This is a genomic window from Streptomyces sp. NBC_01224 (genome assembly GCF_036002945.1).
In the GTDB taxonomy this organism is placed as follows: domain Bacteria; phylum Actinomycetota; class Actinomycetes; order Streptomycetales; family Streptomycetaceae; genus Streptomyces.
In genome coordinates this window covers 7310683-7421271 of record NZ_CP108529.1, presented here as the reverse complement: position 1 = coordinate 7421271, position 110589 = coordinate 7310683, and the positions used below count along the sequence as shown (strand labels likewise).

At 70.5% G+C, this 110589-nt stretch carries 105 protein-coding genes, 6 tRNA genes and 3 pseudogenes (2 of these 114 cut by a window edge); 40 read left to right on the top strand and 74 right to left on the bottom strand.

The window, feature by feature from the left end; genetic code table 11:
* On the top strand, window positions 1-1607 hold the 3' portion of the coding sequence (locus tag OG609_RS33460; protein WP_327276246.1) for an SCO7613 C-terminal domain-containing membrane protein. It extends 910 nt beyond the left edge of the window; the window shows 1607 of its 2517 coding nt (coding positions 911-2517); its start codon lies off the left edge, out of view; its stop codon occupies window positions 1605-1607.
* A gap of 429 nt (window positions 1608-2036) precedes the next feature.
* Here the strand turns inward: OG609_RS33460 and OG609_RS33455 are convergent.
* Together OG609_RS33455 and OG609_RS33450 are read right to left on the bottom strand one after the other, a co-directional pair.
* Window positions 2037-2108: transfer RNA gene (locus tag OG609_RS33455), tRNA-Val, on the bottom strand.
* A 54-nt stretch (window positions 2109-2162) separates the two neighbouring features.
* Window positions 2163-2654, bottom strand: a complete 492-nt coding sequence (locus OG609_RS33450; protein ID WP_327276245.1) for a TIGR02611 family protein — start codon at window positions 2652-2654, stop codon at window positions 2163-2165.
* 190 nt (window positions 2655-2844) lie between these two features.
* Between OG609_RS33450 and OG609_RS33445 the strand changes: the two genes are divergently transcribed.
* On the top strand, window positions 2845-3258 hold the full coding sequence (locus tag OG609_RS33445; protein ID WP_003959770.1) for an SsgA family sporulation/cell division regulator: 414 nt from the start codon (window positions 2845-2847) through the stop codon (window positions 3256-3258).
* Between the two features lie 361 nt (window positions 3259-3619).
* Window positions 3620-4207, top strand: a complete 588-nt coding sequence (locus OG609_RS33440; RefSeq protein WP_327276243.1) for a CGNR zinc finger domain-containing protein — start codon at window positions 3620-3622, stop codon at window positions 4205-4207.
* Between the two features lie 4 nt (window positions 4208-4211).
* On the opposite strand, the gene OG609_RS33435 is transcribed toward OG609_RS33440, so the two are convergent.
* The 4 genes from OG609_RS33435 to OG609_RS33420 form a co-directional block, all read right to left on the bottom strand.
* On the bottom strand, window positions 4212-4367 hold the full coding sequence (locus OG609_RS33435; protein WP_327276242.1) for a hypothetical protein: 156 nt from the start codon (window positions 4365-4367) through the stop codon (window positions 4212-4214).
* Between the two features lie 10 nt (window positions 4368-4377).
* A complete protein-coding gene (locus OG609_RS33430; RefSeq protein WP_327276241.1) occupies window positions 4378-4560 on the bottom strand; it encodes a hypothetical protein in 183 nt (60 codons plus the stop codon).
* Window positions 4561-4721: 161 nt separating this feature from the next.
* On the bottom strand, window positions 4722-5741 hold the full coding sequence (locus OG609_RS33425) for a LacI family DNA-binding transcriptional regulator (RefSeq protein WP_327276240.1): 1020 nt from the start codon (window positions 5739-5741) through the stop codon (window positions 4722-4724).
* A gap of 243 nt (window positions 5742-5984) precedes the next feature.
* A complete protein-coding gene (locus OG609_RS33420; protein ID WP_327278279.1) occupies window positions 5985-6443 on the bottom strand; it encodes a hypothetical protein in 459 nt (152 codons plus the stop codon).
* A 202-nt stretch (window positions 6444-6645) separates the two neighbouring features.
* On the opposite strand from OG609_RS33420, the gene OG609_RS33415 reads away from it, so the two are divergent.
* Window positions 6646-7161, top strand: coding sequence for a DsbA family protein (locus OG609_RS33415; protein ID WP_327276239.1), 516 nt, complete (start codon window positions 6646-6648; stop codon window positions 7159-7161).
* A 13-nt stretch (window positions 7162-7174) separates the two neighbouring features.
* On the opposite strand, the gene OG609_RS33410 is transcribed toward OG609_RS33415, so the two are convergent.
* The 3 genes from OG609_RS33410 to OG609_RS33400 form a co-directional block, all read right to left on the bottom strand.
* Window positions 7175-8011: a GNAT family N-acetyltransferase gene (locus OG609_RS33410; RefSeq protein WP_327276238.1), complete on the bottom strand. Its 837-nt coding sequence runs from the start codon at window positions 8009-8011 to the stop codon at window positions 7175-7177.
* A gap of 64 nt (window positions 8012-8075) precedes the next feature.
* Window positions 8076-8897, bottom strand: a complete 822-nt coding sequence (locus tag OG609_RS33405) for an aminotransferase class IV (RefSeq protein ID WP_327276237.1) — start codon at window positions 8895-8897, stop codon at window positions 8076-8078.
* Window positions 8897-9931: a chorismate-binding protein gene (locus OG609_RS33400; RefSeq protein ID WP_327278278.1), complete on the bottom strand. Its 1035-nt coding sequence runs from the start codon at window positions 9929-9931 to the stop codon at window positions 8897-8899. Before OG609_RS33400 ends, OG609_RS33405 begins: the two co-directional genes overlap by 1 nt.
* A gap of 164 nt (window positions 9932-10095) precedes the next feature.
* Between OG609_RS33400 and OG609_RS33395 the strand changes: the two genes are divergently transcribed.
* The 5 genes from OG609_RS33395 to OG609_RS33375 all read left to right on the top strand — a co-directional run bounded on the left by OG609_RS33395 (window position 10096) and on the right by OG609_RS33375 (window position 10541).
* Window positions 10096-10168, top strand: a tRNA-Gly gene (locus OG609_RS33395).
* 37 nt (window positions 10169-10205) lie between these two features.
* Window positions 10206-10279, top strand: a tRNA-Cys gene (locus OG609_RS33390).
* A 1-nt stretch (window position 10280) separates the two neighbouring features.
* Window positions 10281-10352, top strand: a tRNA-Val gene (locus tag OG609_RS33385).
* A 19-nt stretch (window positions 10353-10371) separates the two neighbouring features.
* Window positions 10372-10443, top strand: a tRNA-Val gene (locus OG609_RS33380).
* 23 nt (window positions 10444-10466) lie between these two features.
* A tRNA-Val gene (locus OG609_RS33375) sits at window positions 10467-10541 on the top strand.
* A gap of 153 nt (window positions 10542-10694) precedes the next feature.
* On the opposite strand, the gene OG609_RS33370 is transcribed toward OG609_RS33375, so the two are convergent.
* From OG609_RS33370 to OG609_RS33360, 3 genes are all read right to left on the bottom strand, one after another.
* Window positions 10695-11000, bottom strand: a complete 306-nt coding sequence (locus tag OG609_RS33370; protein ID WP_327276236.1) for a TFIIB-type zinc ribbon-containing protein — start codon at window positions 10998-11000, stop codon at window positions 10695-10697.
* Between the two features lie 68 nt (window positions 11001-11068).
* Window positions 11069-12079: a phosphotransferase family protein gene (locus OG609_RS33365; protein ID WP_327276235.1), complete on the bottom strand. Its 1011-nt coding sequence runs from the start codon at window positions 12077-12079 to the stop codon at window positions 11069-11071.
* A 174-nt stretch (window positions 12080-12253) separates the two neighbouring features.
* The gene (locus OG609_RS33360; RefSeq protein ID WP_327276234.1) at window positions 12254-12463 is read right to left on the bottom strand and encodes a hypothetical protein; all 210 of its coding nucleotides are present in this window, start codon (window positions 12461-12463) and stop codon (window positions 12254-12256) included.
* Window positions 12464-13069: 606 nt separating this feature from the next.
* Here OG609_RS33360 and OG609_RS33355 point away from each other — a divergent pair.
* Entirely contained in the window at window positions 13070-14407 is a 1338-nt protein-coding gene (locus OG609_RS33355; RefSeq protein ID WP_327276233.1) for a serine/threonine-protein kinase, read from the top strand.
* Between the two features lie 4 nt (window positions 14408-14411).
* Here OG609_RS33355 and OG609_RS33350 read toward each other — a convergent pair whose 3' ends face one another.
* The 9 genes from OG609_RS33350 to OG609_RS33310 all read right to left on the bottom strand — a co-directional run bounded on the left by OG609_RS33350 (window position 14412) and on the right by OG609_RS33310 (window position 26274).
* Entirely contained in the window at window positions 14412-15230 is an 819-nt protein-coding gene (locus OG609_RS33350) for a TrmH family RNA methyltransferase (protein ID WP_327276232.1), read from the bottom strand.
* 99 nt (window positions 15231-15329) lie between these two features.
* Window positions 15330-16583, bottom strand: coding sequence for a uroporphyrinogen-III C-methyltransferase (gene cobA, locus OG609_RS33345; protein WP_327276231.1), 1254 nt, complete (start codon window positions 16581-16583; stop codon window positions 15330-15332).
* 255 nt (window positions 16584-16838) lie between these two features.
* Entirely contained in the window at window positions 16839-20093 is a 3255-nt protein-coding gene (gene cobT, locus OG609_RS33340; protein WP_327276230.1) for a nicotinate-nucleotide--dimethylbenzimidazole phosphoribosyltransferase, read from the bottom strand.
* 333 nt (window positions 20094-20426) lie between these two features.
* The gene (cbiE, locus tag OG609_RS33335) at window positions 20427-21665 is read right to left on the bottom strand and encodes a precorrin-6y C5,15-methyltransferase (decarboxylating) subunit CbiE (RefSeq protein ID WP_327276229.1); all 1239 of its coding nucleotides are present in this window, start codon (window positions 21663-21665) and stop codon (window positions 20427-20429) included.
* Window positions 21666-21772: 107 nt separating this feature from the next.
* Window positions 21773-22459 carry a GNAT family N-acetyltransferase gene (locus tag OG609_RS33330; RefSeq protein WP_327276228.1) on the bottom strand — a complete coding sequence of 229 codons (687 nt, stop codon included), beginning with the start codon at window positions 22457-22459 and terminating at the stop codon, window positions 21773-21775.
* 103 nt (window positions 22460-22562) lie between these two features.
* Window positions 22563-23429 carry a MetQ/NlpA family ABC transporter substrate-binding protein gene (locus OG609_RS33325; protein ID WP_327276227.1) on the bottom strand — a complete coding sequence of 289 codons (867 nt, stop codon included), beginning with the start codon at window positions 23427-23429 and terminating at the stop codon, window positions 22563-22565.
* 73 nt (window positions 23430-23502) lie between these two features.
* A complete protein-coding gene (locus tag OG609_RS33320; RefSeq protein ID WP_327276226.1) occupies window positions 23503-24174 on the bottom strand; it encodes a methionine ABC transporter permease in 672 nt (223 codons plus the stop codon).
* Window positions 24171-25232 carry a methionine ABC transporter ATP-binding protein gene (locus tag OG609_RS33315; protein WP_327276225.1) on the bottom strand — a complete coding sequence of 354 codons (1062 nt, stop codon included), beginning with the start codon at window positions 25230-25232 and terminating at the stop codon, window positions 24171-24173. Before OG609_RS33315 ends, OG609_RS33320 begins: the two co-directional genes overlap by 4 nt.
* Before the next feature lie 394 nt (window positions 25233-25626).
* Window positions 25627-26274 carry an HAD family hydrolase gene (locus OG609_RS33310; RefSeq protein ID WP_327276224.1) on the bottom strand — a complete coding sequence of 216 codons (648 nt, stop codon included), beginning with the start codon at window positions 26272-26274 and terminating at the stop codon, window positions 25627-25629.
* A 92-nt stretch (window positions 26275-26366) separates the two neighbouring features.
* Here OG609_RS33310 and OG609_RS33305 point away from each other — a divergent pair, with 92 nt between their 5' ends.
* Together OG609_RS33305 and OG609_RS33300 are read left to right on the top strand one after the other, a co-directional pair.
* On the top strand, window positions 26367-26726 hold the full coding sequence (locus OG609_RS33305; RefSeq protein ID WP_072484474.1) for a hypothetical protein: 360 nt from the start codon (window positions 26367-26369) through the stop codon (window positions 26724-26726).
* Window positions 26727-26728: 2 nt separating this feature from the next.
* On the top strand, window positions 26729-27166 hold the full coding sequence (locus OG609_RS33300) for a hypothetical protein (protein WP_327276223.1): 438 nt from the start codon (window positions 26729-26731) through the stop codon (window positions 27164-27166).
* A gap of 25 nt (window positions 27167-27191) precedes the next feature.
* Here OG609_RS33300 and OG609_RS33295 read toward each other — a convergent pair whose 3' ends face one another.
* The 3 genes from OG609_RS33295 to OG609_RS33285 all read right to left on the bottom strand — a co-directional run bounded on the left by OG609_RS33295 (window position 27192) and on the right by OG609_RS33285 (window position 29583).
* Window positions 27192-27695: a GNAT family N-acetyltransferase gene (locus tag OG609_RS33295; protein ID WP_327276222.1), complete on the bottom strand. Its 504-nt coding sequence runs from the start codon at window positions 27693-27695 to the stop codon at window positions 27192-27194.
* A 36-nt stretch (window positions 27696-27731) separates the two neighbouring features.
* Window positions 27732-28298, bottom strand: coding sequence for a sigma-70 family RNA polymerase sigma factor (locus tag OG609_RS33290; protein ID WP_327276221.1), 567 nt, complete (start codon window positions 28296-28298; stop codon window positions 27732-27734).
* A 94-nt stretch (window positions 28299-28392) separates the two neighbouring features.
* A complete protein-coding gene (locus OG609_RS33285) occupies window positions 28393-29583 on the bottom strand; it encodes a glycerophosphodiester phosphodiesterase (RefSeq protein WP_327276220.1) in 1191 nt (396 codons plus the stop codon).
* A 234-nt stretch (window positions 29584-29817) separates the two neighbouring features.
* Here OG609_RS33285 and OG609_RS33280 point away from each other — a divergent pair, with 234 nt between their 5' ends.
* Window positions 29818-30489: a lysophospholipid acyltransferase family protein gene (locus OG609_RS33280; RefSeq protein WP_327276219.1), complete on the top strand. Its 672-nt coding sequence runs from the start codon at window positions 29818-29820 to the stop codon at window positions 30487-30489.
* A gap of 114 nt (window positions 30490-30603) precedes the next feature.
* Here the strand turns inward: OG609_RS33280 and OG609_RS33275 are convergent, their stop codons facing one another.
* Window positions 30604-32148 (bottom strand): MFS transporter, encoded by a 1545-nt coding sequence (locus OG609_RS33275; RefSeq protein ID WP_327276218.1) that lies wholly within the window; start codon window positions 32146-32148, stop codon window positions 30604-30606.
* A complete protein-coding gene (locus OG609_RS33270; protein ID WP_327276217.1) occupies window positions 32145-32696 on the bottom strand; it encodes a TetR/AcrR family transcriptional regulator in 552 nt (183 codons plus the stop codon). The genes OG609_RS33275 and OG609_RS33270 overlap by 4 nt, the downstream gene beginning before the upstream one ends.
* An 81-nt stretch (window positions 32697-32777) precedes the next feature.
* Between OG609_RS33270 and OG609_RS33265 the strand changes: the two genes are divergently transcribed.
* Window positions 32778-33302, top strand: a complete 525-nt coding sequence (locus tag OG609_RS33265) for a hypothetical protein (RefSeq protein ID WP_327276216.1) — start codon at window positions 32778-32780, stop codon at window positions 33300-33302.
* A 27-nt stretch (window positions 33303-33329) separates the two neighbouring features.
* On the opposite strand, the gene OG609_RS33260 is transcribed toward OG609_RS33265, so the two are convergent.
* From OG609_RS33260 to OG609_RS33245, 4 genes are all read right to left on the bottom strand, one after another.
* Window positions 33330-34229, bottom strand: coding sequence for a sigma-70 family RNA polymerase sigma factor (locus OG609_RS33260; RefSeq protein ID WP_327276214.1), 900 nt, complete (start codon window positions 34227-34229; stop codon window positions 33330-33332).
* Window positions 34230-34331: 102 nt separating this feature from the next.
* On the bottom strand, window positions 34332-35342 hold the full coding sequence (locus tag OG609_RS33255) for an aldo/keto reductase (RefSeq protein ID WP_327276213.1): 1011 nt from the start codon (window positions 35340-35342) through the stop codon (window positions 34332-34334).
* Window positions 35343-35466: 124 nt separating this feature from the next.
* Window positions 35467-36900: an argininosuccinate lyase gene (gene argH, locus OG609_RS33250; protein ID WP_327276212.1), complete on the bottom strand. Its 1434-nt coding sequence runs from the start codon at window positions 36898-36900 to the stop codon at window positions 35467-35469.
* A gap of 89 nt (window positions 36901-36989) precedes the next feature.
* Complete coding sequence (locus OG609_RS33245) at window positions 36990-38183, bottom strand: argininosuccinate synthase (RefSeq protein ID WP_283850718.1); 1194 nt, start codon at window positions 38181-38183, stop codon at window positions 36990-36992.
* 96 nt (window positions 38184-38279) lie between these two features.
* Here OG609_RS33245 and OG609_RS33240 point away from each other — a divergent pair, with 96 nt between their 5' ends.
* The 3 genes from OG609_RS33240 (at window position 38280) to OG609_RS33230 (ending at window position 40346) form a co-directional block, all read left to right on the top strand.
* On the top strand, window positions 38280-38945 hold the full coding sequence (locus OG609_RS33240; RefSeq protein WP_327276211.1) for a hypothetical protein: 666 nt from the start codon (window positions 38280-38282) through the stop codon (window positions 38943-38945).
* A 43-nt stretch (window positions 38946-38988) separates the two neighbouring features.
* On the top strand, window positions 38989-39582 hold the full coding sequence (locus OG609_RS33235) for a pyridoxamine 5'-phosphate oxidase family protein (RefSeq protein ID WP_327276210.1): 594 nt from the start codon (window positions 38989-38991) through the stop codon (window positions 39580-39582).
* Window positions 39583-39644: 62 nt separating this feature from the next.
* Window positions 39645-40346, top strand: a complete 702-nt coding sequence (locus tag OG609_RS33230; protein ID WP_327276209.1) for a L,D-transpeptidase family protein — start codon at window positions 39645-39647, stop codon at window positions 40344-40346.
* A 21-nt stretch (window positions 40347-40367) separates the two neighbouring features.
* Here the strand turns inward: OG609_RS33230 and OG609_RS33225 are convergent, their stop codons facing one another.
* The 6 genes from OG609_RS33225 to OG609_RS33200 form a co-directional block, all read right to left on the bottom strand.
* Window positions 40368-40904 (bottom strand): arginine repressor, encoded by a 537-nt coding sequence (locus tag OG609_RS33225; protein ID WP_327276208.1) that lies wholly within the window; start codon window positions 40902-40904, stop codon window positions 40368-40370.
* Window positions 40905-40914: 10 nt separating this feature from the next.
* Window positions 40915-42111 (bottom strand): acetylornithine transaminase, encoded by a 1197-nt coding sequence (locus OG609_RS33220; protein WP_327276207.1) that lies wholly within the window; start codon window positions 42109-42111, stop codon window positions 40915-40917.
* Window positions 42108-43022 carry an acetylglutamate kinase gene (gene argB, locus OG609_RS33215; RefSeq protein WP_327276206.1) on the bottom strand — a complete coding sequence of 305 codons (915 nt, stop codon included), beginning with the start codon at window positions 43020-43022 and terminating at the stop codon, window positions 42108-42110. Before argB ends, OG609_RS33220 begins: the two co-directional genes overlap by 4 nt.
* Entirely contained in the window at window positions 43019-44173 is a 1155-nt protein-coding gene (gene argJ, locus OG609_RS33210; RefSeq protein ID WP_327276205.1) for a bifunctional glutamate N-acetyltransferase/amino-acid acetyltransferase ArgJ, read from the bottom strand. The genes argB and argJ overlap by 4 nt, the downstream gene beginning before the upstream one ends.
* The gene (gene argC / locus OG609_RS33205; RefSeq protein ID WP_327276204.1) at window positions 44170-45198 is read right to left on the bottom strand and encodes an N-acetyl-gamma-glutamyl-phosphate reductase; all 1029 of its coding nucleotides are present in this window, start codon (window positions 45196-45198) and stop codon (window positions 44170-44172) included. The genes argJ and argC overlap by 4 nt, the downstream gene beginning before the upstream one ends.
* Before the next feature lie 66 nt (window positions 45199-45264).
* Complete coding sequence (locus OG609_RS33200) at window positions 45265-47124, bottom strand: glycoside hydrolase family 15 protein (protein WP_442818087.1); 1860 nt, start codon at window positions 47122-47124, stop codon at window positions 45265-45267.
* A gap of 169 nt (window positions 47125-47293) precedes the next feature.
* Here OG609_RS33200 and OG609_RS33195 point away from each other — a divergent pair, with 169 nt between their 5' ends.
* The 3 genes from OG609_RS33195 to OG609_RS33185 all read left to right on the top strand — a co-directional run bounded on the left by OG609_RS33195 (window position 47294) and on the right by OG609_RS33185 (window position 49254).
* Window positions 47294-47791 carry a peptidylprolyl isomerase gene (locus tag OG609_RS33195; RefSeq protein ID WP_327276203.1) on the top strand — a complete coding sequence of 166 codons (498 nt, stop codon included), beginning with the start codon at window positions 47294-47296 and terminating at the stop codon, window positions 47789-47791.
* A gap of 135 nt (window positions 47792-47926) precedes the next feature.
* Complete coding sequence (locus OG609_RS33190) at window positions 47927-48427, top strand: hypothetical protein (protein WP_327276202.1); 501 nt, start codon at window positions 47927-47929, stop codon at window positions 48425-48427.
* Window positions 48428-48510: 83 nt separating this feature from the next.
* On the top strand, window positions 48511-49254 hold the full coding sequence (locus OG609_RS33185) for a Clp protease N-terminal domain-containing protein (protein ID WP_327276201.1): 744 nt from the start codon (window positions 48511-48513) through the stop codon (window positions 49252-49254).
* A 233-nt stretch (window positions 49255-49487) separates the two neighbouring features.
* Here the strand turns inward: OG609_RS33185 and OG609_RS33180 are convergent.
* The 4 genes and pseudogenes from OG609_RS33180 to OG609_RS33165 all read right to left on the bottom strand — a co-directional run.
* Window positions 49488-49697: pseudogene (locus tag OG609_RS33180) on the bottom strand (serine hydrolase); the annotation flags it as partial.
* Between the two features lie 82 nt (window positions 49698-49779).
* The gene (locus tag OG609_RS33175; protein WP_327276200.1) at window positions 49780-50355 is read right to left on the bottom strand and encodes a histidine phosphatase family protein; all 576 of its coding nucleotides are present in this window, start codon (window positions 50353-50355) and stop codon (window positions 49780-49782) included.
* A gap of 59 nt (window positions 50356-50414) precedes the next feature.
* Window positions 50415-50720, bottom strand: a pseudogene (locus tag OG609_RS33170) (GNAT family N-acetyltransferase); the annotation flags it as partial.
* The gene (locus OG609_RS33165) at window positions 50639-52255 is read right to left on the bottom strand and encodes an aminotransferase-like domain-containing protein (protein WP_327276199.1); all 1617 of its coding nucleotides are present in this window, start codon (window positions 52253-52255) and stop codon (window positions 50639-50641) included. The pseudogene OG609_RS33170 and the gene OG609_RS33165, both read right to left, overlap by 82 nt.
* Here OG609_RS33165 and OG609_RS33160 point away from each other — a divergent pair.
* Both OG609_RS33160 and OG609_RS33155 read left to right on the top strand, forming a co-directional pair.
* A complete protein-coding gene (locus OG609_RS33160) occupies window positions 52254-53192 on the top strand; it encodes a DMT family transporter (RefSeq protein WP_327276198.1) in 939 nt (312 codons plus the stop codon). The two genes, OG609_RS33165 and OG609_RS33160, sit on opposite strands and share 2 nt — an antisense overlap.
* A gap of 86 nt (window positions 53193-53278) precedes the next feature.
* Window positions 53279-53488, top strand: coding sequence for a DUF1918 domain-containing protein (locus OG609_RS33155; protein ID WP_266362966.1), 210 nt, complete (start codon window positions 53279-53281; stop codon window positions 53486-53488).
* Window positions 53489-53595: 107 nt separating this feature from the next.
* Here the strand turns inward: OG609_RS33155 and OG609_RS33150 are convergent, their stop codons facing one another.
* Window positions 53596-54885, bottom strand: coding sequence for a glycoside hydrolase family 10 protein (locus OG609_RS33150; RefSeq protein WP_327276197.1), 1290 nt, complete (start codon window positions 54883-54885; stop codon window positions 53596-53598).
* Window positions 54886-55074: 189 nt separating this feature from the next.
* On the opposite strand from OG609_RS33150, the gene OG609_RS33145 reads away from it, so the two are divergent.
* Window positions 55075-55935 (top strand): 3-hydroxybutyryl-CoA dehydrogenase, encoded by an 861-nt coding sequence (locus OG609_RS33145; RefSeq protein WP_327276196.1) that lies wholly within the window; start codon window positions 55075-55077, stop codon window positions 55933-55935.
* 97 nt (window positions 55936-56032) lie between these two features.
* On the opposite strand, the gene OG609_RS33140 is transcribed toward OG609_RS33145, so the two are convergent.
* From OG609_RS33140 to ureA, 9 genes are all read right to left on the bottom strand, one after another.
* Window positions 56033-56563, bottom strand: coding sequence for an NUDIX domain-containing protein (locus tag OG609_RS33140; RefSeq protein WP_327276195.1), 531 nt, complete (start codon window positions 56561-56563; stop codon window positions 56033-56035).
* Window positions 56564-56650: 87 nt separating this feature from the next.
* On the bottom strand, window positions 56651-58000 hold the full coding sequence (locus OG609_RS33135) for a transcriptional regulator (RefSeq protein WP_327276194.1): 1350 nt from the start codon (window positions 57998-58000) through the stop codon (window positions 56651-56653).
* Window positions 58001-58350: 350 nt separating this feature from the next.
* A complete protein-coding gene (pheT, locus tag OG609_RS33130; protein ID WP_327276193.1) occupies window positions 58351-60864 on the bottom strand; it encodes a phenylalanine--tRNA ligase subunit beta in 2514 nt (837 codons plus the stop codon).
* Window positions 60864-61991: a phenylalanine--tRNA ligase subunit alpha gene (pheS, locus tag OG609_RS33125; protein ID WP_327276192.1), complete on the bottom strand. Its 1128-nt coding sequence runs from the start codon at window positions 61989-61991 to the stop codon at window positions 60864-60866. The genes pheT and pheS overlap by 1 nt, the downstream gene beginning before the upstream one ends.
* Before the next feature lie 146 nt (window positions 61992-62137).
* Window positions 62138-63301 (bottom strand): sensor histidine kinase, encoded by a 1164-nt coding sequence (locus OG609_RS33120; protein WP_327276191.1) that lies wholly within the window; start codon window positions 63299-63301, stop codon window positions 62138-62140.
* Window positions 63302-63439: 138 nt separating this feature from the next.
* The gene (locus OG609_RS33115) at window positions 63440-64762 is read right to left on the bottom strand and encodes an MFS transporter (RefSeq protein ID WP_327276190.1); all 1323 of its coding nucleotides are present in this window, start codon (window positions 64760-64762) and stop codon (window positions 63440-63442) included.
* A complete protein-coding gene (locus OG609_RS33110) occupies window positions 64759-66501 on the bottom strand; it encodes an amidohydrolase (RefSeq protein ID WP_327276189.1) in 1743 nt (580 codons plus the stop codon). The genes OG609_RS33115 and OG609_RS33110 overlap by 4 nt, the downstream gene beginning before the upstream one ends.
* Before the next feature lie 19 nt (window positions 66502-66520).
* The gene (locus OG609_RS33105; RefSeq protein ID WP_327276188.1) at window positions 66521-68206 is read right to left on the bottom strand and encodes an urease subunit alpha; all 1686 of its coding nucleotides are present in this window, start codon (window positions 68204-68206) and stop codon (window positions 66521-66523) included.
* Window positions 68203-68814 carry an urease subunit gamma gene (ureA, locus tag OG609_RS33100; RefSeq protein WP_327276187.1) on the bottom strand — a complete coding sequence of 204 codons (612 nt, stop codon included), beginning with the start codon at window positions 68812-68814 and terminating at the stop codon, window positions 68203-68205. The genes OG609_RS33105 and ureA overlap by 4 nt, the downstream gene beginning before the upstream one ends.
* Before the next feature lie 121 nt (window positions 68815-68935).
* On the opposite strand from ureA, the gene OG609_RS33095 reads away from it, so the two are divergent.
* Complete coding sequence (locus OG609_RS33095; RefSeq protein WP_327276186.1) at window positions 68936-70123, top strand: PucR family transcriptional regulator; 1188 nt, start codon at window positions 68936-68938, stop codon at window positions 70121-70123.
* Here the strand turns inward: OG609_RS33095 and OG609_RS33090 are convergent.
* From OG609_RS33090 to infC, 4 genes are all read right to left on the bottom strand, one after another.
* On the bottom strand, window positions 70120-70953 hold the full coding sequence (locus tag OG609_RS33090; protein WP_327276185.1) for a TrmH family RNA methyltransferase: 834 nt from the start codon (window positions 70951-70953) through the stop codon (window positions 70120-70122). The genes OG609_RS33095 and OG609_RS33090 overlap by 4 nt on opposite strands.
* A 125-nt stretch (window positions 70954-71078) precedes the next feature.
* Window positions 71079-71462, bottom strand: a complete 384-nt coding sequence (gene rplT, locus OG609_RS33085) for a 50S ribosomal protein L20 (protein ID WP_003970214.1) — start codon at window positions 71460-71462, stop codon at window positions 71079-71081.
* A 106-nt stretch (window positions 71463-71568) separates the two neighbouring features.
* The gene (gene rpmI / locus OG609_RS33080) at window positions 71569-71763 is read right to left on the bottom strand and encodes a 50S ribosomal protein L35 (protein WP_030918579.1); all 195 of its coding nucleotides are present in this window, start codon (window positions 71761-71763) and stop codon (window positions 71569-71571) included.
* A gap of 120 nt (window positions 71764-71883) precedes the next feature.
* Window positions 71884-72582, bottom strand: a complete 699-nt coding sequence (gene infC, locus OG609_RS33075) for a translation initiation factor IF-3 (protein WP_232837604.1) — start codon at window positions 72580-72582, stop codon at window positions 71884-71886.
* A gap of 342 nt (window positions 72583-72924) precedes the next feature.
* On the opposite strand from infC, the gene OG609_RS33070 reads away from it, so the two are divergent.
* Entirely contained in the window at window positions 72925-73287 is a 363-nt protein-coding gene (locus tag OG609_RS33070; RefSeq protein WP_327276184.1) for a DUF1844 domain-containing protein, read from the top strand.
* Between the two features lie 171 nt (window positions 73288-73458).
* Here OG609_RS33070 and OG609_RS33065 read toward each other — a convergent pair whose 3' ends face one another.
* Complete coding sequence (locus tag OG609_RS33065) at window positions 73459-74187, bottom strand: SseB family protein (protein ID WP_327276183.1); 729 nt, start codon at window positions 74185-74187, stop codon at window positions 73459-73461.
* A 155-nt stretch (window positions 74188-74342) separates the two neighbouring features.
* On the opposite strand from OG609_RS33065, the gene OG609_RS33060 reads away from it, so the two are divergent.
* Window positions 74343-75254 carry a serine hydrolase gene (locus OG609_RS33060; protein WP_327276182.1) on the top strand — a complete coding sequence of 304 codons (912 nt, stop codon included), beginning with the start codon at window positions 74343-74345 and terminating at the stop codon, window positions 75252-75254.
* 29 nt (window positions 75255-75283) lie between these two features.
* Here OG609_RS33060 and mycP read toward each other — a convergent pair whose 3' ends face one another.
* On the bottom strand, window positions 75284-76483 hold the full coding sequence (gene mycP, locus OG609_RS33055) for a type VII secretion-associated serine protease mycosin (RefSeq protein WP_327276181.1): 1200 nt from the start codon (window positions 76481-76483) through the stop codon (window positions 75284-75286).
* Entirely contained in the window at window positions 76480-77382 is a 903-nt protein-coding gene (locus OG609_RS33050) for a hypothetical protein (RefSeq protein ID WP_442818086.1), read from the bottom strand. Before OG609_RS33050 ends, mycP begins: the two co-directional genes overlap by 4 nt.
* Window positions 77383-77974: 592 nt before the next feature.
* Here OG609_RS33050 and OG609_RS33045 point away from each other — a divergent pair.
* Window positions 77975-79177, top strand: coding sequence for an amino acid deaminase/aldolase (locus OG609_RS33045; RefSeq protein ID WP_327276180.1), 1203 nt, complete (start codon window positions 77975-77977; stop codon window positions 79175-79177).
* A gap of 313 nt (window positions 79178-79490) precedes the next feature.
* Here the strand turns inward: OG609_RS33045 and OG609_RS33040 are convergent.
* The 4 genes and pseudogenes from OG609_RS33040 to OG609_RS33025 all read right to left on the bottom strand — a co-directional run.
* Window positions 79491-79592, bottom strand: a pseudogene (locus OG609_RS33040) (DUF2510 domain-containing protein); the annotation flags it as partial.
* Between the two features lie 62 nt (window positions 79593-79654).
* Window positions 79655-80446, bottom strand: a complete 792-nt coding sequence (locus tag OG609_RS33035; RefSeq protein ID WP_327276179.1) for a 3-oxoacyl-ACP reductase — start codon at window positions 80444-80446, stop codon at window positions 79655-79657.
* Window positions 80447-80452: 6 nt separating this feature from the next.
* Window positions 80453-81832, bottom strand: coding sequence for an aldehyde dehydrogenase family protein (locus OG609_RS33030; protein ID WP_327276178.1), 1380 nt, complete (start codon window positions 81830-81832; stop codon window positions 80453-80455).
* An 8-nt stretch (window positions 81833-81840) separates the two neighbouring features.
* Window positions 81841-83208, bottom strand: a complete 1368-nt coding sequence (locus OG609_RS33025; protein WP_327276177.1) for a glutamine synthetase family protein — start codon at window positions 83206-83208, stop codon at window positions 81841-81843.
* 108 nt (window positions 83209-83316) lie between these two features.
* Here OG609_RS33025 and OG609_RS33020 point away from each other — a divergent pair, with 108 nt between their 5' ends.
* Together OG609_RS33020 and OG609_RS33015 are read left to right on the top strand one after the other, a co-directional pair.
* The gene (locus OG609_RS33020) at window positions 83317-84012 is read left to right on the top strand and encodes a FadR/GntR family transcriptional regulator (protein WP_327278275.1); all 696 of its coding nucleotides are present in this window, start codon (window positions 83317-83319) and stop codon (window positions 84010-84012) included.
* A gap of 73 nt (window positions 84013-84085) precedes the next feature.
* Entirely contained in the window at window positions 84086-84910 is an 825-nt protein-coding gene (locus OG609_RS33015; RefSeq protein ID WP_327276176.1) for a gamma-glutamyl-gamma-aminobutyrate hydrolase family protein, read from the top strand.
* Between the two features lie 86 nt (window positions 84911-84996).
* Here the strand turns inward: OG609_RS33015 and OG609_RS33010 are convergent, their stop codons facing one another.
* Complete coding sequence (locus tag OG609_RS33010; RefSeq protein WP_327276174.1) at window positions 84997-85920, bottom strand: LysR family transcriptional regulator; 924 nt, start codon at window positions 85918-85920, stop codon at window positions 84997-84999.
* A 70-nt stretch (window positions 85921-85990) separates the two neighbouring features.
* Between OG609_RS33010 and OG609_RS33005 the strand changes: the two genes are divergently transcribed.
* Window positions 85991-87142: a TDT family transporter gene (locus OG609_RS33005; protein WP_327276173.1), complete on the top strand. Its 1152-nt coding sequence runs from the start codon at window positions 85991-85993 to the stop codon at window positions 87140-87142.
* Here the strand turns inward: OG609_RS33005 and OG609_RS33000 are convergent.
* The 4 genes from OG609_RS33000 to OG609_RS32985 all read right to left on the bottom strand — a co-directional run bounded on the left by OG609_RS33000 (window position 87081) and on the right by OG609_RS32985 (window position 92201).
* Entirely contained in the window at window positions 87081-87788 is a 708-nt protein-coding gene (locus tag OG609_RS33000) for a helical backbone metal receptor (RefSeq protein WP_327276172.1), read from the bottom strand. The genes OG609_RS33005 and OG609_RS33000 overlap by 62 nt on opposite strands.
* A 15-nt stretch (window positions 87789-87803) precedes the next feature.
* Window positions 87804-88349, bottom strand: a complete 546-nt coding sequence (locus tag OG609_RS32995; protein ID WP_327276171.1) for a helix-turn-helix domain-containing protein — start codon at window positions 88347-88349, stop codon at window positions 87804-87806.
* Between the two features lie 161 nt (window positions 88350-88510).
* Window positions 88511-91144 carry an ABC transporter permease/substrate binding protein gene (locus OG609_RS32990; protein WP_327276170.1) on the bottom strand — a complete coding sequence of 878 codons (2634 nt, stop codon included), beginning with the start codon at window positions 91142-91144 and terminating at the stop codon, window positions 88511-88513.
* On the bottom strand, window positions 91137-92201 hold the full coding sequence (locus tag OG609_RS32985; protein WP_327276169.1) for a quaternary amine ABC transporter ATP-binding protein: 1065 nt from the start codon (window positions 92199-92201) through the stop codon (window positions 91137-91139). Before OG609_RS32985 ends, OG609_RS32990 begins: the two co-directional genes overlap by 8 nt.
* A 336-nt stretch (window positions 92202-92537) precedes the next feature.
* Here OG609_RS32985 and OG609_RS32980 point away from each other — a divergent pair, with 336 nt between their 5' ends.
* Together OG609_RS32980 and OG609_RS32975 are read left to right on the top strand one after the other, a co-directional pair.
* On the top strand, window positions 92538-93446 hold the full coding sequence (locus OG609_RS32980; protein ID WP_327278274.1) for a 5'-3' exonuclease: 909 nt from the start codon (window positions 92538-92540) through the stop codon (window positions 93444-93446).
* A gap of 46 nt (window positions 93447-93492) precedes the next feature.
* Window positions 93493-94335 (top strand): siderophore-interacting protein, encoded by an 843-nt coding sequence (locus OG609_RS32975; protein WP_327276168.1) that lies wholly within the window; start codon window positions 93493-93495, stop codon window positions 94333-94335.
* A gap of 63 nt (window positions 94336-94398) precedes the next feature.
* On the opposite strand, the gene OG609_RS32970 is transcribed toward OG609_RS32975, so the two are convergent.
* On the bottom strand, window positions 94399-95085 hold the full coding sequence (locus OG609_RS32970; protein WP_327276167.1) for a MerR family transcriptional regulator: 687 nt from the start codon (window positions 95083-95085) through the stop codon (window positions 94399-94401).
* 164 nt (window positions 95086-95249) lie between these two features.
* Here OG609_RS32970 and OG609_RS32965 point away from each other — a divergent pair, with 164 nt between their 5' ends.
* Window positions 95250-96179 (top strand): hypothetical protein, encoded by a 930-nt coding sequence (locus OG609_RS32965; RefSeq protein ID WP_327276166.1) that lies wholly within the window; start codon window positions 95250-95252, stop codon window positions 96177-96179.
* Window positions 96176-96646: an ABA4-like family protein gene (locus OG609_RS32960; protein ID WP_327276165.1), complete on the top strand. Its 471-nt coding sequence runs from the start codon at window positions 96176-96178 to the stop codon at window positions 96644-96646. The genes OG609_RS32965 and OG609_RS32960 overlap by 4 nt, the downstream gene beginning before the upstream one ends.
* A 9-nt stretch (window positions 96647-96655) precedes the next feature.
* Here OG609_RS32960 and OG609_RS32955 read toward each other — a convergent pair whose 3' ends face one another.
* From OG609_RS32955 to OG609_RS32945, 3 genes are all read right to left on the bottom strand, one after another.
* A complete protein-coding gene (locus OG609_RS32955) occupies window positions 96656-97435 on the bottom strand; it encodes an ABC transporter permease (RefSeq protein WP_327276164.1) in 780 nt (259 codons plus the stop codon).
* A complete protein-coding gene (locus OG609_RS32950) occupies window positions 97432-98445 on the bottom strand; it encodes an ATP-binding cassette domain-containing protein (RefSeq protein ID WP_327276163.1) in 1014 nt (337 codons plus the stop codon). The genes OG609_RS32955 and OG609_RS32950 overlap by 4 nt, the downstream gene beginning before the upstream one ends.
* Window positions 98446-98659: 214 nt before the next feature.
* Window positions 98660-99322, bottom strand: a complete 663-nt coding sequence (locus tag OG609_RS32945) for a PadR family transcriptional regulator (RefSeq protein WP_327276162.1) — start codon at window positions 99320-99322, stop codon at window positions 98660-98662.
* A gap of 189 nt (window positions 99323-99511) precedes the next feature.
* Between OG609_RS32945 and OG609_RS32940 the strand changes: the two genes are divergently transcribed.
* The 6 genes from OG609_RS32940 to OG609_RS32915 all read left to right on the top strand — a co-directional run bounded on the left by OG609_RS32940 (window position 99512) and on the right by OG609_RS32915 (window position 105891).
* Window positions 99512-100096 (top strand): sigma-70 family RNA polymerase sigma factor, encoded by a 585-nt coding sequence (locus OG609_RS32940; RefSeq protein ID WP_327276161.1) that lies wholly within the window; start codon window positions 99512-99514, stop codon window positions 100094-100096.
* The gene (locus tag OG609_RS32935) at window positions 100093-100887 is read left to right on the top strand and encodes an anti-sigma factor (RefSeq protein WP_327276160.1); all 795 of its coding nucleotides are present in this window, start codon (window positions 100093-100095) and stop codon (window positions 100885-100887) included. Before OG609_RS32940 ends, OG609_RS32935 begins: the two co-directional genes overlap by 4 nt.
* 111 nt (window positions 100888-100998) lie before the next feature.
* On the top strand, window positions 100999-102363 hold the full coding sequence (locus OG609_RS32930) for a cryptochrome/photolyase family protein (RefSeq protein ID WP_327276159.1): 1365 nt from the start codon (window positions 100999-101001) through the stop codon (window positions 102361-102363).
* 270 nt (window positions 102364-102633) lie between these two features.
* The gene (locus OG609_RS32925; protein WP_385650128.1) at window positions 102634-104262 is read left to right on the top strand and encodes a molybdopterin-dependent oxidoreductase; all 1629 of its coding nucleotides are present in this window, start codon (window positions 102634-102636) and stop codon (window positions 104260-104262) included.
* A 105-nt stretch (window positions 104263-104367) separates the two neighbouring features.
* Complete coding sequence (locus tag OG609_RS32920) at window positions 104368-105348, top strand: ADP-ribosylglycohydrolase family protein (protein WP_327276158.1); 981 nt, start codon at window positions 104368-104370, stop codon at window positions 105346-105348.
* Window positions 105349-105447: 99 nt separating this feature from the next.
* Window positions 105448-105891 (top strand): SPW repeat protein, encoded by a 444-nt coding sequence (locus OG609_RS32915; RefSeq protein ID WP_327276157.1) that lies wholly within the window; start codon window positions 105448-105450, stop codon window positions 105889-105891.
* A 68-nt stretch (window positions 105892-105959) separates the two neighbouring features.
* Here OG609_RS32915 and OG609_RS32910 read toward each other — a convergent pair whose 3' ends face one another.
* The 4 genes from OG609_RS32910 to OG609_RS32895 all read right to left on the bottom strand — a co-directional run.
* The gene (locus OG609_RS32910; protein ID WP_327276156.1) at window positions 105960-107033 is read right to left on the bottom strand and encodes a DUF917 domain-containing protein; all 1074 of its coding nucleotides are present in this window, start codon (window positions 107031-107033) and stop codon (window positions 105960-105962) included.
* Window positions 107026-108621, bottom strand: a complete 1596-nt coding sequence (locus OG609_RS32905; RefSeq protein ID WP_327276155.1) for a hydantoinase/oxoprolinase family protein — start codon at window positions 108619-108621, stop codon at window positions 107026-107028. Before OG609_RS32905 ends, OG609_RS32910 begins: the two co-directional genes overlap by 8 nt.
* A gap of 50 nt (window positions 108622-108671) precedes the next feature.
* The gene (locus OG609_RS32900; RefSeq protein ID WP_327276154.1) at window positions 108672-110117 is read right to left on the bottom strand and encodes a purine-cytosine permease family protein; all 1446 of its coding nucleotides are present in this window, start codon (window positions 110115-110117) and stop codon (window positions 108672-108674) included.
* Window positions 110118-110211: 94 nt separating this feature from the next.
* Window positions 110212-110589, bottom strand: partial view of a hydantoinase/oxoprolinase N-terminal domain-containing protein gene (locus tag OG609_RS32895; RefSeq protein WP_327276153.1) — the end only. Its footprint extends 963 nt past the window's final position; the window shows 378 of its 1341 coding nt (coding positions 964-1341); the start codon falls outside the window, past its right edge; it ends in the stop codon at window positions 110212-110214.

Below are 110589 nucleotides of genomic sequence, written 5' to 3'. Positions count from 1 at the left end.
TGGCCGCCATGGGTGGTGTGTTGCGTGCCGGGGTGGCCTGGGGCTGGTCGGTGCCGATGTATCTGCTGTGCGGTGTGGTGCTGTTGGTGGCGGTGCGCGCTCCGCTGCCGCGTCCGGTCGGGCAGGGGCTGGTGTGGGCTTCGTCGACGGTGACCGTCGGAGCGGTGCTGGCCGCAGCACCGCCGGTCGGCCTGTCGCTGATGGGTGCGGTGTCGCAGCTGGCCCGGGTGTGGTCGGGGGCACCGGACGGTGGTGTCCGGGGCGCGCTGGGCATGGAGAGTCCGGCGTGGTCCCAGATGGCTGCGGCGCCGGTGGTGCTGCTGGTGGTGGCCGGTCTGCTGGGGGCGGCGTCCCGGTCGTGGGCGTGGCTGGTGCGGGTGGCCGGGCCGGTGCTGTCGCCGGGTGCGGCGTGGCGGGGTGCGGCGGGGGCGGGTGCGGTGGCGCTCGGCTGGGCGGGGTTCACCGTGCTGCCCGCAGTGCTGGGGATGTCGTACGCAGCCGCTGTGTCGGTGCAATTGTCTCTGGTCGCCGGGGTGTTCGGGGTGGCGGTGCGAGGTCTGCGCCGCAGGATGGATGGTGTGGGGCTGACTGCGCTGGTGTGCGCTCTGGCCGGCGCACTGAGTGCGGGGATGCTGTCTCTCGCGACGGAGGCTGCCACGTACGCGGTGTTCGCGGTGCTGCTGGTGGTGTTCGGCGGGGCCGCGGTGATGCTCGGCGCCGCGGTGCCGACGGCGCGGACATTGCCGCCGCTGCCGTCCGTTCAAGCGGCGCGATCCGCAAGGGCGTTGCAGATCGTGCAGGCGGTACCGGCGTGCGCTGCGGTGGTGTGCGGGATGGTGCTCGCCCGTGCGGTCGGGGCGTCGCTGGGGCTTTCCGCGCATCAGGCGGCGCCGGTCATGCTGGTCGTTCCTGCGGTGACGGTGTTGCTCGGAGCTCGGCTGCGGGGTCTGCCGTCGGCTCTGCCCGTCGAGCTGACCGGGGCCGCGGCGGGCGTGGTGGCGGTGGGCATGGCAGTGACGGACCGGCCGTTCCTGGCGTTGGTGCTGGCGCTGTGCGGGGTACTGGCGGCGGGTACGGCCGTACGGGCCGAACGGCGGCCGGTGGCCGGGTATCTGGCGATGACGCTGTTCATCCTGGCAGCCTGGCTGCGGCTGTCGGCTTCGGGGGTGTCAACCCCGGAGGCGTACACCCTTCCGGTGACGGTGCCCGCTCTGGCAGTCGGTGCGCTGCGCCGACGCCGTGATCCGGAGGCGTCGTCGTGGACGGCGTACGGTGCGGGCCTCGCGGCGACGCTGGTGCCGAGCCTCTTCACGGCATGGGCCGATCCGCACTGGGTGCGGCCACTGCTGCTCGGTGTGGCGGCACTGGTGATCACCCTGTCGGGCGCGCGGCTGCGGCTGCAGGCGCTGCTGCTGCTCGGTGGTGCGGTGCTGGCTCTGGACGCCCTGCACGAACTCGCGCCGTACGTGGTCCAGGTCGTCGGCGCCCTGCCGCGCTGGCTGCCGCCCGCGCTGGCCGGGGTGCTGCTGCTGGTGGTCGGGGCGACGTACGAGCAGCGGCTGCGCGACGCCCGGCGGCTGAAGGAGGCTCTGGGCCGGATGCGTTGACGGTGTGGCCACATGGCCGGCCCGGGTCTCTCTCATGGGCCTCGGGCCGGCCTGTGGTCATCGGGTCGTCGCCGGAGGCGTACCGGACAAGGAAGTTGTCGCAGCCGAACCGCCCCTCGGAGTCGCGCAGTACACGTTTCTCGTTTTACTTGCACAGAAACACGACGGAGTTCCGGAAGGCATCGGGACATGCATTTACCCACGGGGGCCTGGGCGTTGAACTCTTTCCAGAAATTCTCGCAGTCCTGGAGGGCGACCCTGGCAGCCCGTCCCGACCCTGATATCCGGATGCTTCTTCCCGAAGAACGAATCCCGGCGTCACCCGCTGCCACGATCGATTGAATCGTTCACGGAGACGTCGCAACGAGCGGGCGCGGAAATGCAGAGGGCCCGTGAGACTCTGCGGTCTCACGGGCCCTCTGTCCGGGGTGGGCGATACTGGGTTCGAACCAGTGACCTCTTCGGTGTGAACGAAGCGCTCTCCCACTGAGCTAATCGCCCGGGCGCAGGCCAAACATTACCGCATGTCAGCGGCGCCCCATGACCATCCCCGGGTCACTCGTGGATCTTCCACGGCATGGTGATGCCGAACTTCCAGACGTAGATCCCCACCAGCACCGCGATGATCACCAGACCGATCACGGTGAGGATGATGTTGCGACGCCGGACCTTGGGGTCGAGCGCCCGCTGAGCGGCCTCGGTGACCTTCCGCCGCGTCCAGCGCAGCACCAGCTGCGCCCAGACGAACTCGGTCGCCCAGATCGCCATGCCGCCGAAGATCACCAGCCAGCCGGGGCCGGGCAACGGCAGCATGATGATGCCCGCCACGACCACCGCGAGGCCGACCGCGAAGACGCCGACCTGCCAGCTCATGTGCAGCGCCCTGGACGCCTTGATGAACCCGGGCGCCCTGGAGCCGAGCTCCCGGTCCTCCTTCGTCACACCCTCCGTGACATCTCCTGTCACGCTTTCCGTCACATCCCCCGTGGCGGACACTGGTTTCGCCGGTACGGCGCCCCCGTCCCGCTCGTAACTGTCCGCATTCATGGGAGCCAACCTACCGGAACGGTCTTCGTCACCGGAATGGCCGTATAACCCAAAGTTACACACCGCCGTACGAGCTACCTGAAGGAACACAAAAAGGTCAGAGGGGTTTACAACGCCACCGTAGGTGGCATGTCGATTTCGCCGACGTGCGAATCCCCGAGCGCACACTGAGCGAAAGGCCCTGGCGCTTATGAACACCACGGTCAGCTGCGAGCTGCACCTGCGCCTCGTTGTGTCGAGCGAGTCCTCACTGCCTGTACCTGCGGGCCTGCGGTATGACACGGCCGATCCTTATGCCGTGCACGCCACCTTCCACACCGGAGCGGAGGAAACGGTCGAGTGGGTTTTCGCCCGCGACCTCCTTGCCGAGGGGCTTCATCGGCCCACCGGCACCGGAGACGTCCGCGTCTGGCCATCCCGTAGTCACGGCCAGGGCGTCGTCTGCATCGCACTGAGCTCCCCGGAGGGCGAAGCCCTGCTCGAAGCCCCGGCGAGGGCCCTGGAGTCGTTCCTGAAAAGGACCGACGCCGCGGTTCCGCCAGGCACCGAGCATCGTCACTTCGACCTCGATACGGAGCTCTCACACATCCTGGCCGAGAGCTGAGCCAGGCCGAGAGCTGCACGGCGCCGTCCGACTCGGGGAGGCGGCGCCGCGCGGAAAACCTCATAGGGCTGACATCGACGCCGTCATCACGGAATCCACCGTGGTGACGGCGTCGGCGCGTTCCCCCACAGCCGTGCCCGCACACCCCACGCGCCGACGGGCGCCCCGGGGCGCCGGGGCCCCGGGGCGCCCACCCACGGCCCGGACAGGCAGCCTCCGGCCAACGGATGCCCATAGGTGGCCGGTAAGCCCTCCCCGCGCCCCTCATGGGCTCTCTCGGGCCTCTGCGCGCCGACGCCGAGCCAGTAGAGTCAGCCCGCATCGGCGGGCACCCGCCCGCCGGAGGCCAGGGAGCGAAAGCGTGCTGATCCCCCACGACACCCGGATCGCCCTCGACACGGTGGTCGATCTGCTGAACACCGCACCGGAGAGCGAGCCCCCGGGAAGCGGACAGCCGGAAGGCGAGCCGATCGACGGTCTCGCCGACATCGCAGCGCTGTACGACTTCGCGCAGCGCCATCGCATCAGCGGCGTGGGCGAGCTCCATGAGAAGGACCTGCGTGCCGTACAGGACGTACGGACACGCTTCGCCGCGATCTTCGCGACGGACGACGCGCAGATCGCCGCCCCGCTCGTCAACGCCCTCATCGCCGCCGCCGGCACCACACCGCAGCTCAGCAATCACGACGACTACGACTGGCATGTCCACTACTTCGCACCGGACGCCTCGATCGCCGACCACCTCGCCGCCGACTGCGGCATGGCACTGGCCTTCATCGTGGTGGCGGGCGAGCAGGAGCGGCTGCGGCGGTGCGACGCGCCGGACTGCCGGCACGCCTTCGTCGATCTCTCCCGCAACCGCTCCCGCCGCTACTGTTCCAGCCGCACCTGCGGTAACCGTCTGCATGTGGCCGCGTACCGGGCACGCCGCAAGGAAGCGGCCGGCTGACCGCTCACAGCAGGAAGAGATCATGCAGCGCGGCCATCAGCAGCAGGCTGCCGACCACCGCGAGGAAGATCATCAAAGGGGGCTGGGAAAGCGCGAAGAGGCAGCCGCGCGGCTCTTCGGCAGGGCTTGCGGGGGCATCGCCCCGGGAGGTGTCCACCATCTCGGGACGATCATGACTCAGTCCAGGCCCCCTTGGCGATCAACACGCTTTCTTGTACGGGGAGTTCACCCACCCCATGGCCGGTCACGATTCGCTCCGGCGTCCGATCGTCCATCACATTTTCGGTACGACGGCCGGTGCGCTTCTCCATCGCACGCGACACACCGTGGGCGTCGACGTTGCTCAACACCACGTTGCGCACGCTGAATTCGAGGCCCGGCGGGCAAGCGGCCGACTGGTCGCGGACACGCCGCCAGGAGACATCGAAGCCCTACGGCTCACCGGACTCCGGTCGGCAGTCGCCGAGTTGGACCAGGAACGGCGCGAAAGAAGCCGGGTGGTGGGGCCGCGGCCTCAGCGCGGCTTCGCGCTGGAGGCGCGCACCACGAGTTCCGGCTGGAGCACCACGCTGCGGTGCTCGTGCGAGCCGCCCTCGTCGTCCGCCTCCTCCAGCAGGAGTTCCGCGGCCATCCTTCCCATGACGACCGCGGGTTGACGGACCGAGGTGAGCGGTACGGCAGCGGCGGCGGCGAATTCGATGTCGTCGTAGCCGACGATGGCGATGTCGTGCGGCACCCGCACGCCCGCCGCGTACAGCGCCTGAAGCACACCGAGGGCAAGCAGGTCGTTGGCGCAGAACACCGCGGTCGGCCGCGGCACAAGACCGAGCAGCCGGGCCCCGGCATCGCGGCCCGCCGCCACGTCCAGGCGGTCGGAGGGGATCTCGACGAGTGCCTCGGGCGGCAGTCCGGCGTCGGCGAGAGCCGACAGGGCTCCTTCGCGCCGGTCCTTGATCTGATGCAGGTCGCCGGGGCCGCTGACATACGCCACCGAGCGATGCCCGGCCGATACCAGATGACCGACGGCGAGAGCGCCGCCGCGGACGTCGTCGACGGAGACCGCGCAGGTCCCCGTGCCGGACGCCACCCGGTCCACCAGCACGAAGGGAATCCGGTGACGGCTGAACGCCTCCAGGTTCCGGCCGGTCGTGTCGGCCGGGGTGACCAGGACGCCGCACACCCTCTGCTCGGCGAAGAGCCCGAGGTACTCGGCCTCCTCCGTCGGGCTCTGGCCACTGTTGCAGACCATGACACCGAGGCCGGCCGCACGGGCGGCGCGCTCGGCACCACGGGCCACGTCGACGAAGAACGGATTGCCCATGTCGAGGACGAGCAGTGCCATGATCCGGCTGCGGCCCGCCCTGAGCTGACGGGCCGATTCGCTGCGTACGTACCCGAGCTCCTCGATGGCGGCCAGCACCCTGGCGCGGGTCTCCGGCAGCACCGCCTCGGGCCGGTTGATCACGTTGGACACGGTGCCCACGGAGACTCCCGCCTGCCGGGCCACATCCTTGATCCCTGCCACACGCGCCACTTGCCCTGCCCCACTGATGCCCTCGGCCGCACACGTCCGCGGCGCCACCCCATCGTACGGACGCCGTCATGAGGCATTCCGTCGCCCCGGGCCGGTTTCCCGGGGATCACCCGCAGCGGAATGAATTGTTTCAATCCGATCGGGACGCTAGCTCCATCGCCATGCACCGTCAAGGTGAATCATGAATCGATTCAATCACCCGAGAGTGCGCTCGCCCCCGCCGGAAGAGGGCGGGGGCGCGGGTCAGATTCCGTGCTTCTTCAGGATGGCCTCGATGTCGCTGAAGTCCTCGCCCGACGAGGACTGCTGCTGCGGCTTCGCCTTCGGACGCGCCTGCGTCTGCTTCGCCGGGAGCCGGGACCCCAGGGAGGGCCCCGAAGCCGCGGGAGCGATGGCCTCGCTCTGCGCCGCCCGGGCGGCGGCCTTGCGCTCCTTGCGGCTACCGACGCCGCGGCGCTCGATCGCACGAGTGGTCATGAACAGCAGCCAGGCCACGGCGAGCAGCCCGAAGCCGATCCAGACGCTCGGCTTGAAGGCGATTCCGGCGACCCAGCCCACGACTCCGGTCAGCACCAGGCCGATCGGCACCAGGGAGTAGGCAGCGATCCGGGCCGCGGCGAGGAAGCGCTTCCGGTACGCGGTGACGGCGGCGATGCCCAGGCCCGCCGCGGACGCCGCGGAACAGATGGTCTCGGCAAGCATCGGGGCCTCCAGGCGCAAGGGGAAACGTCCCTTCCATCCTGCACCGGTCACCACCCGGGCGGCCACGATCCGGGACCACATCAGGGACATTTCAGGGCCGGTATCCTCCCCAGGTGCCGATCGGAAGCGATCCGGTCGTACGGAGCCGGAGCGGATCGGCTGCCGATTGGGACGCTCGCGCGGGCCCTGGGACACTGGCCGCATGAGCGATTCCACCCCCGCAGCGCCCGTCGTCCTCGACGTCTGGTGCGAGCTCCAGTGCCCCGACTGTCACCAGGCCCTCACCGATGTGCACGCCCTGCGGGCCAAGTACGGCGACCGCCTCGAGGTGCGGCTGCGGCACTTCCCGCTGGAGAAGCACAAGCACGCCTACGCCGCCGCGCAGGCTGCCGAGGAGGCGGCGGCCCAGGGCAAGGACTGGCCGTACATCGAGGCGGTTCTCGCCCGTACCGACGACCTCGGCCGCACCGGCGAGCCGCTGCTGATCGAGGTGGCGCGGGAACTCGGCCTGGACGCCGAGGAGATGGACACCGCCCTGATCGACGGACGCCACATGCTGATCGTCGACGCCGACCAGGCCGAGGGCAAGGCGATCGGGATCACCGGCACGCCGACGTATGTGATCGGCGACGAACGGCTGGACGGCGGCAGGAGCCAGGACGGGCTGCGCCAACGGATCGAGGAGATCACCGACCGGCTGCTCGCCGAGCAGGGCTGAGCCGACGCGGCCGCTAGAGCGTCTTGGCCAGGTTGTACTGAGTCGTTCGGTAACCGAGCGACTCGTACAGTCGCAGGGCCGGCGTGTTGGAGGCGAGGACATGCAGTCCGATCCGGTCGTCGCCCGCCCCTAGCGCGATACGTTCGGCCTGGAGCATCAGCGCCCGGCCGTACCCCCGCCCCCGGAACTCCTCACGCACCTCGACGTCGAACACGTAGCCCACCAGCATCCCCGGGTGCATTTCGTGCCGCGCCACCCAGACATGTCCCACGACCTCGTCCTCGCGGACGAGGACGTGCAGATGCGCTCCCTCGGTGGCGAGGCCGTGCGGCAGGTTCTGGCCGTGGCTGGTCTCGGCCTTCCTCATGGCCTGTTCCACCGGGACGCCACGGTCGATCCAGGTCTGCGCATAGCCGGTGATCGCGTCGCGCTCCCATTGCGCGAATTCGTCGTCCGTCATCGCGCGGGCAGCAACACCGTCAGGCAGCGCGGGTGGGGTCTGCGGCAGTGTCTTGACCATGTTCCTGCTGCGCTCGGCGTAGCCCAGCGCTGTGGCCAGTCCTTGCCCCGCGGTGTCCTGCGCCGGGACCGCCACCGTCACCTGGGTGCAGCCCCATCCGCGCAGCACCTCTTCGGCGGCCAGCGCCGCGATGGTGCCGCGTCCGCGCCTGCGGCGGGATTCGTCGATGTGCAGGGAGCGGAGCACGCCCGCCCTCTCGCCGAACCCCGGATCCGTGCCGATCTCGACGGCGCCGACGGGCCGCCCGTTGTCGCACACGTCGTATGCACGGCTCTTCGCGCCGTCGGCGCCTTGCTGGATCGGCCCGGTCGGCCGGAGGGTCGTGGTCATCGGAGACGTTCTATACGCTGAGCCCCGGCCCGTCACCCTGTTTTACGGGTTCGAGGTACGGGCTCTACGGGTCGAGGTCGTTCCCGGCCCGCTCGTCGAAGATCCGCATGGCCTTGGCAGTCAACGGCCCCGGCCCGCCGGGCAGCTCCCGGCCGTCCACCCGGTGGACGGCCTGCACATCACGCAGCGTGGAGGTCAGGAAGATCTCCTCGGCCCGTTCCAGGGCATCGAACGGCAGGTCGGTCTCCTCGGCCCCCGTCCACTCCACAGCCAGTGCACGGGTGATCCCGGCGAGGCAGCCCGAGGCGACCGGCGGGGTGTGCAGCTGCCCGTCGAGGACGACGAAGACATTGGACCCGGTGCCTTCGCAGAGCTGTCCGACCGTGTTGGCAAAGAGCGCCTCCGACGCGCCGTGCTCATGGGCGCGGGCGAGGGCGACGACGTTCTCGGCGTACGAGGTGGTCTTGAGCCCGGCGAGCGCACTGCGTTCGTTGCGCGTCCAGGGGACGGTGATCACTGCGGTGGTGTCGGGGCGGCGCCCCGCCTCCCCCAGGGCGACGACGAGGCCGGGGCCGGCGTTGCCGCGGTCGGAGCCGAGCGGGGAGAGCCCTCCGGTGTAAGTGATGCGCAGCCGCCCGAGCGCCATCGGGTTGGCGTCGATGACGGCGGTGCAGGCGCGGCGCACCTCGTCGAGGTCGGGGTCGGGGAGGCCGAGGCCGCGGGCGGAGCGGGTCAGCCGGTCGAGGTGGCGGGTGAGGGCGAAGGGCCTGCCGCCGACGGTCTTGACCGTCTCGAAGATGCCGTCCCCCACGGTGAGTCCGTGGTCGAGCACCGACACCCGGGCGTCGTCGGCGTCCCGCAGTTCGCCGTTGACCCAAATCCTCATTACGCGGTCCTTCCAGTCGCTTCGTAAGCGCCCGACGCTACAGCGAGCAGCCGGGAGGCCTTGAGTTCGGTCTCGTCCCATTCGCGCCCCGGGTCGGAGCCCCAGGTGATGCCTGCCCCGGTGCCGAAGCGGAGTACCGGTGCGGTCCGGGTCCGGTCGATCCAGAAGGTCCGTATGCCGACAGCCAGGGAGGCGGTGTGGCGGTCGGCGTCGACCCAGCCGATGCCGCCGCAGTAGGGCCCGCGCGGTGCGGTTTCCAGCTCCTCGATGATCTGGAGGGCGCTGGACTTGGGTGCCCCGGTGACGGAGCCGGGCGGAAACGCCGCGTCGAGGAGTTCGGGCCAGCCGGCGCCCTCGGCGAGCTCTCCGCGCACGGTGGAGACGAGGTGGACGAGGCCCGGGTGCTTCTCCACCACGCAGAGGTCGGGGACCGTGACCGATCCGGTGGCGCAGACCCGGCCGAGGTCGTTGCGGACCAGGTCGACGATCATCACGTTCTCGGCGTGGTCCTTCTCCAGCAGATCGTCCTCGGTCCGTCCGGTGCCCTTGATCGGTCCCGACTCGACGATCCGGCCGTCACGCCTCAGGAAGAGTTCGGGGGAGGCTGTGGCGATCTCCACGCCGTGCGCGGGCAGCCGAATCGTTCCTGCGTACGGGGCGGGGTTGCCGCGTGCCAGCAGCGCGGTCAGCGCGTCCACGTCCGCGGCGGCCGGGTCGGGCAGTGGCGCGGTCATCACGCGGCAGAGGTTGGCCTGGTAGACCTCGCCCGCCGCGATGTACTCACGGATCCGCCGTACGCCCGCGGTGTACGCGGCACGGTCCAGGGACGAGTTCCAGTCACCGGCCGCGGGGCCACGCCAGGCGCCACGCACCGGGGCGGGCACCGCCTCGGCACGTACAGCGGCGAAGCGCGCGCAGACGAGGCGGCCCTCGAAATCGGCGGATACGGCCCAGAAGCCGGACGAGTCGAGGGCTGCGGGATCACTGGTCACGTCCTGCAGATCGGACGCGACGAGGCCGCCGAAGCGGGCCATTGGAGCGAGGTCGTGCACGCCGTTGAGTCTAGTGACGGCGCGCGATGACCTGCGCCGGGGCGAACGCACCTCAGCACGCTGCACAAACGCGTTTTTGTACTGGCCCGGGAATCCGCTAGAGTTCAACACGTCGCCGGGACGCGCAAGCGGACCGGGAAAGACAAGCGGACGTAGCTCAGTTGGTAGAGCGCAACCTTGCCAAGGTTGAGGTCGCCAGTTCGAACCTGGTCGTCCGCTCGCAGAAAGTGGGGGATCTTCCCGAACCCTCACTCCTGGTGGAGTGGCCGAGAGGCGAGGCAACGGCCTGCAAAGCCGTCTACACGGGTTCAAATCCCGTCTCCACCTCCAAGGACGATTAGCTCAGCGGGAGAGCGCTTCCCTGACACGGAAGAGGTCACTGGTTCAATCCCAGTATCGTCCACTGATCCACAAGGATCCCCGCGCGATTAGCTCAGCGGGAGAGCGCTTCCCTGACACGGAAGAGGTCACTGGTTCAATCCCAGTATCGCGCACGCAGTACACGCGGGTTCACCCTGCGCGATTAGCTCAGCGGGAGAGCGCTTCCCTGACACGGAAGAGGTCACTGGTTCAATCCCAGTATCGCGCACCAGCAAAAGCCCCGGTCGTCTCGGCGACCGGGGCTTTGTCGTTTCCGCGATCAGCAGCGGTGGGTACCGGTGAGCGGCCCGACGGCAGAACGCACCGCGGGCCCGGACGGAAGGCGTCCGGGCCCACGGTCAGGCGCTCACCGGTGTCGCCCCGCTCAGGACGAGAAGAGCATGTGGCCGAAGCTCTTGTGCCGGTAGTGACCGCCGTGGTGGCCGCCGTGGTGCTGCGGGGCGCCCCAGGCGGGCGCCGGGGCGGCCGGGTAGGCCTGCGGGGCGGGCGGGTAGGCCTGCGGGGCGGGCGGCACGGGCGGGGCCTGCTGCGTCCACTGCGCCTCGATGCGGGTCAGGGACTCCAGCTCGCCGTAGTCGAGGAAGATCCCCCGGCAGCCGCTGCACTGCTCGATCTGTATGCCATTGCGGTTGTACGTCTGCATCTGTGCGTGGCACTTGGGACACTGCATGGTTCGGCTCACTCCTCGCCGTCGGGTCGCCGTCGCCGGAATACATGCCCGCCGACGGTCGGTTCAGCCTACGACGAGGGATCGGCGGCCAACTCGGGCGGCAGGGAGGCAATTCGGGCACAGGTGTCGATCATCGTCTGTTCCACCTCATCCGGAGTTCGGCCCTCCGCCGCACACTTGGCGAATGCCAGCGCCGCGGTCTGAACGGTCAGGGCCCGGGCTGGGACGTCCAGTTCGGGCCAGGGGTCGCCCTCGGAGCGTACGGCAGGTCCGCCGGCTGCCCGGTAGGCGTCCAGGAAACGGAGCCAGACCTCGGGCGGCAGCAGCCCGGCCGCGTACCAGGCGGCGGGGCGGGCGAGGTCCCATGCGGGGTCGCCGAGGCCGGCGTCGTCGACATCGATGAGCAGCCAGGGTCCGTGCGGGGCGGGGTGGCGGACGAGTTGCCCGAGGTGCAGATCGCCGTGGCACAGGAAGCGGGAGCGGTGCGGGGGCGCGGCGGCTTCGTCGCGGGCCCAGGCGGGCAGGCGGTGCCACGCTTCGCGTACGGGGGTGGTGGCCGGGTCGCCGGGCCGGGCGGCGCGCATCCGGGCAACGGCGAGCGAGGCCTTGGCGGGGCCCCGCATGGGCGGGAGCGCGAGGGAGGGCGGGGGCGGGGTCAGGTGCAGCCCGGCCAGCAGGACGGCGGCCTCTTCCCAGGGGGCGGCGTCGGGGTCGCCGGGGTCGACGGGCTCGCCGTGGGGCCACAGGGTGACCGGGCGGCCCTGGATGGTGGTGGAGGGTACGGGGGGCCGGGGCTCCAGGGGGGCGAGGAGGATGTCGGCCAGGCGGGAGTCGTTCGCGAGGGTCAGCCGGGTAAGCAGGTCGGCGGTGTCCGTGCCGGGGGCGTGCGCCTTGGCGACGACAGCCCCGCTGCGGACCACCGTGCCGTCCGCACGGTCGGCAAGCACTGCTGGTGGCGGGCAGGCACAGATGTCCTCGGGATGGGCGTGGGCGGCCCGGTGGGCGAGGGCGCCCAGCGCGCGTACGACTGCGGTGGTCACGGACTCCCCGGTGGCGGACAGGTGCGGGCGGCCCGACATGCGCCGGGCCCGCCGATGAGCGTACGTGCGTCGCGAAGAGAGCCCGGACAGCGCGATGTCCGGTCAGCTCCCCAGCTGACCGGACAAACGCTGCCGTCCGCCGCACCCCCGTCCCCACGGGGTTGTTGGCCGGATGTCCCGGTCCGGACCGCTCTTCCGGACCCGGGGCGCCGCTCAGCGCCCCAGCATCACGCCCACGGACGACGCCTGTGTGACCACTGCGTCCCAGCCGCCGAAGACGACTACGAGCAGGGCCGCCAGAGGAAGAACCATCGCCGTTGCCACCAGCGGGTGGCGCGTACCGGACGACGGGCGGCTGCCGAACGAGGCATGAACCCTGCGTCCCCTCGTGCGGATCATGGTCCTCGCTGCCGTGTCCGCCATGGTTCCTCTCCTGACTGAATGTGGAGCGGCGGGCGTGTGACCTCGGGGGACGAGTGCTGCGCCCGCCGCTTGACTTCAACATTAGGGACGCGGAAGGCGTACGACGTCATGCCCGCGTACCGAATTCCGGGCCTCCCGGAGGATGAGCCCCGGGTAGTCGATGTACTCCCCTGGGTGGAGATCGGGCGCCTGATCCCGGGGTCATCCCGGAAGGGTGCCCGGAATGTTGTGGCTCAGGTGGGCGGACGGATGCGGCGGCAGGTGGGACGGCGACCGTGACTTCACTCACTCGCCCGCGCCGCGGCTCCCGGCCGTGGGCCGTGGGTACGTCGTCCCGGTCGCCGCGGTCCCCTCCCCGCGGGGTCCGTGTCGCGCCCCCACTCGTCGGGGCCGCAGCCCTCGCAGCTCCAACCCCTGGACAGCACAACCACTTTGATGGCCCGGCACCGTTCGATGCGGGACCGGCTGCGGCTCCACTCCCCGTCATGGACCTTGCCGCGCACTGACAATCGATCGGCGGGCGAGGGCGCGGCCTCTGAGCGCCCCGGGCGCCGGGTACGTAAGCTGTGCCTCGTCAGGCGTACCAGGCAGCGGGGATGGGCAGACATGGCGATGATGCGGCTCCGGCGCGAGGACCCGCGTGTCGTCGGCTCGTTCAGGCTGCACCGGCGGCTCGGAGCGGGCGGCATGGGTGTCGTCTATCTCGGTTCGGACCGGCGGGGCCAACGGGTGGCGTTGAAGGTGATCCGTCCGGATCTGGCGGAGGACCAGGAGTTCCGCTCGCGCTTCGCGCGCGAGGTGTCCGCCGCGCGCCGGATCCGCGGTGGCTGTACGGCGCGTCTGGTGGCCGCCGATCTGGAGGCGGACCGCCCGTGGTTCGCCACGCAGTACGTCCCGGGGCCCTCGCTGCACGACAAGGTGGCCGAGGAGGGTCCGCTGTCGGCGGCCGAGGTGGCCTCGATCGGGGCGGCGCTCTCCGAGGGCCTGGTGGCGGTGCACGAGGCCGGTGTCGTCCACCGTGACCTGAAGCCGTCGAACATCCTTCTCTCCCCCAAGGGCCCCCGGATCATCGACTTCGGGATCGCCTGGGCGACCGGGGCGAGCACGCTCACCCATGTCGGTACGGCGGTGGGCTCGCCGGGATTCCTGGCACCCGAGCAGGTGCGCGGCGCCGCGGTTACGCCCGCCACGGACGTGTTCTCGCTCGGTGCCACGCTGGCCTACGCGGCGATGGCCGACTCGCCTTTCGGGCACGGCAGTTCCGAGGTGATGCTGTACCGCGTGGTGCACGAGGAACCGCAGTTGTACGACGTACACGATGCGCTCGCGCCGCTGGTGAGCGCCTGTCTGGCGAAAGACCCCGAGGAGCGGCCGAGCACGCTTCAACTCTCCATGCGGCTCAAGGAGATCGCGGCGCGGGAGGCCCAGGGTCTGCACGAGAGCCGTCCGCCCGTTCAGCGTTCGGCACAGGAACTGGACCGGCCGACCGGACGTCTCGACGGCCCGTACACCGAGCAGCAGACCCGGCGTACGGCTCCTCCGGCACCCCGTCAGCAGAAGCAGAAGCAACCTCAGAGCAGCCGGCAGGCCACGTCGTCGAGGGCCGGGTCGCCCCGCACCGGTGGTTCGCGCCCTCAGCGGCATCAGCCGCCGCGCAACACAACGCGGTCCGGCAAGCGCCCTCAAGGCACGAACGGGACGAACGGGACGAACGGCCGGCCGGGAACGCGGCCCGGGGCCCGTAAGACTTCGACGGGGCGGCGTCCCGCCAACCCGCGGCTGCTGCGCCAGCGGCTCGTCGTCTTCGTCGTGGTCACGCTGCTGGTCGCGCTGGGCATCGCGGCGGCGCAGGGCTGCCAGGGTCCGGCCCGCGGGCTGGGCACGAGCGAGAGCCGGACGCAGCCCCAGAACCAGGGCGAGGGCGAGGGCCTGCAGCCTCAGTAGGCGGTCAGTTCTGCGGGCGGCCTGACGCCACCGCGTAGAAGGCGACCGCAGCGGCCGCTCCCACGTTCAGCGAGTCGACGCCGTGCGCCATCGGGATGCGCACCCATTCGTCGGCGGCGACCAGGGCCTGGGTGGACAGTCCGTCCCCCTCGGCGCCGAGCATCAGCGCCACCTTGTCCATCCGGTGCGGTGCCGCCTCGTCGATGCTGCTGGCCTTTTCGTCCGGGGTCAGCGCGAGAAGTTTGAAGCCCGCTTCCCGTACGGTCTCCAGAGCCTTGGGCCAGGTGTCGAGACGGGCGTAGGGAACGGAGAAGACCGCGCCCATCGAGACCTTGACGGAGCGCCGGTAGAGCGGGTCGGCACAGTCCGGGGAGAGCAGTACGGCATCCATGCCGAGGGCGGCGGCGCTGCGGAAGATCGCCCCGATGTTGGTGTGGTCGTTGACGGCCTCCATGACGACCACCCGGCGGGTCGTGGCCAGCAGTTCGTCGGCCGTCGGCAGCGGTTTGCGCTGCATCGAGGCGAGGGCGCCGCGGTGGACGTGGTATCCGGTGACGCGCTCGGCGAGCTCGGGAGTGACCGCGTACACCGGGGCCGGGACCTCGTCGATGACGTCGCGCATCAGATCGATCCACTTCGCCGAGAGCAGCATCGACCGCATCTCGTACCCGGCGTGCCTGGCGCGTCTGATCACCTTCTCGCCCTCGGCGATGAAGAGGCCCTCTGCGGGCTCTCGCCTGCGCCGGAGTTCGACATCGGTCAGTCCGGTGTAGTCGCGCAGGCGGGGGTCGTCGGGATCGTCGACGGTGATGAGATCAGCCACGGGTTTGATACTGCCTTGTCCGGTGTGTGGTGCCAACGGCTTGGGAGAAGATCCGTTACCGCTGGTTACTCGGCGGGGTGCGGGCGACGCTCGCGCCGGCTATTCGGCGGGGAGCGATACGGAGCTCGCGCCGACCGCGACGACGTCGCCGATGACGATGACGGCCGGGGGACGTACGTCTTCGGCGACGGCCCGTTCGGCGACGGTCGCGAGTGTTGCGTCGACCCGGCGCTGGGCTGCCATGGTGCCCTCCTGGATCAGGGCGACCGGGGTCTCGGGGGCCTTGCCGTGGGCGATGAGGGTACGGGCGATAGCGCCGATCTTGTCGACGGCCATCAGGAGCACGAGCGTGCCGCGCAGCTGGGCGAGGGCCGGCCAGTCGACCAGTGAGCGCTCGTCGCCAGGGGCGACATGCCCGCTCACGACGGTGAACTCATGAGCCACACCGCGGTGGGTGACGGGAATTCCGGCCGCGCCGGGCACGGAGATCGAGCTGGAGATGCCGGGGACGACGGTGCAGGCGATGCCTTCGGCGGCGAGCGCCTGGGCCTCCTCCATGCCGCGGCCGAAGACGAACGGGTCGCCGCCCTTGAGCCGCACGACGGCCTTGCCCGCCTTGGCATGCTCGATGAGCGCCTGGTTGATCGCCTCCTGGGCCATGTAGCGGCCGTACGGGATCTTCGCGGCGTCGATCACCTCGACGTGCGGCGGGAGTTCGTCGAGGAGGTCGCGCGGGCCCAGGCGGTCTGCGATGACTACGTCCGCCTCGGCAAGGAGGCGGCGGCCGCGCACCGTGATCAGGTCCGGGTCGCCGGGGCCGCCGCCGACCAGGGCGACCCCGGGGGTCCGGGTGCGGTGGTGGGGTGCGGCGAGAGTGCCGTCGCGCAGGCCCTCGACGATGGCGTCGCGGACGGCGGCGGAGTGGCGCGGGTCGCGGCCGTGGGTGTCGGTGGTGAGGACGGCGACGGTCACGCCCTCGCTGCGGCCGGTGGCCGGGGTCCAGGCGGTGGCGGCGTCGGCGTTGTCGCTACGGACACACCAGGTGCGGGTGCGCTCGGCCTCGGCGGAGGCGGCGTCGTTCGCCGCGGTGTCGTCGGACGCGATGAGTGCGTACCAGGTGTCGGCCAGGTCCCCGTCGGCGTACGGGCGGCGCTCCCAGCGGATCTCGCCCGCGTCGGCCATCGCCTCGACGGACGGGGTCGCGGCCGGCGATACGAGGACGATGTCGGCGCCTGCCGCGATGAGCGCGGGGAGCCGGCGCTGGGCGACCTGGCCGCCGCCGACCACGACGACTCGGCGGCCGCTGAGACGCAGTCCGACGGGGTACGCAGGGTGATCGGCGTGATCGGCCATGGCGGTGCGGCTCCTCGTAAGGTGCGGGGTGCGGGCCGCTGCGTCGGTGGAGCGGCTGTGACGTGCGGGTTTGTGGGGCGGGGTCCACGATACGGGGTGGGGTGCGGGGTACGTGGGGCGCCTGCGGCGGGGTTGTTCCCCTGCCCGCCCCTTCCCGTAACCGGAGCTCCGCCCCCCGGACCCCGCGCCTCAAGCGCCTGCAAGGCTGGAAATCAAGCCCTTCGGTGATTGAGGTGCGGGGGTCCGGTGGAGGGGCTACTTCTCCGTGACGCCCGCCGAGTCGAACGTCGCCACCTCATGCATCGCCCGCGCCGCACTCTGCACGATCGGCAGCGCCAGCAGCGCGCCCGTGCCTTCGCCGAGGCGGAGGTCGAGGTCGACCAGCGGGCGCAGGCCCAGCTTGTTGAGCGCGGCGACATGGCCGGGCTCGGCGCTGCGGTGGCCGGCGATGCAGGCGGCGAGGGCCTCGGGGGCGATCGCCCGGGCGACCAGGGCCGCGGCGCCCGCGCTCACGCCGTCGAGGATGACGGGCGTACGGAGCGAGGCACCACCCAGCAGGAAGCCGGCCATCGCCGCGTGTTCGAGGCCGCCGACCGATGCCAGGACACCGATCGGGTCTGCCGGGTCGGGCTGGTGGAGTTCGAGAGCCCGGCGGACCACGTCGACCTTGCGGGCGTGCATCTCGTCGTTGATGCCCGTACCACGACCGGTCACCTCGGCCGGGTCCATGCCCGTGTACACACAGATCAGTGCGGCCGACGCGGTGGTGTTGGCGATGCCCATCTCACCGGTGAGCAGGCCCTTGTTGCCTGCCGCGACCAGATCACGGGCAGTCTCGATGCCGACCTCGATGGCCGCGAGGACCTCTTCGCGGGTGAGGGCCGGGCCGGTCGTGAAGTCGGCCGTCCCGGCGCGCACCTTACGGGGAAGGAGGCCGGGGGTCGCGGGCAGCTCCATGGCCACGCCGACGTCGACCACGCACACCTCGGCGCCGACCTGGGCCGCGAACGCGTTGCAGACCGCGCCGCCGCCGAGGAAGTTGGCGACCATCTGGCCGGTGACCTCCTGCGGCCAGGCCGTGACGCCCTGGGCGTGCACCCCGTGGTCACCCGCGAAGATCGCGACGGCCGCGGGCTCAGGGATCGGTGGCGGGCACATCCGGGAGAGTCCTGACAACTGCGCGGAGATGATCTCCAGCATCCCGAGCGCACCAGCGGGCTTGGTCATCCGCTTCTGGCGTTCCCAGGCCTCGCCGAGCGCCTTGGCGTCCAGCGGACGGATATTGGAGATGGTCTCCTGCAGCAGGTCGTGCGGCTCCTCGCCGGGCAGTGCGCGGCGGCCGTACGTCTCCTCGTGGACGACCCAGGACAGCGGGCGGCGCTTGGACCAGCCCGCCTGCATCAGCTCTGGCTCCTCGGGGAACTCGTCGACGTAACCGACACAGAGGTACGCGACGACTTCGAGGTGCTCGGGCAGGCCCAGGGCGCGGACCATCTCGCGCTCGTCGAAGAAGCTGACCCAGCCGACGCCCAGGCCTTCGGCGCGGGCGGCGAGCCACAGGTTCTCGACGGCGAGCGCCGAGGAGTACGGGGCCATCTGCGGCTGGGTGTGCCGGCCGAGGGTGTGGCGGCCGCCGCGGGTGGGATCGGCGGTGACGACGATGTTGACCGGTGTGTCGAGGATGGCCTCGATCTTCAGTTCCTTGAACTGCTTGGCCCGGCCCTTGGGAAGCGACTTGGCGTAGGCGTCGCGTTGACGCTGTGCCAGTTCGTGCATGGAACGCCGGGTCTCCGCCGAGCGGATGACGACGAAGTCCCAGGGCTGCGAGTGGCCGACGCTGGGCGCCGTGTGCGCGGCTTCGAGGACGCGGAGCAGGACCTCGTGCGGAATCGGGTCGCTGCGGAAGCCGTTGCGGATGTCGCGGCGCTCGCGCATGACCCGCAGGACGGCCTCGCGCTCGGCATCGTCGTAGCCGGGGGCGGGCGCGGAGGCGGGAGCCCCGGTCGCTTCGGACTCGGATGCCTCGGGCACCTCCGCTTCCTCGGCCTGGGGCTGGGCCTCGGACTGTACGGACTCCGCGGGCGCGGCCTCCGCGACCTCTGCGCTGTCCGTGGGGGCCGTGATGTCCGGGGTCTCGATGACCTCCGGGCCCGGTTCGGGCTCCGGCTCGGCCACCGTCAGGACCTCGGCCTCGGGGACGGGCGCGGGGATCGGCTCAGGAGCTTCGGCGGGCGCGACGTTCTCGACCGTCTCGACCACTTCCGCGGCCTCGACGGCCTCGGGCTGAGCGGGCTGGACCGGCTCCATCGCGAACACCACGCGCTCGGGCTCGGGCTCGCTTTCCTCGGCCTGCTCCACCACGGGGGCCGGGGCCAGGTGCGGGGCCGTCGGCACCGAACCTTCCACGGGCACGAACTGGCCCATGGGAGCGACTTCCGCGGCGTCCTCCGATGCAACGACAGCGACTTCGGCAGGCACCTCGGACACAGCCTCTGCCTGTGCCCCGGCAATAACCTCCGCCACAACCTCGACAGGAGTCTCGGCCGTGGTCGGTACCGCATCGGCCTCGGGAGCGCTCACGGCCTCGGGCACCACTACCGGAGCGATCTGCACCGGCTGTGCCTGCTGTGCCGCCGGTACCGGCTCGGCGACCGGCTCGGGCACGACCGTTTCTGCCGCTACCGGGGGAACGACCGGCTGCGGCGCCTCGGCCGACCAAGGGCTTCCGCCCTGCGGCAGGATCTCGCCGAGCTGCGGGCCCGGCAGTGCCGGCGCCTCGTCAACCGGCATCTCGAAGTACTCGGGCCCGGTGGTCGGCGGTCCGGCGTGCCGTGCGGGAGCCTGGGTCTGGGCCTGCGCCTGGGGCGCGCCCGCCGGTCCGCGGTCGGCGAGCGAGCGGACCACACCGCCGCTCGGCGTTCCGCCGTAGGACGGCCCGCCGTCTGCCGCGACCGGGCCGCGATGCAGCGGCCGGCGCACCGGGGCCTGGGTCTGCGCTGCCGTGGCCGGGGCGGGAGCCGGGGTGGGTGATGGGATGCGTACGCCCCTCAGGTCGACCGAACCGGAGTCGCGGCCACCGGTCTCGTGCGTCCCCTGGCCGGCCTCGGGCAGGGGTTCGGTCACCGGCTGCTGTGCGGCGTATGCGTCCGCGACCTGCGTCTGGACCGGTTCCTGTACCTGCACCTGCACGGGCCCCTGGGGCTGCCCGGGAGCCTCGCCGACCGGCTGGGAGTGGAGCGTGTGTGCCGAGGGCTGGGCCTGGTAGGCGCCCTGCTCGGGCAGCAGCGCCTGCGGGGCGACGCCCTCGGGGTACTGACCGGGGGTCGGCACCGCCTGCGGGTCGCCCCAGGCGCCCTGGGGGCTCGGCATCAGCAGGAGGTCGTCGTCCTCGGACACATGCTCGGAGGGAGCGAGGTAGGTGTAGGCATCCGGGGCGGCGATGCCCGGCTGCTCCACCATGCCTGCGTTCTCCGGCAGTCCCTCACCCGGGATCTGGCCGGTGTCACTCATGCGTACCCCTCGCCCATCGTCAGTGCTCCTTCGGCCCATCGCCCGGGACGCCCGACCACGGCACGCCGGCGCTCGTCAACAAGAACGAGCGGGCGCGCCGCGCGGCACGAAACGGTCGCGGACTTACTGCATTCTCGCGGCCGTTCGCTGCCGCGGCAGCTCATTTCGCCACGGCCCGCTGTGGACTGCGCCACGTCGCGCATCCCCCGGTTCTGCCGTACCACAACGGGGGCCAAAACGATCCCCTTTTCAGGACATTGACGAACGAAGCGACGAACGTCCAGCCGCGGTGCAACGATCGGCCAGCCTACCTCGCGCTGTACGCCGCCCGGGTCAGGGGGCGAGGTCCGAACGCAGCGCCGAGAGCAGGAACACGACCGAGCGTTCGCACTCCGACCATGCGGCCGTGTCGAGTTCGACGGACTGGAGGAGCGAACACCGGACGGTGTACCCGTTCCCGGTGAATGCGGCGCCGAGTGCCTCGGCCTCGTCGCGCGTCGACGCATGGGTCACGATGCGCTCGGGCCGACGCTCGGTGACGGCGGTGACGACGGGGACTCCCCCGCCCCCGATCCGTACGACATCGGGCTCCGGCAGCCGTTCCAGCACGTGGGGCGCCCGGCCCTCGACAACCTGGAGCTGGACTCCGAAGGACCGGGCCGACGCCGCGGTGCGGGCGCAGGCCGCCGGGTCGCTGTCGACCGCCAGGACCGCCGCCCCGAAACGGGCGGCCTCCACCGCCAGGGCCCCGCTGCCGGAGCCGATGTCCCACAGGAGGTCTCCGGTGCGGGGGCCCAGGCGGGCGAGTTGGGCGGCGCGCAGCCCCGGGGACTCGCCCTCGCCGCTCTCGTCCCCGGCCTCCGTGGCGCCGCCCGGGTATGCCTGAGAGGGCAGTGCCCAGCCTCGTACGCCATGGGGGTAGGCGGGGTGACGGCCGGCAATCCAGGCGCCGGTGGCCTGCGGTTCGGGGCCGCCGCCGATGACGATCACCACGTTGGGATCGCGCCAGACGTGGTCGGCGGCCTTTTCGGATGTGACGACGCTGACCTGTTCGCGTGCGGTGCCGAGTTCCTCGCAGATGACGAAGGTGCGGTGGACACCTTCGAGGAGCAGGGCGAGTTCGGCGGGGCCGGCGCCGGGCGAGGTGAGGACGGCGACCTTGTGGTGGGCGCGGCAGACGTTGACGGCGCGCCGCAGGGTGCGGGGGTGGGCGACGACGATCTGGGCGTCCTCCCACGGCATCCCGGCCCGAGCGAACGCGGTGGCGACGGAGGACACGGCCGGCACCACTTCGACTTCGAGGCCGTGCTCGGGTGCGCGGAGATTGCGTACGACCCCGAAGAAGCCGGGGTCTCCGTCGGCGAGGACCACGGCGCTGCCGCGGTGTCCGGCGATCCGGCGGGCGGCCAGGTCGATGGAGCCCAGGCGGATCCGTTCGGCGTTCGCCGGGACTTCGGGGAGTGCGAGGTGGTGGGCGGCTCCGGCGACGAGCGTGGCGGCCGAGAGGGCGGCCGTGGCCGCTCCGGTCAGTGGCGAGCCGTCCCAGCCGATCACGGTGACCCGATCGGCCATCTGTCGTCAGTCTCCTGGAGTTGTCGCAGGTGGGGATGTTCGTGAAGGGCGGGCAGGGTGAGAGTACCCGGTCCGTACCAGTACGGTGCCAGGACCCCTTCGAGGGGTCAGTTCCAGTCGTTGTAGGCGCCGTAGCCGCCCGCGTCGGCGAGCTGCTCGGCGACCCCTTCGAGGTCCTCGGGAAGCAGGCCCCAGACGATCAGGTCGGTCCTGATGTCGGTCCAGCCTCCGTGTGTACCGTTCTCGGTCCGGGTGCGCGCTATGCGGGCGTTGCGCAACACTCCCTCGCTGATGCAGCCGAGCTTCTGGGCGACCTGCTGGGAGGCGGTGTTGTCGGCGGCGGTGCGCAGTTCGATGCGCTCGAAGCCCTGGTCGCGGAAGAGCCACTGGGCCAGCGCCAGCATGGACTCGGTGGCGTATCCCTCGCCGCGTGCCCAGGGGGCGGTGATGTACGCGGCCTCGGTGGCGAGGGTGCGCCAGTCGGTGTTGCGCAGGCGGACCGAGCCGACGAGTCGCTGGGTGAGGAATTCGGTGACGGCGAAGACGATGCCGTCGCCCGTGGTGCGCTGTGCGGGTGCGATCCTGCGGACCCAGCGTTCGGCGTCGACCTGGGTGTAGGGGTGAGGAGCCTCGGTCCAGGCGGTGACGAGTTCATCGTTCATCATCTCGATGTACGCGGGGATGTCCGCCATGTCGAAGGGGCGCAGCACCAACCGATCCGTGCTGATGGAGATGTCCGGAAAGGTGGAAGTCATGCGCAGCTCCATGCCGAAGACCGTGTAAAGGCACAGCATGCAGCATCGGGCCGGCATTGTGCATCGGCGGGTCCGTACGACGGAGCCCCGCGCCCCCCTTGGTGGGGTGCGCGGGGCTCGTCGGACAAATTACGTACGGATGTCAGGACTTGGCGGCGGTGCCGAAGGCCGGGATGACTGAGCCCTGGTAGGTGTCCTCGATGAACTTCTTGACCTCGTCGGAGTGGAGGAGCTTCACGAGCTTCTGGACGCGGGCGTCCTTCTCGTTGCCCTTCTTCACCGCGATGATGTTGGCGTACGGGTTGCCGTCGGCCTTCTCCAGCGCCAGGGAGTCCTTGGCGGGCTTGAGCTTGGCCTCGATGGCGTAGTTGCCGTTGATGACGGCGGCGTCCACATCGTTCAGGGCGCGGGGCACGGTTGCGGCCTCCAGCTCCTTGAACTCCAGGCCCTTCTTGTCGGTGATGTCACTCAGCTTGGCGTCGGTACCGACGCCGGACTTGAGGGTGATCAGACCGTTCTCGGCGAGCAGCTGGAGGGCCCGGCCCTCGTTCGTGGTGTCGTTGGGCACCGCGATGGTCTGGCCGGACTTGATGTCACCGATGGCCTTGACCTTCTTGGAGTAGAGGCCGAGGGGCTCCAGGTGGACGGTGCCGACGGAGACGAGGTGGGTGTTGTTCTTCTTGTTGAAGTCGTCGAGGTACGGCGCGTGCTGGAAGAAGTTCGCGTCGACCTGGCCGGTCTCGGTGGCGGTGTTCGGCAGGACGTAGTCCGTGAACTCCTTGACCTCCAGCTTGAGGCCCGCCTTGGCCGCCAGGTTCTTCTTGACGAAGTTCAGGATGTCGGCGTGCGGCGTCGGGGACGCTGCGACGACGAGCGCCTTGGAGGTGTCGGCCTTGGCACCGGTCTCGCTCTTGGAGGCCGGGTCGGACGACGTGCCGCAGGCGGTGAGGCCGAAGGCCAGGGCGGCGGTGGCAGCGGCAGCTGCGGTGATCTTGATGTTCTTACGCACGAAAAGTGCCTCTTTCTGGTGGTGAAGGTGGTGCGCCCGGACAAGGAGTTCGGGCTTGAGTGGAGAGGAAGTCTCAGGTGGTGGTGCGGCCCCGGCGGGCCAGCAGGCGTACGGCTCCGTCGCCGATCAGCTGGATCACGGTCACGATGACGATCAGCAGCGCGACGGTGATGAGCATGAACTGGTTGTCGAAGCGCTGGAATCCGTAGGTCACGGCCTTGGAGCCGAGCCCCTCGCCGCCGACCGCACCGGCCATCGCGGAGTAGCCGATGAGCACGATGACGGTGGTGGTGACGCCGGAGATGAGCGAGGGCAGTGCCTGCGGCAGCAGCACCTTGCGCACGATCGTCGGGATGGATCCGCCCATCGACTGGACGGCCTCGACGAGCCCGTGGTCGACCTCGCGGACGGCTGTCTCGACGAGCCGTGCGAAGAACGGGATGGCGCCGACGGCGAGCGGCACGATCATCGCGGTCGGGCCGATGAAGGTGCCGACGACCCAGGTGGTGAAGGGGATCAGGGCGATCAGCAGGATGATGAACGGCAGCGAGCGGCCGATGTTCACGATCACGCCGATGACCTTGTTCACCGGGGTGTTCTGGAGCAGTCCGCCCTTGTCGGTGAGGACCAGCAGGACGCCGAGCGGCAGCCCCACGAGAACAGTGACGACCGCGGACCAGAGCACCATGTAAAGGGTGTCGATGGTTCCCTGGGTGAGCAGCGGCTGCATTTCGGACCAGGTCACTTCGCCACCTCCTTGGTGAGCGGGGCGGGAGTCTGTACGGGGATGGAGGCGGCGTCGTGCTCCACGACCTCGGCCTGCAGGCCCTGCTCTCGCAGGAAGCCGATCGGGACGACGTTCTCCTCGAAGCGGCCGGGCAGCTCGATGCGCATCCGGCCGATCTGGTTGCCGCCGACGGTGTCCATCGCGGCGCCCAGGATCGAGATGTCGATGTTGTATGTACGGGAGAGCTGGGAGATCACCGGCTGGGTGGCGGCCTCCCCGTGGAACGTGACGTCGACGACCGTGCGATCGGGGCCGGAGGCCGTACCGCCGACGGGGAACAGCTCGTGGGCCAGTTCGGAGCCGGGGGTGGCGAGCAGTTCACCGACGGTGCCCGACTCGACGATGCGCCCCTGCTGCATCAGCGCGGCCGAGTCGCAGATCGTCTTGACGACGTCCATCTCGTGCGTGATGAGCAGAACGGTCAGGCCGAGCTGCTGGTTGAGGTCGCGCAACAGCTGGAGGACGGAGCGGGTGGTCTCGGGGTCGAGGGCGGAGGTCGCCTCGTCGGAGAGCAGCACCTTGGGGTCTCCGGCGAGCGCGCGGGCGATGCCGACGCGCTGCTTCTGCCCGCCCGAGAGCTGGCCGGGGTAGGCCTTGGCCTTGTCGGCGAGGCCGACCAGGTCGAGGAGTTCGAGGGCCTTGCGGGAGCGGTCCTTGCCGAAGACGCCGAGGATCTCCAGCGGGAGTTCGACGTTGTCCTGGACGTTGCGCGAGGCCAGCAGGTTGAAGTGCTGGAAGACCATACCGATGCGGCTGCGCGCCTCGCGCAGCTCCTTGCCGGCCCGGCGGCCCCGGCCGGCGAGGGCGGTGAGGTCCTGGCCGGCCACGGTCACGGTGCCGGAGGTGGGGCGTTCCAGGAGGTTGATGCAGCGGATGAGGGAGGATTTTCCGGCGCCGCTCTGTCCGATGACGCCGTACACCTCGCCCTCGCGGACGTGCAGGTCGACGCCGTCCAGGGCGGTGACCTCGCGGCCGCGCGACTGGTAGACCTTCGTGAGGCCCGAAGTGGTGATCACAGGGGTTTCCGTCACTGTCGAGTGCGCGGCGCGGTGTCCGCCGGGCACGGGGCATTCGTCTGATGAGACTGTTTGGACGTTTCGATCGGACGTTCCAAGCGGGGGTCTCGGCACGGCCGGCTGCGGCGGTGGCCGGAACAGCGGTGCTCGTGCAGGCTCGTTCCGCCGGGTGCGGACGGCTCGGGCTCGGTCTCGCTTCGGGGCGCGAGGCTCAGGCGGGGGCCCTCAGAAGGCGCGCATTCGACACATACAACGAGCACCGGGCGTCGTGATCGCCTCGGTCGCAAGGATGCGGTTGCTCGTCGTGGTCATGGCCCAAGTAAAACAGACGTAACGTTCCGCCCCGTCCGTCTGTCCGAATAGCGGACAGCCGTGGATGGCGGTGCGATCCGGTTCAGCCGGCCGCCGTGATTTCCACGCCCTGGGCTGTGACCTGCACCGATACGGCGGAGAGGTCATCGATGACAACATCCGCGTCCAGCTCGGATCGGTCGTGCGTTGTGGCCAAGGCCACGGTCTTCATGCCTGCCGCCCGTCCGGCCCGCAGTCCGGCGGGGGCGTCCTCGAAGACCACACAGCGGGCCGGGTCTACCCCGAGGCGCTCGGCGGCCAGGAGATAGGGCTCGGGGTCGGGCTTGCCCCGGGTGACGTCCTCGGCGGCGATCATCACGGGGAAGTCGATCCCCACCTCGCGCAGCCGGGCCTCGCCGAGCGGTCGGGTGGCGGAGGTGACGACGGCCCAGCGGTGCGCGGGCAGCGCACCGAGCAGTTCCTTGGTGCCGGGCAGGATCACGACTCCGCCGGGGGCGTCCTCGACCTCCAGCTGTTCTATACGGGCCAGGGCCCCGTCGACCCGGTCCACGGGGAGCAGCTCGGCGATGATCTCGCCTGCCGTCCGGCCGTGCAGTTCGATGCCCCGGAAGTCCTCCGCCGTGATCCCGTACTCCTGGGCCCACCGGGTCCAGCAGCGGTAGACCGACTCGATCGAGGAGAGCAGTGTTCCGTCGTTGTCGAACAGCAGGGCTTCGGCATGGATCTTCATGTGCATCGACACTAGGGCCTTGTCCTCGGGCCATGTCCTCCGGGTACGGGGGCGCACGCAGGGGGCCTTTTGGTCCGTAATACCCTCACCTCATGCTTGACGCCCTGACGGTCGCGGTCGCCGTGACCGCGCTCGCCCTCGCCGCCTGGTGCGGATTCGCCGCATACCGGGACCAGCCGACCAAGGACTGGCACTTCATCGGGATGGCAGTGGTCTCCCTGCTGGCGCTGGCCCAGCTGGTGGTGGGCATCGTGCAGCTGTCCCGGGGCGAACGGCCCGAGCAGGGCATGACGATCTTCATCGCGTATCTGATCGGTGCCTTCCTCGCCGTGCCCGCGGCCGGTTTCCTGTCGCTCACCGAGCGGACCCGATGGGGTTCGGTGACGGTGGCGGCGGGGGCGGTCGTGCTGGCCGTCCTTGAAGTTCGGCTCTACGACATCTGGGGAAACTGACCGTGACCGACACCGATCGCACCCCCGCGGCGGCCACCGGCGAGAAGCAGCCCTTCGACCTCGGCACCGGTCCCGGCCGCGTGCTGGTCTGGTTCTACGGGGTGTTCACCGTCGCGGCGGCCTCCCGCTCGATCGTCCAGATGATCCTGGACTTCGACAAGGCGCCGCTCGCCTATGCGCTGTCGGCCGTCGCCGCCCTCGTGTACGGATTCATCACGTACTCGCTGGTGCGCGGCGGCGAGAAGGCACGCAGGTCGGCGCTGGTGTGCTGCGCCGCCGAGCTCCTGGGTGTGCTGGTCGTGGGGACCTGGACGATGGTGGAGCCCTCGGCGTTCGCGGACGCCACCGTCTGGTCCGACTTCGGTATGGGCTATCTGTTCATCCCGGTGATCCTGCCGATCACCGGGATGATGTGGCTGCGCCGGGCGAGAAACGCGTAGGCGGAGCGAGAATGCGTAACCGGCCCTACGCGCTGGCCACATAGGCGGGGGCGGTCGCGTCCTTCTCCAGCAGGATCATCCGGACCCCGTCCCGGCCGGTCTCGTTGCCCACGAGGGCGTAACCCGCCCGCTGGTAGAGCCGCAGATTGCCCTCGCTGCGATGGCCGGTGTGCAGCCGGAAGCGAGTGGCCGACCGCTCGTCGACGAGTCCCGACTCCGCGGCCCGCAGCAGCCGGGCGCCGAGCCCGTGCCCCTGGAGCCGCGGGTGGACGCAGAGCCTCGCGATCTGACCGGTGCCGTCCTGATCGGTGGATCCACGGACCGAGCCGACGACTTCGTCCCCCAGCCGCGCCACGAACACCAGATTCGTGGCGATCTCCGCGCGCACCGAATCGAGGGTCTGGACGAGCGGGTCGATCCGGTAGTTCCCGTACAGCTCCGCCTCGCTCTGGAAGCAGAGGTACTGAAGTTTCAAGATCTGCTCGGCGTCCTGTGCCGCCGCTGCCGAGATGATCACGCTCATGCCCATGTGCGCATGCCTCCGCCCACCTGATCCACCGGTTGTCTAACGCTCCTTTCCCCGCAGTTCAGGAGCTACAACCTCCGCCGCGAGCATTCTGCGCAGACATCCAAGGCATCGGGAACGGATCGGACCCAAACTCCCCTGTGACATACCCAACTTCCCTGCGATTTCCCGGTAGGTGGGATCACTGGGCGCGAGCATCGCCGCCAGCAGCCGGGCGCACCGGCCGGGCAGCCGTTCCACCGCGGCACGCAGCGCCCGGCGTTCGTCGGCGCCGACGGCGATCCGCTCCGGGCAGCCGGCCGGATCCGCGGAGGTCTCGTCACGGTAAGGGCGTTCGCGCCGGGCGGTACGGCGGGCCCTGCGGGCCTCCGCCCGTACGGCGTCCCGCACCCAGCGCGCCGTGTCCACCGGCGGCCCGTCCTGCGCGAGCCGCTCCAGCAGCCGTAGCCAGACGGCCTGTTCGAGATCGGCGGTTTCGATCGCCGCGCCCGTTGCCGAGGCTGCCGCCTCGGCCGCGGCCTCGGCACTCACCAGTGGATACAGGGAATGGACGACCGCCGCAGGGCCGACGGCGGTCCCCATGGGGGCAAGATCGATAAGCGTCATGCCCCGGCCGACGCACCTGTGCCGACGGCCGGTTGCCGTAGCCGGCGAGCACCACCCGACCGGGGCACGCCCCGGCCGGGTGCTGACGCCGGTGTCACTTCGCGGTGAAGTCCGCCGCAGCGAGAAGAGCGGTGTCTGGATTGTCGGAGAAGATCCCGTCGATGCCCGTCGCGAAGTAGGCCTGGAACGCGCCGAATGCGTCACCGTACGCGTTGGGGTCCGTGCCGCGTCGGAAGTCGGCAGGGAGGAAGGAGTTCTCGTTGCGCATGGTGTACGGGTGGAGGACCAGGCCCTGGGCGTGCGCATCCTTCACCAGGGTGGTCGGTGCGGTGAGCCGGCCCGAGGCGTCCTTGGGAATGATCAGGTCCAGAGTGGGTCCGATGCCCTGTGCGAAGGACGCCATCCACTTCAGGCCCTCGGGCTTCACCAGGTCGGCGACGGTACGCGGATCTCCGGACGTCACGAAGTCCCAGGGGCGCTCGCCCGCGCCGGAGAGCAGTACGACGCGCGGGGTGGCGACGAGTCCGGCCAGCCGCTGGATGCTGCCGGGCTCGAAGGACTGGAGGACGAGCGGCGACTGCTTGCGGTGGCGGTTGTAGCGGCGCAGCAGCTTGGCGAGTGGCTCCTCGAGTCCGAGGCCGAGGCCGCGGAAGTACGTGGGGTGCTTGGTCTCGACGTACAGCCAGACCGGCTTGCCGCGCTTGCGGCCCTCGCGGTCGGCCCACTGGAGCACCTCTTCGAACGTGGGTACCTCCCAGCGGCCGTCGTAGAGCGTGTTCTTCTGACGGGTGCCGGGGATGCGCTCCTTGGCGCGGAGCGTCTTCAGCTCGGCGAGGGTGAAGTCCTCGGTGAACCAGCCGGTGAGAGAGACCCCGTCGACCTTCTTCGTGGTTCTGCGGCTCGCGAACTCGGGGTGGGCGGAGACATCGGTGGTGGCGGTGATGTCGTTCTCGTGACGGCAGACGAGATGGCCGTCCTTGGTCGGCACCAGGTCCTGCTCGATGATGTGCGCGCCCATGTCGAGGGCCAGCTGGTAGGAGCCGAGGGTGTGCTCGGGCCGGTAGCCGCTGGTGCCGCGGTGTCCTATGACGGTGGGCACCGGCAGGTCGAGGCGGAAGCCGTGGCCCCCGCCGTGGCCTCCGGACCGCTCGGAGGCGTTTCCGGCAGCGTTCCCGGCGGCGTCGGCCGGTCCGCCGGCCAGTCCGAGGGCGGCCGTGCCCAGTACGGCGGCCCCCGCTCCCAGCAGGGTTCTGCGGCCGGGACCTGCCTGTGCGCGCTCTGTCATGAATGCTCCTCGCGTGTGATGTCTCGCACCTGTCGGGCGAGGACCGAGCGTATGGAGTCGTACCGTCGTAGGAGCAGCTCCTGGACGAACTTGGCGGAAACACACGTCAACACTGCGTATCCGCTCGATGAACCCGATGTGCGAGGGGCGAGTACCCGCGAGTATCGTCCTCACCTGCATGGACCGTCACGATCCCGCGCCCCGGCCGGCCCGGCCACTACACCGGAGGAACCGTTGTCCCGACACGCACTCATCAAGGCAGTGCTCGGACCGATCTTGCGTCTGATGTTCCGCCCCCAGGTGGAGGGTGTGGAAAACATTCCCGGGGACGGTCCGGTGATCCTCGCGGGCAATCATCTGACGTTCATCGACTCGATGATCATGCCGATCTGCTGCGACCGGCAGGTTTCCTACATCGGCAAGGACGAGTACGTGACGGGCAAGGGGCTCAAGGGCCGGGCGATGGCCTGGTTCTTCACGGGCTGCGGCATGATCCCGGTGGACCGGGACGGCGGCCGCGGCGGTGTCGCGGCGCTGATGACGGGCCGTCGGGTGCTGGAGGAGGGCAAGGCGTTCGCCATCTACCCGGAGGGCACCCGCTCCCCCGACGGCCGCCTCTACCGGGGCCGTACGGGCATCGCCCGGCTGACGCTGATGACGGGTGCGCCGGTGGTGCCGTTCGCGATGATCGGTACGGACAAGCTGCAGCCCGGTGGCACCGGTGTGCCCCGTCCCGGCAAGGTGACGGTCCGTTTCGGCGCTCCGATGGAGTTCTCCCGCTACGAGGGCATGGACCGCGACCGCTATGTGCTGCGGGCGGTGACCGACTCCGTGATGGCCGAGGTGATGCGGCTGTCGGGTCAGGAGTACGTCGACATGTATGCGACGAAGGCCAAGGCCGCGTGAGCTGACGCGCGGCGCATGACATACGGAAGGGCCCGTACCCCAGAAACCGCCGGTTGGTGGGGTACGGGCCCTTCCGTATGTCATGACAACTCGTACGGCCCAAGGCGCGGGCGGCTACTGGTGGACGATGCCGTCCTCCAGCTTCTGACCGCGCAACAGGAACCAGGCGGCGACGGCCGTCGCCAGCAGGACCGTCGCGCCGGCCCCCGCCGCGAGCCGCAGTCCGTCGACGAACGACTCCTGTGCCGCGGAGACCAGCGCGCCCGCCTGCTGCGCCGGAAGGCCGTGGGCCGCTTCGACGGCGCCGCCCAGCGACTCATGGGCCGCTGCGGCGTTGACGGACGGGACGCCCTTCGGGGTGGCGAAGTCCTGGTAGACGCCGGTGACGATGGAGCCGAGCAGGGCGATGCCGAGGGCCGCACCGAGTTCGTACGCCGTCTCGGAGACCGCGCCCGCGGAGCCTGCCTGCTCCTTCGGGACGCTGGAGAGAATCACATCGGAGGTGACGGTGAAGGCGAAGCCCGCACCGACGCCGACGACCAGCAGCACCGCGCCGATCAGCGGATAGGCGGTCTCCTTGTGAATCAGGGTGACCGCGGCGAGCGCCAGGCCGATCGCCCCGAGACCGCCGGACACCACCGACCGCACCGAGTAGCGCCGGGCCGCCAGGCCGGCGATCAGACCCGCGGTGACCGCACCGACGGCCGCGGGCAGTTCGGCGAGCCCGGCCTCCAGCGGCCCGCGTCCCTGTACCAGTTGCAGGAACTGGGAGAGGAAGAAGACGAGCCCGGACAGGCCGAGGATGGTCAGCAGATCGGCGAGGACCGCACCCGAGAAGCCCCGGTGGTGGAAGAGCCGCATGTCCAGCAGGGGCGCGGGGAGCGTGAGTTGTCTGCGTACGAACCAGCAGAGCGCGGCCATGCCGCCGATGCCCGCGACGGCGACCTCCCAGCCCGCGCCGTGCGCGGCCAGCTCCTTGACGGCGTATACGACTCCGATCATGCCGATGAAGGAGAGCGCCACGCTGACGAGGTCCCACGGGCCCGGTGCCGGATTCTTCGACTCGGGGATCATTTTGATGCCGACGACCACGAGAACGGCCATGACCGGCAGGTTGATCAGGAAGACCGAGCCCCACCAGAAGTGCTCCAGGAGGAAGCCGCCGACGACGGGGCCGACGGCCGCACCCGCGGAGGCCATGGCTCCCCAGATACCGATGGCGAGGCTGCGCTCGCGCGGATCGTGGAAGAGGTTGCGGATCAGGGCGAGCGTGGACGGCATCAGGGTGGCACCGGCGACACCGAGCAGCGCCCGCGCCAGGATCATCATCTCGGGCGTGCTCGCGTAGGCGTTGAGTACGGACACCGCGCCGAAGGCGACGGCACCGGTCAGCAGCAGTTTCTTGCGGCCGATGCGGTCACCGAGGCTGCCCATGGAGACGAGGAGCCCGGCGATGACGAAGGAGTAGACGTCGCCGATCCAGAGCAGCTGGGTACCGGACGGCTTGAGGTCCTCGGTGAGGAAGGGGGTGGCGAGGCCGAGGACTGTGGCGTCCACGGCCACAAGCAGCACAGCGAGGACGAGGACGGCCAGGGCGATCCACCGCCCCGGGCTGCGCAGCTCTTGGGAGGTTTCCGCATGCTGTTCGAGACTGCTCATTGCTCCACGCTCCGGCGTGCACCGCCGAGCAGCAACTCGACGATCATGTATTGGAAGTCCTGCCCGGCGACCCGGCCCACCTGGACGGCCCAGGCGCCGCTGGAGACGAGTCCGTAGAGGGCCTCGGTCAGCCAGGCGGGGGTGAGGTCGATGCGGAACTCGCCGCGCTCCTGGCCGCGCCGGAACAGGGCAGAGACCCGGGCGTCGAGCCGGTTCCAGCCTTCGTTCACCTCGTCGCCCTCGAAGAGCTGGTTCTCGGTGACGAGGAAGGAGAGCAGTCCGGCGCTCGGCTCGACGGCCGCGACGAGTCGGCGCAGCGCCTCCTCGCAGCTCCCCTCGTCGAGCGCGGCGGCGTCCAGGGCGGCTTCGAACTCCTGGATTCCCAGGTTCTCCAACGCTTTGACCAGGGCGTCCCGTCCGGCGAAGTGCCGGTGCAGGGTGGCGCGTCCGATGCCTGCGGCTCTGGCGACCTCGTCCATGGTGGCGGTCGATTTACGGGTCAGCAGGGCGGCAGCGCTGCGCAGCACCTGCTCACGGTCGAGAGTCATGAGACAACGATAAACCATATGAGACAAGAATGTCTCATCGGACGCTCTGGCTCCGCGGACGGGAGAGAGGACGATGTCGGCATGAAGCCGCTGCTGCTGATCGACATCGACGGTCCGCTCAATCCGTACGCGGCACTGATGCGCCGCCGGGTCCCGGTCGGCTATGCGCTGCATCTGATGCGGCCGACGGGGTGGGACTACGGGATGCCGCTGCCCGTCCTGCTCAACCCGGAGCACGGCCAGGCGCTGCTGGCCCTCGCCGGCCGTTACGAACTGGTCTGGGCGACGACCTGGAAGGACGAGGCCAACGAGTGGATCGGGCCGCGGCTCGGGCTGCCCCCGCTGCCGTACATCGACTGGCCGTCGATGCTTGGCGGCGCACCGGACGGTACGTACTGGAAGACGCAGTACATCGTGGAGTACGCGGCCGGCCGGCCGTTCGCCTGGGTCGACGACGAGATCGCCGAGCAGGACCGGGAGTGGATCGCGGGACAGGGGGCGACCGAGACGTTGCTGATGTGGATCGACCCGCGGATCGGACTGCGGCCGGCCGATTTCGAGAGGCTGGCCGAGTGGGCGGACGGCCGCCGGGGCGGCGGAACTTGAGCGCGCAGTACGGCCGCCCGCCCAGGGTCAGTCGTTGAGGACGGTCAGATCCAGGTCGGGGAGGCGGGCCGGATCGTTGATCACGGACATCTCGGCGACCTTCCCCCGCGCGATCGTGAAGATCATGACCGAGAACCGCCGGCCCTCGCGCGTGGAGATGACGGCCAGGTTCCCGTCGACCAGTGCCGGCTGCGACGACTGGGCGAACGGCGCGAACATCATCGCCTGACGGGCCACGACCGGGGCGCCCCGCACCAGGGACGGCGCACCGACACCACCGGCGCCGATGTCGGAGCGCGCCACCACGTCCGGGTCGAGCACGGCGACGAGGGCCTCGAAGTCACCGCCGCGGGCGGCGGCCAGGAAGGCGTCGACAACCGCGCGCTTGCGGGTGAGATCGGGATCCGGATCCGGGTCCACCCCCTGCACCCGGCGACGGGCCCGGCTGGCGAGCTGCCGGGCCGCGGCCGGGGTGCGGTCCACGATGCGGGCGACCTCGTCGAAGGGCACGGCGAACATGTCGTGCAGTACGAAGGCGAGCCGCTCGGCGGGGTCGAGCGTTTCGAGGACGACCAGCATCGCGAGACCGACCGAGTCGGCCAACAGGGCCTGCTGCTCGGGATCGGCATCCGGCTGAGTGCCGAACGCCGGTTCGGAGGCGTGTGCCTCGGGTGCCCGTGTGTCGAGGGGATCCTCGCGGCGGGAGCGGCGTGAGCGGAGCATGTCCAGACACACCCGCCCGACGACCGTCGTCAGCCAGCCGCCCAGGTTCTCGATCGCCCGGCTGTCGGAGCGGCTGAGCCGGATCCAGGCTTCCTGGACCGCATCCTCCGCCTCGCTCGCCGAGCCGAGCATCCGGTAGGCCACGGCCTTCAGCTGAGTCCGGTTCTCCTCGAAGCGTTCTGCCAGGAACTCGATTCCGTCCACAGTCACATTCCTCCGTAGTGTTCCGCCAATGCGATGACGAACCGGATCTCGTAGATGTGACAGGTGGATCAGCGCCGCTTCACCGGCGCCGGGCGCGCCCGCTCAGCTCCACGGCAGCCCGGCGCGATGACGCCAGTACGCCTCCGGCTCCTCCACGAGCGCGTCGAGCCCGGCGCGCCGCTCCTCGTCGAGGTCGACAACAGCCGCGTGCAGGTTTCCGGCGAGCTGGTTGACGGTCGCCGCACCGGAGAGCACCACACCGGCCCACGGCTGGTGCAGTACGAGCGCCAGGGCGATCGCGTCACTGCCCAGGCCGGCCTCGGCGGCGATCTCCTGGACAACGGCGGGGGCTTCCGTTCCGGCGAGCCGGCCGTTGGCCATGGCTTCCTTGACGATCACGGTGAGCCCGGCGTCATGGGCCTCGGCGAGCGCCGCTCCGGCCGAGGTCTCCAGGGCGTTGTAGGTGGCCTGGACCGTACGGAAGAGCGGCTCGCCGTCGACCGTGACGGCAAGAGCGGCCCGGATGGCGTCGGCCTGGGCGGGTCCGCTCGTGGACAGGCCGACACCGACCCCCTCCGCGGCGAGTGCGGCAAGCCGTGCGTGCAGATCCTTGTCGGTGAGGGCCGGGCTGTCGGCGGTCACCGAGTGGATCTGGTAGAGGTCGAGGCGTTCACCGAGCAGTGCGTCGGTCTCTGCGCGCTGGCGTTCGAACGTGGCGAGGCTGTGGTCCTTGACCTCGTGTACGTCGGCTTCGACGCTCCAGTCGGCGGTGTAGGTGTAGCCCCACTTGCTGCCGATGACGACATCGCGCACTTCCGGGTGCGCCGTCAGCCACTCGGCGAGGAACTCCTCCGAACGGCCGTAGGAGCGGGCCGCGTCGAAGTAGCGGACGCCCTGGGCATAGGCGGCATCCAGCAGCTCGTGGGTGCGCTCGCGCAGCGCCTCGACACTGCGGTCACCGGGCAGATCACGGTCGCGGTGGAGGTTGATGTAGCCGGGCCTGCCGACCGCTGCCAGGCCGAGGCCGATGTGGGCGGTCGGGGTAGTCGCTGCGGCCGATGGGGCCTCCCCTGGTCGAGCGAAGCCGAGAGCTCGGGGAAGGGCGAAAGGCATCATGGGCTCCTCGTCGATCGGGTGCGCTCCCCGTCAACGTAACCCAGCTCGGGAAAACCGGAAGGCGGGGAGCGTACGGCCGCTCCCCGCCTCGATTCGCCTTCGGCGCTGCCGGTCCGCGCCGTCAGTTCTTCGCGGTGGCCCACGCCTGCTGAACGGCGAGGTCGGCCTTGACCTCGGTCAGCTGTACGGCCACGGCCGACGGGGCCGTACCGCCGCGGCCGCTGCGGGACGCGAGCGCACCGGCCACATTGAGGACCGTACGGACCTCGGGTGTGAGGTGCTCGGAGATCTTCGCGAACTGCTCGTCGGTCAGCTCGTCGAGCTCGATACCCTGCTGCTCGCACTCCTTGACGCACTCGCCCGCGACCTCGTGCGCGACGCGGAACGGCACGCCCTGCTTGACCAGCCACTCGGCGATGTCGGTGGCGAGCGAGAAGCCGGCCGGGGCCAGCTCCTCCATGCGCTCGCGGTTGACGGTGAGCGTGGCCATCATTCCGGTGAAGGCGGGCAGCAGGACTTCGAGCTGGTCACAGGAGTCGAAGACCGGCTCCTTGTCCTCCTGGAGGTCGCGGTTGTACGCGAGCGGGAGCGCCTTCAGCGTGGCCATCAGGCCCGTCAGGTTCCCGATCAGCCGGCCGGACTTGCCGCGGGCCAGCTCGGCGATGTCCGGGTTCTTCTTCTGCGGCATGATCGAGGAGCCGGTGGAGAAGGCGTCGTGCAGGGTGACGAAGGAGAACTCCTTCGTGTTCCAGATGATGACCTCCTCCGCGATCCGGGAGAGGTTGACACCGATCATCGCGGTGATGAACGCGAACTCGGCGGCGAAGTCGCGGGAGGCCGTGCCGTCGATGGAGTTGGCGACGGAGCCGTGCTCGAAGCCGAGGTCGGCGGCGACCGCCTCCGGGTCCAGCCCGAGGGACGACCCGGCCAGCGCGCCGGAGCCGTACGGGGAGACGGCGGTCCGCTCGTCCCACTGACGCAGCCGCTCGGCGTCCCGGGAGAGGGACTGCGCATGGGCCAGGACGTGATGGGCGAAGAGCACCGGCTGGGCGTGCTGCAGATGCGTACGACCGGGCATCGCGACGTCCGGATGCGCCTCGGCGAGGCCGACCAGGGCGCCCTGCAGCTCGGCGATCAGACCGCCGATGATCCGGGCGTGGTCACGCAGGTACATCCGGAAGAGCGTGGCGATCTGGTCGTTCCGGGACCGGCCGGCCCGCAGCTTGCCACCGAGGTCCGGGCCGAGGCGCTCAAGCAGGCCGCGCTCCAGCGCGGTGTGGACGTCCTCGTCGGCGACGGTGCCGGTGAACGAGCCGTCGGCGACATCGGCTTCGAGTTGGTCGAGCCCGGCGATCATGCGGTTCAGCTCGTCCTCGGTGAGCAGGCCCGCCTTGTTCAGCACTCGCGCGTGGGCGCGGGAGCCGGCGATGTCGTACGGCGCGAGCCGCCAGTCGAAGTGGACGGAGGCGGACAGTTTGGCCAGCGCCTCGGCCGGACCGTCGGCGAAGCGGGCGCCCCAGAGGCGTACGTCGCTGTTGCCGTTGCCGTTGCTCACTGCGTGCTCCTCGGAAGAACAAGGGGGGTGGATGTGCAACCGCCTCCCCGCACGGAGGGTCGGGGAGGCGGTGACGTAACTACTGGGGTTCAGGCGAGGTCACGCTTCGCGGCGATCTTCGACGAGAGGCCGAAGATCTCGATGAAGCCCTGCGCCTTGGACTGGTCGAACGTGTCGCCCGAGTCGTAGGTGGCGAGGTTGAAATCGTAGAGCGACTGCTCGGACTTCCGCCCGGTGACGACGGCGCGGCCCGCGTGCATGGTCATCCGGATGTCACCGGTGACGTGCTGGTTGGCCTCGTTGATGAAGCCGTCCAGGGCGCGCTTGAGCGGCGAGAACCACAGGCCGTCGTAGACCAGCTCACCCCAGCGCTGCTCGACCTGCCGCTTGTAGCGGGCCAGCTCGCGCTCGACGGTGACGTTCTCCAGCTCCTGGTGGGCGGTGATCAGTGCGATCGCGCCCGGGGCCTCGTACACCTCGCGGGACTTGATGCCCACGAGACGGTCCTCGACCATGTCGATCCGGCCGATGCCCTGGGCGCCGGCCCGCTGGTTGAGCTGCTGGATCGCCTGGAGGACCGTGACGGGCTTGCCGTCGATGGCCACGGGCACGCCCTCCTTGAAGGAGATGACGACCTCGTCGGCCTCTCGCGGGGTGGCGGGGTTCTCGGTGTACTCGTAGATGTCCTCGATCGGCGCGTTCCAGATGTCCTCCAGGAAGCCCGTCTCGACGGCACGCCCGAAGACGTTCTGGTCGATGGAGTACGGGGACTTCTTGGTGGTCGCGATCGGGAGATTCTTCTCCTCGCAGAAGGCGATCGCCTTGTCCCGGGTCATCGCGTAGTCACGGACCGGGGCGATGCACTTCAGGTCGGGCCCGAGCGCGGAGATGCCGGCCTCGAAGCGGACCTGGTCGTTGCCCTTGCCGGTGCAGCCGTGGGCGACGATGCCGGCGTTGTGCTTGTTGGCGGCGGCGACGAGGTGCTTGACGATGGTCGGCCGGGAGAGGGCCGAGACCAGCGGGTAGCGGTCCATGTAGAGGGCGTTGGCCTTGATCGCCGGGAGGCAGTACTCCTCGGCGAACTCGTCCTTGGCGTCCGCGACCTCGGCCTCGACGGCACCGCAGGCGAGCGCGCGCTTACGGATGACGTCCAGGTCCTCGCCGCCCTGACCGACATCCACTGCAACGGCGATGACCTCAGCGCCCGTCTCCTCGGCGATCCAGCCGATGGCGACGGAGGTGTCCAGGCCGCCCGAGTAGGCGAGTACGACGCGCTCGGTCACGGGTTTCTCCTTACGGTGCAATCACTGGTAGGCATAACTATGCAGTCCTTCGTATGGTTTGTCAAAGGTGCAGGTGGGCGGCGTGCCGCAGGGCGCGTGCGTTGGGCGGAAAAGAACCCGTGCGCGGAGGCGGCGATCGCCGGGATGCGGGAGGGGGCCCACGGCGAGGTGCTGGGCCCGCTGCTCGCGGCACGCGCGCCACGGGTGCGGTCCGCCGATGCCACCGCGCTGCGCCGGGCCGGGCGGCACGGGGAGGCGCGGGCCTCCCTCGCCGACCCTTCCGGGGGCGTGCGGGCCTGTGCGCGCTACGTGCTCCGGCAGGACGGAGTCGATCCGCTTCCGCTCTGCCGGTCGATGTGCGCGGATCTCCGCCGGTCGATGAATGCCGGCCCCGATCCGACGGTGACTGCCGGTCCGTTCATCGCTCCTGCCGCGCCCGCCGGGCCCGGCGAGTGCGGTTCACGCACGGACGCCGAGACGCTGCGCTCCCTGCCGGCCCACCCGCTGCCCGCCGTCAGGGTCCGCTCCGTCCTCGGCCTGCGGGCCCTCGACGGCGTGGACCGCGAACGGCCGGCGCCCCTCCTCGACGATCCGTCGTCCGCCGTGGTCCGTGCGGCCACCCGGGCGCCACAGCCGGACACGGCCGGATTCCCCGAGGAGTGGCTGCGCATCCGCACGGCACAGGACCAGCCACGCGCGGTGCGTGTGGCGGCTCTGCAACTGCTGCGCGTGGCAGGCCTGCACCGTTGTTCCACCTGCTGAAATGACCTCGCCGCCCCCGGAGTCGGCGACGACAATGGCCGCCATGGGTAAAACGTACGAACGTATCGACGGACGGATCAGGACCTTCATCGAAGAGCAGCACATCTTCTTCACGGCGACTGCGCCGCTGGACGCAGAGGGCACGGTCAACCTCTCCCCCAAGGGGGTCAGCGGCTCCTTCGCCGTCATCGACGAACTGACCGTGGCCTACCTGGACTTCGCGGGCAGCAATGCGGAGACCGTCGCCCACCTCCGCGAGAACGGGCGCATCACGCTGATGTGGTGCGCCTTCCAGGGGCCGCCGAACATCGTGCGGGTGCACGGTCGCGGTGAGCCGGTCTTCCGTGACGATCCGCGGTTCGGCGCGCTGCTCGCCCGTTTTCCCGCTGTGGACCCCGGTCCGCACGGGCTGCGCGCCATCATCGTGGTGAAGGCCGAGCTGATCCGGGACACCTGTGGATTTGCCGTGCCCTTCATGTCGTACGACGAGGACCGGCCACTGCACGCCCAGCGCTTCGCCCGCGAGGACGATGCGTCGCTCAGTGTCTACTTCGAGAAGAAGGAGCACGTCGCGACGAGTATCGACGGACTGCCGGGGCTGCCGCTCCCGCTGCCGGCCATGCCGCGCGTGGAATGAAATTGAGCCGTACGGAGCAGGTCCGGGGGTGACACGCCGCGGGACGGTCTAGCGTCCGGGACATGCGCAGATCTCTGGTGATCGGTTCGGTACTGCTTGCGCTGGCGGGCTCGGTCGCGGCCCGGCCCGCCGTGGCGCCGGCTCTCCCGGGGCGGATGGCCGACACCGGCGGTGGTACCCAGTTGATCACGGCCGAGGCCCCGGCCAAGGGCTCCACGACGGGCACCGTCACCTGGTGGAATCTGCGCCGGGGCATCTGGGTGAAGGGCGGGTCCGCACCGGCCCGGTTCGGTGCGAAGGGCCTGGCCGAGGGGACGTCGCGCAAGCAGGGCACCGACACCACACCCACCGGCCTGTACGACCTGCCGTACGCCTTCGGAATCAAGGCGGCACCGGCCGGCACCGTATACCCGTACCGCCGGGTCAACAGCCGGTCGTGGTGGTGCGAGGACACCGAGGCGCGGGCCTACAACCGCTGGGTGGAACCGCGGCCCGCGGACTGCCGGGCGGGTGAGTCGGAGCACCTGGCCGCGTATCCGACGCAGTACGCCCGCGCGCTCGTCATCGGCTTCAACTACGAGCGGCCGGTACGGGGACGTGGTGCCGGCATCTTCCTCCACGTCAACGGGCGTGGTGCGACCGCCGGTTGCGTCTCCGTACCGGCGGCCGCGATGGACCGGATTCTCGACTGGGTGGACCCGGCCCGCAGTCCGCACATCGCGATCGGGACCCGTTCGGGCCCGACCGCGATCACGCGCTACTGACGGACGCGGTACCCCGGCCGTTCAGCGTTCGTTCTGGGCCAGTCGCAGCAAGTGGTCGGCGAGCGCCTGACCGCCCGCCGGGTCACGGCTGATCAGCATCAGTGTGTCGTCACCCGCGATGGTCCCCAGGATGTCCTGGAGTTCGGCCTGGTCGATGGCCGAGGCGAGGAACTGGGCCGCGCCCGGAGGCGTACGCAGCACCACGAGGTTGGCCGAGGCCTCTGCCGAGATGAGCAGTTCGGCGGAGAGGCGCCGCATCCGCTCCTCCTTCGCGGACTCGCCCAGCGGTGCCTGCGGGGTACGGAAACCGCCCTCGCTCGGCACCGCGTAGATCAGCTCGCCGCCGGTGTTGCGGATCTTCACCGCACCCAGCTCGTCCAGGTCGCGGGAGAGCGTCGCCTGGGTGACGCTCAGCCCGTCGTCGGCGAGGAGTTTGGCCAGCTGACTCTGCGAACGCACCGGCTGCCGGTTCAGGATGTCCACGATCCGGCGGTGGCGTGCGGTGCGGGTCTGCGGCACGGACGGCCCGCCGTGCTCGGTCTCCTGCGCCTCGGTCATCGTCGTCGCCTCATTCTCCGGATCGTCCGTCCCCTTTTGCCGCGTCGAGAGCGCCGGGCAGCGCCTGGAGGAACGCGTCCACCTCCGTGTCACCGATGATCAGCGGCGGCATGAGCCGCAGGACATCGGGGGCGGGTGCGTTCACCAGGATTCCGGCTCCCTGAGCCGCCTGTTGCACCTGTGGTGCGAGGGGCTCGGTGAGCACGATACCCAGCAGCAGCCCCGAGCCGCGGACGTGGGAGACCAGAGGGTGCCCGAGACCCTCCACTCCGTTCCGGATCTTCTCGCCGAGCCGCTTCACCTGGTCCAGGGCGCCGTCGGCCGCCAGGGTGTCCAGGACGGCGAGTCCGGCGGCGCAGGCGATCGGGTTGCCACCGAACGTCGTGCCGTGCTGGCCCGGCTTCAGCAGGTCGGCCGCCGGGCCGAACGCGACGGTCGCGCCGATCGGCAGTCCGCCGCCGAGGCCCTTGGCGAGGGTGACGATGTCGGGCTCGACGCCCTGGTGGGACTGGTGCTCGAACCACTGGCCGCAGCGGCCGATACCGGTCTGCACCTCGTCGAGGACGAGCAGGGTGCCGGTCGCCCGGGTGATCTCCCGGGCGGCCTCCAAGTAGCCCTTGGGCGGCACGACCACACCGTTCTCGCCCTGGATGGGCTCGATGATCACCAGCGCGGTGTCGGTGGTCACGACGGCCCGCAGCGCCTCGGCATCCCCGTACGGGACATGTGTGACATCGCCGGGCAACGGCTCGAAGGGCTCGCGCTTCTTGGGCTGACCGGTCAGCGCGAGTGCGCCCATGGTCCGGCCGTGAAAGCCGCCGTCGGTGGCGACCATGTGGGTCCGCCCGGTCAGCCGGCCGATCTTGAAGGCGGCCTCGTTGGCCTCGGCACCCGAGTTGGCGAAGTAGACCCTGCCGCCCCGGCCGAAGAGCTGCAGCAGCCGTTCGGCCAGGGCGACGGGCGGCGGTGCGATGAAGAGGTTGGAGACATGGCCCAGGGAGGCGATCTGGGTGGAGACGGCCTCGACGACGGCGGGGTGGGCGTGGCCCAGGGCGTTCACGGCGATACCGCCGACGAAGTCGAGGTACTCGGTGCCGTCGGCGTCCCACACATGGGCGCCTTCGCCTCGGACGAGGGACAGCTGGGGGGTGCCGTAGTTGTCCATCAGCGCGTGGCTCCAGCGCTGCGAGAGCTCCTGGTTGCTCATGACTCCCCCTGTGCGTCGGGCTGTGCGTCGGGCACGACCATCGTGCCGATTCCTTCGTCGGTGAAGATCTCCAGCAGGATCGAGTGCTGGACCCGGCCATCGATGACGCGGGCCGTCTCGACGCCGTTGCGTACGGCGTGCAGGCAGCCCTGCATCTTCGGCACCATGCCGCTGGACAGCTCGGGCAGCAGCTTCTCCAGCTCGGTGGCGGTGAGGCGGCTGATCACGTCGTCGCTGTTGGGCCAGTCCTCGTAGAGGCCCTCGACATCGGTGAGGACCATCAGCGTCTCGGCGTTCAGCGCGGCGGCGAGTGCGGCGGCCGCGGTGTCGGCGTTGACGTTGTAGACGTGGTTGTCGTCGGCGGAGCGCGCGATGGAGGAGACGACGGGGATCCGGCCGTCGTCCAGCAGCGCCTGGATCGCCCCGGTGTCGATCGCGGTGATCTCCCCGACCCGGCCGATGTCGACGAGTTCGCCGTCGATGGTGGGGCGGTGCCGGGTGGCGGTGATGGTGTGGGCGTCCTCGCCGGTCATGCCGACGGCGAGCGGGCCGTGCTGGTTGAGCAGGCCGACGAGCTCGCGCTGGACCTGTCCGGCCAGCACCATCCGTACGACGTCCATCGCCGCGGGCGTGGTGACGCGCAAACCGGCCTTGAACTCGCTGACCAGGCCCTGCTTGTCGAGCTGGGCGCTGATCTGCGGGCCGCCGCCGTGCACGACGACGGGCTTGAGACCGGCCTGGCGCAGGAAGACGACGTCCTGGGCGAAGGCCGCCTTCAGCTCCTCGTCGATCATGGCGTTGCCGCCGAACTTGATGACGACGGTCTTGCCGTTGTGCCGGGTCAGCCAGGGCAGCGCCTCGATGAGGATCTGTGCCTTCGGGAGTGCGGTGTGCTTCCGCGCCGTGGTCATGAGCTGTACGCGCTGTTCTCGTGGACGTAGTCGGCAGTGAGGTCGTTGGCCCAGATGACCGCCGACTCGGTGCCGGTGGCCAGGTCGGCGGTGATCTTCACTTCCCGGTAGCGCATGTCGACCAGCTCGCGGTCCTCGCCGACGCCGCCGTTCTTGCAGACCCATACGCCGTTGATGGCGACATTCAGCTGGTCCGGTTCGAAGGCGGCCTTCGTCGTGCCGATCGCGGAGAGGACCCGGCCCCAGTTGGGGTCCTCGCCGTGGATGGCGCACTTGAGAAGGTTGTTACGGGCGATGGACCGGCCCACCTCGACGGCGTCGTCCTCGGTCTCGGCGTTGATGACCTCGATCCGGATGTCCTTGGAGGCGCCCTCGGCGTCACCGATGAGCTGCCTGGCGAGGTCGGCGCAGACGGTCCGTACGGCCTCGGCGAACTCGTCCTGCTCCGGGGTGATCCCACTCGCGCCGGAGGCCAGCAGCAGCACGGTGTCGTTGGTCGACATGCAGCCGTCGGAGTCGACCCGGTCGAAGGTGGTGCGGGTGGCGGCGCGCAGCGCGGTGTCCAGCGCCGGCGCGTCCACGTCGGCGTCGGTGGTGAGGACGACCAGCATGGTGGCGAGACCCGGGGCGAGCATGCCCGCGCCCTTGGCCATACCGCCGACGGTCCATCCCTCGCCGTCCGCCACCGCGGTCTTGTGGACGGTGTCGGTGGTCTTGATCGCGATGGCGGCCTTCTCGCCGCCGTGCTCGCTGAGGGCGGCGGCCGCCTTCTCGATGCCGGGCAGCAGCTTGTCCATCGGAAGCAGCGTGCCGATCAGCCCGGTCGATGCGACCGCGATCTCGCCCGCGCTGTGACCGGCGAGGACCTCGGCAGCCTTCTCTGCGGTGGCGTGGGTGTCCTGGAAGCCCTGCGGGCCGGTACAGGCGTTGGCACCACCGGAGTTGAGAACGACGGCACTGACCTCGCCGCCCTTGAGTACCTGCTCCGACCAGAGGACGGGGGCGGCCTTGACGCGGTTGGAGGTGAAGACGCCCGCGGCGGAGCGACGCGGACCGTTGTTGACCACGAGGGCCAGGTCCGGGTTACCGCTCTCCTTGATTCCCGCGGCGATGCCCGCCGCCGAGAAACCCTGTGCTGCCGTGACACTCACGGTGCGACTCCGATCGTGGAAAGACCTGTGTCCTCGGGAAGTCCGAGGGCGATGTTCATGCTCTGCAGGGCACCGCCGGCGGTGCCCTTGGCGAGGTTGTCGATGGCGCTGATGACGATGATCCGGCCTGCCGCCTCGTCGTGAGCGACCTGGATCTGTACGGCGTTGGAGCCGTAGACGGACGCTGTGGCGGGCCACTGCCCCTCGGGGAGCAGGTCGACGAACGGCTCCTCGGCGAACGCCTTCTCGTACACGTCACGGACGGTCTGGGCGCTCACGCCCGGCTTCGCCTTCGCGCTGCACGTCGCGAGGATGCCGCGGGGCATCGGCGCCAGGGTCGGCGTGAAGGAGACCGTGACCGGTTCACCGGCCGCGGCGCTGAGGTTCTGGATCATCTCGGGGGTGTGCCGGTGGACCCCGCCGACGCCGTACGGGGACATGTTGCCCATCACCTCGGAGCCGAGCAGATGCGGCTTGGCCGCCTTGCCCGCCCCGGATGTACCGGACGCGGCGACGATCACGGCCTCGGGCTCGGCCAGGTGGGCGGCGTACGCCGGGAAGAGCGCGAGAGAGACGGCGGTCGGGTAGCAGCCCGGCACCGCGATGCGCTTGGACCCCGCCAACGCCGGGCGTCCTCCCGGCAGTTCGGGCAGACCGTAGGGCCAGGTCCCGGCGTGCGGCGAGCCGTAGAACTTCTCCCAGTCCACCGCGTCCCTGAGCCGGAAGTCGGCACCCATGTCGACCACGAGCACCTCGTCACCGAGCTGCTCGGCGACGGCGGCGGACTGCCCGTGCGGAAGCGCGAGGAAGACGACATCGTGCCCGGCGAGGACCTCGGGCGTGGTCGGCCGAAGCACACGGTCGGCAAGCGGCCGCAGATGCGGCTGCAGCGCACCGAGCTTCTGCCCCGCGTTGGAATGGGCGGTGAGGGCCCCGATCTCGACCTCGGGGTGGACCAGCAGGAGACGGAGCAGCTCCCCACCGGCGTATCCGCTCGCCCCTGCCACTGCTGCACGTACCACCATCGAAATCCTCCTCGTCGATGGCATGACTATACGCAGCTATGCACTTTTATGCAAAGAACTCACGCCCTACCCGAGCGCGCGGTCGAGACCGAAGGCCGCGCTGATCAGCGCCAGGTGGGTGAAGGCCTGAGGGAAGTTCCCGGTCTGCTCCCCGGTGTGGCCGATCTCCTCCGCATACAGACCGAGGTGGTTGGCGTACGTGAGCATCTTCTCGAACGCGAGTCGGGCCTCGTCCAGGCGGCCGGCGCGGGCCAGTGCCTCGACGTACCAGAACGAGCAGATCGAGAACGTGCCCTCATCGCCCCGCAGTCCGTCCGGACTGGCCTGCGGGTCGTAGCGGTAGACCAGCGAGTCGGACACCAGGTCCTCGCCCAGCGCGTCCAGCGTGGCGAGCCACTTCGGGTCGGTCGGGGATACGAACTTCGCCAGCGGCATCATCAGCAGGGACGCGTCGAGGACGTGGCCGTCCTCGTACTGGACGAAGGCGTGCCGCTCGTCGGACCAGCCATGGCGCATGATCCGGCGATAGATCGCATCCCGCGCCCGCCCCCACCGCACGATGTCGACGGGCAGGCCGCGATGCTGGGCCAACCGCATGGCGCGCTCGATGGCCACCCAGCACATCAACCGCGAGTAGAGGAAGTTCTTGCGCCCGCTGCGCGCCTCCCAGATCCCCTGGTCGGGCTGGTCCCAGTGGTCGCACACCCAGTCGACCACCTCGCTGATGCTGTCCCAGTGCGCACTGGAGATGGGCTGCCCCCACTTGTTGTAGAGGTAGAGGGCGTCGATGAGCGCCCCGTAGATGTCCAGCTGCAACTGGTCGACGGCATCATTGCCGACGCGTACGGGGGCCGAGCCCCGGTACCCCTCGAGATGGGTCAGCTCGCGCTCGGGCAGCTCACGGCGCCCGTCGATGCCGTACATGATCTGCAGCGGACCGGTCGTCTCGGTCACTTCGAGGGGGACATGCTCGGAAAGGAAACCCATGAAGGCCTCGGCCTCCTCGGTGAAGCCGAGCCTGAGCAGCGCATACACACAGAACGCTGCGTCACGGATCCATACGTAGCGGTAGTCCCAGTTGCGCTCGCCCCCAATGCGTTCGGGCAGGCTGGTGGTCGGCGCGGCGATGATGGCACCGGTCGGGGCGTAGGTGAGCAGCTTCAGGGTGAGTGCGGAGCGCTGCACCATCTCCCGCCAACGACCGCGGTACCGCGACCGGGACAGCCACCGCCGCCAGTACCCGACGGTGGCGTTGAACTGCTGCTCCGCCTCGGACAGCGGGCAGAAGCGGGGGGCGACGTCGCCGCCGACCCGGTCGAGGGCGAAGACCGCGGACTCGCCCTCGTGCAGCTTGAAAAGCGACCATACGTCCTGGCCGGCGACCTCGAGCGGCACACTCGACGTCAGCGCGAGTGTGAGTGAGGGCGATTCGAAGACCGCCTGGCCATGCTGTACGTGCACGGTGTGCGGCTGCGCCCCGTACTCGAAACGGGGGGCCACACGGGCGCGGAACGGCAGCGATCCGCGCACGCACACCACGCGGCGGATCAGACGGTGCCGGTCGGCCTCGCGCGAATCGTCGAGTACCGGCATGAAGTCCTGGACCTCGCCGACCCCGTCCTGCGCGAAGAAGCGGGTGATCAGCACATTGGTGTCGGGGAAGTAGAACTGCTTGGTACGCGTCGGGGCATCCGCCGCGAGCTCGAAATACCCGCCACGGTCGGCGTCGAGGATCGAGGCGAAGACACTGGGTGCGTCGAAGCGCGGGCAGCAGTACCAGTCGATGGTGCCGTTGGTGCCCACGAGCGCCGCGCTGCGCAGATCGCCGATCAGTCCGTGCTCGGCAACCGGCAGATAGCGGGGCGCGCCGACACCCGGGGATGCGTCGAAAGCACTGAACGTCCCGGCGCTCGCGTTGGCCTGCACAGTCACAACGGACCTCCCTGAGCCTGCGCACCCCCTCTTCAGGCTAACCAGTCGTCGACGCGCAGGACAGTGGGAGTAGGCACCGCGGTGCCACTCCCACTGGCACGTCGGCGGGCCCGGCACCGTGCCCGCCCGTCGGCGCCGAACGCATCGATGTCAGGATGGTTCCATGACGAGCAAGGTTTACTTCGACATCACCATCAATGACGAGCCCGCTGGGCGGATCACGTTCAAACTGTTCGACGACGTCGTTCCCAAGACCGCGGAGAACTTCCGCGCGCTGGCGACCGGCGAGAAGGGCTTCGGCTACAAGGGATCGTCCTTCCACCGGGTCATCCCCGACTTCATGCTGCAGGGCGGCGACTTCACCCAGGGCAACGGCACGGGTGGCAAGAGCATCTACGGGGCGAAGTTCCCGGACGAGAACTTCAAGCTCGCGCACACCAAGCCGGGCCTGCTCTCCATGGCCAACAGCGGCCCCGACTCCAATGGCTCCCAGTTCTTCATCACGACCATCGTGACGTCGTGGCTGGACGGCAAGCACGTGGTGTTCGGTGAGGTCGACAACCAGGAAAGCATGGACCTGGTCAAGAAGATCGAGGCCCTCGGCTCGCAGAGCGGCCGGCCCCAGGCGAAGATCACCATCGCGGACAGCGGCGTCCTCTGACCCGCATACGGAACCGCTGAACGAGCGCGCCGTCCGACGGACTCCGTCGGACGGCGCGCTCCGTCGTATCCGGCCGGAGCGGGACGGCCACGGCCGACCGGCCGGCCGCGCGATTCCGCTCGGTACGGTGTTCGGATGGGGAACGTCTTTCACGGCGGGGGCCGCAGTCTGTCCATGTCCAACGGGGGCACGGACGTCTTCGTCGATGTGCTCATGCTGGCCGTGTCCGACCTCGCCGACAGCACCTGGGACCACCGCTTCGCCACTCTGCTGACCTTGCAGGACCAGAGCGTCATCGGGCGCGGGGTGGTCGGGTTCGATCTGGAGGACGTCGACTGGGGCCGCTCCCCGCGCGAGCGGGCCGCGGCGAAGGACTTCGTCCTGCGGGTGCTCGATCTCGCGCTGCGCAGGCACCGGTGGGACGAACTGGACTACGAGCCGCCCTTCGCAGAGGGCTGCCTGCGGCAGTACCGGGAGATGGTCGAGGCATTCGATCCGGCGGACGTGGAGCGGCCGAGCGGCGGCTTCTCGTTTCCCGGCCCGGAGGAAGCCGCCATGGCCTCGTGCGTACGGCACCGCGTCCTGTGCGCACCGGCCCATTGGGAGGCGTGCGTCTTCTGTACGGCGCTCTGGTGATCCCGCACCGGTAGCACGGGTGCCGCAGCCTTCACTGTCAACCGATGGTTGACAGTGAAGGCGTGTCAACCTACAGTTGACACATGGTGAAACCTGTACGTCCAACCAATCCCGTACGCCTCGACGACCTGATCGAGGCCATCAAGAAGGTCCACACCGACGCCCTCGACCAGCTCTCCGACGCGGTCATCGCCGCGGACCACCTCGGCGATGTGGCCGACCATCTGATCGGGCACTTCGTGGACCAGGCCCGGCGCTCGGGCGCTTCCTGGACGGAGATCGGGAAGAGCATGGGGGTGACCAGGCAGGCGGCCCAGAAGCGGTTCGTCTCCAAGGACCCCGGCGAGCCCTCGGACCTGGACCCCAGCCAAGGGTTCGGCCGCTTCACCGAGCGGGCCAGGAACGTCGTGATGACCGCACAGAACGAGGCCCGCGCCGCAGGCAACAACGAGGTGCGCACCGAGCACCTGGTGCTGGGACTGCTCGCCGAGCCGGAGGCACTGGGCCCCGCATTCATCAAGTCCCAGGGCGTGGCGCTGGAGGCCGTCCGTCAGGCCGCGACCGAGGCTCTGCCGGCCGCGGTCGACGAGCTGCCGGACCTCATCCCGTTCGACGCCGGCGCCCGCAAGGCACTGGAGCTGACGTTCCGGGAGGCCCTGCGGATGGGCCACAACTACGTCGGCACGGAACACATCCTGCTCGCCCTGCTGGAGCAGGAGGACGGCGCGGGTGTGCTGACAGACCTCGGCGTCGACAAGGCGACCGCCGAAACAGGCATCGCCGAGGCCCTCACGCTCATCGCCAACGCCTCGGACAAGGAGGCCTGACCGACAGCCCGTCCGGGGGATGCGCGGCGGGGGCCGGCGCCGGTCATCCGGTGCCGGCCTTCGCGCGTCGGCCGGTCACAGTGCCCCGTACACCGCCTCGATCAGGGCCGTCTTGCGCGGATCGTCGGAGATCCGGGGGCGCATCCGGTTCATCACGTAGCCCGGGGCGAGATCGGCCTCCGGGTCGGCGAGGCCGCAGGAGCCGCCCGCGCCGTCGTGACCGAAGGCCCGCGGGTGTCCCGCTCCCAGGGGCGGGTGCGGGCGGCGTCGGCCCAGCCGCCCCAGAGGTCGGCCACCGGCTCTCCGCCGATCAGTACGGTCACGGCCGCGCCCAGTTCGTCGCGCTCCCGGAAGTTCGCTTCGAACGCGGTGCGTACCGCGGAGAATCGGTCGTCGCAGTGGCCGTGGATCCGCACCACGGTGGCCTCCCTCGCCTGGGACATGCCTGTGGGACTCGATGGGTACGCAACGTATCGACTGGTCGGACCGGTGGGAAGACGTGATGTGCCCACGAGAGGCGGCCGTTCAGCGGGCTCCCGCTTCGAGCCTGAGGCTCCAGCGGCCCGGCATACCGGTGAGCGTGACCGTGGACAGCGGTCGCACGTCGACGTTCCAGTACGTCGACGGCGGGGCCTTGAGCGCATAGACGAGGGCGGCCCGGACGACTGCCGGTTCGGCGACGGCGACGATGGCGCCGTCGCATGCGGGGCGGGTGTCCAGCCAGCCCCCTACCCGCGAGATGAAGGCGAGCAGCGGTTCACCGCCGTGCGGGGCGGAGCGCGGGTCCGCGAGCCAGGCTTCGACGGCCGCGGGTTCGCATGCCGTGACATCGGCGAGGGTGCAGCCGCGCCAGCGGCCCATGTCGCAGTCGCGCAGGGCGGGCTGGACGAGCGGGGCGTAACCGAGCGCCTCGCCGGTGGCGCGGCTGCGTGGGGTCGGTGAGCAGTAGCGCAGTTCGGCGGCGCCCAGGGGAACCAGGGCGTTGGCGGCGAGCTGCACCTCGTGCCAGCCGGCGTGGTCGAGCGGCCGGTCGTCGTCGAAGCGCTCGGCAAGCAGTGCGGAGCTGCGCGCCGCAGCGACGAGCGAGACTCGAACAGTCATGGCGGTGATCGTGGATCCCAACGCCACGCGGGTCAAGGGCCTTCGCAAGCGTTTCCGGCTCAGCCGAGCAGGACGTACATCCACTTGTGCGGGTCCTTCAGTGGCTTGAAGCCGACCTTCTCGTAGACCTCGTGGGCGTCCTCGGTGGCGAGCGTGAACCTGCGGATACCGGTGGGGGCCAGATGGTCGCGCACGGCGGTGACCATCTGCGTGGCGACGCCATGACCGCGGGCCGAGCGGTCGACGTACACATCGCAGAGCCAGGCGAAGGTGGCGAGGTCGGTCACCACCCGGGCGAAGCCGACCTGATCACCCGAGTTGACGTCGTAATCGCCGAAGTTGAGCGATCCGGCGATGGCGCGGTCCTGGTGCTCGCGGGTACGCCCGAGGGCCCAGTAGGCGTCGATGGAGAGCCAGTGGTGGATATGGGCCACGTCCGGAGGTCATCCCCCAAGCCGGTCAGGACTTCGCCGCAGGCGGTGCGCAGGCGTCGGACCCCTTCGGCGATCTCGGCCGCCCCGGCGACCGCGGCGAAGCTCAACCGGACCTGCGGGAAAGGGGGTTCGGCGCAGAAGTACGGGCGGCCGGGTGCGATGGCCACGCCCGCGCGCAGGGCCGCCGAGACCACCGCGGACTCGTCCGTACCGGCTTCCGCGTCGGGCAGCCGCAGCCACAGGCTGCCGCCGCCCGCGGGGATGTGCGGGAGCCCGAGAGCGGGCAGCTCCTGCCGCAGGGCCGTCGTCATGGCGGTGCGCCGCTTTCTCAGCTCGGTCGATACGGAACGCAGATGGTGACCCCATGCCGGAGAGCCGACCAGTTCGAGCGCGGCCTCCTGGAGCGGTCGGGGTACGAAGAAGCTGTCGACGATCTGGATGGCGCGCAGCCGTCCCAGCACCGGACCGCGGGCGGCGAGCGCGCCCACCCGCAGGCTGGGCGAGGTGACCTTGGTCAGGGAGCAGACGTGGACGACCACACCGTCGGCGTCGACGGCGGCCAGGGGTGCGGGCAGTGGCCCGGCGTCGTCGTGGACCAGGCGGCGGGCGAAGTCGTCCTCGATGACGAAGGCTCCCGCCGCACGGGCGATCCGCACGACCTCGCCACGCCGTTCGGGGGCGAGGACCGCGCCGGTCGGATTCTGGAAGAGCGGCTGGCAGACGAAGACGCGGGCGCCGGTGGCCCGGAACGCGGCGGCGAGCAGCTCCGGTCGCACACCGTCGGCGTCGACGGGTACCGGTACGGGCCGCAGTCCGGTGGCGCGGGCGGCGGCCAGCATTCCCGGGTAGGTGGGCGATTCGACCAGGACCGGGGCGCCGGGCGGGGCGAGGGCGCGCAGTGCGGTGGCCAGGGCGCTCTGGCCACCCGCGGTGATCAGCACGTCGGCGGCGGTGAGTGCGGGCCCGACCTCCCGGGCGAACCAGGCACGCAGTTCGGTCAGACCGTCGGTGGGTGGGCGGTCCCAGGCACCGGGGCGGCGGCCGGCCCTGGCGAGGGCGGCGGCGAGCGCCCGCTCCGGCTGGAGCGAGGAGTGGAGATAGCCGCCGTTGAGCTCGATGACGCCGGGCGGCGGTGCGGTGAGCGTGACGAGGACACCGGAGGCGTCGACGGTACGCGGCACCGCTTCGGGGCCGCCGTCGCCGCTGAGGGAGATCTCCTGCCAGGAGGTGTCGCCCGGCGGGGGCACATCGGTACGGGGCTGTGCCCGGAAGGCGCCGGAGCCGGGGCGGGTGACGACGAGCCCCTCGGCGGCGAGCTGGGCAATGGCCCGGGAGACGGTGACGGGGCTGACCCGGAAGCGCTCCACGAGGGCCCGACTGGACGGCAGCTTTCCACCCGGTGAGTAGCGGTTCAGTTCACCGCGGAGAGAATCAACGAGTTCAGCGACGCTGCTACGCTCTTGCATGAAAGTTAAGGATAGCGCTACTCCCGGAACCACGATAGCGGTTGGCTCATCGACGGCCGGTACGGCGAACCGCGGTGGCGTGACTCTCGCCGGGCTCGGTGTCGTCGCCTTCTCGCTGACCTTCCCGTCCACGGCCTGGGGCCTGGAGAGCTTCGGCCCCTGGTCACTGGTGGCGCTGCGCACCCTGCTCGCCGCCGCGATCGCGGGTGGTGTGCTGCTGGCGGGCCGTGTACCGGTGCCGGACCGCCGGCACCGGGCCGGGCTCGTCGTCGTCGCCGCCGGTGTGGTGGTCGGCTTCCCGCTGCTGACGACGCTGGCGCTGCAGACGTCGACGACCTCGCACGCAGCCGTCGTGGTGGGGCTGCTGCCGCTGACCACCGCGGTGTTCTCCTCACTGCGGACCGGGGCGCGGCCGCCGCGCGCCTTCTGGATCGCGGCGCTCGCCGGGGCGGCCGTGGTGATCGCGTTCACCGTGCAGGAGAGCGGTGGTGCGCTGTCCGGCGGTGATCTGTATCTGTTCGGCGCGCTGCTGGTGTGCGCGGCGGGATACACCGAAGGCGGCAGGCTGGCCGGGGTCATGCCGGGCTGGCAGGTGGTCGGCTGGGCTCTGATTCTCGCCCTGCCGCTCGCGGTGGCGGGGGCGGCCATCGCATTGCCCTTGGAGCCGGTGCGGCTGACCGCGCACGGAGTGATCGGACTGGTCTGGGTGGCGGCCGGGTCCACCTTCATCGGCCTGTACGTCTGGTACCGCGGGATGGCGGAGATCGGGGTTCCGCGGGCCAGCCAGCTGCAGCTCGCACAGCCGCTGCTGACACTGGTGTGGTCGTTCCTCCTGCTCGGCGAAGAGGTCTCGACGGCGGCGCCGGTGGCGGCAATCGCGGTGCTCGTCTGCATCGCGGCCACCCAGCGGACGGGGCGCGCCCGGCGTCCGGGGTGAGAACCACGTACCTCCCACCGGGCGAAGTCACTTTTCGGTCATAGACTTGTCGACAAGGACCGCCACCCGTGAGGAGGTCACTCCAGATGGAGGCACACGCGGGCGACCGGCTGCTGACGCACGGCAGGACCGTGGGACAGCACGACCAGGTCGCAGAGATCCTCGAAGTGCTCGGGGCCGGGGGCACTCCCCCGTACCGCGTCCGCTCCGAGGACGGACACGAACACCTGATTTCGCCCGGTCCCGACAGCGTCGTACAGCACAGAGTCCGTAAGCAGGCGCCGGAGACTCCGTAGCGGCCTTCGGCGGACGGCACTGCTCTTCACCTCCCGGGCCCCGGGCGGGCCGACCAGTTCCTGGCAGCCCGCCCACAACACCCGGTGCGTCCACTCCGCTTCTTCTGTCAGCGGGGTGGACGCACCCTGTTGCGATAGTGGTCGGCCACCACCCGGTCCATGGCTGCGATCCGGTCCGTGACCACGTCCTTGCCGGAGAAGTAGACATGGCCGCGCACCTGGTCGTAGGCGGCGGCGAAGTCGAGGTGGCGCGAGAGTTCGGCCGGGTCCTGCCAGGCGGCGGGCTGGGCCGGGTCACCGGCCTTGTAGAGCGCCTCGCCCACGAACAGATCGACGCCCGTGCCCCGTACGACCGCGTCCCACCAGGGCAGCAGCTTGGCGTAGTCGGCGGCGGCGAAGCCGATGTTCCAGTAGATCTGCGGGCAGATGTAGTCGATCCAGCCCTTCTGGACCCAGCCGCGGGTGTCGGCGTGCAGATCGTCGTAGGTCTGCACGCCCGCCTTCGTGTCGGAGCCGAGCGGGTCGGTCGCGGCGTTGCGCCACACGCCGAACGGGCTGATCCCGAACTGGACGTTCTTCTTGATCTTCTTGATCCGCTCCGCCGTCTCGCGGACCAGTTTGTCGGTGTTGGCGCGCCGCCAGGCGGCCTTGTCCGGGAAGCCCGCACCGTATTTCGCGTACGTGGCGTCGTCGTCGAAGACCTGCCCGGCCACCGGGTACGGGTAGAAGTAGTCGTCCCAGTGCACGGCGTCGATGTCGTAGCGGCGGACCGCGTCGAGCATCGCGTCCTGGACGAAGCGGCGGACCTCGGGGATTCCGGGGTTGTAGTAGAGCTTCCCGCCGTACGGCAGGACCCAGTCGGGGTGCAGCCTGGCGGGGTGGGTGGCGACCAGGCGGGACGGATCGGTGTGGTTGGCGACCCGGTACGGGTTGAACCAGGCATGCAGTTCGAGCCCGCGGCGGTGCGCCTCGCGGACGGCCGTGCCCAGCGGATCCCAGCCGGGGTCCTTGCCCTGCACCCCGGTGAGGTACTGGGCCCACGGTTCGTAGGGCGAGGGCCACAGCGCGTCGGCCGTCGGCCGGACCTGGAGGATCACGGCGTTCAGCCGCCGGTCGACGGCCTCGTCGAGGTACGCGATCAGCTCGGCCTGCTGCGCGGCCGCCGTCAGGCCGGGCGCGGAGGGCCAGTCGATGTTGGCGACGGTGGCGACCCACATGCCGCGCAACTCGCGCCGCGCCGCATGGTGACCCTTGCGCGGCGCTGTGTCCGCCGGCCCGGTGCCGGCCTGCCGGGACGGGAGCGCGACCGCATCACCGGCCGTGGTGATTGTGCTCACCATCGCTGCGACCACCCCGGCCGCACCTGCCACAAAGCCTCTTCTGGCCATTTGCCGCATTTCGTTGCACCTGCCGTCTCTCTGTCCTCGTCCGTCGCCGCGGTATCCGGGCGTAACGCAGAGCATGCCCGCCCCGGCCCGCGATGACCCGTAGGTCGCGGAGTAACGTCGGGGGGTCGGGGCGGGCACCGGAATCAGACGGGAACCTGCGACACGCAGAACAGCGAAAGGCACGAGGTGACGGACTCTATGGCCGACATTGCACGCGTCGGAGTGGTGGGCTGTGGCCAGATGGGCGCGGGTATCGCGGAGGTGTGCGCCCGCAGCGGTCTTGAGGTCAAGGTGGCCGAGACCACCGGCGAGGCGCTGGAGATCGGCCGCACCCGGCTGCACAACTCCCTCTCGAAGGCCGCCGAACGCGGCAAGATCACTCCGGAGGAGCGCGACGAGACACTGGCTCGCCTGAGCTTCACCACCGACCTCGGAGAGTTCGCCGACCGCGATCTCGTCATCGAGGCCGTCGTGGAGAACGAGCAGGTCAAGACCGAGATCTTCCAGGTGCTCGACCAGGTGGTGACCCGGCAGGACGCGATCCTCGCCTCGAACACCTCCTCCATTCCGCTCGTGAAGCTGGCCGTGGCGACCTCTCGCCCGGACCGGGTCATCGGCATCCACTTCTTCAACCCGGCCCCGGTGCAGAAGCTCGTCGAGCTGATTCCCGCGCTGACGACCTCCGACGAGACGGTGCAGCGCGCCGAGGCCCTGGTCCAGGACGTGCTCGGCAAGCACCCGATCCGCGCCCAGGACCGCTCCGGCTTCGTCGTCAACGCGCTGCTGATTCCGTATCTCCTCTCCGCGATCCGGATGTTCGAGTCGGGTATCGCCAGCCGTGAGGACATCGACAACGGCATGGAGCTCGGCTGCGCCCACCCGATGGGCCCGCTCAAGCTCTCCGACCTGATCGGTCTGGACACCGTGGCCTCGGTCGCCGACTCGATGTACGCGGAGTTCAAGGAGCCGCTGTACGCCGCTCCCCCGCTGCTCCAGCGGATGGTGGACGCGGGCCGGCTCGGCCGCAAGACGGGCTCGGGCTTCTACCCGTACTCCTGATCCGTCTCTCGTGCCCGCACGGGGCCGGCCGGGAAACCCCCGGCCGGCCCCGTTCATGGTTCCGGGAGCTTCATCCCGGCCTCGGTTCCGCGGGTTTTCACCCCAGCCGTAAGTGATGGAGCATCATCAGCCCTGCCACCATGCCCGCGGCCGGGACCTCGCCACGGGCGATCATGTCGGGCACCAGCTTGAGCGGTATCCACTCGCGGCGCGAGGACTCGAAGTCGTCGCTGGGGTGGCCGGTCCAGGTGGCCTCCTCGGACCAGTAGAGGTGGTGCCGGGCGTCGGTGAGGCCGTTCGACGGCTCCACGGTCAGCAGCGGACGCAGCGGTCCGGGGCGCCAGCCGGTCTCCTCCTCCATCTCCCGGGCGGCGGCCGCTGTGATGTCCTCGCCGTCCTCGACGACGCCGGCGGCGAGTTCCCAGCCCCAGCTGTCGGTGATGAACCGGTGCCGCCAGAGCAGCAGTACCTCGTTGGCCTCGTTGACGACGGTGGCCGCTGCGACGGGGCGGAGCCGGATGAGGTAGTGGTCGAGATGGCGGCCGTCGGGGATGAGCACATCCGCCAGATTGACCCGGAACCAGCGGTTCTCATACACGGTTTGCTCGTTCAGATTCGTCCACTGCACAGTTTTGCCACCTTCCGACAAGTAGGTGACAACATCGCAGCAGGAGCGGGACCGGAGGGGAACGTACCGGTACCCGCGGGTGCGAACTCACAGCGGTACGCGCAACGCCCCGTCGATCAGTTCGGCGGCCCGCCCCGCGTCGGCGCAGCCGCTCGCGATCAGATCCTCGCGCACCGCACGCAGCCGGTCGCGCAGCCGTTGCGACTCCATACCCCTGGCCCGCTCGGCCATCTCCACAGCCGTGGCCGCCGCACGGTCGGCCTCGCCCTGACGCAGCTCGATATGGGTCAGCATGGCCAGCCGGTGCACCCGGCCCCGGTCGTGCGCCGGGGTCCGCACGGCCGTCACCGCGTGCTCCCTGGCCCCCGGCAGATCGCCGAGGCCGAGCAGGGCCTCGGCCACCTGCACATCGACCAGGCCCGGCTGGACGTACCCCGTCTCGTCCGGTTCATGGGCCGGCCGGATGCGTCCGGCCTCCGACTCGGCGCGCCGGATGCACTCCAGGGCGCTTGTGGCGTCGCCGATGTGGGCGTACGCCTTGGCCTGCATCGCGTACAGATCGGCGGCCAGCGCGGGAGTGATATGCCGGCCGGCGGCCCGTAGCGCCGCCTGCGCGAAGGCCACCGACTGCCGGTAGTCGGCGAGGAACAGCGACTGGTTGACCAGCAGGGCGATCACATAGCCGCCGAGCCCCCGGTCGCCGCTCGCCTTGGCCAGCCGCAGTGCCTGGTGGAAGTAGCGCTGGGCGAGCCCGTGCGCGTCGGAGTCGTAGGCGCAGATGCCCGCGACCGCCACCAGCCCGCCCGTCGCCCGGTGCAGTTGACGCCCCATCGCGTCGCTGTAGCCGCCGCGCAGGAGCGGGGCGGTCTCGGCGTTGAGGAAGCCGACGATGCGGGAACGGGTCGCGATTCCGCCTGCCCTGCGGTACATCAGTTCGTAGTGGGCACGGGCCGCGCGCAGGGTCACTATGTCGGCCATGCAGACCCGCGTCGTGCCGCTGCGGGAGACGTCGACGTCCTCCGGCGGGTTCTCCCACTCCCAGACAGGCATCACCGCAGTGGTGCCCGTGACGGCGGCCGAGGCGAGTATGTGCGGGCGCTGCTGGTCGTCGGAACGCCACAGCGCGGTGGCCCGCTCGACGAATCCGGTGAGCGTGGATCCGGGCACGGCCGTGCCGGCGCCCGGGGTCGCCATGCCGATGTCGTCCAGCGAAAGAGACCTGTTCAGCCGGTTCCCGAGCACTTCACAGATCAGGTCCGGCACCTGGCCGCGCGGGCGCTGCCCCTTCAACCAGCGTGCCACCGCGGTGTGTTCGTACCGCAGGCACAGTCCGCGGGAACGGCCGGCCCGGTTGATGTGCGCGGCGAGGCCCGCCCGGGAGACGCCCGCCTCCCCGATCAGGGCCTCCAGCAGAATGTTGGGCTCCGTTGCCCCCATTTGCCCCTCCGGTGGTTCGGCACGCCGAGGCGTGTCGCACCAGTGGAGCACGATTCACACGGGGTGTGAACGCAATGCCCGAACCGTCCCGCCGCGCACTCTGTTGCGCCGGTGCGCGGATCGGTTGAATCAGTCGTCTCGCAAGAGGCGGCCGGGTCGTCTGCTCCCCCTCGTACAGTCGACGACCCGCACCCGCCCCGTCCGTCTCCGCCGACCTGCCCGGCACTCCGTGGCGGCGCGGACGGTGCGGGCAACGCCCGCGAGCGGTTCTGTGCCGCTCGGCGAGCACAGGAGGGGCGTATCCGGTCAGTGGATACGCCCCTCTTTCATGATGTGTGCCGGATGAGGCGTTACACGCCCCGCAGTACCGCGCCCGTCCGCTCGGCGGCCAGGGCCACCGCCGCGTCGCGGGCAGCCGTGGCCTCGTCCACGGTCAGCGTGCGGTCCGCTGCGCGGAAGCGCAGCGCGTACGCCAGGGACTTGCGGCCCGCCCCGATCTGGTCGCCGGTGAAGACGTCGAACAGCCGCAGCGATTCGAGGAGTTCACCCGCGCCCGCACGCAGCGCCTGCTCCACCTCGGCGGCGGGGACGCTCTCGGCGACGATCAGCGCGACGTCCTGGGTCGCCACCGGGAAGGCGGAGATCCGGGGCGCCCGGAGCGCGCCGTCGACAGCCTGCTCCAGGACATCGAGCTCGACCTCCATGGCGCAGGTGCGCTCCGGCAGGTGGAGCTCCTTGATGACGCGCGGGTGCAGCTCACCGGCGTGCCCGAAGAGGGTCTCCTCGCCGTTCGCCGTGACGTACAGCGCGGCGCAGCGGCCCGGGTGCCACGGCGCGTGCTGGTCGCTCCGGACGGTCACCTCGACGCCCGCCTCACGGGCGATCGTACGAGCGGCCTCGATGGAGTCCGCCCAGTCGGCCGGACGGCCCTTGCCCCACCAGCCGGCCTGCTCGCGGGCGCCCGCCAGGACGACCGCGGCGCGGCGCGGCTGACGCGGCAGCGTGGCGTTGAGCCCCGCGATCTCCTCGTCGGTGGGACGGCGGTCGACGGGCAGCCGTACCGCCTTCGTCTCGCTGCCGGTCGGCCTGAAGACCAGGCCGGTCTCGAAGAGCGCGAGGTCGTGGCTGCCACGGCCGTCGTTGCGCCGCAGCGCGCCGAGCAGGCCCGGCAGCAGCGTGGTGCGCATCGCCGGCTCCTCGTCGGAGAGCGGGTTGACGAGCTCGACCGTACGGCGGCGGGCGTCGTCGGCGTCGATCCCGAGCCGGTCGAGCACGGCGTCGCCGATGAACGGGTAGTTCAGCGCCTCGACGTAGCCGGCTCCGGCGAGCGCCCGGCCGATCCTGCGGTGCAGCCGCTGGCGGTCGGTGAGCCCGCGGCCGGACGGCGGCGTCGGGAGGGTGGACGGGAGGTTCTCGTAGCCCTCGAGACGGATGACCTCTTCGGCGAGGTCGTTCGGCTCGCTCAGGTCGGGTCGCCAGGACGGCACGGTGACGAGGAGCTCGTCCTGCCCGTAGACGTCGCAGCCGACCTGCTGGAGGCGGCGCACGACGGTCTCGCGGCCGTAGGCGACACCGGCCACCCGGTCGGGGTGGTCCGCGGACATCGTGATGGTGCGGGGCGCGGACGGGGCGCTGACCTCGGTGACCCCGGCCTCGGCGGTGCCGCCGGCGAGCAGCACCAGCAGGTCGACGGTGCGTTGTGCGGCGGCGGCCGCGGCCTGCGGGTCGGCGCCGCGCTCGAAGCGCTTGGACGCCTCGGAGGACAGCTTGTGGCGGCGCGCGGTCCGGGCGATCGAGATCGCGTCGAAGTGCGCGGCCTCGATGACGACCTCGGTGGTGCTGTGCGTGTCTTCCTGGACGTCCGCGATCTCGGTGTTGGCTCCGCCCATGACACCCGCGAGGCCGATCGGCCCGCGGTTGTCGGTGATGACCAGGTCCTCGGCGTCCAGGACGCGGACCGTGCCGTCGAGGGTGGTGAGCTTCTCGCCCTGCTGGGCGCGGCGCACGCCGATCGGCCCGTCGATGCGGGTGCGGTCGTAGGCGTGCAGCGGCTGGCCGAGCTCCAGCATCACGTAGTTGGTGATGTCGACCGCGAGCGAGATCGGGCGCATGCCGGCCTTCTGCAGCCTGCGCTGCAGCCAGATCGGGGAGCGTGTCTCGGGCTGCAGGCCGACGACGGTGCGCGCGGTGAATCTGTCGCAGCCGATCGGGTCGGCGATCTTGACCGGGTAGCCGAACGCGTTCGGCGCGGGCACGTCGAGGAGGGCCGGGTCGCGCAGCGGCAGCCCGTACGCGATGGCGGTCTCGCGGGCGACGCCACGCATGGACAGGCAGTAGCCGCGGTCCGGCGTGACGGCGATGTCGAGGACCTCGTCGACGAGCTGGAGCAGCTCGATCGCGTCGGTGCCGACCTCGTGCTCCGGCGGCAGCACGATGATGCCGTGCGTGCCGTCGTCGCCCATGCCGAGCTCGTCGGTGGAGCAGATCATGCCGTGCGAGGTCTTGCCGTACGTCTTGCGTGCGGCGATCGCGAAGTCGCCGGGCAGGATGGCGCCCGGGAGGACCACGACGACCTTGTCGCCGACGGAGAAGTTACGGGCTCCGCAGACGATCTCCTGCGGCTCGCCGGTGCCGTTGGCGTTGCCGACGTCGACCGTGCAGAAGCGGATGGGCTTCTTGAAGCCCTCCAACTCCTCGATGGTCAGTACCTGTCCGACGACCAGCGGGCCCTTGAGGCCGGCACCGATCTGCTCGACGGTCTCGACCTCCAGACCCACGGCGACGAGCTTGGCCTGTACATCACGGCCGGTCTCCGTCGCCGGCAGGTCGACGTACTCCCGCAGCCAGGAAAGCGGGACGCGCATCAGATCTCCATCCCGAACGGCCGGGTGAACCGGACGTCACCCTCGACCATGTCTCGCATGTCTTCGACGTTGTGGCGGAACATCAGCATCCGTTCGATGCCGAACCCGAAGGCGAATCCGCTGTACTTCTTGGGGTCGACACCGCAGGCGATGAGCACCTTGGGGTTGACCATGCCGCAGCCGCCGAGCTCGATCCAGCCCTCGCTGCCGCAGGTGCGGCAGGGGCGGTCCGGGTTGCCGACGGAGGCGCCGCGGCAGACGTAGCAGACCATGTCCATCTCGGCGGACGGCTCGGTGAACGGGAAGAAGTTCGGCCGGAGCCGGGTCTTCATGTCCGGGCCGAAGAGCGCCTGGACCATGTGGTCGAGGGTGCCCTTGAGGTCGGCCATGGTGAGGCCCTCGTCGACGGCGAGCAGCTCGATCTGGTGGAAGACCGGGGTGTGCGTCGCGTCGAGCTCGTCGGTGCGGTAGACGCGGCCGGGGCAGACGACGTAGACGGGGGGCTCACGGTCGAGCAGGGTGCGGGCCTGTACCGGCGAGGTGTGCGTGCGCAGCACGACACCGGACTCGTCGTTCTTGGCACCGTCGGCGCCCTGGACGAAGAAGGTGTCCTGCATCTGCCGGGCCGGGTGGTCGGGCACGAAGTTCAGGGCGTCGAAGTTGAACCACTCCGCCTCGACCTCGGGGCCCTCCGCGACCTCGTAGCCCATGGCCACGAAGACGTCCGCGACGCGCTCCATGAAGGTCGTCAGCGGGTGGCGGGCGCCGGCCGGGGTGCGGTCGTAGGGCAGCGTGACATCCACCGCCTCCTCGACCAGCACGCGGGCGTCCCGCTCGGCCTCCAGCTCCGCCTGACGGGCGGCGAGGGCCTTGCTCACGGCGCCGCGGGCCTGGCCCACGCGCTTGCCCGCCTCGGCCTTGGCCTGCGGCGGCAGTGCGCCGATCTCCCGGTTGGCGAGCGACAGGGGCGAGGTACCACCGGTGTGCGCGGTCTTCGCCTGGGCGAGCGCGTCGAGGTCACCGGCGGCGGCGAAGGCGGCGAACGCCTCGTCCCGCATGCGCTCGATCTCTTCCGGTTTCAGTGCCTCGACCTCGACTGGGTCGTACGACTTGTTCGGTGCCGACATCTCTTCCCGTGCTTCCGATTGGCTGGTACTGCGCTTACCGGGGGATATCCCCGGACCCCCATGGCCCCGCTCGACGGCTGGAGGACGCAAAGGTGCCAAAGGTCGAGTCTAAGGGTCACAGGATGTGTGGGAGGCCCGTGGGCTGCTCAGGCCAGGTAGGCCGGCGTGCTCACGGGCAGGATAAATCGGAATTCCGCGCCGCCGCCGGGGCCGCGGCCGACCGTGATCGTGCCGCCGTGCGCCTCGACGATGCCCTTGACGATGTAGAGGCCCAGGCCCGTACCGCCGCGCTTGCTCCCCCGCCAGAAGCGGGTGAAGACACGGCCCATCGACTCCTCGGGGATGCCGGGGCCTTCGTCGCTCACGGTGACGGACGTTCCCTTCTCGTCGCTCTTCGCGGGTGCGGGTGCGACTTCAATGGTGACGGTTCCCTCGCCGTGGCGCACCGCGTTTTCCAGCAGGTTGCCGAGCACCTGGTCGACCTTGTCCGGGTCGGCCCAGACCGCGGGCAGCGGCTGGCAGGTACGGACGAGGAAGCGGTCGGGGGTCTGGCCGTTCGCGGTGAGGGCCTGGATGTGGCGTTCGACGGCGGCGGAGAGGTCCACGGGCTGCCGTCGCAGCTCCAGCCGGCCGGAGTCGATCCGGGAGATGTCGAGCAGTTCGGCGATGAGCCGGGTGACGCGGCCCGCGTCGGCGTCGACGGTCTCCAGCATCAGGCGCTTCTGGTCGTCGGTGAACCGTTCCCATTTGGCGAGGAGGGTCGCGGTGAAGCCCTTGACGGAGGTCAGCGGGGAGCGCAGCTCGTGGGCGACGATCGCGATCAGCTCGGCGTGGCTGCGTTCGGTGCGGCGGCGGGCCTCGGTGCCGCGCAGCGAGATCACCAGACGGCGTACGGGACCGGTCGGGTGCTCTCGTACGTACCGTGCGGAGACCAGGACCTCGCGGCCGCCGGGCAGCAGCAGATTGCGCTCGGGCTGACCGACTCGGGTGGCGAGGCCGCCGTACGGATCGGTCAGCGCCCACCAGCGGCGGCCCTTGAGGTCCTCCAGCGGCAGCGCGTGCTCCAGGGGGCGGCCGAGAGCGGCGGCCCGGGGCACGGCGGTGATCCGGGCGGCCGCGGAGTTGAAGCAGATGACCCGGCCGGTCTCGTCTGCGATGACCAGGCCGTCGGGGAGGTCGTCGGGATCGACGGTCGCATCGACGGGTCCGAGGTCCGGCCCTTCGGCCGGTTCGCCCGCCGTGCCGGGGCCTTCACCGGCGCGCACGACGGCCGCGTGTGTCTCGCGCGGCCTGCTCATGCCGACAGCCATATCCCGTACCCCACCTCTCGAACCGGTGCAGTGGGCCCCCGAGTTCGTCACCCTACTAGTCGTCGGTGACGGAGCGACACCCTGCGGGGGCGCACTGCTGCGGTCCGCCGTTGGGCGGGGTACGGGGCATGGTGTCGGTCAGACGGCGACCTCGACGCGGTTCCCGGCCGGCCGGGCCGCCCGTTCACGCCTCATGAGCGATCCGGAGGCGAACGATCCGGCGGCCGTGCAGGCCGCGATCACCATCAGGAGCAGGGCCGCACCCCACGAGGCACCGTTCGCCGCGCCGGTCAGCGAGGTGGCGAGCAGCGGTACGAATCCGGCCACGACGCCGGCGAGGTTGTAGGACATCGCGACGGCGCTGTAGCGGAACGCCTCGGGGAACATTCCGGAGACCACGGCGCCGATGGGGGCGTACGGAATGGAGAGTGCGCCGATCCCGAGCCCCACCCCGAGGTAGACCAGTGCGGGCTTGCCGGTGTCGACGAGCCAGAAGGCCGGGAAGGCGACGGCCATCGTGACGAGGCCGCCGATGGCACAGACCGTCCAGGCGCCGATCCGGTCGGCGATCCGCCCCGCCACGACGAGCACGACGATCTCGACGACCGAGCCGATGACGGTGGCGTTCAGCATCACGGACTTGTCGATGCCCAGCTCGTCGGTGCCGTACGAAATGATGAACGTGGTCATCAGGAAGAAGCCGCCGACGCCGAGCAGGGCCGCGCCGATGCCGATGATCATGCGGCCCCAGGTGCGGCGGAACGCCTCGATGAGCGGTGCGGGCTTCGGACCGTTCTTCTCGGCGTCGGCGAGCATCGCGTGGAAGACCGGCGACTCCTCGATCCGCAGCCGCATGTAGAGCGCGAAGCCGAGCAGCGGGAACGCGGCGAGGAACGGCAGGCGCCAGCCCCAGGAGTAGAAGGAGTCGTCGGGCAGCATCCCGACGAGGGCGAACGCGCCGGACGAGATCAGGGTGCCGACGGGCGAGCCGAGCTGCGGGATCGAGGAGTAGCTGCCGTGCTTCTCCTTCGGGGTGTGCTCCAGCGTGAGCAGCATGGCGCCGCTCCACTCACCGCCGACCGAGATGCCCTGCAGGAAGCGGAGGAGTGCGAGGAGGGCGGGGGCCCAGATGCCGATGGTGGCGTAGCTGGGCAGCAGGCCGATGCAGCCGGTGGTGACGCCCATCATCACCACGGTGATGATCAGGGCGACCTTGCGGCCGTACCGGTCGCCGATGTGGCCGAAGACGGCCGCGCCGATGGGTCGGGCGACGAAGCCCACGGCGAAGGTGACGAAGGACGCGATGGTGCCCACGGCCGGGTCCAGCTCGGGGAAGAAGAGCCGGTTGAAGACCAGGGCGGCGGCGGTGCCGTAGAGGAAGTAGTCGTACCACTCCAGGGCGGTGCCGGTGAAGGCGGCTATCAGCAGTCGCCGGATGTCCTTGATGTCGGGCGAGCTCACACGTTCTCCTGGGGACGGAGGGCCTGGTGGCCTTGAGGGGACGGGGGAACGGGCTGTACGGGTGTGCGGGTGGCGGCCTGGGCCGCGAGGCCGTGCGGGTCGTGGACGGGATCGCCGTCGACGACGGTCGCGAGGACCTGGAGCGAGCCGATCCGGTCCGGATCGGTGCGGAGCGGGTCGGCGTCGAGGATCGTGAGGTCGGCGAGCTGCCCGGGGACGAGGCGCCCCTTGCGGCCGCCGCAGCCGGTGGCGCGGGCGGAACCCTCGGTCCAGGCGCGCAGGGCGTCGAGGACCGGGACGCGCTCGTCGGGCCCGTACACGGCGCCCGAGCCGGTGCGCCGCTGCACCATGGCCTGGATGGCGGGCAGCGGGGCGCCGGGGGCGACAGGCCGGTCGGAGCTGCCGGGTACGGGCAGGCCGAGGTCGAGCAGCGAGCGCAGCCGGTAGGACCAGGCGGTGCGCTGCGCGCCGAGCGACTCGGCCATGGCGTCGCCGAACGGCGGCAGGAAGTTGTGCTGCGGTACGGGGATCACGCCGAGTTCGGCGAACCGGCCGAGCTGGTCGGGGCGGACCACTCCGGCATGCTCGATGCGGTGGTGCACGCCGGGGCGCGGGAGCTCGCGCTGAGCGCGGGCGAATGCGTCGAGCGCGAGGTCGACGGCCCGGTCACCGATGGCGTGGGCGGCGACGGTCCAGCCGGAGCGGTGGGCGGCGACGACGGTTTCGGTCATGGCATCGGCGTCGTTCTGGAGGTATCCGGTGGGGTTGGCCGCCTCTGCCTCGTTGTGCGGGCAGCCGCAGAAGGGTTCGGTGACGGCGGCGGTCCGGCCGAGCAGGGAGCCGTCCAGGAAGATCTTGACGGGTCCGAGGGAGAGCCGGTCGTCGCCGAAGCCGGTGCGCATCCCGAGGTCGAGCCCGAGGCCGATGCCGTCGTCGGCGTGCGAGACCAGCGGGTGCAGGACGTCGGAGGCGGCCATCAGCTGAGCGCGGGTGTGGAGTCTGCCGGTGTCGCGGGCGAGCTGGTAGGCGGCGATTTCGACCGGGGTGTGGCCGATCCAGCCGCCGCCGATGCCGGCCTCGGTGAAGCTGGTGATGCCTTCGGTGAGGTAGTGCCGGGTGGCGGCTCCGACAGCGTCGGCGACGGTCTCCACGGGGTACGGGAGTACATGCCGCTGCACGAGGCGCTGGGCGGTCTCCTCCAGGAGTCCGTCGGGCCGGCCGTCCTCGTCGCGGGAGACGACCCCGCCGTCCGGGTCGGTGAAGCCGTCGGCCAGGATGCCCGCGAGGCGCAGCACCGGGGTGTTGACGACGCAGGCGTGTCCGGAGGTGTGCTTCAGCCACACCCGCCGGCCGCCCGCGGCCCGGTCGAGGGCGTCGCGGTGCGGGTAGCGCCCACCGGTGCGGTTGTGGTCGAGTCCGGCGCCGATCACCCAGGCGTCCTCGGGCAGCGTGGCGGCGTACACGGCCACGGCGTCGTACACCTCGTCGACGGCCCGTGCGCCGGAGACGTCGAGCTGGGTGAGGGTGAGGCCGAACCACGCGGTGTGGCAGTGGGCGTCGTTGAAGCCGGGCACGACCGTGGCACCACCCGCGTCGATGACCCGTGCGGCAGGGAGGTGCTCGACCTCCTCGTCGAGCCCGACGATGCGGCCGTGCAGAGCCCCGAGCGTGCGGGCGGTGGGCCGGGCGTCGTCGAGGGTCAGGATGTTCGCGTTGCGGACCAGCAGATCGAGTTTCACGGGCGAAGGTCTTTCGGGCTCAGGCGAGGTGGTGCAGCTGGGCGAGCGGCACGGCGTCGGCGGCGGGGGCTGCGGTGGGGACGCCGTCGACCAGGACGGGTGCCGGTTCGCGGGGCACCAGGACGTGCGGGGTCGCGGTGTTGTGGAGCATGTCGGCGCGGGTGAGACCGCGGGAGCCGCGGATCGGCGCGTAGGTGAGTCCCTTGGGCAGCGCCGCCCGGGCGGCCCGGTCCGCCAGCGCGGCCTCGGCGACGAAGATCCGGGAGAGCCGCGCGGGCGCCTGGCCCAGGGCGCCGAAGTAGGGCTTGTACGTACGGGGCTGGGTCAGCCGGGTCGATCCCGAACCGGACCCCGTGTTGCCCCACGCCACGAACCCGGCCTTGATGACCAGTTCGGGCTTCGAGCCGAAGTAGGCGGGGTGCCAGAGCACCAGGTCGGCGAGGCGTCCCACCTGGGCGCTGCCGACCTCGTGCGCGAGGCCGTGGGCGATCGCCGGGTTGAGGGTGATCTTGGCGAGGTAGCGCAGGGCCCGCTGGTTGGCGCGATGCTCGACGCCGCCCTCCCCGGCCGCCAGTGCCTGGAGGTGGGCGAGCTGCCAGGTGCGGCGGACGGTCTCGGCGATGCGGCCCATGCCCATGGAGTCGGAGTTGACGATGGAGATCGCGCCGAGGTCGTGCAGGGCGTTCTCGGCGGCGATGGCATGGGCGCGGATACGGCCCCTGGAGATCTCCACATCGCTGGCGGAGTGGTGGTTCTGCCGGTGCACGGTCATCGTCATCGGGAAGAGTTCCCCGACCGTGTTCGGGGTGTACGGGATGGTCGGCGTGGTCGACGACGGCAGGATGTTCGGCTCGGAGAGGATCTCCAGCAGATCGGGGTGACCTCCACCGCCCTCCACGTGGTAGGCGTGCACGGTCCGGCCCCGGGTGGAGCCGATGGTGTCGCGCAGATAGCCGGACTCGTTCATGGAGTCGGTGTGCAGGGCGACCGGCAGATCGACGGCCTCGGCGGTGTCGAGGCAGTTGTCGATGATGCGCGGGGTGGCCCCGAAGTCCTCATGGATCTTGAAGCCGCCGGCCCCGGCGAGCACGGACTCGTCGAGCAGCGTGCGGGAGCTGGACGAACCGCGGGCCAGGAACGCGATGTTGAGCGGGGTGCCCTGCCAGGAGCTCATCAGGGTGTGCAGATTGTGGGCCGGATTGCAGCCGATCTCCCAGACCCCGCCGAGCCCCATGCCGACGAGCGTGGTGACTCCGGCCGCGAGCGCTGCGGGCGCCACCTCGGGCGAGGAGAGATGGACGTGGCTGTCCACGATGCCGGGGGTGGCGATCAGCCCTTCGCCGGGGACGACCGAGGTGTGTGAGTCGATGGCGTACTCGACCGGCATCACGTCCGGGTTGCCGACGCCGCCGACGGAGACGATCCGGCCGTCCTTGATGCCGATGTCGGTCTTGCGGACGCCGAGAACCGGGTCCATGAGGACGACCCCGGCGACCACCATGTCGAGGGCGGAGTCCCGGTCGGAGCGGGGCGAGGCCAGCAGCCCGTCGCGTACGGTCTTGCCGCAGCCGCCGAGCAGTTCGTCGCCGGGGGTGCCGTCGTCGGCCTCGACCTCGACCCAGAGGGAGGTGTCGCCGAGCCGGATGCGGTCACCGGTGGTGGGACCGTACAGAGCGTTGTACGTACGGCGGTCGATGCTGGTCATGCGCGCTGCTCCTCGGACTGGGCGTGCTGCGGGTGACGGGAGAGGGGGATCAGCGAGACCACCCGGGACTCCCCCGGTTCGAAGGCCAGCGCGGTGCCGGCCGCGATGTCCAGCCGCAGCCCCCGCGCCGCTTCCCGGTCCAGCTCCAGGGCCGCGTTCACCTCGTGCAGCGGATAGTGCGAGGAGACGAACACCGTACGGTCACCGGTGTTGCGGAGGGTGAGGGTGGTGCGCGGACGTCCCTCGTTGATCCGGACCGGATCGGGGGCGGTCCGTACGGCACCGGGTGCGGTGTCGGGTGTCCCCGGGCCGATCGGCCGGTCGACGGCGACGAGGGCGGTGCCGCTCGGGAAGAGCGCCTCGACCTGCACGGCGGTGACGATGTCGGCCACGCCGTCCATCACGTCGGCCTCGGTGAGCACGGAGCGGCCCACCTCGATCACTTCGTCCAGACCGAGCCCGTCCCAGGCGGCTTCCAGCACCTCGTCGCAGATCAGCGCGATGGCCTCCGGCGTGTTCAGCCGCCGGCCGCGCGCCCTGCGGCGGCGGGCCAGTTCGGCGACGGTGAACAGCTGGAGACGCTCCTGCTCGCGAGGCGTCAGATGCACTGCCAGGACCTCCCTGAATGCGGTGGGCCCGGAGGGGGATTCCGGATTGCCTCAGCTTCAAGGGCAACGAGCACAGATCCAACGTCGAAACATCACCCGTACAGCCCCTTACATTGGTCATATGCACACTCCGGATTCCGGTTTCCCTCCCCCGTCCCGTCGGATCGCCGAGCTCGCGGGCCAGTGCCTGGACAACATCGACGGTCTGATCGGCCAGTGGATGGAGATGATCAATCCGGTCCGGAGCGCCTATGCGGACCGGGTACCGGACGCCGATTTCCGCAGCTCCGCCTGGCAGGCGTTCGAGCTGCTGCTGCGTACGGTGGCGCAGCTCCCGGTGCCCGTGCACATCGCCGGGGTGTCGCAGCGCGTGGGTGAGCAGCGGGCCCGCCAGGGCGTCCCGCTGGACTCGCTGCTGGAAGCGGCCCGGCTGGACTTCCGGGTGGTGTGGGCGGCGCTGGTCCAGCGCGCGGACCAGGAGGACATGGCGGAGCTGGTGACGTCCGCGTACCACGTGTGGGAGGCCGTCGAGTCCCATGTCACGGGCATCATGACGGCGTATCAGCGCACGGTTCTGGAGATGGGCCGGCGCCAGGAGGACGAGCGGCGGATGTGGTTCTCCCGGCTGCTGGAGAGCGAGGGCCACAACCCGACGGTGGTACGGAACGCGGCGCTGGCCCTGGGCTTCGACGGCGCGGGCACGTTTCTGTGCGCGGCGGCCCCGGCGGCGGAGGGTTCGGGGCTGCACCGGGCGGCGACGGCGCTGCGCGCGGCGGGTGCTCCGGTGCAGTACCAGGCGGTCGGCGGGGACGCAGTGCTGGTGGTGGAGCTGGGCCGGCGCACCACGTGGCAGTCGGTGCTGGTCCGGCTCGCGTCCACCCCGTGCGGTGTCTCGCCGCAGGCGAACGGGCTCGCAGCGGTGCCCAGGGCGGCTGTGCTGGCCATCGCGACGGCGCAGATGCTGCCGCCGGACGCCCGTTCACCGAGGCTGCTGGAGGACAGCTGGCTGGATGTGCTGGTGCGGCGGGCCGGGGACTTCGGCACGGATCTGGCCGCCGATGTGCTGGGTGGTCTCGACGGCCCCGGAGTGTCGGCGACGGAGGCGACACGTCTGCTGGAGACCGTCACCGAGCATCTGCGCGGCAGCGGCTCCATCGCGGACACAGCGGCCGCGCTGTACTGCCACCGCAACACGGTCCAGCACCGCTTCGCCCGCTTCCACGAGCTGACCGGCCGCGACGTCCGGCGCCCCGACGACGCGGCACTGGTCGCGGTGGCCCTGCGGGCCAGGACCGCGGCCGTGGACTAGCGGCGCGGGCGCTGGGCCCGTGCGGAGGCGTACAGGCAGACGGCCGCCGCCGTCGCCAGATTGAGGCTCTCCGCCCTGCCGTGGATCGGCACCCTCACGACGGCGTCGGCCAGCGCCCGGGTCTCCTCCGGCAGGCCCCAGGCCTCGTTGCCGAAGACCCACGCGGTCGGCCCGCCCATGGTCCCCGCGTCGAGCTCGTCGTCGAGGTCGTCGTCGCCCGCTCCGTCGGCGGCGAGAATCCGTACGCCCGCGTCCCTCAGCCCCTGCACGGCCTGCTCCACCGGAACACCGACGGCGACCGGCAGATGGAAGAGCGAGCCGACCGAGGCCCTGACGGACTTGGGGTTGTAGAGATCCACCGAGGCATCGGTGAGCACGACGGCGTCGGCACCCGCGGCGTCGGCGCAGCGCAGCACCGTACCGGCGTTCCCCGGGTCGCGTACGTGGGCGAGGACGGCGACCAGCTTCGGCTTCGCGGCGAGGATCGCGTCGAACGGCGAGTCGAGGAAGCGGCAGACACCGATGAGGCCCTGCGGGGTGACGGTCTGCGACACATCGGCGAGCACATCGCCGTCCGCGAGGTGCACCCGGGCACCGGCGGCGTGGGCGGCATCGACGATGTCGGCGTACCGCTCGGCCGCCTCGACGGTGGCGAACAGCTCGATCAGCGTCGCCTCGCCGTCGCTGCCGCGGTGCCCGGCGGCCTCGCGCACGGCCTGTGGCCCCTCGGCGATGAACCTGCGCTCCTTGCCGCGGAAGTTGCGCTTGGCCAGCCGCCGGGCGGCGGTGACGCGCGGCGATCGCGGGGAGATCAGTTCGGGGGTGCCCATGGTCGGCGGCGAGCCTCTCTGCATACGGAGGTGACGGACGTACGGAACATGTCGTGCAACGCACCGGACCCGCAGACGACGAGCGCCTGCGGGTCCGGCTCAGAAGCCAAGAAGTGCGACCTGGATCAGGCGGCCTTCGGGGCGTTGACGTCGCTCGGGAGGGCCTTCTGGGCAACCTCGACGAGGGCGGCGAACGCGTTGGCGTCGTTGACCGCGAGCTCGGCCAGGATCTTGCGGTCCACCTCGATGTTGGCGGCCTTCAGACCCTGGATGAGGCGGTTGTACGTCATGCCGTTCTGGCGGGCAGCGGCGTTGATGCGCTGGATCCACAGCTGACGGAAGTCGCCCTTGCGCTTCTTGCGGTCGTTGTAGTTGTAGACCAGGGAGTGGGTGACCTGCTCCTTGGCCTTGCGGTACAGGCGCGAGCGCTGACCGCGGTAACCGCTGGCGGCCTCGAGGATTGCCCGGCGCTTCTTGTGGGCGTTGACTGCCCGCTTGACGCGTGCCACTTGTTAACTCCTTGTAGCGGGGCCGTGGTTGGACTCACACGGCCCGGAAACGAATTGGTCCCGGTGTGATCGAGGTCGTGCCCCCGGATTCACCGGGGGCCGAACCTCACTTGCCGAGAAGCTTCTTGATCTTCTTGGCGTCGGCCGGAGCCACGACGACCGTGCCGGTCAGCGAGCGGGTCTTCTTGGACGACTTGTGCTCGAGCAGGTGGCGCTTGCCGGCCTTCTCGCGGAGCACCTTGCCGGAGCCGGTGATCTTGAAGCGCTTGCTGGCACCGCTGTGCGTCTTGTTCTTCGGCATCGCGCCGTTCTCTCCTCGTCAGTGGCGCCCCTCGCGGTGCGGGCACCGGACAGCAGGGGCGTCAGATCTTGGTGGGAATTCCGGGGAGACCCGGGGCCGCCTGGGTAGCGGCCCCTGAGGTCACGCCTCGGAAGGTGTCTCGGCCGGAGCCTCGGACTGCGCTTCGGCAGCCTCGCCCGCAGCTTCGGCGTCGGGGGTGGAACCCTGACGCTCCGCCTTGCGGGCGGCCTGGGCCTCGCGGGCCTCGGCCATGGCTTCGGTCTTCTTCTTGTGCGGGCCCAGAACCATGATCATGTTCCGGCCGTCCTGCTTCGGGTTGGACTCGATGAAGCCGAGTTCCTCCACGTCCGAAGCGAGACGCTGAAGCAGTCGGAAGCCCAGCTCGGGGCGGGACTGCTCACGACCACGGAACATGATCGTGATCTTGACCTTGTCGCCCTGCTTGAGGAACCGGACGACGTGACCCTTCTTGGTGTCATAGTCGTGCGGGTCGATCTTCGGCCGGAGCTTCATCTCCTTGATGACCGTGTGCGCCTGGTTCTTGCGCGCCTCACGGGCCTTCATGGCCGACTCGTACTTGAACTTCCCGTAGTCCATGAGCTTGCACACGGGCGGACGGGCGGTCGCCGCCACCTCGACCAGGTCGAGGTCGTACTCCTGTGCGAGTTCCAGGGCCTTGGCAAGCGGAACAATCCCGACCTGCTCGCCGCTGGGACCGACAAGTCGCACCTCGGGAACGCGAATCCGGTCGTTGATGCGGGGCTCGGCGCTGATGGATCCTCCTCGGTAGCACCACGCGGCCGCCTGGCGGACAGCCACGTAACGTCTGTTTCGTGAGACCAACCGCACCAGCGCATCAAAAATGCCCCGGACGGGACACAGGCGGGGCTCCTGGAAAACCGGAACACCGCCGCGGTCAACCGCGGGGCGCATCGGGCGGCTCCATCGTCCGTACGGAACGATGGGCGCCACCTGACCGGTGACCTGCCGTCCCGGAGGATGGTCAGGTGGGAGATCGGAGCCTCCACTTGTGGGCCGAGCACATAGGTACCCAGCCGGTCGTTACACAAGGTTAGCAGCTCCCCCGGGCGTGCGCGAACCGGCGCTCGCCCACCGCTCCCGCAGAAAGGGCGGCACCGGAGTGGGCCTATCGTATGGCGCATGAGTGACGCGACCCCCACCACCGATTCCCCCGGCTTCGACGACATGGCCCGCGACATCGCGGAGGTGCCCGCGGTCGAGGTGATCGTGACGGTCGCGGTCAATCTGATGAGTGCCGCCGCCGTGAAGCTCGGGCTGACCGAGGAAGGCGACGAGCACAAGGACCTCGACGAGGCCCGCAAGCTGGTGCATGCGCTGGCCGGCCTGCTGGACGCCAGCACCACCGAGATCAGCTCCTTCCACGCGGCTCCGCTGCGTGACGGCCTGAAGTCCCTGCAGCTGGCGTTCCGCGAGGCATCGCTCGTACCGGACGAGCCCGGCCAGGGCCCCGGCGAGAAGTACACCGGTCCCGTCTTCGGCTGAGCCCGCCAGCCTTCCCTTTCTTACGACTTACGACTTACGGCGACCGTGAGCCCCCCGCCCTTCCCGGGCAGGGGGCTCACGTCGTCGCGCCGACGTCGGACGGGGCCCAGCAGCTGGGCCACCCGGTACGAGACGGCCGTCCGCACTTCGAGTCGGCGGCCGACTCGGGGATCAGCGCGTGAACAGGGCCTCACCGGGCGTGGTCGCATCGGCCGGGAGCAGCGCCAGGTCCAGGCCGCGCACCAGGCGGGCGCGCAGGACGTCGTCGGCCGCCAGCAGTTCCGCGACCCGGCGGGCCGCGTCGGCGGGGTCGGCATCGGGTGCGAGGACGAGGGCCAGGGTGCCGTCTGCCCGGCCGGGGCCGAGGTGGGCGCGGAGCACCGCGGGCTCGGCGGCGACCGCGTCCCGTACCGCCGCGGTGACCGCGGGGTCGTCCAGCGGATCGGCGCTGGTGCGGCCCTCGGCGAGGGCGAGCAGTGCGGAGCCGGTCAGCTCGAATGCGACCGGGCCGGCGAGATCGAGGACGACCGTGTCCGCCTTCTCGTGCGCGGCGGCCTGAAGCGCCTGATGCAGGGGGACGGCGACGGGGCGGGCCTGCGGATCCCAGCGGGCCAGCGAGGCGGTCGAGGTGAAGGCGGGCAGGGCGCGACGGTCCCCCGCCTGAAGGGTGGGGACGGCCATGTCACTGGTCTTCTCGCGACGCAGCCCCTTCTCGTCCTCCTCCACCTCCCCCAGGACGGCGACGACAGGGACCAGGAGACGGGCACCCTTGAGAGCTTCGAGTACCGGGCCGATGGCCTTCCTGTCCTCGGCCCAGGCGGCGAGTGCCGCGGTCAGGGCCGGGGAGGCCGTGCCGTCGTCGTCGGAGTAACCGGGGTCCGGAATGTTCTTCAGCGCCACAGGGCGAGCGTAGTGCCTGGGGTTTCTCACCCCGGCAACTGGGGGTTTCTTACCCCGGCAACTGGGGGTTTCTTACCCCGGCAACCGGGGGTTTCTTACCCTGGCAACAGGTCGGACCCAGCCTGTCCTCAGGTGCCGTTCCTAGCGTCCGGGGCATGTCCCGAAACAGATTCCGCGGCTCCGCCCTGTCCGCATCCGTGACGGCCGTGCTCCTGCTGGCGGCTTCGGCCGCGGGTGGCATCTATCTGGCCGGCCGGTCGTCGGATCACGCTCCCCGCGCCACGGCGTCCGTATCGTCCGTACCGGCCGCCGGGAGCACTCCGGTCCCGGCAACGACGAGTGAGGAGCCGACGGTGGATCTCGACGCGGCGCTGGCCGCGGCGGTGGAGCCGCTGCTGACCGACGTAGGTGACGCGGAGGTGTCCGTCGCGGTGCTGGACACCGGGATCGGGGCGCGGGCGGTCTACGGGGACGGGGCGTACGACACCGCCAGCATCGTCAAGGTCGACATACTCGCGGCGCTGCTGCTCAGGGCCCAGGACGAGAAGCGCGCGCTCACCGACGGCGAGCACGGCCACGCGAGGGCCATGATCGAGCGGAGCGACAATGCCTCCGCCACCGCGCTGCTGCGGGCGATCGGCGGGGCAAAAGCACTCGACGCGGCCAATGAACGCCTGGGCCTGACCGGGACGACGGCGGCGCACGCGTGGGGGCTGACCCAGACCACGGCGGCAGATCAACTGATTTTGCTGAAAGCGGTGTTCGGTACGGAATCGGAGCTGAGCGAGGGTTCCCGTACTTATCTGCAGCGGCTGATGGGGCAGGTCGAGGCCGACCAGCAGTGGGGGGTGTCGGCGGCGGGCAGCAGTTGGGCGCTGAAGAACGGCTGGATGCCCCGGACGACGACCGGGCTGTGGGACATCAACAGCATCGGGCGGGTGAGTGCGGACGGCCGCACCTATCTGGTGGCGGTGCTCTCGGGCGGGCAGCGGACGAAGGAGACGGGGATCGCGCTCGTGGAGTCGGTGGCGAAGGCGGCGGTGGGCGTGCTCGACGCCGCCCGGTGAGCGCGGCCCGAGCGTTGCTGGAGCCGCGTTCAGCGCCGTACGGTGGCCGGCCTGTTGCCCCTGCCGCGCCACAGCACCACGGCCAGAGCCAGCAGGACCGCTCCGAGGCCGCCCGCGGCGGGGGCGAGCCAGCCTGCGGGGCTGCTGTCATGGTGCTCGGGGCTGGGGCCGGGGCCGAAGTACCGCTTTCGGTATCCGGCCTCGGCGGAATCGGCACGCAGGCCGGCGGGACGGAGCTCGGCTCCGGCCTTGATCGCCGCGGCGGGGTCGACGATGCCGTACCCGTGGGCGTCGTCACGGCCGGACGCCGGGGCGCTGCGGGCCGTGTCCGCGAGCAGTTGCTTGATCTGGGCGGGCGTCAGTCCTGGATGTGCGGCACGGACCAGCGCGACCGCGCCCGAGACGAACGCGCAGGCGGCGGAGGTGCCCCACTCCACGTAGTACTGATGGTCGGGGGCGGCGACGACTATGTCGACTCCGGGGGCGCTGACGGTGGCGTACCAGCGTCGGGTGGAGAACGCGGCATGTGTGCCGTACCGGTCGACGGCGGCGACCGCGATCACGCCGGGGTACGCGGCGGGGTACGAGATGTGGTCGCCCTTCTCGCCTCCGTTGCCCGACGAGGCGACGACGACGGCCCCCTTCTTCAGCGCGTACTGAATGGCGGCGTCCTCGCCCGAATCGGGGTGCGCCGACTCGCTGTCGTCGCCGAGCGAGAGGTTGATGACGTCGGCGCCGTGGTCGGCGGCCCAGCGGATGCCGTCGGCGAGGGCCGTACCGCGCGACTCCCGGGCCTTGGCACGGGCCGGATCGGAGGCTTCGAGGATCACCCGGACCGGGAGGATCCTCGCCTCGGGCGCGATGCCCAGCACTCCGTCGCCGCTTCCTGCACCATGGCCGTGACCTGCGATGATCCCAGCCATCGCGGTGCCGTGCCGGGCCCAGGACCGATCGCCGCGGCCGGCACCGAAGCCGATCATGTCCTTGCCGGGCAGCACCTGGCCAGCCAGGTCGGGGAGGCTGCCGTCGACCCCGGTGTCGACGACGGCGACGGTGATCCCCCTGCCCTTGGTGGTCCGCCACGCCTGATCGGTGTGGAGCGCCTGAAGGCCCCACTGCTGGTCCCGGATGGCATCGGCCCTGGCCGGCGCCGCGGGCAGGAGCACGAACGCGGTGGCGGCGCAGACCGCACCCAGGGCGCGGCGGTGGCGGCGGGTGCGGCGGCTCATTCCGGCTTCTCCGTGAGGTCGGTGACGGTCCGGCGCAGGCCGCGCTCGATCCCGTCGGCGATTCCCTTGGCCTCGTGGCCGAGCCCGGCCTGGGCGGCGGCCGTGGTGGCGTTCGCGGCCATCGCCTTGGCGACGGGTTGCGGATCGGTGACCGTACGCCCGTCGGCGAACCCGGAGACGGCGAACACGACGACGGGCACCTCGGTCAGTACATGGACGGTCCAGCTGGCGCGCTGCCGGTCGCCGAACCCGGCGGCGACCGTGCCCTTGACGGGGTACGTACGGGGCATCAGGTCGGTGCGCCGGTCGAGATGCTGGTCGGTGAAGCGGGTGCTCAGCGCTCTCATGGCCTCGGTGTCGGCCTGGGTGAAGATCACCCCGACCGTGGTGACACTGCTGCTGGTGGCGTCGGTGTAGGTGGCGCGGAGCATGCGCTCGCATCCGACCGGGCCGAGTGTCCTGGCCAGCAGCGGGTCCAGGGCCGGCGTACAGCCGCTGTCCGGGGCGACGCCGACCCGGGTCCAGACCCGGTCGGCACCGCCGGGCCCCGCTCCGTCGCCGTTGAGCGTGCGCGGGAAGAGGGTGTCCACTGGGACGCTGTGCCAGGCCGAGCGGCCCACGGTGTAGGCGCTGTGGGCGGCGGGGTCGGCCGAGGAGTCGCTGGTGAGCCAGGCACCGGTGGCCGCGCCGCCGATCAGTCCGAGCCCGAGGACGACGCAGGCGGCGGCGGTCGCGGTCCTGACGGGGTGGCGGGTACGGATGGGGCGCAGCCGGGTGGTGGTCTCCACGGGTGCCTCGGGGAGCGGATGGCGGTACGGGTGCGGCTGCGGGTACGCGTGCGGGACGTGCACCTGCCCGGGCGGTGGCGGGGTCGCCCCTGGACGCGGGGTGAGGTCCACGGCTCCGATGGGCCGCCTGCGGGTCGCGGCGGGCGGCTGCTCGGGGCGGGGCGGGGTGGTGGCGGGCGCAGGCGCGGCGGGCACGGGAGCCGAGGGCACGGGCCGCAGCCGCGCTGTGGTCTCCACGGGCGGGACTGCTGAGGGGTGCGTCGGCTGAGGGGGCACGACCGGCTTCGGGTCCGGCTCCTGCCGCTGAGGTGCGGGCATCGATACCGGGGCGGCCGGTCCCACCGGCGCCGCTGGGCCGGGCACCGGCGCAGGCACTGCGGGCGGTGGTGTCTTCGGGCGCGGCGGAACGGGCACGCTCGCGGAGGTCGCGGAAGGGGCCTGTGCGGGGTGCGCGGGCGCCGGTGGTGGGGTCGTCGTGGGGCGGGGCGGGACTGGAGCGCGCTGCGCCTCGGTACTCATCCACCCCCCTGGTCCTTTTCCGTACCGCGCGCGGATCGACGTCACAGGCAGGCCCGTTGGTTGCCGCGCGCCCGTCACTCTACGGGGTGGAACGGCCCCGGTGGGAGCGGGACGCCCTGCCCCTGGACGATCTGCGCAGATCATCCCCCTACCCAGCGGTACGGCCGTCTGGCAAGCTGCGGCCATGACTGCCCGCGCTGCTGACCGGACCCGTTACGAACGGGCCACCGCTCATCTGGACGCCCCGATCGCCATCGTCGATCTCGATGCGTTCGATGCCAATGCCGACGACCTCGTCCGCCGGGCCGCAGGGAAGCCGATCCGGGTGGCAAGCAAGTCCGTGCGCTGCCGGGCCCTGCTGGAGCGGGTGCTCGCGCGGCCCGGGTTCGCCGGGATCATGTCGTTCACACTGGCCGAGTCGCTGTGGCTGGCGCGGGCCGGTTTCGACGACGTACTGCTGGCCTATCCGTCGGCCGACCGGTCCGCCTTCGCGGAGCTGGCCGCCGATCCGAAGCTGGCCGCCGCCGTGACGGTGATGGTGGACGATCACGCACAGCTGGAGCTGATCGACGCGGCACGGGCCGGTGGCCGCGAGGAGATCCGGGTCTGTCTGGAGCTGGACACCTCACTGCAGCTGCTCGGGGGACGGATCAGGATCGGCGCCCTGCGTTCACCGCTGCGCTCCCCCGCCCAACTGGCCGAGCTGGCACGCTCGGTGGCGCGCAGGCCCGGCTTCCGGCTGGTGGGTCTGATGGCGTACGAGGGTCATATCGCCGGGGTCGGGGATTCGGTCGCGGGACGGCCGCTGCGCTCCAGGGCGATCCGGCTGATGCAGGCCGCGGGCCGCAAGGAGCTGGCCGCCCGGCGGGCCGAGGTCGTGCGGGCGGTGCGGGCGGTGGCGCCGGACCTGGAGTTCGTGAACGGCGGCGGCACCGGCAGTGTGCAGCACACCGCGGCGGAGCGCGCGGTGACCGAGATCGCGGCGGGATCGGGGCTCTACGTACCGCGGCTGTTCGACAACTACACGTCGTTCACGGCGCGCCCGGCGGCACTGTTCGCCCAGCCGGTGGTGCGTCGGCCGGGTGTGGGTGTGGTGACGGTCCTCGGTGGCGGCTATCCGGCGTCCGGGCCCGCGGGTGCGGACCGGCTGCCCGTCCCGTATCTGCCGGAGGGACTGCGCTACGACCCGCAGGAGGGGCCGGGCGAGGTGCAGACCCCGCTGCTCGGCGCCCCGGCCGACGATCTGCTGATCGGCGACAAGGTGTGGTTCCGGCACGCGAAGGCCGGTGAACTGTGCGAACGCTTCGACGAGTTGCAGCTGATCGAGGGTGACCGGGTGACAGCGGCCGTGCCGACGTACCGCGGCGAGGGCCGTACGTTCCTCTGAGCTCAGGGGGCGACCGAGCTGCCCACGCCGCCGCTCGTCCCGCTGTCGTCGATCGGCCGGATCGCCTCGGCGACGGGGAGTCCTGGTCCGCGGTGGGGAACGGCGCGGAACTGCTCGGCCGGGCCTTCGGCTGCGTACCGCCGTCGCCCCTGCCCAGCAGTACGGCTCCGGTGACGGCTGCGCCGACGACGGCCAGTCCGGCCACGGCGAGCGCGACGATCCGGGTGCCGCCACCGGTCGCCGCACTGCCGCCGCCGTTCCCGTACGCGTTCGCGACTGGCTCGGGCGGCCCGGACTGCTGGGGTACGGAGACGATCGGGCGGGTATGCGCGGCCCATGCCGTACCGTCCCGCCACCGCTCGGTGCCCGGTGTCGCGGCGTCCGGATACCAGCCGGGCGGTGTCGCGTTGCTCATCCCATCACTCCAGGGTTTTGCCTCCGACGGGATCCCGACGAGCCCCTGTTGGCGGTGGAACTCTAGAGCGGTGTGACGTACGCCCCCGAGATACCGCCGTCGACGAGGAAGTCGGTGGCGTTGACGAACGAGGAGTCGTCGCTCGCGAGGAAGGCGACGGCTGCCGCGATCTCCGTGGCTTCGGCGAACCGCCCGACCGGGATGTGCACGAGCCTGCGGGCCGCGCGTTCCGGGTCCTTGGCGAACAGCTCCTGGAGCAGCGGGGTGTTGACCGGTCCCGGGCACAGCGCGTTGACCCGGATGCCTTCGCGGGCGAACTGCACACCGAGTTCGCGGGACATGGCGAGGACGCCGCCCTTGGACGCGGTGTAGGAGATCTGACTGGTGGCCGCTCCGAGGATCGCGACGAAGGACGCGGTGTTGATGATCGAGCCACGGCGCTGGCGGCGCATGTAGGGCAGGGCGGCCTTGCAGCAGAGGTAGACGGAGGTGAGGTTGACGTCCTGGACGCGCTTCCACGCCTCCAGCCCCGTGGTGAGGATGGAGTCGTCGTCGGGCGGGGAGATGCCCGCGTTGTTGAAGGCGATGTCGACGGAGCCGTAGGTGTCGAACGCGGTCTTGAAAAGCGCCTCGACCTGTTCGGGGTCGGTGACGTCGACGCGCACGAACGTGCCGCCGACCTCCTCGGCCGCGGCCTTGCCCGCGTTCTCGTCGATGTCGCCGCAGACGACACGAGCGCCCTCCGACGCCAGGCGGCGTGCGGTGGCCAGGCCGATGCCGCTGGCGGCTCCGGTGATGACGGCGGTGCGGCCGACCAGGCGGCGGCAGATGTTCTCGCTGTCGGTGGTGGTCATGCTGGCTCAGGCCTCCGTGCTGATGAAGACGTTCTTGGTTTCGGTGAATGCGGCAAGCGCGTCAGGGCCGAGTTCGCGGCCGAGTCCGGACTGTTTGTAGCCGCCGAACGGGGTCCAGTAGCGGACGCTGGAGTGGGAGTTGACGGAGAGGTTCCCGGCCCGGACCGACTGCGAGACACGCAGTGCGCGGCCCACGTCGCGGGTCCAGATCGACCCGGCGAGGCCGTACTCCGTCGCATTGGCGAGCCGGACGGCGTCGGCCTCGTCCTCGAAGGGAAGAACGACGGCGACCGGCCCGAATACCTCTTCGGTGGCGACGGGTGAGTCCGGGCGGACGTCGGTGAGGACGGTCGGCGGGAACCAGAAGCCGGGCCCTTCGGGTGCTTTGCCGCTGAGGGCGGTCGCGTCCTCGGGGACGTAACTGCGCACCCGTTCCAGTTGCGCCCGGGAGATCAGCGGGCCCATCCGGGTGTTCTCGTCGGACGGGTCGCCCACCACGACCGATTCGATTGCGGGGGCCAGCAGTTCCAGGAAGCGGTCGTACGCGGATCGCTGGACCAGGATGCGGGTGCGGGCGCAGCAGTCCTGGCCGGCGTTGTCCAGGAACGCCATGGGTGCGGCGGCTGCGGCGGCTTCGATGTCGGCGTCGGCGAAGACGATGTTGGGGCTCTTGCCGCCGAGTTCGAGGGTGAGCCGCTTCACGCGGTCGGCGCACTTGGCCATGATCTGCTTGCCGACCCGGGTGGAGCCGGTGAAGACGATCTTGGCGACGCCGGGGTGCTCGACCAGGGCGTTTCCGGTCACGTCGCCCGCACCCGGCAGCACCTGGAGAAGGTGGTCGGGAAGCCCCGCGTCCAGGGCGAGCCGGGCCAGCCGCAGGGCGGTGAGCGGGGTCGTCTCGGCGGGCTTGAGGAGTACGGCGTTGCCGGCGGCCAGGGCGGGGGCGAGACCCCAGGCGGCGATCGGCATGGGGAAGTTCCACGGTGCGATCACACCGATGACGCCGAGGGGTTCGAGGAGGGTGATGTCGAGTCCGCCGGGGACGGGGATCTGCCGGCCGGCGAGTCGTTCCACTCCCCCGGCGGCGTAGTCGAGCAGATCGCGGACGTTGGCCGCTTCCCAGCGGGCGTTGTTGAGGGTGTGGCCGGCCTCCTGGACCTCCAGTCGGGCCAGCTGTTCGGCTTCGCCGTCGACGGCGGTGGCGAAGCGGCGCAGCAGCCTGGCGCGGTCGGCGGGGGCGAGGGCGGCCCAGGTGCGCTGGGCGGCTGCGGCCCGGACGACTGCCGCGTCGACCTCGGCGGCGGTGGTGGACGGGACGGTGGCGAGGAGTTCCTCCGTCGCCGGGTTGAGTACGTGGTGTTCCACCGGGTGGTCGGGCGTGGTCACGGGGTGCCTCACAGGCGTTCGAAGGAGCGGCGGAGCTCCCAGTCGGTCACTGCGGCGTCGAAGGCTTCGAGCTCGACGCGGGCCATGTTGCGGTAGTGCGCGACGACGTCGTCGCCGAAGGCCGCCCTGGCGATCTCGCTCCTCTCCCAGAGTTCGGCGGCCTCGCGCAGCGTGGTGGGGACGTGGTCGTAGTCGGCGGTGTAGGCGTTGCTCCCGCACGGCTCGGGGAGTTCGAGACCCTTCTCGATGCCGTGGATGCCCGCTGCGATCAGTCCGGCGACGGCGAGGTACGGGTTGACGTCACCGCCGGGCAGCCGGTTCTCGAAGCGCATCGAGCGGCCGTGGCCGACGACGCGGAGCGAGCAGGTGCGGTTGTCGTGGCCCCAGGCGACGGCGGTCGGGGCGAAGGAACCCGGCTGGAAGCGTTTGTAGGAGTTGATGTTCGGTGCGTAGAGGAGGGAGAAATCGCGCAGGGCGGCCAGCTGTCCGGCGAGGAAGTGGCGCATCACCGGTGACATGCCGCCGTCCTCGCCCGCCATCACGCTGTGCCCGGCCTCGTCGGTGGACCGGAGTGAGAGGTGGATGTGGCAGGAGTTGCCCTCGCGCTCGTTGAACTTGGCCATGAAGGTGAGTGCGACGCCCTCCTGGGCGGCGATCTCCTTGGCGCCGGTCTTGTAGACGGCGTGCTGGTCACAGGTGACCAGGGCCTCGTCGTAACGGAACACGATCTCGTGCTGGCCGGGGTTGCACTCGCCCTTCGCGGACTCGACGGTGAGACCCGCGGCGGCCATTTCGTTGCGGATACGGCGCAGCAGCGGCTCTACGCGGCCGGTGCCGAGGACGGAGTAGTCGACGTTGTACTGGTTGGCCGGGGTCAGATCGCGGTAGTTGCGGTCCCAGGCCTGTTCGTAGGTGTCCTTGAAGACGATGAATTCGAGCTCGGTGCCGACATGGGCCGTGTAGCCGTGCTCGGCCAGGCGTTCCAGCTGGCGGCTCAGGATCCGGCGGGGCGCGGCGGCGACGGGCGAGCCGTCCTCCTGGGTGAGATCGGCCATGACCATGGCCGTGCCCTCGTTCCAGGGCACCAGGCGCAGGGTGGAAAGGTCGGCGTGCATGGCGAAGTCGCCGTAGCCGCGCTCCCAGGAGGACATCTCGAATCCGTCGACGGTGTTCATGTCGGTGTCGACGGCGAGCAGGTAGTTGCATCCCTCGGTGCCGTGCTCCACGACCTCGTCGAGGAAGAAGCGGGCAGCGAACCGTTTTCCCTGCAGCCGTCCCTGCATGTCGGGGAAGGCGAGGACGACGGTGTCGATCTCACCGCTTCTGACGAGGACGCGCAGCTCCTCGATCCCCAGCGGTGGTGTTCGGTCTGCCACGGGATACTCCTCCTTCGGTCAGCCGGAAGGCTTAAGGTATGCGAGAAAACCATTAATTGTGAAGGGGGACGGGACGTGGCCGCGGAGAGCGAGTTCACCGACCGCCTGATGCCCGTACTGCGGCCCGTCCGGGCGGGGAACGGCTTCGAGGAGGCGCTGGAGCAGATCCTCCAGGTGGTCAGGCTCGGGCTGGTGCCCGGCGGCGGGCGGCTGCCGGCCGAGCGCGAGCTGGCCGAGCTGCTGGGGATCAGCCGGGTCACGCTGCGCGAGGTACTGAAGGTCCTGCAGGACCAGGGCCTGGTGGAGAGCAGGCGTGGGCGGTACGGCGGCACGTTCGTGCTGCCCCGCACCGGCAGCCCCGGCGAGGACGAGCTGCGCCGGAAGGTGGAGTCGGTCGACATCGAGGACGTGCTGCGCTTCCGCGAGGTGCTGGAGGCCGGGGCGGCCGGACTGTGCGCCGCGCAGGGGCTGACGGACGAGGGTGCGGACCGGCTGCGTACGGCTCTGGCGGCGACTCACGAAGCACCTCTGCCCGACTACCGCAGGCGCGACACCCTGTTCCATCTGACCCTGGCGGAACTCTCCGGCTCCGCGTCCCTGACAGCGCAGTACGCGGCTGTCCGGGCCACCGTGAACGACCTGCTGGACTGCATACCGCTGCTCGTGCGGAACCTGGAGCATTCGCAGCATCAGCACGCGAGTCTCGTCGAGGCGGTTCTCGACGGGGACGCGGAGGCTGCGCGCGCGGTGATGCGCGAGCACTGTGCGGGTACGGCCGCGCTGCTGCGCGGATTCCTGGCCTGAGCGACGTGCCACCGGTTCCGCCTCGGTGACAGCCTCCGGAAACATAAAGGTATTCTCTGCCACCATTGAAACCATGGAACCGAGCCCGCCCGCGCAGGCGGCCGACCGGAGGGACCGCCCCGTGTCCGAACCTCTCATCGGCGTCTCCACCTATCTGGAGCCCGTGGCCCGCTGGGGTGTCTGGGAGCTGCCCGCCACCCTCCTCCCGGCCGCCTACCCGCGGATGGTCCAGCAGTCCGGCGGCCTGGCCGCCCTGCTCCCGCCGGACGCCCCCGCCCGGGCCGGGACCGCGGTAGCGCGGCTGGACGGCCTCGTCGTCGCGGGCGGCGCCGATGTGGAACCGGCGCTGTACGGAGCGGAGCGCGACTTCAGGACCGGTCCCCCCGCACAGGAGCGCGATGCCTGGGAGCTGGCCCTGATCCGGGCCGCGCTGGAGTCCGGTACGCCGCTGCTCGGCATCTGCCGCGGTATGCAGCTGCTCAATGTGGCGCTCGGCGGCACCCTGACCCAGCACCTCGACGGGCACACCGGTCCGCTGGGCGCGACCGGAGTCCTCGGCGCACACCCGGTGAAAACCGTACCGGGGACACTCTGCGCATCGATCGTGCCCGGCGAATCAGCCGTCCCCACCTACCACCACCAGTGCGTACAACGGCTCGCACCGGGACTCGTGGCTTCGGCGCACGCGGCGGACGGCACAATCGAGGCGATCGAACGGCCGGGACCTCAATGGGTGCTCGGGGTGCAGTGGCATCCGGAGATGGGCGACGACCCACGGCTGATGCAGGCCCTGGTGGCGGCATCGACGGCCCGGCTGGTCCCGGCCCGTACGCCGCCCGAGGACTTCGCACCGCCGCGGACCACGGGGGCGGGTGCCCGCGAGCGCTTGCGGCCTTAGCGGGTGCCGGCGACCGCGGAGGCCGCGGCCTCGAAAGAGGCGTCAGCAGGACGAACCGGCGCGCGGGCCGGACACGATATTCCCCGCTACGCGTCCCGCCCCGTCAGCGACAGCAGATCGCGCGCCGGACCCGTCGGACGGTGACCCGAGGGCCATACCGCGCGCAGCTGGCGCCTCAGCCGCACCCCGGCGATCGGAATCTTGACCAGGCGCCTGGAGGACAGCTCCTCGCCCAGCGCCAGTTCGCTCAGCACGCACGGTCCCGCCCCGCTCTCCGCCGCTCCCTTCACCGCGGTCGTCGAGGAGAGTTCGAGCAGCGGCTGGGCGAGGCCGCCGTGCACGGCGAGGGCCGCGTCCAGGACCTGGCGGGTGCCGGAGCCGTGCTCGCGCAGGATCAGCGGGGTCGCGGCCAGTTCCTGCGGGGTCAGGGCCGTACGGCGACGGGCCCACGCATGGGACGGGGCGACCACGACAACCAGGCGGTCATGGGCGATGACCGTGCCGTCGAGCCCTTCCGGCACGGACAGGCCCTCCACGAATCCGAGGTCGGCCTCGCCGACGAGCAGCCGCCCCGCGACCGCCGCCGAGTTTCCGGCGAGCAGCGAGACCGCGGTGTCCGGCCGTTCGGCACGCAGTGCTATCAGCCAGCCCGGCAGCAGGTATTCGGCGATGGTCATGGAAGCGGCCACCCGCAGCCGGGAGTCCCGCCGGTCGCGCAGCGCCTGCGCGCCCGCGTCGAATGCCTCGGCCGCCTCGACGATCCTGCGCGCCCAGTCGGTGACCAGCGCGCCCGCGTCGGTGAGCCGGGAGCCGCGCGGCGAGCGGTCCAGCAGGGCCAGGCCGAGCTGCCGTTCCATCGACCGGATGCGGCTGCTGGCCGCGGGCTGGCTGACGCCGATGTCCCGTGCCGCGCGCCCCAGGCTGCCGTGCCGGGCGACGGCGAGCAGCAGCTCCAGCGCACCGAGGTCGGGAACCCGGTGGGAGAGGGGAACATGTTCTTCACCGGTCATAAAGCCACCTTATGACCTCATAGACATGGAGTCCCTGGTGGGGCCCGGCCCGCGCCACGAAAATCGTGGCATGGCCATCTTTCCGCAGACGCAGCAGTCCCCAGCCCCGTATTCGGCCGCCCTGCGGCTGCCCCATCTGCGATACGTCGGCCCCAACTGGTACGCGACCGTCATGGGCACCGCGATCGTCGCGAGCGCGGGTGTCGCGCTGCCCGTGCACGTCCCGGGACTGCGGGGTGCCTGCACGGTGGTGTGGGCGCTCGCGACGATCATGCTCGCCGCGGTTCTCACGGCCCGTACCGGGCACTGGATCGCCCATCGCGACCAGGCCCGCACCCATCTGCTCGACCCCGCCGTCGCCCCGTTCTACGGCTGCCTCTCGATGGCGCTGCTGGCGGTCGGCGGCTCTTCGATGGTGGTCGGCCGGGACGTCATCGGCCACCGGGCGGCCCTGGCCGTGGACGTGGTGCTGTACACGGCGGGCACGGTGATCGGTCTGGCCGCCGCGGTCGCGATTCCGTATCTGATGGTCGTGCGCCACCGGGTGGAGCCCGGCACCGCGTCGCCGGTGTGGCTGCTGCCGGTGGTGGCCCCGATGGTCTCCGCGGCGCTCGGTCCGCTGCTGGTGCCGGAACTGCCCGCCGGTCAGTGGCAGGAGGCGATGCTGCTGGCCTGCTACGCGATGTTCGGCCTGAGTCTGCTGGCCACGCTGGTGATGCTGCCGCTGATCTTCGCCCGGCTCGTCCACCAGGGCCCGCTGCCGCTCGCGCTGACGCCCACGCTGTTCCTGGTCCTCGGCCCGCTGGGCCAGTCGACGACCGCGGTCAATCAGCTCGCCGATGTGGCGCCCGGGGCGATCCCGGCGCCGTATGCCTCGGGGTTCGAGGCGTTCGCCGTGCTGTACGGGGTGCCGGTGATGGGCTTCGCGCTGATGTGGCTGGCGCTGGCCCTCGCGCTGGTGGTGCGCGCCGTACGGAACGGCATGACCTTCAGCATGACGTGGTGGGGCTTCACCTTCCCGGTCGGAACGTGCGTCACGGGCGCCGCGGGCCTGGCCCGGCACACCGGCCTCACGGCGTACACCTGGCTGGCCGTGGCGCTGTACATGCTGCTGGTGACGGCATGGGCGGTGGCCGGGGTGCGGACGCTGCGCGGGCTGCTCAGCGGAGCGCTGCTCGCAGCGCCGCAGGCGCCTGCGCCAGTGACGGCCCGTACCAGGTGAGGAACCGCCCGTCGACGAGTGCGGCGGGCAGCGCGGGGAACGCTTCGGGGCCGTCGTCCGCGGTGAAGCGGTACGGCTCGTCGGGCAGGACGACCAGATCGGCGCCCGCCGTGTTGAGTTCGTCGAGCGGGATGCGGGGATAGCGCTCGACGTGGTCCGCGTAGACGTTCTCGACGCCCAGCCTGGCCAGCAGATCTCCGGCGAAGGTGTCGCGGCCCAGCACCATCCAGGGCCTGCGCCAGACGGGCACGACCGCACGGCGCGGGGCGCGGGGTGGCGGGAGCGCGGCCCAGGCGGCCTCGGCCTCGTCCAGCCAGCGCGGCCTGGCCCCGCCGCAGGCGGTGACCAGGACCCGTTCCAGTTCCTCGAACGCCTGGTCGAGGGTCCGGACATCAGTGACGAGCACCTCGATCCCGGCGGCCCTGAGGGCCGCGAGGTCGGGTTCGCGGTTCTCCTCCTGGTTGGCGACGACGAGATCGGGCCGGAGCGCGACGACCGCGGCCACGTCGGGATTCTTGGTGCCGCCGATACGGGCGGCGGTCAGACCGGCCGGGTGGGTGCACCAGTCGGTGACGCCGACCAGCAGGCCGGGGGCGGTGACGGCGACGGCCTCGGTGAGCGAGGGGACCAGGGACACGACTCGCACGGTGGGAAACCCCTCTCAGCGACGCGGGTCGAAGGTGGCGTCGATGTGCTCGGCGACCGCGACGACCAGCAGCCGCGTACCGGGCATCGTGGCCCGCCAGCGGTGCCGCACTCCGCCGGACAGAAAAAGTGTGTCGCCCTGCTCCAGCCGGTGCGCCTGCCCCTCGGCCTCCACCTCCGCGGCGCCCCGCACCACGTACATCACTTCGTCGTTGCGGTGCTGGAACTCGCGCCCGAGGTCGAGTTCACCGGTGAACTCCAGGGCGCTGAGCTGATGGCGTCCGCGCACCACCCTGCGTACCCCGTCGCCCTCGCCCGCCCGTACGACATCGACGGCACGCGCCGAGTCCGCGGCGGCACGCAGCCGTGCCGTGGTGGTCTCCAGGGCTTCGGCGACCCGGTCCAGGGACCGGGCACTGGGCCGGGCCCGCTCGTTCTCGATCTGGCTGAGGAACGGCACGGACAGACCACTGCGGTTCGCGACCGCGGCCAGTGTGAGCCCCAGGGATCTGCGCCGTCGGCGGACCGCGGCGCCCACGCGGAGTGCTTCCTTGTCGTCCATGTCCGGCTCCCTCCCGACTCGCCATCCTTCCGGCTGCCGGCACATTACGCATACGGTTACGCAAGGTCGCCCGGTTGATGAACGTCTTCCGGACAGCCGGAAGGGGCGGGCCCACCGACGGCGGCGCCCACCCCTTCCCTTTCACAGGCCCTGCAACAGCCCTACTGCGGAGCCATCTTGTCCGCGATGCCCGGGTTCTTCTCCATCCAGGCCTTCACGGCCTCTTCCTCATGGCCGGTACCGTGCTTCTGGATCTGGTTCTCCAGGCCGGCGAGCTGGTCCTCGCTCAGCTTGAAGTTCTTGAACCACTTCGTCAGCTGCGGGTACTGCTTCGGGAAGTCCTTGCTGGCGATGGTGTGCAGCCGGTCGCCGTTACCGAAGGCCTTCTCCGGGTCCTCCAGCTTGGTCATGCCGTACTCGTTGTACGCCCAGTGCGGCGTCCAGAGCAGCACCGCGATGGGCTCCTTCTTGGCGTACGCGCGCTTCAGCTCGGCGAGCATGCCGGGCGTCGAGGAGTCGACGACCTTGTACTCCTTGTCCAGGCCGTATGTCGGCAGCACGTTCTTCTTCAGGTTCTCCATCGTGGCGGTACCCGGCTCGATGCCGACGATCCGGCCCTTGAACTGCGAGGACTTGCCCTTGAGGTCGGCAAGGGACTTGACGTCCTTCACGTACGAGGGCACCGCGACCTCGATCGAGGTCGGGCCGTACCACGAACCGATGTCGGTCAGCTGCGAGCCGTACTTGGTCCAGTAGTTCTTCTGGGTGTAGGGCAGCCAGCCGTCGAACTGCACATCGATCTGGCCGCGGGACATCGCGGTGTACATCGGACCGACCTCGAACTGCTTGAGGTTGATCTTGTAGCCGCGCTTCTCCAGGACCGCCTTCCACAGGTACGTGGCGGCGATGTCCTCCTCCCAGGGGAACCAGGCCATCTCGACGGCGCGGTCGCGCTCGTCCTTGCCGCCCGCGTCCTTGGACGTTTTGTCCTTGGCGACGGGGGTCCACTTGCCGGCGACGCCCGGGTTGGCCTTCAGCCAGGTGCGGACAGCCTCCTGCTCGTTGCCGGAGCCGGCCTTCTGGATCTCCGCCTCGAGGCTCGTGAGCTGGTCCTCGCTCATCTTGAAGTTCTTGAGCCAGGTGCCGACCTCGGGGTTGTCGGCGGAGAAGCCCTTGCGGGCCAGGGTGTGAATGCCGTCGCCCTTGCCCCAGAGGTTCTTGGGGTCCTTGAGCTTGGTCAGTTCGAACTGGTTGTACGCCCAGTGCGGCGACCAGAGCGGGACGACGATCGGTTCCTTCTTGGCGTACGCGCGCTTCAGCTCGGCCAGCATCGACGGCGTGGAGCCGTCGACGACCTTGTACTCCTTGTCCAGGCCGTAGCCCGGCAGGATCTTGTCCTTGAGCAGGCCCATCTCACCGGCGCTCGGCTCGATGCCGACGATCCGGCCCTTGAACTGCGAGGACTTGCCCTTGAGGTCGTCCAGCGACCGGACGTCCTTCATGTACGACGGGACGGCCAGCTCCAGCGAGGTGGGGCCGTACCAGGAGCCCACGTCCTCCAGGCGGTCCTGGTACTTCTTCCAGTAGCTGGCATGGGTGACCGGAAGCCAGGAGTCGGTCTCGAAGTCAATCTGGCCGTTGGCCATACCGGTGTAGAGCGCACCGGCCTCGTACTGCTTGACGTCGACCTCGAAGCCTTGCCGCTCCAGCAACTCCTTCCACAGGAAGGTGGAGGCGATGCCCTCGTCCCACGGGATGTAGCCCATGTTGATCTTCTTGCCCGCACCGATTTTCGAACCGCCTGCGGCGGTTGCCTTGTCCGAGCCGGACGAGCCGAAGAGGCCCATGCCGCCCGCGACCAGTGCGAGGACGACGATGCCGACGACCGCGACGACGGGCTGCGGGCGGTGGTTCCAGACCTTCAGTCCACCGGCCATCGACTGCGCCCTGGCGAGGGCGCGGCGGGCGAGCGGGGAGACCTCGCGGCCGAGCGCGCCGGTCATCCGGTCCAGGTACATCGCCACGATGACGATGGAGATGCCGGCCTCGAAGCCGAGGCCCACGTCGACGTTGCCGATGGCGCGGTAGACGGCGCCGCCGAGGCCGCCGCCGCCGACCATGCCGGCGATGACCACCATGGACAGGCCCAGCATGATGACCTGGTTGATGCCCGCCATGATCGTGGGCAGGGCGAGCGGCAGCTGCACCCGCAGCAGGGTGTTGCGCCGGGTGGTGCCGAATGCTTCGGCCGCCTCGACGAGTTCGCCGTCGACCTGGCGGATGCCGAGCTCGGTCATCCGGACGCCCGGGGGCAGCGAGAAGATGATGGTGGCGATGATGCCGGGGACGACGCCGACGCCGAAGAAGATGACGCCGGGGATCAGATAGACCATGGCGGGCATGGTCTGCATGAAGTCCAGGACGGGCCGGGTCACCGCGCTGACGGTCTTGGAGCGGGACGCCCAGATGCCCAGCGGTACGGCCAGTACCAGCGCGATGATGGTGGCGACGAGCACCAGGGTGAGGGTGTCCATCGCTTCGTCCCACAGCTCGACGGAGTCGATGACGGCGAAGCCGACGAAGGCGAGCACACCCGCGAGCAGACCGCGCAGCCACCAGGCGATGACGGCGACGATGCCCGCGAAGAGCAGCGGTGCGGGGGCGGAGAGCACGGCGGCTATGCCGTCGAACATGCCGCTGACGATCGAGCTGATCGCGTCGAACAGCCAGGACAGGTGGGTCTGCAGCCAGTCGACCGCGGAGTCGACCCAGTCACCGAGAGGAAGCCTAAACATTGGCCACCTTCTTCACGGTGGTCGTGACGTCCTGCGGGGCCTCGGCGGGGCTCATCGGCTCACCGAGGACGGCGAGCAGCCGGGCGCGCGGTACGACACCGACGAGCTTGCCCTTGGCGTCGGTCACGGCGACCGCGACTCCGCTCTGCGAGCAGGGTGTGAAGAGCTCGATGATCGGCGTGGACTCGGTGACGGTGGCAGGAGCGGCCCTGAGGACGTCGTCGGCGGTACGCAGTTCCTCGCCGTCGTCCGTGCTGGTGCCCATGACGGTGTGCGGTTCGGCCATGATGGCGCCCGCGGTCAGCACCCGGGTGCGGTCGACGTCCTGGGTGAAGGAGGCGACGTAGTCGTTGGCCGGGGTGACGAGGATGTCCTCGGCGGTGCCGAGCTGGACGATCTTCCCGTCGCGCATCACGGCGATACGGTCGCCGAGGCGCATGGCCTCGTTGAGGTCGTGGGTGATGAAGACGATGGTCTTCTTCAGGCGCTTCTGCAGTTCGAGCAGCTGGTCCTGCATGTCGCGGCGGATCAGCGGGTCGAGCGCGCTGAAGGACTCGTCCATCAGCAGCAGGTCGGCGTCGGTGGCCAGGGCGCGGGCCAGGCCGACACGCTGCTGCATACCGCCGGACAGCTCGTCGGGCCAGGACTTCTCCCAGCCGGCGAGGCCGGTCATCTCCAGCGCCTCGGTGGCGCGCTTCTCGCGCTCGGCGCGCGGCACACCCTGCACTTCGAGGCCGTACGCGGCGTTCTCCAGCACGCTCCGGTGAGGGAAGAGCGCGAAATGCTGGAACACCATGCTGATCTTGGAGGACCGGACATGGCGCAGTTCTGCGGGGCTCAGGGCGGTCAGGTCCTGGCCGTCGAACAGCACGCGTCCGGCTGTGGGCTCCAGAAGTCCGTTGAGCATGCGCAGCAACGTGGACTTTCCGGACCCGGACAGACCCATCACGACGAAGATCTGTCCCGGTTCGACGGTGAACGAGGCGTCGATCACCGCTGCGGTCGTTCCGTCGGCGCGCAGCTCGTCGCGGTCGGCGCCGCTTTCGAGCTTCTGCACGGCTTGATCGGGTCGTCTGCCGAACACTTTGTACAAGTGCTCAGCTTGCAGCCTTGACACATACACCTCGCGGGTTGAACCGAAAAACGGTCTGCCACCCCCTCCGGCAGACCGTGGAGCAGCGCGGATTCGGTCCGCATGACACGTGCACTGGTTGAAACTGCTACGTGATCCGCTCCGGCTGCGCGCCTGCCCTCACTTACACGAGCCAAACACAAGAGTGACTCAGGTCACCCGCAGGCGGCCGCCGCCGGGGACTGGCCCCCTCTCGCCCCGGTGTCCGCGACGGCCGGTGTCAGTGGGGTGCGGCATCATCGGGGTGTGACGCGACGCCTGATGCTCCTCGACACCGCTTCCCTCTACTACCGCGCCTACTTCGGGGTTCCCGATTCGGTGCGCGCCCCGGACGGGACCCCGGTCAACGCCGTGCGCGGGCTGCTCGACTTCATCGGGCGCCTGGTGCAGGACCACCGGCCGGACGACCTGGTCGCCTGCATGGACGCGGACTGGCGGCCGCACTGGCGGGTGGAGCTGATCCCTACGTACAAGGCGCACCGCGTCGCGGTGGAGACCGCCGAGGGGCTGCCCGACGAGGAGGAGACCCCCGACACACTGGCACCGCAGGTGCCGGTCATCGAGGACGTCCTCGATGCGCTCGGCATCGCCCGGGTCGGCGTCGCGGACTACGAGGCGGACGATGTGATCGGCACGCTCACCGGTCTGGCCACCGGCCCCGTGGACATCGTCACCGGCGACCGGGATCTCTATCAGCTGGTCGACGACGCCCGCGGGGTGCGGGTGCTCTATCCCCTGAAGGGGGTCGGCTCGCTCCAGCTGACGGACGAGGCGTGGCTGCGGGAGAAGTACGGGGTGGACGGCTCCGGCTATGTCGATCTGGCCCTGCTGCGCGGCGACCCGAGCGACGGGCTGCCCGGCGTTCCCGGCATCGGCGAGAAGACGGCGGCGAAACTGCTGGACGCCTTCGGCGATCTGGCCGGGATCATGGCCGCGGTGGACGATCCCGCCGCCAGGCTGACACCCTCGCAGCGCAAGCGCCTCGACGAGGCCCGGGACTATGTGGCCGTCGCACCGAAGGTGGTCCGCGTCGCCGGTGACGTACCCCTGCCCGAGTTCGACCCCACGCTGCCCACCGAGCCACGCGATCCCGCCGCCCTCGAAGCCCTCGCGAAGCAGTGGGGGCTGGGCGGTGCCCTGCAGCGCCTGCTCTCCACACTGCGCGACTGAGGTGCTAGCTTAGGTAAGCCTAAGCAATCGGAGCAGGGAGAACCTCGTGGCAGAACGACCGGCACGGCAGGCACCCAAGGCGCAGGGGGCCCACGTTCTGCGCACCGAGCGGATCACCCCTCACATGGTGCGCGTGGTGCTCGGCGGTGACGGCCTCGCCGGCTTCGGACTCTCCGGGTTCACCGACCACTACGTCAAGCTCTGCTTCGCTCCCGAGGGTGCGAAGTACGCGCACCCGTTCGACATGCCCCGTATCCGTGAGGAGCAGCCGCGGGAGCTGTGGCCCACCACTCGCACCTACACGGTGCGCTCCTGGGATCCGGTCACCCGGGAGCTGGCCATCGACTTCGTGGTCCACGGCGACGAGGGCCTCGCCGGACCCTGGGCGATGCGGGCGGTCGCGGGTGACCAGGTGACCTTCCTCGGCCCGGGCGGGGGCTACGGCCCGGACGCCTCGGCGGACTGGCACCTCCTGGCCGGCGACGAGAGCGCTCTGCCGGCCATCGCCGCCGCCCTGGAGCAGATGCCGGCGGGTGCGGTGGTGCACGCGTTCGTCGAGGTGGCGGACGCCTCGGAGGAGCAGAAGATCGCGACACCCGACGGGGTCGAGGTGACCTGGCTGCACCGCGGTGAGCGCCCGGTCGGCGAGTCGCTGACAGCCGCGGTCAAGGAGCTGGAGTTCCCGGCGGGCGAGGTCCAGGCATTCATTCACGGCGAGGCGGGCTTCGTGAGGGAGATCCGCCGCCATCTGCGCCTGGACCGCAAGATCCCGCTTACCCAGCTGTCCATCTCCGGCTACTGGCGGCTCGGCCAGAACGACGACGCCTGGCGCTCGGTCAAGCGCGAGTGGAACGCACAGGTGGAGCGCGAGCAGGAGAGCGTGGCGTAACGCCGACTCACTCGCGTATGCCCCGGTCCCCGACCGGGGCATACGCGTTCCCGGGGCGCCGGCTCATCCACCGGCGGCATCCACCGCCGCCCCGTCGTCGCCGCCGCCCGGGCCACCCTCGCCGTCGCCGTCGTACGCTCGCGAGGACGCGTCCACATGCGCGAGCCGTCGCAACGCGCTGAACATCGCCTCCCCCAGCACCGTGCCGACGACCACGCTCTCCACCAGGTCCTCGCGCGCCACCCGCCGCCCCACGTAGTCGAGGTCGGCCCGCGCGACCGGTTCGGCGGCGGCCGCGTAGTCGTCGAGCAGTCCGACGAATCCGCCGTGCCCGGCCCGCCGCAGCGCGACGAGCACCCCGGCCAGACACTCACCGGCCGGGCTGCCCGCCTCGGCCCGCCAGCCGCGCCGTTCCAGCAGCTCCGCCACCTCGTCGCGGGCGTCGTCCAGTTCGGGCCCCGGCTCGCCCCCCTGAAGCGGAGTCAGGCGCTTCGCCGCGACACCCAGCACCTGGTGCACCGGCTGCTCCGGGTCCTCGACCGCCCGGAGCACATCCCCGATGGCCGCGAGCGAGAGCCCGCCGACATCCAGCAGGGCGCGGATCAGCCGCAGCCTGCGCTCATGACCGGAGTCGTAACTCGCCTGGTTCGGGCTGGTCAACTGCCCGGCGGGCAGCAGCCCTTCACGTACATAGAACTTGATCGTCGGTACCGGAACCCCGGACCTGCGACTCAACTCACCGATGCGCACCGCGTGTTCTTCCTTCCGCGCTTGCCAACCCCCAACCCATCATAGATAGTTCCACTATCGGATAGTAGGAAGTACTGCTATCCATAATTTCAAGGGGGATCCTCATGTCTTCATGGGCTTCATGGCGTTCATGGCACCGGCCATTAGTCCTCTTCGCCGCGGCGATGGCCGTCATGACGGTCGTATCGGCGGTGGGGCTGATGGTCGACGACCGGGTCCTGGCAGGCGCGGCGATCTGGTTCAAGCCGTTCAAGTTCGCGGTCTCGTTCGCCGTCTACACACTCGCGCTCGCCTGGATGCTGACGCTGGTCACCCGTGGCCGGCGCGTCGGCTGGTGGGCCGGGACCGTGGTCGCGTTGTCCAGCCTGGGCGAGATGGTGATCATCACCGGCCAGGTGATCCGCGGCAAGCGCAGCCATTTCAACCACGCCACGCCGTTCGACGAGACGCTGTTCAACCTGATGGGCATCACCGTCGCCGTGCTCTGGACCGGCACGCTGGTCATAGCCATCCTGCTGCTGCGCGCCCGGATCGCGGACCGCGCCGCCGCCTGGGCGATCCGCTCGGCTGTCCTGCTCGCCCTGGTGGGTGCCGGATTCGGTTTCCTGATGACGCAGCCCACGCCCGAGCAGCGGGCGGCCGGGAATCTCGACACCGCCGATGTGATCGGCGCGCATTCCGTCGGCGTACCGGACGGCGGCCCGTCGATGCCCTTCACCGGCTGGTCGACGACGGGCGGGGATCTGCGCATACCGCACTTCGTCGGCATGCACGCGCTCCAACTGCTGCCGCTCTTCCTGCTCGCGCTGGTCGCCCTGGCCCCGCGCTTCCCCCGGCTGCGCGACCCGCGGGTCCGGCTGCGGTTGGTGCTGGTCGCCTCCGGCGCGTACGCGGCGGTCGTCGCGCTGGTCACCTGGCAGGCGCTGCGCGGTCAGCCGCTGATCCACCCGGACGGCGCGACGCTCGTCGCCGCGGCCCTGATCACGGCGGCGACCGCTGTCTGCGGCTATGGAGCGCTGAGGCCAACTGCCGCACCACAGAAGGCCGATTCAGATTCCGTCTCCAATTCCGCCGACAAGGAGCTCTTGGCATGACCGGTGCACTCTTCGAGATCTCGTTCTTCCTGGCAGCCCCGTTCTGGCTGCTCGTGATCCTCGCGCCGAACTGGCGTCCCACGGCGCGTATCGCCGCATCCCCGCTCACCGTCCTGCCGGTGCTTGTGCTCTATCTGGTCATGGCCGTGCCGGTCTTCCCCGAGCTCTGGGACGCGGTGCGCAGCCCCGACATCGACACCTTCCGCGACCTGACGGCCCTGGCGAACGGGACAGGGGCGATCTGGGCGCAGGTCATCGCCTGGGATCTGCTGCTCGGCCAGTGGATATTCCTGGAAGGACGCCGGCTGGGGATCTCCCCGCTGGCGATGGGGCCACTGCTGGTGCTGACGATTGTGCTGTCACCCTTCGGGCTGCTGGTCTTTCTCGCGCTACGGGCGGCGCTACGGCCGAAGGCCCGGCCCGGGAACGGAATCCCGGCCCGGGCCGGTCACGCGTCGCTGCGGTGAGGGCGCCCGTCAGACGGACTTCTGGTACGAGCGGAACGTACGGGTCGACAGCCAGACCGCCGCCACCGCAAGGACCAGAAGGGCTCCCCCGCGGCTGAGCACCAGATTCCGGTCGGGGTCGGCGGTCAGCGCCGAACGTCCCGCCACCATCGCCCAGTTGACCGGGTTGAAGTCGGCGATGTGCCGCATCCAGGACGGCATCTGGCTCGGGGCCATGAAGGAGGAGGAGAGGAAGGTCAGCGGCAGCAGCAGAAAGGTGTTGATGCCGATGATCGACTCGCGCTGACGAACCAGCATGCCCAGGGCGTTGGAGAGCGCGCCGAAGACCGTACCGAGCAGGATCGAGGCGACGACCAGGATGAGCAGCCCGCCCGCACCGCCCGGGTAAGTGGCCCCGGCGGCCCAGCCGAGCAGCACGATGATGACGGACTGCACAGCGGTGCTGATGCCGTTCTGTACGACATTGGCGTTCATCAGCGCGTTACGGCTGACCGGCGTGGTCAAAAAGCGGTTGAGCGTGCCCCGCTCGATCTCCTCCAGGGTGCCCATGCCGGCCCACATGCTCGATCCGAGGGCGCTCATCACCACGATGCCCGGGATCAGGTAGTCCAGATAGGACGTGGTACCGAAGCCTCCCAGTTCGACGACCTTCTTGAAGAGGTTGCCGAACAGGAACAGCCAGATCACCGGCTGGATCAAGGAGATCACCAGGAAGACCGGCTGCCGGATGATCGCCATGAGCTGACGCTGGGTCATGTACCAGGTCTGGGCGAGAACTTGGCTGTTCATCGGGTGCCTCCTGCGGGGGTGAAGGCAGGGATCTGCCGGACGTCCGCTGCTTCGGCCTCGGAGAAACGGCGTCCGGCATAGCGCAGATAGACGTCGTCGAGGGAGGGGCGGGCCACGGTGGCGGCGGCGACCGCAGCGCCGGCCCGCTCCAGGGCGGCGAGCAGCACGGGAACGGCCGCGGCGCCGTCCTCGGCGCGGACGCTCACCCGGCGGCCGTCGACCAGCGCCTCGTACACCCCGGGCAGTCCGGTCAGCGCGGCGTCGATCGCCCTTGCATCGCCTTCGGCGCGCAGCTCCATGTGGACGGCGTCGCCCCTGAGTTCGCCCTTGAGTTCGTCGGGACTGCCCTCGACGACGACCCGGCCGCGGTCGACGATCGCGATGCGCTCGGCGAGCCGGTCGGCCTCCTCCAGATAGTGCGTCGTGAGGACGATGGTCAGTCCCTCGTCGCCGGCCAGCCGGGAGATCTCGTCCCACATGGCTGTGCGGGCCTCGGGGTCGAGCCCGGTGGTGGGTTCGTCGAGGAAGAGCACCTCGGGGCGGTGAACCAGGCCGAGCGCCACGTCGAGGCGTCGCTGCATACCGCCGGAGTACCCCTTGACCTGGCGCTTCGCGGCGTCGGCGAGGTCGAAGCGGTCCAGCAGTTCATCGGCGCGGCGTTGGACGGCGGCGCCCCGCATCCCGTACAGCCTCCCCTGGAGCAGGAGGTTCTCGCGGCCGGTGGCGACCGGGTCGGCGCCGGGCTTCTGGGCGACGACGCCGATCGCGCGGCGGACCCGGTCGGGGTGGCGCAGGACGTCGTGTCCGGCGACGGTCGCGGTGCCGGAGTCGGGGCGGGCCAGGGTGGTGAGGATCTTGACGGTGGTGGACTTTCCGGCGCCGTTGGGGCCGAGGAGTCCGAAGACCGTGCCGGCATCGACGTCGAGGTCCATGCCGCCCAGTGCGGTGACATCGCCGGGATAGGTCTTGATCAGATTTCGCGCCGCCACTGCGGGCGCACGGGTGCTCATGACAGAGCTCTCCTGTGGTCAGCGGGGTGCTCGGGTCCACCGAGCACTCGGGCATGCCGAGCCGATCCGCGTGAAGAGCGCCGGGCTATCCTGGGTGTGCCGCACCTCGATCGCCCGGCTCGCCTTCACGGCATGGCCGGTCCGGGGTTCGAGACCCCGGCGGTTGCTGCTCCAACAGCTCCCACCGGGGTCTTTTTCTGCGGTGTCGCTTCTGCTACGCCTTCCGCTCAGGGTCAAGAACGATCTCCTGCTGGTCCAAGTCCTGCCAGTCCTGCGGGACTTCACCGGTTTCATGGAAGGACTTCCACTCCTCGATGCCGCTGATCGAGGCGTCGGTGAGTTCCTTGTGGAAGTTCTTGATCCACTCCAGCTGTGCGTCGATCATGTGGAGCTGATACTCGGTCTCGACGACGAAGACGCGGGGCAGCTTCTCCCCCAGCTGACCGAGGATCCCCCGGAGAGCCGCGGCCTGGACCGCCAGCGCCGCCTCCCGGGTCTCCATCAACTCCGCCACATCCTCCGGCGGCAGCACCGGCAGAAGCGAGAGGGCCGTCTCGAAGACCGGGTATTCGACGGCCGGAACAGCGAGCAGACCGGAGAGCCAGTCGAGCATTTCCGCACGCCCGGCCTCGGTGATGCCGTAGAGCGTGCGCTCGGGGCGGTTGCCCTGCCGCTGGACGCCCGCGACCTCGACGTAACCGTGCTTCTCCAGGTTCTGGACGACGGTGTACAGCGAGCCGAAATTGATCTTGACGCTGTGCTCCTTGCCGCGCCGGCGAAGCGTCTGGGCGATCTCGTACGGATGCATGGAACGCTCGGCGAGCAGCACCATGACCGTCAGCGCCAGTGGATTGCCGAGCTTTCGCCGCTTGGCCACTCGCCCCACCGCCCTTCACTCCGCCTACGAATACTCGTGAACGAACATATCGCGTTCACCCGGACGCGTCAACCACGATGTATCGCGAATTTCGGGATGCGTGGAAGGATCTCGCGCACTGACCAATCCGTGCTGCCGTCGGCTCCGGATCACTCGGAGAACCGATGTGCGATCAGGGAGGAAGCCCGCGTGAAAGAAGCCGTGTACATCAGCGGAGCGCCCTCGGCGGGGCCCGATCTCCAGTCGCTGATGGGGCTGGTCGCCCGGGGCGATCAGGATGCCTTCACCAAGGTGTACGACGCGGTCAGCGGGCCCGTCCTCGGGCTGGTACGGAGCGTGCTGCGCGATCCCGCCCAGTCGGAGGAGGTCGCGCAGGAAGTCCTGGTCGAGGTGTGGCGGACGGCCCCTCGCTTCCGGGCCTCCCGCGGCAGCGCGATGAACTGGGTGCTGACGCTTGCTCACCGCCGGGCCGTGGACCGGGTGCGTTCGGCCGAGGCATCGGCGGCCCGTGAGCACAGGGCGGCACTGCTGGACCGTACGCCCGCCTTCGACGAGGTCACCGAGCAGGTGGAGAGCCGGCTGGAGCGCGAACAGGTCCGCCGCTGCATGCGGACGCTCTCCGAGCTGCAACAGCAGTCCGTGACCCTCGCCTACTACCGGGGGCTGACCTACCGAGAAGTGTCGGAGCTCCTCTCCGTACCGCTCGGGACGATCAAGACACGACTGCGCGACGGGCTGATCCGGCTGCGCGACTGCCTCGGGGTGAGCGTATGAGCAATGCCGAACTGCACACGCTGACCGGGGCATACGCCCTGCACGCCCTGTCGGACACCGAGCGGGTGGACTTCGAACGGCATCTCGGCGACTGCGAGGCCTGCGCCGTCGAGGTGCGCGAGCTGTCCGAGACCGCCACCCGGCTGGGCCTCGCGGTGGCCGAGCCCCCACCGCGCGGGCTGCGGGACTGGGTGCTGCGGGAGATCACGACCGTACGGCAGGAGTCGCCGTCGGGCGCCGGTCGGGACCGCTCGGGCGCGGCCGCCCAGGGCGACAGCACAACGGCGCGAGGTGCCGGCAGTACGGGGCTGGGCGGCCGGTCGCCGAGGTACGCGCTCGCCGCCTGTCTCGCCGCCGCCGTCGGATTCGGCGGGATCGCCGTCTGGCAGTACCGGGCGGCCCAGGACGCCCGGCAGGAGGCGCGGGCGGCGCAGCAGCGGAACGAGCAGCTGGCCCGGGTCCTCGCCGCTCCGGACGCCAGGGCCTCCTCCGGCACGATGAAGGGCGGCGCGAAGGGAACGATCGTGGTCTCGCAGAGTGAGAACCGGGCCGTGTTCATGACCTCGGGAATGCGGCAGCCGCCCGGCGGCAAGGTGTATCAGCTGTGGTTCGACGACCACGGCACCATGCGTTCCGCCGGGCTGATGAACATCCCGGCCGCGAGCGGCACCGTCCTGCTGGACGGCCCGGTCGACGGTGCGTCGGGCATAGGAATCACGGTGGAACCGGCCGGCGGCTCCGCGCAGCCGACGTCCGCGCCGCTGACGCTGATGAACTTTCCGGCAGCATGACCGGGCCGGTCCGCCGGGCGGACTCGTCCGGCGAACTGCGTTCACCGAGCAGAGCCATGACAACCCGTTGCGCGGGGACGACATGACCGACACCGGGAAGGGCACACCTCCATGACCGTCTCCGTGGCACTGTTCACCTCCGACCTGCGGGTGCACGACAACCCGGTGCTGCGGGCCGCGGTGCGGGACGCGGATGCCGTCGTTGCGCTGTTCGTGCGCGACAAGGGCATCCACCGGGCCGGCTTCGACGCGCCGAACCGGCGGGCGTTCCTCGCCGACTGCCTCGCCGACCTCGACGCGGGGCTGCGCCGCCGCGGCGGACGGCTCGTCGTCCGGGACGCCGACGTGGTGGCCGCTGCCCGTGCCGTGGTCGTGGAGACCGGTGCGCGGAGTCTGCACATCGCCGGCGGGGTGAGCGGATACGCGATGCGTCGCGAGGCGCGGCTTCATACGGCTCTGGCAGCTGTCGGCTGCGCCCTGCACGTCCACGACGCGGTTGTCACCGCGCTCGCCCCGGGCCGGATCGTCCCGGCGGGCCGTGATCACTACGCGGTGTTCACCCCGTACTTCCGCCGTTGGGAGGCGGCGGGAGTACGGGGAACACTGACCGCGCCACGCGCGGTGCGGCTGCCGGACGGCGTGGAGTCCGGGCCGTTGCCGGAACGGGCGGAGGTGGCCGGGGTCTCCCCCGGGCTCGCCAGGGGCGGCGAGTCGGCCGGACGCCGGCTGCTGTCGTCCTGGCTGCACGGCCCCCTGGCCGACTACGAGAGCCGTCACGACGATCTGGCCGGTGACGCGACCTCCAGGCTCTCCCCGTACCTCCACTTCGGCTGTCTCTCGGCGGCCGAAGTGATCAACCGGGCGAGGCAGCGGGGCGGACCGGGCGCCGACGCGTTTGTACGGCAGCTGGCGTGGCGGGACTTCCATCACCAGGTGCTCGCCGCACGGCCGGACGCCGCCTGGGAGGACTACCGCACGCGGCACGACCGCTGGCGGTCCGACGAGGACGAGGTCGAGGCCTGGCGCGCGGGGCGCACAGGCTATCCGCTGGTCGACGCGGCGATGCGACAGCTGGCGTACGAGGGCTGGATGCACAACCGGGGCCGGATGCTCGTGGCCTGCTTCCTCACCAAGACGCTGTACGCGGACTGGCGGGTGGGTGCCCGGCACTTCCTGGACCTGCTGGTCGACGGCGACGTGGCGAACAATCAACTCAACTGGCAGTGGATGGCGGGTACCGGAACCGACACCCGCCCCAACCGGGTCCTGAACCCGGTGATCCAGGGCAAGCGGTTCGATCCGCGCGGCGTCTACGTGCGCCGCTGGGTGCCGGAGCTTGCGGAACTGGCGGACGGCGAGATCCATGAGCCATGGAAACTGACCGGTCCGCGCCGGGCCGCGATCGACTACCCGGATCCGCTCGTCGACCTGGCAGAGGCACGGGCCCGGTTCGAACGGGCACGCGGCTTGGACTGAAAACGCGATCCCGCCGATCGGCAGGAAGCTCATCCTCGGCGGTGCCACCGGCGTCGCCGCTGCCGCGACCGGCGCGGTCGCGCGTCGCCGCTGCCCTGTCGTGCCCCTCCCCCGAGTGGCAGGCACCGACCGGACCCCCTCCGCCTCCGGGAGCTTCCGGATGCCTCTCGGCTGTGATGTGTCATAGGTGTCGCCGGGATCGGCCGGAAAGACTCACACCCGATCGGGTGACAGACCAATCCGTCCGGCGCAGGGCGACGAATCCCCGTTGTGAGTGAAGATCGAGATGATTCGCAGCGAACCGGGGCCACTTGGTCCCGGCGACCGGGCCGGGCGCGCGCCGCCCTCGCCGCGCTCAGCGGTCTGATCGCCGGGTTCTGCGCCCTGGCGGTCGCCGAGCTGGTCGCGGCCGTCGTACGTCCCGAGGCAGGCCCGGTCACGGCAGTGGGCAGTGCGGTGATCGACCGCACTCCCCCGGCCGTGAGGGACTTCGCCGTACGGAACTTCGGTACCGCCGACAAGCTGGTGCTCCAGCTCGGGATCCTGATCCTTCTGGCGCTCTTCGCCATGGCGGTCGGGGTGCTGGCACTGCGGCACCGGCGGCTCGGTTCAGCCGCTGTCCTGGTCTTCGGTCTGGTCGGGGCAGTGGCGGCGGCAGAGCGTCCGGAGGGCGCGCCCGCCGACGCGCTGCCTTCGGTGGTGGGTGCCGCGGTGGCCGTAGGAGTGCTGTATCTCCTGGTCGGACGGCTCGCACCGGCTCTGCGTCCCTCTCCCGCGGCCGGGGAGAGGGACGCAGAGGCGAACGGCATCCTCGACCGCCGTGGCTTCGTGGTCGCGGCGACCGCCGCGACGGTGGCCTCCGCCGTCGCGGGACTCCTGGGGCGGCGGCTCACGTCCTCCGTCCAGGCCGGAGCCTCCGCTTCACGTCATGACCTGGTCCTGCCGGTACCCCGTTCCGCCGCACCGGCGGTCCCGGCGGGCGCCGATCTGAGGATCCGGGGGCTGAGCTCGTTCATCACCCCGAACAAGGACTTCTACCGGGTGGACACGGCTCTGGTCGTGCCACGCGTCGACGCCGACACGTGGCAGCTGAAGATCCATGGCAGGGGTGTGGCACGGCCCGTCACCGTCGGCTTCCACGACCTGCTGCGAAGGGAGGTCATCGAGCGCGACATCACGTTGACCTGCGTGTCCAACGAGGTCGGCGGACCTTACGTCGGCAACGCCAGGTGGCTCGGTGTACGACTGGACGATCTGTTGCGCGATGCCGGGGTGCGCCCGCCGTCTAAGGGCGGGCCCGCCGACCAGATCGTGGCGCGTTCCATCGACGGCATGACGATCGGCACACCGGTCGAGAGGGTCATGGACGGGCGCGACGCGATGCTCGCTTTCGGCATGAACGGCGAGCCACTGCCCTTCGAGCACGGCTTCCCGGTCCGGATGGTCGTTCCCGGCCTGTACGGATACGTGTCCGCGTGCAAGTGGATCAAGGACATCGAACTCACCACGTTCGATGCCTACGACGCCTACTGGGTCCAACGGAGCTGGGCCCAGGAGGCACCGGTCAAGACCGAGTCGCGGATCGATACCCCCCGTCCGTTCACCTCCCCGAAGGCCGGCATCGTGCCGGTGGCCGGGGTGGCCTGGGCCCAGCACCGCGGTATCTCCAGGGTTGAGGTCCGGGTGGACGGCGGGGAGTGGCTGACGGCACGGCTGGCTGCCGCGGACACCCAGGACACCTGGCGCCAGTGGGTGTGGGAGTGGCCCGCCGCCTCCGGCCATCACACCCTTGAGGTTCGCGCCACCGACGGAACCGGCGCCACCCAGACCGGCGATCGTGTGGGCACCGTGCCCAACGGTGCGACCGGCTGGCACTCGGTGGTGGTCGACGTGCCCTGAACCGGGGCACACCGAGCCGGGGCACACCCCGACCGCACCACCCGCTCCACGGAGCACGGCTCACAAGCGTGTACGGGAGGAGATCGCCCTCCGTACGCTGACCGGATGAACCGTCTGAACGTCGTGGATCGGCAGGACCGGGTGGCGGGTGCCGTCGTCGGATCGGCGGTCGGTGACGCGCTGGGGGCGCCGTTCGAGTTCGGCCCCGCCGGTGTGTACGCGGCCCGCTTCCCGGACGGCGTCGGCACGATGTGCGGGGGTGGCGGCTGGAATCCGGGCGAGGCCACGGACGACACACAGATGGCCGTTCTGGTCGCGGAGTCCCTGCTGGAACGGGACGGCCTCGACCTCCCCGACATGTTCGGCCGGTTTCGCCGATGGGCGCAGGGTGGGCCGAAGGACATCGGCCTGCAGACCGAGGACGTCCTGACGAGCGGTGACTCCTGGGACCTCGCGGCAGCGCTGCACTTCCAGGTCAACGGGCGTGCGGCGGGCAACGGTTCGCTGATGCGGGCCGCCGCACCGGCGGTGTACTTCGCGCGGGCCGGGCGGGCGGCGACGATGGGCGCCGCACGCAGGATCGCCGCGCTGACGCACGGCGACCGGGCCGCCTGGGAGGGCACCGCCGTGTTCCATGAACTGATCCGGGTGGCACTGGACGGTGACGATCCGCTCGCCGCCGTCCCGGGCGCCCTGGACCGGGTGCACGAGGATCACCGCGAGCGCTGGGCCACCGTCCTCGCGCCCGGCTGGCATCCGGACGCGGCAACGGAGTTCAACGGTGCGGTGTGGCCGTGCCTGGGCACCGCGCTCTGGGCACTGCGCACGACACGTACGTACGAGAACGCCCTGGCCGCAGCGGTCGACGTGGGTGGGGACACGGACACGGTCGCGGCGGTGACCGGCGGCCTGGCGGGGGCGGTGTACGGCTTCGAAGCGATTCCGTCGCGCTGGACGGAGCCCCTGCACGTGCCGCTGCCGGGGCACGGGGACCGTGTGCTGCGGACGCCCGATCTGCTGGCCCTGGCCCGGCGGCTGGACGGTGACCCATCTGGTGCGATTCCCACGGACATCCGCACGCCTTGAATCTACACGTAAGGGTGAGATAAGAGCAGAATGTCCATAACAGGCCATTCTGCACACAAAGGCGCCGTTCAGGTCTGCGACAGCGAAGGAGACGAACCCATGTCAAACGTCTCGCACACCGGCCGTGACATGGCCAGTCACCCCGATATCTCCGAAATGCGCGATCGCTACACCCGAATGCTCGGCGGGCGTGATGTGGCCCTGGTGGACGCACCGGTGTTCCTCATCGGTCTCTACTGCGCCATCTCGCCCTGGGTGCTCCACTTCACGGCGAGTCAGCCCGCACTCATGACGAACAACCTGATCATGGGTATCGCGATCGCCGTTCTGGGCCTCGGGTTCACCGTCATGCCGGAGCGGATGTACGGCCTGAGCTGGGCCATATGCGCCATGGGCGCCTGGTTGATCGCCTCGACGTGGGTCGTCGGCAGCGGCCCCGGCCTGGGCATCATCCTCAACAACGTCATCATCGGCGGACTGACCGTACTGCTGGGGTTGGTCTGCGTAGTGGTGTCGATGAAGAGCGGCAAGCGCTCGGCCTGAGACAGGGAACCTCTCGGCCGGTCCGCGTGAAGCGGACCGGCCGAGGGCTGCCGGGCCGGTGCCGCGTATCAGACCTGCCGGAACGGCAGATAGTCCACGTCGTACCCGAAGTACCGCGGCCCGGCGAGGGCCAGGCCGCCCGGTGTGGTCCACCGCGGGTCGCAAGGGGCCGCGAGGACGCTGACGCGCAGGCCGTAGCGCAGGCCCTCCGTCGTCACCGGGTCACCGGTGTCGGTGTCCAGCACGCAGATGAGGTCGGGCGTGGTGGCGACCGTCTCGCCGTCGCGGGTGGCGAGCAGATGCTCGTTCTGGAAACCGAGTTCCAGGATCCGGCCCGCGTCGTGGCCGATGCCCTCGATACGGGCGCTGCCCCGGGCGAAGCCTCCCTGGGTGCGGCGGCTGACGTCGACGACCTTGCCGGTCAGCAGATGGGTGCCGGACAGCATGGTGCGGGCCGCGTGCACCGGGTCGGCGTGCGCCGCGCGCGCCTCGCGGACGGCGGCGCCGAGCCGTTCGGCGAGCGTCAGCGTGGCGGGGACGAGACCGTCGGCGAGCTGGTCCCCCCGCATCACGGTGTCGGCGCTGGAGATCTGGCAGCCGAGTTCCACGCAGACGGCCCGGGCGATGCGCTCGGCGGCGTGGTTGGAGACGGCGTCGACGATGATGCTGTTGCCCTTGTCGTCGGCGAGCGCCATCGGTGTGTTGGCCACTCCGATCAGACCGGGCAACACCATCTGCGCCTCGGGAAAGGCGCGGCCCATGGCGTCGCCGTCGACCAGCGGCAGCCCCGCCTCGGCGGCGCAGGCGATGGGCAGCATGGAGTTGACGCCGCCGACCTCGATCGGCGCGATGTGGGTGGCGGGCCGGCCGATGTGCTTCTCCAGGGCGCGCAGGGCGGCCACTTCCTCGCCACCGGCCGGGACACGTTCCAGCAGCACCGTCGGCGCGCCCATCCCGGAAACGGGTACGACGGTCGCGTCGGCCGGCACCTCGTCGAAGGCGACGAGCCGGACCGGACCGTGCTTGCGGATGGCCTCGCGGGCCAGCAGCTTGCCGATGTACGGGTCACCGCCCCCGCCGGTGCCCAGGATGCCCGCGCCGCGCGCGATGTCGTCCAGATTGTCGAGGTTGATCTCACGCATGTGACGCTGCTCCATGGGTGTCGCGCGCCCCGGCCGGGGCGTGGGTGCTGCCGATGCCGTTCAGGTCGAGGTCGCCGACGGCCTTGACCCGGATACGGGTTGCGCCGCCCGGCAGATAGGCGAGCGGGACCTCCTCCACGTCCACGATGCGGACCGTGCCGGACCTGGCGCCGGCGCTCTCGGCCCGGCCCACGGCCTCCTCGCGGGCCTCGGCCAGTACGGAGTCCCTGCGCCCCTCGGGGACCTGGAAGACCCGGTCCACCTCCCCGCCGACCTGGGCGATGGCGGCGCCCACGGCGTTGGCGACGTCGAAGTGGCCGGGGCGGCGCACATCGTCGAAACCGGGCAGGGCCGAAGGCACCAGCACACTGCCGCCACCCACCGCGACCACCGGCAGCGGTCCGGCCGAAGTGCGCATCCGGTCGACGGTCTCGGCCAGCCGCTCGGCGATCCGGTCGAGCGCACGGGCGGTGAACTCCGGGTCCAGATGCGCGACACGGGAGCGGTCGCCGATGTCGGCGCGGCCCGCAGCGACCGCGAGATCGGTCGCGGTCAGGGTCGTACCACCGAAGACCAGCGCCTCCTCGGTGAGCCGGAAGCCGACCGAGCGGGGGCCGGTCTCGCCGTCGGCCGACACCAAGGATCCGCCGCCGATACCGAGCGAGAGGACGTCGGGGATACGGAAGTTGGTGCGGATGCCCGCGGCCTCGCTCTCGCCCGCCGCCTCGCGCGGGAAGCCGCCCGCCAGTATGCCGACGTCCGCGGTGGTGCCGCCGACGTCGACGACCGCGCAGTCGCCGAGACCGGACAGGAACGCGGCGCCGCGCATCGAGTTGGTGGGCCCGGAGGCGAAGGTCGCCACCGGGTAGGCGCGGGCGAAGTCCACGTCCATCAGGGTGCCGTCGTTCTGCGACAGGAAGAACGGGGCGGTCAGCGAGACCTCGGCGAGCGACTTGGCGAACGACTCCACGATCGCGGTCGCCAGGTCGCGCAGGGCCGCGTTGATGATCGTGGCGTTCTCGCGGGCGAGCAGTCCGATCCGGCCCAGTTCGTGGGAGAGCGAGAAGTGGACGCCCGGGCCCAGCTCCGCGCCGAGGATCTCGGCGGCCCGGCGCTCGTCCTCCTCGGCGACCGGTGAGAACACGGACGAGATGGCCACCGAGGTCAGCCCGCGCGCGGCGATGTCGGCGGCGGTGCGCTTCAGCTCCTTGGGGTCGAGCGGCGACAGCGGCCGTCCGTCGAACTCCCGCCCGCCGTGGCAGAGATAGCCGTGCCCGCCGACGGCCGCCCGCTGGCGATCCGGCCAGTCGGTCATCGGCGGCAGGGCGGCCGTCGCGGGCAGGCCGAGGCGTACGGCGGCGACGGGTGCGAGCCGGGCGCCCTCGATCAGCGCATTGAGGAAGTGGGTCGTGCCGATCATGACGGCGTCGACGGATTCCATCGGCGGGTCGAGTGCCCGGATCGCCGCGGTGACGCCGGAGGTGATGTCGGAGGTGGTGGGGGTCTTCGCGGTCGCGACGATCCGGTCGTCGTCCCCGAGAAGGGCGGCGTCGGTGTTGGTGCCTCCGACGTCGATTCCGATGCGCATGGGGTGTCTGTCTTTCGTAGGGGGTGGGGATGTCCGGGTGGGCGTACGGGTCAGGCGGTGGCGTTCGACGACCAGGCCGTGCCCGCTTCCGCCTCGATCGCCGCGGCGGGTCGTACGGGCTGTTGGAACGGCAGGTCGCGGGCGCCGCGCACCAGGCCGAGCTTGCCGAGGACGACATAGCCGAGCCCGGCCAGCAGCAGGGAGTCGAGTGCCGGGATCCCCCACCACTGGTAGTGGTCGCCGAGCCAGCCGAACAGGGATGCGGCGGCCCACAGGGCGATCGTGGCCGGCACCCAGCTGGGTTCGGTCTCGGGCAGCCGTCCGACGGAGCGGGACGCGTCGAGCTGCGGCCGCCACTTCTTCACCACGAAGTACTCGGCGACCATGATTCCGGCGACCGGCGGGGTGAGGACGCCGAGCACCGTGAGGAAGTCGGTGAACCGGTCCAGGATCCCGGCGGCGGCGGCGAGGCTGCCGAGCACCCCGATCGTGACGGTCGTGCCGACCCGGTTCAGCCGGACCTTGAAGAGCGCCTCGACCGCGCCTATCAGGCCGAGCGACGACGAGTACAGATTCCAGTTGTTGATCTTCACGGTGGCGGAGACCAGGACGATGACGCCGATGACGCCGGAGGAGGACGTGATGATGGCAATCAGGTCGGAGGACTTCACCGCGTAGGCGAGCAGCACACCGCCGAGGCCCAGGACGTATTCACCGAGGCTGATGCCGACGACGGTCTGCTTGACGACATCGCCGGTGTTGCGGTTGAAGCGGGTCATGTCGGGGGTGGTGACCGCGCCGACGATGTACGAGCCGGCGACGATGGTCGCGCCGGTGGCGATGGACATGTGGGCGCCGAACGGCGCGGAGGCCACCAGGTCGCCGATGTTGTGCCGGGAGAACTCGACCATCATCGCCCAGCCCGCGAGGCCGAGGAAGGCGGGGACGGTGACGAACGCGGTCCAGCCCATGGCGCGGAAACCGCGCAGCACGAGCGCGGTGACGGCGAGCCCGCAGATCAGGCACCAGGCCCAGACGGGCAGCGCGGGCACGATGGAGTGCAGTCCGGCCGCGAACACCGCCGTCTGCACACCGAACCAGCCGAACAGGCTGACCGCGATGACGAGTCCGATGAGGGTGGAGCCGTAACGTCCGAAGCCGGTCCAGCGGACCAGCATCGAGGTGGACAGGCCCTCCCGCATACCGGCGATGCCGACAAAGATGCAGACGATCTCCAGGATCACCGAGCCGAGCGTGAACGCCCAGAACGCGCCCCAGAAGGAGAGCCCGGCGCCGAGCGCGGCGCCCAGCAGGAACTGCGTCAGGTCGGAGAGCTGGCCGAAGCGCTGCACGGCGACGTTGAACCAGGAGTAGCGGGCCGCGCGCGGCACCCGCTCCAGCGGGTAGTCCTCGTCCGTCTGTGCCTGCGACGGCTGCAGCGGCTGCTCCTGCTTGTGTGCGGATGGCTGTGGTTGCACATCGAACTGCTGGGTCATGGGGACGGTCCTCGGGTGGGCGGGGCGGGCAGGAGGGCGCAGCAGCACGACACCGGGCTGCTCCGAAGGGGAGAAATGAGGTGGGGAGCGGGGGTCAGAGCGGGAGAGGCGGTCCCACGGCCCGTGCGCGAAGGAGTACCGCGCCCGGCAGATACGGCACCGGTACGTCCGGCTCGGCATGGGTGCGTACACGCCGGGGATCGGCCCCTGCCCGTACAGCGCCGGCCCGGGCCAGGTCCCGTACCTCGTCGCGTACGGCATCGAGGCGGCGGCCGGGCTCTCGGCGGACGATGCGGTCGTAGTGCCCGCCGACCGGGCTGGCCGCCGCGCCGAACGCCCCGGCGACGCCGCCGTGTTCGGGCCTCACGACGTCGAATCCGGCAAGTACCCGGCCGGGCACACCGCCCGCACCGCCGCCGACCAGGATCAGCGGGAGGAGTCCGGCCGCGGGGCGCATCCGGTCGGCGGCCTC

Excerpts from the sequence above, each read along its gene's own strand:
- OG609_RS33450 (WP_327276245.1), bottom strand. The coding sequence starts at position 2,654 with ATGAATGCGGACAGTTACGAGCGGGACGGGGGCGCCGTACCGGCGAAA.
- OG609_RS33445 (WP_003959770.1), top strand. The coding sequence starts at position 2,845 with ATGAACACCACGGTCAGCTGCGAGCTGCACCTGCGCCTCGTTGTGTCG.
- OG609_RS33435 (WP_327276242.1), bottom strand. The coding sequence starts at position 4,367 with ATGGTGGACACCTCCCGGGGCGATGCCCCCGCAAGCCCTGCCGAAGAG.
- OG609_RS33420 (WP_327278279.1), bottom strand. The coding sequence starts at position 6,443 with ATGCTTGCCGAGACCATCTGTTCCGCGGCGTCCGCGGCGGGCCTGGGC.
- OG609_RS33415 (WP_327276239.1), top strand. The coding sequence starts at position 6,646 with ATGAGCGATTCCACCCCCGCAGCGCCCGTCGTCCTCGACGTCTGGTGC.
- OG609_RS33410 (WP_327276238.1), bottom strand. The coding sequence starts at position 8,011 with ATGACCACGACCCTCCGGCCGACCGGGCCGATCCAGCAAGGCGCCGAC.
- OG609_RS33405 (WP_327276237.1), bottom strand. The coding sequence starts at position 8,897 with ATGAGGATTTGGGTCAACGGCGAACTGCGGGACGCCGACGACGCCCGG.
- OG609_RS33400 (WP_327278278.1), bottom strand. The coding sequence starts at position 9,931 with ATGGCCCGCTTCGGCGGCCTCGTCGCGTCCGATCTGCAGGACGTGACC.
- OG609_RS33370 (WP_327276236.1), bottom strand. The coding sequence starts at position 11,000 with ATGCAGTGTCCCAAGTGCCACGCACAGATGCAGACGTACAACCGCAAT.
- OG609_RS33365 (WP_327276235.1), bottom strand. The coding sequence starts at position 12,079 with ATGTCGGGCCGCCCGCACCTGTCCGCCACCGGGGAGTCCGTGACCACC.
- OG609_RS33360 (WP_327276234.1), bottom strand. The coding sequence starts at position 12,463 with ATGGCGGACACGGCAGCGAGGACCATGATCCGCACGAGGGGACGCAGG.
- OG609_RS33355 (WP_327276233.1), top strand. The coding sequence starts at position 13,070 with ATGGCGATGATGCGGCTCCGGCGCGAGGACCCGCGTGTCGTCGGCTCG.
- cobA (WP_327276231.1), bottom strand. The coding sequence starts at position 16,583 with ATGGCCGATCACGCCGATCACCCTGCGTACCCCGTCGGACTGCGTCTC.
- cobT (WP_327276230.1), bottom strand. The coding sequence starts at position 20,093 with ATGAGTGACACCGGCCAGATCCCGGGTGAGGGACTGCCGGAGAACGCA.
- cbiE (WP_327276229.1), bottom strand. The coding sequence starts at position 21,665 with ATGGCCGATCGGGTCACCGTGATCGGCTGGGACGGCTCGCCACTGACC.
- OG609_RS33330 (WP_327276228.1), bottom strand. The coding sequence starts at position 22,459 with ATGCTGTGCCTTTACACGGTCTTCGGCATGGAGCTGCGCATGACTTCC.
- OG609_RS33310 (WP_327276224.1), bottom strand. The coding sequence starts at position 26,274 with ATGAAGATCCATGCCGAAGCCCTGCTGTTCGACAACGACGGAACACTG.
- OG609_RS33305 (WP_072484474.1), top strand. The coding sequence starts at position 26,367 with ATGCTTGACGCCCTGACGGTCGCGGTCGCCGTGACCGCGCTCGCCCTC.
- OG609_RS33295 (WP_327276222.1), bottom strand. The coding sequence starts at position 27,695 with ATGGGCATGAGCGTGATCATCTCGGCAGCGGCGGCACAGGACGCCGAG.
- OG609_RS33290 (WP_327276221.1), bottom strand. The coding sequence starts at position 28,298 with ATGACGCTTATCGATCTTGCCCCCATGGGGACCGCCGTCGGCCCTGCG.
- OG609_RS33285 (WP_327276220.1), bottom strand. The coding sequence starts at position 29,583 with ATGACAGAGCGCGCACAGGCAGGTCCCGGCCGCAGAACCCTGCTGGGA.
- OG609_RS33275 (WP_327276218.1), bottom strand. The coding sequence starts at position 32,148 with ATGAGCAGTCTCGAACAGCATGCGGAAACCTCCCAAGAGCTGCGCAGC.
- OG609_RS33270 (WP_327276217.1), bottom strand. The coding sequence starts at position 32,696 with ATGACTCTCGACCGTGAGCAGGTGCTGCGCAGCGCTGCCGCCCTGCTG.
- OG609_RS33265 (WP_327276216.1), top strand. The coding sequence starts at position 32,778 with ATGAAGCCGCTGCTGCTGATCGACATCGACGGTCCGCTCAATCCGTAC.
- OG609_RS33255 (WP_327276213.1), bottom strand. The coding sequence starts at position 35,342 with ATGCCTTTCGCCCTTCCCCGAGCTCTCGGCTTCGCTCGACCAGGGGAG.
- OG609_RS33235 (WP_327276210.1), top strand. The coding sequence starts at position 38,989 with ATGGGTAAAACGTACGAACGTATCGACGGACGGATCAGGACCTTCATC.
- OG609_RS33230 (WP_327276209.1), top strand. The coding sequence starts at position 39,645 with ATGCGCAGATCTCTGGTGATCGGTTCGGTACTGCTTGCGCTGGCGGGC.
- OG609_RS33225 (WP_327276208.1), bottom strand. The coding sequence starts at position 40,904 with ATGACCGAGGCGCAGGAGACCGAGCACGGCGGGCCGTCCGTGCCGCAG.
- OG609_RS33220 (WP_327276207.1), bottom strand. The coding sequence starts at position 42,111 with ATGAGCAACCAGGAGCTCTCGCAGCGCTGGAGCCACGCGCTGATGGAC.
- argB (WP_327276206.1), bottom strand. The coding sequence starts at position 43,022 with ATGACCACGGCGCGGAAGCACACCGCACTCCCGAAGGCACAGATCCTC.
- argC (WP_327276204.1), bottom strand. The coding sequence starts at position 45,198 with ATGGTGGTACGTGCAGCAGTGGCAGGGGCGAGCGGATACGCCGGTGGG.
- OG609_RS33195 (WP_327276203.1), top strand. The coding sequence starts at position 47,294 with ATGACGAGCAAGGTTTACTTCGACATCACCATCAATGACGAGCCCGCT.
- OG609_RS33190 (WP_327276202.1), top strand. The coding sequence starts at position 47,927 with ATGGGGAACGTCTTTCACGGCGGGGGCCGCAGTCTGTCCATGTCCAAC.
- OG609_RS33185 (WP_327276201.1), top strand. The coding sequence starts at position 48,511 with ATGGTGAAACCTGTACGTCCAACCAATCCCGTACGCCTCGACGACCTG.
- OG609_RS33175 (WP_327276200.1), bottom strand. The coding sequence starts at position 50,355 with ATGACTGTTCGAGTCTCGCTCGTCGCTGCGGCGCGCAGCTCCGCACTG.
- OG609_RS33160 (WP_327276198.1), top strand. The coding sequence starts at position 52,254 with ATGAAAGTTAAGGATAGCGCTACTCCCGGAACCACGATAGCGGTTGGC.
- OG609_RS33165 (WP_327276199.1), bottom strand. The coding sequence starts at position 52,255 with ATGCAAGAGCGTAGCAGCGTCGCTGAACTCGTTGATTCTCTCCGCGGT.
- OG609_RS33155 (WP_266362966.1), top strand. The coding sequence starts at position 53,279 with ATGGAGGCACACGCGGGCGACCGGCTGCTGACGCACGGCAGGACCGTG.
- OG609_RS33150 (WP_327276197.1), bottom strand. The coding sequence starts at position 54,885 with ATGCGGCAAATGGCCAGAAGAGGCTTTGTGGCAGGTGCGGCCGGGGTG.
- OG609_RS33145 (WP_327276196.1), top strand. The coding sequence starts at position 55,075 with ATGGCCGACATTGCACGCGTCGGAGTGGTGGGCTGTGGCCAGATGGGC.
- OG609_RS33135 (WP_327276194.1), bottom strand. The coding sequence starts at position 58,000 with ATGGGGGCAACGGAGCCCAACATTCTGCTGGAGGCCCTGATCGGGGAG.
- pheT (WP_327276193.1), bottom strand. The coding sequence starts at position 60,864 with ATGCGCGTCCCGCTTTCCTGGCTGCGGGAGTACGTCGACCTGCCGGCG.
- pheS (WP_327276192.1), bottom strand. The coding sequence starts at position 61,991 with ATGTCGGCACCGAACAAGTCGTACGACCCAGTCGAGGTCGAGGCACTG.
- OG609_RS33120 (WP_327276191.1), bottom strand. The coding sequence starts at position 63,301 with ATGGCTGTCGGCATGAGCAGGCCGCGCGAGACACACGCGGCCGTCGTG.
- OG609_RS33105 (WP_327276188.1), bottom strand. The coding sequence starts at position 68,206 with ATGACCAGCATCGACCGCCGTACGTACAACGCTCTGTACGGTCCCACC.
- OG609_RS33095 (WP_327276186.1), top strand. The coding sequence starts at position 68,936 with ATGCACACTCCGGATTCCGGTTTCCCTCCCCCGTCCCGTCGGATCGCC.
- OG609_RS33090 (WP_327276185.1), bottom strand. The coding sequence starts at position 70,953 with ATGGGCACCCCCGAACTGATCTCCCCGCGATCGCCGCGCGTCACCGCC.
- rpmI (WP_030918579.1), bottom strand. The coding sequence starts at position 71,763 with ATGCCGAAGAACAAGACGCACAGCGGTGCCAGCAAGCGCTTCAAGATC.
- OG609_RS33070 (WP_327276184.1), top strand. The coding sequence starts at position 72,925 with ATGAGTGACGCGACCCCCACCACCGATTCCCCCGGCTTCGACGACATG.
- OG609_RS33060 (WP_327276182.1), top strand. The coding sequence starts at position 74,343 with ATGTCCCGAAACAGATTCCGCGGCTCCGCCCTGTCCGCATCCGTGACG.
- mycP (WP_327276181.1), bottom strand. The coding sequence starts at position 76,483 with ATGAGCCGCCGCACCCGCCGCCACCGCCGCGCCCTGGGTGCGGTCTGC.
- OG609_RS33045 (WP_327276180.1), top strand. The coding sequence starts at position 77,975 with ATGACTGCCCGCGCTGCTGACCGGACCCGTTACGAACGGGCCACCGCT.
- OG609_RS33035 (WP_327276179.1), bottom strand. The coding sequence starts at position 80,446 with ATGACCACCACCGACAGCGAGAACATCTGCCGCCGCCTGGTCGGCCGC.
- OG609_RS33020 (WP_327278275.1), top strand. The coding sequence starts at position 83,317 with ATGCCCGTACTGCGGCCCGTCCGGGCGGGGAACGGCTTCGAGGAGGCG.
- OG609_RS33015 (WP_327276176.1), top strand. The coding sequence starts at position 84,086 with ATGGAACCGAGCCCGCCCGCGCAGGCGGCCGACCGGAGGGACCGCCCC.
- OG609_RS33010 (WP_327276174.1), bottom strand. The coding sequence starts at position 85,920 with ATGACCGGTGAAGAACATGTTCCCCTCTCCCACCGGGTTCCCGACCTC.
- OG609_RS33005 (WP_327276173.1), top strand. The coding sequence starts at position 85,991 with ATGGCCATCTTTCCGCAGACGCAGCAGTCCCCAGCCCCGTATTCGGCC.
- OG609_RS32995 (WP_327276171.1), bottom strand. The coding sequence starts at position 88,349 with ATGGACGACAAGGAAGCACTCCGCGTGGGCGCCGCGGTCCGCCGACGG.
- OG609_RS32990 (WP_327276170.1), bottom strand. The coding sequence starts at position 91,144 with ATGTTTAGGCTTCCTCTCGGTGACTGGGTCGACTCCGCGGTCGACTGG.
- OG609_RS32980 (WP_327278274.1), top strand. The coding sequence starts at position 92,538 with ATGCTCCTCGACACCGCTTCCCTCTACTACCGCGCCTACTTCGGGGTT.
- OG609_RS32965 (WP_327276166.1), top strand. The coding sequence starts at position 95,250 with ATGGCCGTCATGACGGTCGTATCGGCGGTGGGGCTGATGGTCGACGAC.
- OG609_RS32960 (WP_327276165.1), top strand. The coding sequence starts at position 96,176 with ATGACCGGTGCACTCTTCGAGATCTCGTTCTTCCTGGCAGCCCCGTTC.
- OG609_RS32955 (WP_327276164.1), bottom strand. The coding sequence starts at position 97,435 with ATGAACAGCCAAGTTCTCGCCCAGACCTGGTACATGACCCAGCGTCAG.
- OG609_RS32950 (WP_327276163.1), bottom strand. The coding sequence starts at position 98,445 with ATGAGCACCCGTGCGCCCGCAGTGGCGGCGCGAAATCTGATCAAGACC.
- OG609_RS32935 (WP_327276160.1), top strand. The coding sequence starts at position 100,093 with ATGAGCAATGCCGAACTGCACACGCTGACCGGGGCATACGCCCTGCAC.
- OG609_RS32930 (WP_327276159.1), top strand. The coding sequence starts at position 100,999 with ATGACCGTCTCCGTGGCACTGTTCACCTCCGACCTGCGGGTGCACGAC.
- OG609_RS32920 (WP_327276158.1), top strand. The coding sequence starts at position 104,368 with ATGAACCGTCTGAACGTCGTGGATCGGCAGGACCGGGTGGCGGGTGCC.
- OG609_RS32915 (WP_327276157.1), top strand. The coding sequence starts at position 105,448 with ATGTCAAACGTCTCGCACACCGGCCGTGACATGGCCAGTCACCCCGAT.
- OG609_RS32910 (WP_327276156.1), bottom strand. The coding sequence starts at position 107,033 with ATGCGTGAGATCAACCTCGACAATCTGGACGACATCGCGCGCGGCGCG.
- OG609_RS32905 (WP_327276155.1), bottom strand. The coding sequence starts at position 108,621 with ATGCGCATCGGAATCGACGTCGGAGGCACCAACACCGACGCCGCCCTT.
- OG609_RS32900 (WP_327276154.1), bottom strand. The coding sequence starts at position 110,117 with ATGACCCAGCAGTTCGATGTGCAACCACAGCCATCCGCACACAAGCAG.